Annotated in this window: 76 protein-coding genes, 1 tRNA gene and 24 pseudogenes; 38 read left to right on the top strand and 63 right to left on the bottom strand. The window is 43.2% G+C overall.

Annotated elements, in window-relative coordinates; translation table 11 throughout:
* Positions 1-131: 131 nt before the first annotated feature.
* Positions 132-509, bottom strand: coding sequence for a twitching motility response regulator PilG (gene pilG, locus TT12_RS07400; protein ID WP_045453505.1), 378 nt, complete (start codon positions 507-509; stop codon positions 132-134).
* 262 nt (positions 510-771) lie between these two features.
* Here pilG and TT12_RS18355 point away from each other — a divergent pair, with 262 nt between their 5' ends.
* The 9 genes and pseudogenes from TT12_RS18355 (at position 772) to TT12_RS07360 (ending at position 10,160) form a co-directional block, all read left to right on the top strand.
* Entirely contained in the window at positions 772-894 is a 123-nt protein-coding gene (locus TT12_RS18355; protein WP_279378840.1) for a hypothetical protein, read from the top strand.
* A gap of 395 nt (positions 895-1,289) precedes the next feature.
* Positions 1,290-2,489 (top strand): efflux RND transporter periplasmic adaptor subunit, encoded by a 1,200-nt coding sequence (locus tag TT12_RS07395; protein WP_243443477.1) that lies wholly within the window; start codon positions 1,290-1,292, stop codon positions 2,487-2,489.
* Between the two features lie 296 nt (positions 2,490-2,785).
* A complete protein-coding gene (locus tag TT12_RS07390) occupies positions 2,786-3,508 on the top strand; it encodes a response regulator transcription factor (RefSeq protein WP_045444030.1) in 723 nt (240 codons plus the stop codon).
* Positions 3,509-3,610: 102 nt separating this feature from the next.
* Positions 3,611-4,803, top strand: a pseudogene (locus TT12_RS19355) (HAMP domain-containing protein); the annotation flags it as partial.
* Positions 4,804-5,561: 758 nt separating this feature from the next.
* A pseudogene (locus tag TT12_RS19350) lies at positions 5,562-5,810 on the top strand (sensor histidine kinase); the annotation flags it as partial.
* Between the two features lie 533 nt (positions 5,811-6,343).
* Entirely contained in the window at positions 6,344-7,114 is a 771-nt protein-coding gene (locus TT12_RS07375; protein ID WP_201605185.1) for a methionine ABC transporter ATP-binding protein, read from the top strand.
* Between the two features lie 19 nt (positions 7,115-7,133).
* Positions 7,134-7,820, top strand: a complete 687-nt coding sequence (locus TT12_RS07370) for a methionine ABC transporter permease (protein WP_045453498.1) — start codon at positions 7,134-7,136, stop codon at positions 7,818-7,820.
* Positions 7,821-8,037: 217 nt separating this feature from the next.
* A pseudogene (locus TT12_RS07365) lies at positions 8,038-8,995 on the top strand (MetQ/NlpA family ABC transporter substrate-binding protein).
* A gap of 316 nt (positions 8,996-9,311) precedes the next feature.
* Positions 9,312-10,160, top strand: a complete 849-nt coding sequence (locus tag TT12_RS07360) for an aldo/keto reductase (protein ID WP_045453496.1) — start codon at positions 9,312-9,314, stop codon at positions 10,158-10,160.
* Positions 10,161-10,265: 105 nt separating this feature from the next.
* On the opposite strand, the gene ccmE is transcribed toward TT12_RS07360, so the two are convergent.
* The 5 genes and pseudogenes from ccmE to ccmA all read right to left on the bottom strand — a co-directional run bounded on the left by ccmE (position 10,266) and on the right by ccmA (position 13,862).
* Entirely contained in the window at positions 10,266-10,766 is a 501-nt protein-coding gene (gene ccmE, locus TT12_RS07355; RefSeq protein ID WP_045453493.1) for a cytochrome c maturation protein CcmE, read from the bottom strand.
* A 271-nt stretch (positions 10,767-11,037) separates the two neighbouring features.
* Positions 11,038-11,259, bottom strand: coding sequence for a heme exporter protein CcmD (gene ccmD, locus TT12_RS07350; protein WP_045453491.1), 222 nt, complete (start codon positions 11,257-11,259; stop codon positions 11,038-11,040).
* 43 nt (positions 11,260-11,302) lie between these two features.
* Positions 11,303-12,090, bottom strand: a pseudogene (gene ccmC, locus TT12_RS07345) (heme ABC transporter permease CcmC).
* A gap of 241 nt (positions 12,091-12,331) precedes the next feature.
* On the bottom strand, positions 12,332-12,988 hold the full coding sequence (locus TT12_RS07340) for a heme exporter protein CcmB (RefSeq protein WP_045444605.1): 657 nt from the start codon (positions 12,986-12,988) through the stop codon (positions 12,332-12,334).
* A 245-nt stretch (positions 12,989-13,233) separates the two neighbouring features.
* Positions 13,234-13,862 (bottom strand): annotated as a pseudogene (gene ccmA, locus TT12_RS07335) (heme ABC exporter ATP-binding protein CcmA).
* 133 nt (positions 13,863-13,995) lie between these two features.
* Here ccmA and TT12_RS07330 point away from each other — a divergent pair.
* The 3 genes and pseudogenes from TT12_RS07330 to TT12_RS07320 all read left to right on the top strand — a co-directional run bounded on the left by TT12_RS07330 (position 13,996) and on the right by TT12_RS07320 (position 16,940).
* Positions 13,996-15,030 carry a hypothetical protein gene (locus tag TT12_RS07330; RefSeq protein WP_227678892.1) on the top strand — a complete coding sequence of 345 codons (1,035 nt, stop codon included), beginning with the start codon at positions 13,996-13,998 and terminating at the stop codon, positions 15,028-15,030.
* Positions 15,031-15,098: 68 nt separating this feature from the next.
* Positions 15,099-15,908, top strand: coding sequence for a YbjN domain-containing protein (locus tag TT12_RS07325; protein ID WP_045453488.1), 810 nt, complete (start codon positions 15,099-15,101; stop codon positions 15,906-15,908).
* A 115-nt stretch (positions 15,909-16,023) separates the two neighbouring features.
* A pseudogene (locus TT12_RS07320) lies at positions 16,024-16,940 on the top strand (histone deacetylase family protein).
* Between the two features lie 48 nt (positions 16,941-16,988).
* Here TT12_RS07320 and TT12_RS07315 read toward each other — a convergent pair.
* Entirely contained in the window at positions 16,989-17,771 is a 783-nt protein-coding gene (locus tag TT12_RS07315; protein WP_201605182.1) for a sulfite exporter TauE/SafE family protein, read from the bottom strand.
* Positions 17,772-17,810: 39 nt separating this feature from the next.
* Positions 17,811-19,237: pseudogene (gene coaBC / locus TT12_RS15470) on the bottom strand (bifunctional phosphopantothenoylcysteine decarboxylase/phosphopantothenate--cysteine ligase CoaBC).
* A gap of 127 nt (positions 19,238-19,364) precedes the next feature.
* Between coaBC and radC the strand changes: the two are divergent.
* The 3 genes and pseudogenes from radC (at position 19,365) to TT12_RS07290 (ending at position 25,603) form a co-directional block, all read left to right on the top strand.
* Positions 19,365-20,048: a RadC family protein gene (radC, locus tag TT12_RS07300; protein ID WP_045453482.1), complete on the top strand. Its 684-nt coding sequence runs from the start codon at positions 19,365-19,367 to the stop codon at positions 20,046-20,048.
* A 349-nt stretch (positions 20,049-20,397) separates the two neighbouring features.
* Positions 20,398-23,342 (top strand): annotated as a pseudogene (locus TT12_RS07295) (acyl-CoA dehydrogenase).
* Between the two features lie 884 nt (positions 23,343-24,226).
* Positions 24,227-25,603, top strand: coding sequence for a dicarboxylate/amino acid:cation symporter (locus TT12_RS07290; protein WP_045444003.1), 1,377 nt, complete (start codon positions 24,227-24,229; stop codon positions 25,601-25,603).
* A gap of 115 nt (positions 25,604-25,718) precedes the next feature.
* On the opposite strand, the gene TT12_RS07285 is transcribed toward TT12_RS07290, so the two are convergent.
* Positions 25,719-26,474, bottom strand: a complete 756-nt coding sequence (locus TT12_RS07285; RefSeq protein WP_045453480.1) for a TSUP family transporter — start codon at positions 26,472-26,474, stop codon at positions 25,719-25,721.
* Between the two features lie 509 nt (positions 26,475-26,983).
* Here TT12_RS07285 and nhaA point away from each other — a divergent pair.
* The 5 genes and pseudogenes from nhaA (at position 26,984) to TT12_RS16980 (ending at position 30,360) form a co-directional block, all read left to right on the top strand.
* On the top strand, positions 26,984-28,186 hold the full coding sequence (gene nhaA / locus TT12_RS07280; protein ID WP_045444001.1) for a Na+/H+ antiporter NhaA: 1,203 nt from the start codon (positions 26,984-26,986) through the stop codon (positions 28,184-28,186).
* A 149-nt stretch (positions 28,187-28,335) separates the two neighbouring features.
* A pseudogene (locus tag TT12_RS15465) lies at positions 28,336-28,634 on the top strand (DUF2799 domain-containing protein); the annotation flags it as partial.
* 21 nt (positions 28,635-28,655) lie between these two features.
* A complete protein-coding gene (locus TT12_RS15460) occupies positions 28,656-28,919 on the top strand; it encodes a hypothetical protein (RefSeq protein ID WP_243443475.1) in 264 nt (87 codons plus the stop codon).
* 77 nt (positions 28,920-28,996) lie between these two features.
* Positions 28,997-29,563, top strand: a complete 567-nt coding sequence (locus TT12_RS16985) for a hypothetical protein (protein ID WP_243443474.1) — start codon at positions 28,997-28,999, stop codon at positions 29,561-29,563.
* A 74-nt stretch (positions 29,564-29,637) separates the two neighbouring features.
* Positions 29,638-30,360 (top strand): oxygenase MpaB family protein, encoded by a 723-nt coding sequence (locus TT12_RS16980; protein WP_353511617.1) that lies wholly within the window; start codon positions 29,638-29,640, stop codon positions 30,358-30,360.
* A gap of 67 nt (positions 30,361-30,427) precedes the next feature.
* Here TT12_RS16980 and TT12_RS07265 read toward each other — a convergent pair whose 3' ends face one another.
* Entirely contained in the window at positions 30,428-31,162 is a 735-nt protein-coding gene (locus TT12_RS07265; RefSeq protein ID WP_201502518.1) for an NUDIX hydrolase, read from the bottom strand.
* Positions 31,163-31,753: 591 nt separating this feature from the next.
* Between TT12_RS07265 and TT12_RS07260 the strand changes: the two genes are divergently transcribed.
* Entirely contained in the window at positions 31,754-32,317 is a 564-nt protein-coding gene (locus TT12_RS07260; protein ID WP_045453478.1) for an NUDIX hydrolase, read from the top strand.
* 161 nt (positions 32,318-32,478) lie between these two features.
* Positions 32,479-33,807: a serine hydrolase domain-containing protein gene (locus TT12_RS07255; protein WP_045453476.1), complete on the top strand. Its 1,329-nt coding sequence runs from the start codon at positions 32,479-32,481 to the stop codon at positions 33,805-33,807.
* Between the two features lie 129 nt (positions 33,808-33,936).
* Here the strand turns inward: TT12_RS07255 and TT12_RS07250 are convergent.
* Positions 33,937-37,013: pseudogene (locus tag TT12_RS07250) on the bottom strand (insulinase family protein).
* A gap of 437 nt (positions 37,014-37,450) precedes the next feature.
* On the opposite strand from TT12_RS07250, the gene TT12_RS07245 reads away from it, so the two are divergent.
* A complete protein-coding gene (locus TT12_RS07245) occupies positions 37,451-37,912 on the top strand; it encodes a universal stress protein (protein ID WP_045453475.1) in 462 nt (153 codons plus the stop codon).
* A 135-nt stretch (positions 37,913-38,047) separates the two neighbouring features.
* On the opposite strand, the gene TT12_RS07240 is transcribed toward TT12_RS07245, so the two are convergent.
* Positions 38,048-38,983, bottom strand: coding sequence for a LysR substrate-binding domain-containing protein (locus TT12_RS07240; protein ID WP_045453473.1), 936 nt, complete (start codon positions 38,981-38,983; stop codon positions 38,048-38,050).
* A gap of 233 nt (positions 38,984-39,216) precedes the next feature.
* Here TT12_RS07240 and TT12_RS07235 point away from each other — a divergent pair, with 233 nt between their 5' ends.
* Complete coding sequence (locus TT12_RS07235; RefSeq protein ID WP_045453471.1) at positions 39,217-40,302, top strand: YeiH family protein; 1,086 nt, start codon at positions 39,217-39,219, stop codon at positions 40,300-40,302.
* A 255-nt stretch (positions 40,303-40,557) separates the two neighbouring features.
* Here the strand turns inward: TT12_RS07235 and TT12_RS07230 are convergent, their stop codons facing one another.
* The 7 genes and pseudogenes from TT12_RS07230 to TT12_RS07210 all read right to left on the bottom strand — a co-directional run bounded on the left by TT12_RS07230 (position 40,558) and on the right by TT12_RS07210 (position 48,570).
* Complete coding sequence (locus TT12_RS07230) at positions 40,558-40,767, bottom strand: cold-shock protein (RefSeq protein WP_045453470.1); 210 nt, start codon at positions 40,765-40,767, stop codon at positions 40,558-40,560.
* A gap of 244 nt (positions 40,768-41,011) precedes the next feature.
* Positions 41,012-41,434 carry a YbaN family protein gene (locus tag TT12_RS07225; protein ID WP_045453467.1) on the bottom strand — a complete coding sequence of 141 codons (423 nt, stop codon included), beginning with the start codon at positions 41,432-41,434 and terminating at the stop codon, positions 41,012-41,014.
* A 467-nt stretch (positions 41,435-41,901) separates the two neighbouring features.
* Positions 41,902-42,312, bottom strand: coding sequence for a VWA domain-containing protein (locus TT12_RS16975; RefSeq protein ID WP_279378841.1), 411 nt, complete (start codon positions 42,310-42,312; stop codon positions 41,902-41,904).
* Positions 42,313-42,329: 17 nt separating this feature from the next.
* The gene (locus TT12_RS18350; RefSeq protein WP_279378839.1) at positions 42,330-42,521 is read right to left on the bottom strand and encodes a VWA domain-containing protein; all 192 of its coding nucleotides are present in this window, start codon (positions 42,519-42,521) and stop codon (positions 42,330-42,332) included.
* Positions 42,509-43,195 carry a TerD family protein gene (locus TT12_RS16970; RefSeq protein WP_243443473.1) on the bottom strand — a complete coding sequence of 229 codons (687 nt, stop codon included), beginning with the start codon at positions 43,193-43,195 and terminating at the stop codon, positions 42,509-42,511. Before TT12_RS16970 ends, TT12_RS18350 begins: the two co-directional genes overlap by 13 nt.
* A gap of 120 nt (positions 43,196-43,315) precedes the next feature.
* Positions 43,316-45,292: an ATP-binding protein gene (locus tag TT12_RS07215; RefSeq protein ID WP_045453465.1), complete on the bottom strand. Its 1,977-nt coding sequence runs from the start codon at positions 45,290-45,292 to the stop codon at positions 43,316-43,318.
* A 346-nt stretch (positions 45,293-45,638) separates the two neighbouring features.
* Positions 45,639-48,570 (bottom strand): annotated as a pseudogene (locus tag TT12_RS07210) (valine--tRNA ligase).
* 317 nt (positions 48,571-48,887) lie between these two features.
* On the opposite strand from TT12_RS07210, the gene TT12_RS07205 reads away from it, so the two are divergent.
* A complete protein-coding gene (locus TT12_RS07205; protein WP_045453462.1) occupies positions 48,888-49,991 on the top strand; it encodes a formate/nitrite transporter family protein in 1,104 nt (367 codons plus the stop codon).
* Between the two features lie 95 nt (positions 49,992-50,086).
* On the opposite strand, the gene TT12_RS16965 is transcribed toward TT12_RS07205, so the two are convergent.
* From TT12_RS16965 to TT12_RS07175, 8 genes and pseudogenes are all read right to left on the bottom strand, one after another.
* On the bottom strand, positions 50,087-50,359 hold the full coding sequence (locus TT12_RS16965; RefSeq protein WP_243443472.1) for a hypothetical protein: 273 nt from the start codon (positions 50,357-50,359) through the stop codon (positions 50,087-50,089).
* Between the two features lie 11 nt (positions 50,360-50,370).
* Positions 50,371-50,933: pseudogene (locus TT12_RS16960) on the bottom strand (bile acid:sodium symporter family protein).
* Positions 50,934-51,355: 422 nt separating this feature from the next.
* Positions 51,356-51,583 (bottom strand): hypothetical protein, encoded by a 228-nt coding sequence (locus TT12_RS15450; RefSeq protein ID WP_207804019.1) that lies wholly within the window; start codon positions 51,581-51,583, stop codon positions 51,356-51,358.
* Positions 51,584-51,710: 127 nt separating this feature from the next.
* Positions 51,711-52,181: a YbjQ family protein gene (locus TT12_RS07195; protein WP_045453460.1), complete on the bottom strand. Its 471-nt coding sequence runs from the start codon at positions 52,179-52,181 to the stop codon at positions 51,711-51,713.
* Positions 52,182-52,241: 60 nt separating this feature from the next.
* Positions 52,242-52,688, bottom strand: coding sequence for a YbjQ family protein (locus TT12_RS07190; RefSeq protein ID WP_060491846.1), 447 nt, complete (start codon positions 52,686-52,688; stop codon positions 52,242-52,244).
* Positions 52,689-52,773: 85 nt separating this feature from the next.
* A pseudogene (locus TT12_RS07185) lies at positions 52,774-53,330 on the bottom strand (YecA/YgfB family protein).
* Between the two features lie 283 nt (positions 53,331-53,613).
* Entirely contained in the window at positions 53,614-53,850 is a 237-nt protein-coding gene (locus tag TT12_RS07180) for a PA3496 family putative envelope integrity protein (RefSeq protein WP_045443968.1), read from the bottom strand.
* A gap of 184 nt (positions 53,851-54,034) precedes the next feature.
* On the bottom strand, positions 54,035-55,501 hold the full coding sequence (locus tag TT12_RS07175; protein ID WP_045453457.1) for a hypothetical protein: 1,467 nt from the start codon (positions 55,499-55,501) through the stop codon (positions 54,035-54,037).
* Between the two features lie 482 nt (positions 55,502-55,983).
* Here TT12_RS07175 and serB point away from each other — a divergent pair, with 482 nt between their 5' ends.
* From serB to hemJ, 6 genes and pseudogenes are all read left to right on the top strand, one after another.
* The gene (gene serB, locus TT12_RS07170; RefSeq protein ID WP_045453455.1) at positions 55,984-57,174 is read left to right on the top strand and encodes a phosphoserine phosphatase SerB; all 1,191 of its coding nucleotides are present in this window, start codon (positions 55,984-55,986) and stop codon (positions 57,172-57,174) included.
* Between the two features lie 209 nt (positions 57,175-57,383).
* The gene (locus TT12_RS07165; protein ID WP_243443471.1) at positions 57,384-58,262 is read left to right on the top strand and encodes a DUF368 domain-containing protein; all 879 of its coding nucleotides are present in this window, start codon (positions 57,384-57,386) and stop codon (positions 58,260-58,262) included.
* Positions 58,263-58,617: 355 nt separating this feature from the next.
* Positions 58,618-59,019: an AciT family ciprofloxacin tolerance protein gene (aciT, locus tag TT12_RS07160; protein ID WP_227678891.1), complete on the top strand. Its 402-nt coding sequence runs from the start codon at positions 58,618-58,620 to the stop codon at positions 59,017-59,019.
* A gap of 402 nt (positions 59,020-59,421) precedes the next feature.
* A complete protein-coding gene (locus tag TT12_RS07155; protein WP_207804018.1) occupies positions 59,422-59,949 on the top strand; it encodes an SCP2 sterol-binding domain-containing protein in 528 nt (175 codons plus the stop codon).
* A 313-nt stretch (positions 59,950-60,262) separates the two neighbouring features.
* Positions 60,263-61,322, top strand: a pseudogene (bioB, locus tag TT12_RS07150) (biotin synthase BioB).
* Positions 61,323-61,411: 89 nt separating this feature from the next.
* Positions 61,412-61,846 carry a protoporphyrinogen oxidase HemJ gene (gene hemJ, locus TT12_RS07145; RefSeq protein WP_045453451.1) on the top strand — a complete coding sequence of 145 codons (435 nt, stop codon included), beginning with the start codon at positions 61,412-61,414 and terminating at the stop codon, positions 61,844-61,846.
* Positions 61,847-61,961: 115 nt separating this feature from the next.
* Here hemJ and TT12_RS07140 read toward each other — a convergent pair whose 3' ends face one another.
* The 5 genes and pseudogenes from TT12_RS07140 to TT12_RS07120 all read right to left on the bottom strand — a co-directional run bounded on the left by TT12_RS07140 (position 61,962) and on the right by TT12_RS07120 (position 68,700).
* Positions 61,962-62,732, bottom strand: a complete 771-nt coding sequence (locus TT12_RS07140) for a hypothetical protein (RefSeq protein WP_045453448.1) — start codon at positions 62,730-62,732, stop codon at positions 61,962-61,964.
* A 348-nt stretch (positions 62,733-63,080) separates the two neighbouring features.
* Complete coding sequence (locus TT12_RS07135) at positions 63,081-63,572, bottom strand: hypothetical protein (RefSeq protein ID WP_045453444.1); 492 nt, start codon at positions 63,570-63,572, stop codon at positions 63,081-63,083.
* 39 nt (positions 63,573-63,611) lie between these two features.
* Entirely contained in the window at positions 63,612-64,364 is a 753-nt protein-coding gene (gene rph / locus TT12_RS07130) for a ribonuclease PH (protein WP_045453441.1), read from the bottom strand.
* Positions 64,365-64,605: 241 nt separating this feature from the next.
* The gene (locus TT12_RS07125) at positions 64,606-66,378 is read right to left on the bottom strand and encodes an AMP-binding protein (protein ID WP_045453438.1); all 1,773 of its coding nucleotides are present in this window, start codon (positions 66,376-66,378) and stop codon (positions 64,606-64,608) included.
* 595 nt (positions 66,379-66,973) lie between these two features.
* Positions 66,974-68,700 (bottom strand): annotated as a pseudogene (locus TT12_RS07120) (AMP-binding protein).
* 571 nt (positions 68,701-69,271) lie between these two features.
* Here TT12_RS07120 and parC point away from each other — a divergent pair.
* From parC to TT12_RS07105, 3 genes are all read left to right on the top strand, one after another.
* Positions 69,272-71,578 carry a DNA topoisomerase IV subunit A gene (gene parC / locus TT12_RS07115; protein WP_045453556.1) on the top strand — a complete coding sequence of 769 codons (2,307 nt, stop codon included), beginning with the start codon at positions 69,272-69,274 and terminating at the stop codon, positions 71,576-71,578.
* 80 nt (positions 71,579-71,658) lie between these two features.
* The gene (locus TT12_RS07110; RefSeq protein WP_045453434.1) at positions 71,659-72,777 is read left to right on the top strand and encodes a YecA family protein; all 1,119 of its coding nucleotides are present in this window, start codon (positions 71,659-71,661) and stop codon (positions 72,775-72,777) included.
* 90 nt (positions 72,778-72,867) lie between these two features.
* The gene (locus TT12_RS07105; protein ID WP_045453431.1) at positions 72,868-73,188 is read left to right on the top strand and encodes a hypothetical protein; all 321 of its coding nucleotides are present in this window, start codon (positions 72,868-72,870) and stop codon (positions 73,186-73,188) included.
* A 139-nt stretch (positions 73,189-73,327) separates the two neighbouring features.
* On the opposite strand, the gene TT12_RS07100 is transcribed toward TT12_RS07105, so the two are convergent.
* From TT12_RS07100 to TT12_RS07090, 3 genes are all read right to left on the bottom strand, one after another.
* Positions 73,328-74,143 carry a YidX family protein gene (locus tag TT12_RS07100; protein WP_045453427.1) on the bottom strand — a complete coding sequence of 272 codons (816 nt, stop codon included), beginning with the start codon at positions 74,141-74,143 and terminating at the stop codon, positions 73,328-73,330.
* Positions 74,144-74,324: 181 nt separating this feature from the next.
* Positions 74,325-74,804: a BLUF domain-containing protein gene (locus TT12_RS07095; RefSeq protein ID WP_045453424.1), complete on the bottom strand. Its 480-nt coding sequence runs from the start codon at positions 74,802-74,804 to the stop codon at positions 74,325-74,327.
* Between the two features lie 382 nt (positions 74,805-75,186).
* Positions 75,187-75,702 carry a hypothetical protein gene (locus TT12_RS07090; RefSeq protein ID WP_045453421.1) on the bottom strand — a complete coding sequence of 172 codons (516 nt, stop codon included), beginning with the start codon at positions 75,700-75,702 and terminating at the stop codon, positions 75,187-75,189.
* 300 nt (positions 75,703-76,002) lie between these two features.
* On the opposite strand from TT12_RS07090, the gene TT12_RS07085 reads away from it, so the two are divergent.
* Complete coding sequence (locus TT12_RS07085; protein ID WP_306304333.1) at positions 76,003-76,647, top strand: HAD hydrolase family protein; 645 nt, start codon at positions 76,003-76,005, stop codon at positions 76,645-76,647.
* A 14-nt stretch (positions 76,648-76,661) separates the two neighbouring features.
* Positions 76,662-76,832 (top strand): HAD family hydrolase, encoded by a 171-nt coding sequence (locus tag TT12_RS18855; protein WP_306304332.1) that lies wholly within the window; start codon positions 76,662-76,664, stop codon positions 76,830-76,832.
* 75 nt (positions 76,833-76,907) lie between these two features.
* Here the strand turns inward: TT12_RS18855 and TT12_RS07080 are convergent, their stop codons facing one another.
* On the bottom strand, positions 76,908-77,114 hold the full coding sequence (locus TT12_RS07080; protein WP_243443470.1) for a hypothetical protein: 207 nt from the start codon (positions 77,112-77,114) through the stop codon (positions 76,908-76,910).
* A gap of 460 nt (positions 77,115-77,574) precedes the next feature.
* On the opposite strand from TT12_RS07080, the gene TT12_RS07075 reads away from it, so the two are divergent.
* The gene (locus TT12_RS07075) at positions 77,575-78,759 is read left to right on the top strand and encodes an ABC transporter substrate-binding protein (RefSeq protein ID WP_243443469.1); all 1,185 of its coding nucleotides are present in this window, start codon (positions 77,575-77,577) and stop codon (positions 78,757-78,759) included.
* 162 nt (positions 78,760-78,921) lie between these two features.
* On the opposite strand, the gene TT12_RS07070 is transcribed toward TT12_RS07075, so the two are convergent.
* The 16 genes and pseudogenes from TT12_RS07070 to pilM form a co-directional block, all read right to left on the bottom strand.
* On the bottom strand, positions 78,922-80,166 hold the full coding sequence (locus TT12_RS07070; RefSeq protein WP_045453418.1) for an FUSC family protein: 1,245 nt from the start codon (positions 80,164-80,166) through the stop codon (positions 78,922-78,924).
* Between the two features lie 247 nt (positions 80,167-80,413).
* A complete protein-coding gene (locus tag TT12_RS07065) occupies positions 80,414-81,649 on the bottom strand; it encodes an FUSC family protein (RefSeq protein WP_045453415.1) in 1,236 nt (411 codons plus the stop codon).
* A gap of 162 nt (positions 81,650-81,811) precedes the next feature.
* Positions 81,812-83,231 (bottom strand): annotated as a pseudogene (locus TT12_RS07060) (glutamate synthase subunit beta).
* 180 nt (positions 83,232-83,411) lie between these two features.
* A pseudogene (gene gltB / locus TT12_RS07055) lies at positions 83,412-87,874 on the bottom strand (glutamate synthase large subunit).
* Between the two features lie 909 nt (positions 87,875-88,783).
* Positions 88,784-89,242, bottom strand: coding sequence for a hypothetical protein (locus TT12_RS16955; RefSeq protein ID WP_243443468.1), 459 nt, complete (start codon positions 89,240-89,242; stop codon positions 88,784-88,786).
* On the bottom strand, positions 89,239-89,382 hold the full coding sequence (locus TT12_RS16950) for a hypothetical protein (RefSeq protein WP_243443467.1): 144 nt from the start codon (positions 89,380-89,382) through the stop codon (positions 89,239-89,241). Before TT12_RS16950 ends, TT12_RS16955 begins: the two co-directional genes overlap by 4 nt.
* Positions 89,379-89,855: a hypothetical protein gene (locus tag TT12_RS16945; protein WP_243443466.1), complete on the bottom strand. Its 477-nt coding sequence runs from the start codon at positions 89,853-89,855 to the stop codon at positions 89,379-89,381. The genes TT12_RS16950 and TT12_RS16945 overlap by 4 nt, the downstream gene beginning before the upstream one ends.
* Before the next feature lie 129 nt (positions 89,856-89,984).
* Positions 89,985-91,093, bottom strand: a pseudogene (aroB, locus tag TT12_RS07045) (3-dehydroquinate synthase).
* Between the two features lie 118 nt (positions 91,094-91,211).
* Entirely contained in the window at positions 91,212-91,772 is a 561-nt protein-coding gene (gene aroK, locus TT12_RS07040) for a shikimate kinase AroK (protein ID WP_045453412.1), read from the bottom strand.
* A 164-nt stretch (positions 91,773-91,936) separates the two neighbouring features.
* Positions 91,937-92,500 (bottom strand): secretin GspD/PilQ domain-containing protein, encoded by a 564-nt coding sequence (locus TT12_RS16940; protein ID WP_243443465.1) that lies wholly within the window; start codon positions 92,498-92,500, stop codon positions 91,937-91,939.
* 14 nt (positions 92,501-92,514) lie between these two features.
* Complete coding sequence (locus tag TT12_RS07035) at positions 92,515-94,275, bottom strand: AMIN domain-containing protein (RefSeq protein ID WP_243443464.1); 1,761 nt, start codon at positions 94,273-94,275, stop codon at positions 92,515-92,517.
* Between the two features lie 27 nt (positions 94,276-94,302).
* Positions 94,303-94,836 carry a pilus assembly protein PilP gene (locus TT12_RS07030; protein ID WP_045453409.1) on the bottom strand — a complete coding sequence of 178 codons (534 nt, stop codon included), beginning with the start codon at positions 94,834-94,836 and terminating at the stop codon, positions 94,303-94,305.
* On the bottom strand, positions 94,836-95,570 hold the full coding sequence (locus TT12_RS07025) for a type IV pilus inner membrane component PilO (RefSeq protein ID WP_045453405.1): 735 nt from the start codon (positions 95,568-95,570) through the stop codon (positions 94,836-94,838). Before TT12_RS07025 ends, TT12_RS07030 begins: the two co-directional genes overlap by 1 nt.
* Positions 95,567-95,887 (bottom strand): PilN domain-containing protein, encoded by a 321-nt coding sequence (locus tag TT12_RS16935; RefSeq protein WP_243443463.1) that lies wholly within the window; start codon positions 95,885-95,887, stop codon positions 95,567-95,569. Before TT12_RS16935 ends, TT12_RS07025 begins: the two co-directional genes overlap by 4 nt.
* Complete coding sequence (locus tag TT12_RS16930) at positions 95,884-96,228, bottom strand: PilN domain-containing protein (protein ID WP_243443462.1); 345 nt, start codon at positions 96,226-96,228, stop codon at positions 95,884-95,886. The genes TT12_RS16935 and TT12_RS16930 overlap by 4 nt, the downstream gene beginning before the upstream one ends.
* A pseudogene (gene pilM, locus TT12_RS07015) lies at positions 96,228-97,282 on the bottom strand (type IV pilus assembly protein PilM). The gene TT12_RS16930 and the pseudogene pilM overlap by 1 nt, the downstream one beginning before the upstream one ends.
* 193 nt (positions 97,283-97,475) lie before the next feature.
* On the opposite strand from pilM, the pseudogene TT12_RS07010 reads away from it, so the two are divergent.
* A pseudogene (locus TT12_RS07010) lies at positions 97,476-100,122 on the top strand (penicillin-binding protein 1A).
* Between the two features lie 185 nt (positions 100,123-100,307).
* Here the strand turns inward: TT12_RS07010 and TT12_RS07005 are convergent.
* The 11 genes and pseudogenes from TT12_RS07005 to TT12_RS06955 form a co-directional block, all read right to left on the bottom strand.
* Positions 100,308-100,829: a DUF6586 family protein gene (locus TT12_RS07005; protein WP_045453401.1), complete on the bottom strand. Its 522-nt coding sequence runs from the start codon at positions 100,827-100,829 to the stop codon at positions 100,308-100,310.
* 167 nt (positions 100,830-100,996) lie between these two features.
* A pseudogene (rpoC, locus tag TT12_RS07000) lies at positions 100,997-105,227 on the bottom strand (DNA-directed RNA polymerase subunit beta').
* Between the two features lie 188 nt (positions 105,228-105,415).
* Positions 105,416-109,531: pseudogene (gene rpoB, locus TT12_RS06995) on the bottom strand (DNA-directed RNA polymerase subunit beta).
* Between the two features lie 789 nt (positions 109,532-110,320).
* Positions 110,321-110,691, bottom strand: a pseudogene (rplL, locus tag TT12_RS06990) (50S ribosomal protein L7/L12).
* Positions 110,692-110,817: 126 nt separating this feature from the next.
* A complete protein-coding gene (rplJ, locus tag TT12_RS06985; protein ID WP_045443904.1) occupies positions 110,818-111,345 on the bottom strand; it encodes a 50S ribosomal protein L10 in 528 nt (175 codons plus the stop codon).
* A gap of 446 nt (positions 111,346-111,791) precedes the next feature.
* Entirely contained in the window at positions 111,792-112,493 is a 702-nt protein-coding gene (rplA, locus tag TT12_RS06980; RefSeq protein ID WP_045443901.1) for a 50S ribosomal protein L1, read from the bottom strand.
* Positions 112,494-112,924, bottom strand: a pseudogene (gene rplK / locus TT12_RS06975) (50S ribosomal protein L11). It abuts the gene before it with no gap.
* A gap of 91 nt (positions 112,925-113,015) precedes the next feature.
* A complete protein-coding gene (gene nusG, locus TT12_RS06970; protein ID WP_045443893.1) occupies positions 113,016-113,546 on the bottom strand; it encodes a transcription termination/antitermination protein NusG in 531 nt (176 codons plus the stop codon).
* A 57-nt stretch (positions 113,547-113,603) separates the two neighbouring features.
* Positions 113,604-114,092: a preprotein translocase subunit SecE gene (gene secE, locus TT12_RS06965; protein WP_083475710.1), complete on the bottom strand. Its 489-nt coding sequence runs from the start codon at positions 114,090-114,092 to the stop codon at positions 113,604-113,606.
* 51 nt (positions 114,093-114,143) lie between these two features.
* Positions 114,144-114,219 (bottom strand) — tRNA-Trp (locus tag TT12_RS06960).
* Between the two features lie 378 nt (positions 114,220-114,597).
* A partial coding sequence (locus TT12_RS06955; protein ID WP_045453394.1) for an EF-Tu C-terminal domain-related protein occupies positions 114,598-115,343 on the bottom strand: 746 nt, incomplete at its 5' end.

The following is a 115,343-nucleotide window of genomic DNA, read 5'->3' as shown; positions in this document are numbered from 1 at the left end:
TCAATACTAAATCTCTTAACCGTAATGCCTAGCCTAATTTATCTGATTCTATATAAAGCATAGCTATGCATAAATCATACCAACTTGTAAGACGATATTTAATGATATGTCTATAAGTGGACTTATTTATATTAGCGGTACTGATTAATTGCCTCGAACAGCTCATCTTTACTAAATGGCTTGGTCAAATACTCATCTGACCCCACAATACGACCACGCGCTTTGTCAAATAAGCCATCTTTAGACGACAACATAATCACAGGCTTGCTGGCATAATCAGGGTTATTTTTTATTAGCGCACAAGTCTGATAGCCATCCAAACGCGGCATCATGATGTCGACAAAAATAATATCTGGATTGTTATCGACAATTTTTGCTAAAGCATCAAAACCATCAATGGCGGTCACAACTTCGCAACCCGCTTTTTGTAATAAAGTCTCTGCGGTACGGCGAATGGTTTTTGAATCATCAATCACCATTACTTTTAAACCATCAAAATTATTTTCCATTATCAGTGTCCTATAAACGACTATTTATTCTTAATACCATCCATCAATGCAAAAACTTAACGGTTATTTCAACCTATCATATCATTCATTATTGGACTGATATGAGACGCTAAATTTGCATTACCATATGTTATGACAGTCAACATATCAGCTGCCAGTATCCGCCTGTCAAACAGAGCGTCAACATGGGCTACTATACGCACTTTCTAATTAATAAGCTTACTAAATTGCGCCAAATCTATGGCTTTTTAGACGACTTATTTTGCTTTTATTATCGTCCACTGCAACCGTATTTGGTCTAAAACAAGGTAAAGTACCTTTTATTACTGATGACGTTGACGATAAAAGAGGTAAGCCCGAAGCAGAAGAACCATCAACCTTATGATATCTCTGCATTATATAGAAACGCTTGGCACATTGCTGAATAATTTTCTTTTGTGATAAAAGTGTATCATTGTATTTTGTTATGTTTGTTTTAGCACAGTTATCGACTAATTTCCAGTTATGAGTAAGCCAATATTCGAACTGGTCAGTAATATAAAAATATGTTCAGACTAGCTGTCACTCCTACCTTAGCTAATGACTGGGTTTAGTAGCCTTAATGTCAGTGGTTTATTAAGTTTTTTGCGCTTATTTCACCCAGTGGCAATTCACTATATAATAAAACGATGACTACTATGGTGACTGCTATGACGGCTTCTAATTTTTAAAAATAGCACCTATCTACTGAGTGCTTTTCTTCTTGCTGCCTGTCAGCCATCACCGCCTACCAATGAGCCTGTGACTGCAGAAAACAGTGAGACTGTAGATACCCCTATTGTCATTACCGACGATAGTGTTACCATGACGCCAGATCATATATTGAGCATAAAACCTTCACGTTATCAGCCTAGCCTTGGTTTACAAGGTAAGATCGAACCTATCAAACAGACTAAGCTTATCGCTGCATACCCCATTAACGTCGAAGAAATAATGGTTACTGAGGGTCAATGGGTAGAAAAAGATATGCCGCTGCTTATCGTTCGACGCGTGCAATCAGAAAGCAAAACAGCAGATGCATCTAACCCGGTCAAGGAACAATCTTCGGCATCGAACAGCGTTGTCCCAGATTCTGAGATGACGAACGATGCGGTTGATGTAAAGCAAACACACTCACAAAAAACGGACGCTAGCTCAAAACCCAATCAGCCTACAGCAGAAAATGGTGCAACAACCACTAAAAACGACCCAATTGCTCACAAAGAAGAGGCAACAGCAAACGCCACAGTGGGCGCTCCTAAAAACGCAGTCGGCAATCCTAAAAACAATGACCAAACCAGCGCTAATAGCACGGCAAGCTCAAAACCGCAGCAGAGTCAGTATAATTTGGTCACTGTGCGTGCCAGTTTTTCTGGCCGTGTAAAAAACTTATATGCCAAAGCAGGTCAAAGACTAGAGGCGCGCACGCCTTTATTACAGCTTAGCGATGAAACTAAATTACACTTTATCGCGACCCTACCTATTCAAGCAGAACCACAACTTTCGGTTGGTCAGACTGTCAATTTTACAGCTGAAGGTATGTCGGAACAGTTCACAGGACAAGTCAGTAAACTGACCGCGACCAGCCAGCCAAAAAAGCTGTTGGTCTATGTTAATGTCATTGACAATGAAGCAAGTCGAGACAAGTTATTGCCAGATATGAAAGTCACGGGGCGGGTTAATTATGGTCAAATAGATGTGGGCACTATCGTACCTAATCGCGCGTTGCACGATGTTGACTTGACAGAATTACAAACGTCACCATATAAGCCTCTGTCACCGTTAACTGCTAACGTGTGGATTATTGGACAGGATCAGCGCCTAACACGCCAGCCTATTGAAGTAGTCGAATATGACCCTATCACAAAGCAGTATTTAATTGCGGGTATTAGCAATGACAGTTTGATTTGTTTGGCTGATTTACCAGCTGATGCTAAAGGTAAAAAAGTCAATGTCTCATAGCTATGCATACCGACAGTTACATTGTGTAGAAACATTAACAAAGCCTCTCTTGTTTTGTAACTGCGTAATTAGCAATATGGCCGTATGATATATAGCATTAACCGAGTATTCTGAATCATTGGTATTAAATGACTCAATATCTTGAAAGTTTGAGAAATCTTAGAAAGTTTGAGAACCTAGAGGCTTAATCGTTTAACTGTTTGAGATCCTAAAATCAGCGATGTATTTATCGTGATACAAAATATCAAAACAGATGAAATGTTTGGCCAACCATAACAACAACTAGAGGATAACCCATGAGCAAGCAGATTTTATTAATCGAAGATGATCCTGATCTAGCTGAGTTAATCAGCGATTACCTGACCATGAATTATTATGACGTCCATCATGCAGGGCTTGGTCAAGAAGGGCTTGATTTATTGGATGCCAAAGAGCGTGACATTGATTTGGTCGTGCTTGACTTAATGCTGCCTGATATGGATGGTATGCAAGTTTGTCAAAAAATTCGCGGCAATAAAAATAACATGACCAATAAAGTACCAATTATCATGTTGACAGCGAAAGGCGATACCACCGATCGCGTGCTAGGTCTTGAGATGGGTGCTGACGATTATATATCTAAGCCTTTTGAGCCACGTGAGCTTCTCGCTCGAATCCGTGCTGTTATTCGCCGTCATGAGCAGCCCAATCAAGCAGATAGCCAGTCTGATAGCTTGACCTTTGGTCGTTTGAGCGTGTTTCCTGACAGCCATGAAGTGACCATCGATGATGAGCCTGTTCGTTTAACGACGCATCAGTTTCAATTATTGCATTACTTTGCCACCCACTCTGGTAAAGTATTGAATCGCGAGCAACTGTGGCAAGCCATGCCCAATGATGACAGCTCAGATAATATCGATCGCGCCATTGATGTTCATATCTCGCGTCTGCGTGCTTTAATTGAAGACAACCCACGCCAGCCAAAACGTATTATTACCGTACGCGGTGTTGGTTATCAATTTGCCACTGATCAGGTTTGATCACAAAAGTGGCAAATTAATCGATAAAAACCATACTTTTGATTGGTTTATGCAAATTAGAAGTATGAGTGGATATAAACGGCTGATAGTAGAGATGGTTTAATGCAGCAGTTGGGATTTCGTTCGGTATTTGCCAAATTATTTGCCAGTGTCATGCTGGCACTTATTTTATTTGCAGTGGCGATGGTGCTGTTGACGCAACTTGTGCACGATAAAGATGCAAGTATTCGATCAGAAGTATTGGCCACTCAGATTTTAGGACAAATAGACCCTTTCTTGCATGAGTTGAATATCTCTGTTAGCGAGGACAATCGCTTGCAAGCGCGCTTTATGCTAGCAGTGGTCAAAAAGAGCTTTGATATCTTTGATGAGTCATTACAGGCAAAGATGGGCTTGTATGACAGCGAAGGTCGATTGCTAATGCAAACGGATAACAGCGATTTGCCATTGGAGTTGCCCGCACCGCCCTCTTTATTTTCACGCGTTTTTCCCTCTCTCGCAGACACCTCCCCTACCAAGCAAGCTCAGGTTTATAGCAGTACCGGCTATACGCTTTTGTATGAATCACGCTTACCGCCTAAAAAACCAGTACTCTCTCTGCGCTGAATTTATTTACTGGCACACTACTATTGTTACTTATTATGGCAGGTGTCCTATGGTGGATTGCTCGTACCATCACTTGGCGCATCAATCAGATGAGCCAGCAGATGGCGCAACTGGGTGATGGTGATTTTACCGTACGGGTGAATGCTCGTGGTAACGATGAGATCGCTTCACTAGCGCGTGGATTTAACCAAGCAGCACAAAAAATCGAACACCTTATCGATGCCAATAACCTGCTCTTAGCACATGCTTCTCATGAGCTACGTACCCCCATTACTCGTATCCGCTTACAGATTGAGATGATGGATATGCTCGCCGGGGCGCTACCATCTGATACCAAAGCAAAGTTTGATAAACGTGCGCAAGCGATTAACCGTGATTTGTCAGGGCTCAATGATTTGGTAGAGAGTATCTTATTGGTGAGTCGTTTAGACGCCGGTCATGCCTTGCAGCAAGTTGAAAGCTTAGACTTATACGATCTGGTGAATCAAGAACGGCAACATTATCCTGAAGCGACGCTCATTGGTGAACATATTGTGATCGATGGTCAATCATCGATGTTGACCCATTTAATTCGCAACTTGTTAACCAATGCCATGCTACACGGCAAGCCACCCGTGACGGTACTATTGTATGGTGTGCAAACTATTGATGAAGCAGATACCATACCTGATTACCTGCTGCAAACAATACTCTGCAGTAGCTTTGCCGATTATAATAGCTCTGATTTTGACTCCTATCACCAACCAATCGAGGTTAATGAAGACGATACGCATAATCATATTGCGCATAGTAATATTACGCATAGTCATATACACTCAAACGATTCTTCTCATAGTACTGGTAAAGTTAAATCTGAAGCAACGGATGCTATTATCCTGTTGCCAGCACCACCGATATATAAAAACGGAGAAAATATTGCGGTTGAGCATGATCTCAATTCCGATACCGATGCTGATGCCGATGTAAATATAGAGACTAAAATAGATAAGGCTGATATTAATAATACCAACAGCGACATTGACTCTATTGAAACCTGTGCGACCTTAACAGAATCTACTGATGCGGATAGTGTTCAAACTGACTCAAGCACTTCGACAAACTTAGTCAACAGTAACGATACCGTTGGAAGCACCAGCACATCCTCATTGATTGCTAATTATCATAACTTTACCAATGATTTGACTGAAAAAATTAAAAAGATGGTTTGGAAAGCAGTTCCTGACACTGAAGAGCCGTCTGCAGTTATCAATGACGCTAAGAGTACTGCTTGAATGATGCAATTCCTAAATCCAAAGGTGCCATAACAAATAAAGGTGGCAATACACGTGATAAGGGTGATGCTCAAAACAACACTCAAAATCCTACGGAAGTACTCAGTACACCGCGCAAAGAAGGCTTGTTTGCCAAGCATCTCAAAAAAGCCAAGACCGATCCTGTACGCCCATTACCGAAATATGCAGTATTGGCAGTGATTGATGAAGGCACGGGTATTCCAGAAGACAAACGTGAAGAAGTATTTAGCCCATTTGTGCGGTTGCAACAAAAAAATAAAGGCTCTGGGCTAGGCTTATCGCTAGTATCACAAATCGTTACCGCCCATCAGGGGCGCATCATTACTGATACGTTGAATGGACATACTAGGTTTTTAGTTGTTATACCAGTCAAGCACGACCCACATTATCACCAGCATGACTAGGGCGTTTCTTCAATTCAATCTAGTAACCTTTAAATGGGCTAAATTTTGCCAAACATCGTCAAATAGTGTATCAATATCTCGATATTATTTGCGCTACTTTCCTTGTTTGACGGCGATTTATCTCATTTTTATCACCATTTTTAAAATAAGGACACAACCTAGTCAGCGATGCTATAGTAGATTCAATTTAAAAGTAGTACAAGGCAACCGAGTGTAGATGTATATTTAATATTTCAAGCGAGGTTAACGCAGTAATACTTTTATAGTGGAATGACTATATAAGGTGCTATGAACAGACACTTCATTCTACTCGATCATCGCGACTCACATTCTACAAAACCCCTCTTACTAATAGCTATTAATCATAAGCCTGTCACGGATGTTCATATCCAAAGTGCTCGATAATATGCTATATTAGCGCCCCTTATTATAGGGTTATTAACGGTTGTTTCTTAATTGGCTTCTTACATTGTTAAAGAGGCCCGACAGCGCGTTTGTGACTATTAAAAAAATTATTGAATTTTGAGCCCTCCATGAATGACATGATTGTCTTAAACAATGTGACCAAGAGTTTTTTAAGCGACCGATCAATCAAAGACAAAGATGGCAAACCACATTGGTTTACTGCCGTTGAACCGACCTCGTTATCTGTCCAGCAAGGCGAAATCTTCGGCCTAATGGGATACTCGGGTGCCGGTAAGTCTACTTTGCTACGCCTAATCAATATGCTTGAGCGTCCAGATGCTGGTCAAGTCATCGTCGATGGCACTGACTTGACCACTTTGTCTGCCAGTGAATTGCGTATCGCTCGGCATAATATTGGTATGATTTTTCAGCAATTTAATCTGATGTCCAATCGTACTGTTTTTGACAACGTGGCCTTTAATTTAACTGTTTCAGGATATCCGAGCCGCGACATTCATAAACGAGTCATGGATTGCCTAGAGATTGTTGATCTAACAGACCGCGCTGGTCACTACCCTGCGCAGCTGTCAGGCGGACAAAAACAGCGTGTCGGTATTGCCCGAGCGATTGCCCCCAGTCCTAAAGTATTATTGGCTGATGAGCCAACCAGTGCGCTTGATCCTGCGACGACCCGCAGCTTGTTGACTTGTCTACGCAATATCAACGAACAACTTGGCGTCACCATTGTGATTGTGACTCATGAGATGAGTGTCATCCGTAGGCTGTGTGATCGCGCCGCATTACTGCATCAAGGTCAACTCTTGGAAGTTGCGGATGTGAGAGACGGTCTGATTCAGGCGACCACCCCGATTGGCAAAGGCTTAGTGCACGAAGACTAATGAGGCAGGAGAAATAAATATGTTAACTGGTAGTGAATTATCCGCCTCGATAGACAAGCTGTTTGCCCTGCGCAAAGAGATTGTGAACGCGTTTATTGATACATTTATTATGCTTGGCATCTCAACGACGGTGGCGATTGTCATCGGTGGGTTGTTTGGCATATTTTTGTTTTTATCCAGTGATCGACAGTTTTTGCAAAACAAAACATTGTATGGTCTGCTTGGTGGTATCACCAACTTTATGCGCGCTTTCCCATTTGTCATTTTGATGATTGCCATGAGCCCATTTACTAAGGCTATCGTTGGCACGGGTATTGGACCGATTGCGGCCTCATTGGTACTCGCCATTGCAGGTTCGTTTTATTTTGCCCGTTTGGTCGAGCAAAACTTACGTGAAGTGCCACGCGGTATCATTGAGGCGACCGAGTCTATGGGCGCACGTCCTTTGACCATTATTAAAGTCTTACTCAATGAAGCACGCTCAGGACTGGTATTGTCCGTGACGATTCTCTGTATCAGCCTGCTCTCTTATTCAGCAGCGGCAGGTATGATTGGCGGCGGTGGTCTGGGGGATTTAGCCATTCGTTATGGCTACTATCGTTATCAAACGGAGGTGATGATTTTTATCGTTATTGTCCTATCAATAATGGTCGTCTCCATTCAAGCATCAGGTAATTGGTTGGCTAACCGTTTGGATAAACGATAGAAAAAAGACTTAGACAAAGCCAGTTAACGCTAATATGAATAATACTCAGGGTTTAATGCCGATTCATCCTAAGCAAAATGCTTGACTTTGTTACTGAGACCCTTTAATTTTGATACTAACTTAACAGTCGTTAACTTAGCAGCATTACTATCCCTAATGTTGCTTTTTTAATGGCCAGCGTTTGCCTCCATCCCATCCCTCTTATTAAGGAAGCTCCATGAAATTAACAGATATCAGCCGTCAGTTAGCGACTGCATTTGCTGCCGTTGGCGTATCAAGCTAGTCTTGGTTGGTTGCAACAACTCATCAGCACCAGAAGCAACTAAAGAGCCTGTTACTGAAGGCTCAACAGCAGAAACTGCCGCTAGCGATATCGATCCTGAACATACCAAAATCGTCATCGGTACCACCGAAGGTGACTTCGCCGATATGGTGCGTAACCAAGTGAAAAGCTCACTGGAAGCGCAAGGTTACGAAGTTGAGCTGATTGCTTTTACTGACTATGTACGCCCAAACCTTGCCTTGGCTGAAGGTGATTTGGACATCAACATCTTCCAGCATAAGCCTTATCTTGATACCTTCAAAAAAGAAAACAATCTTGATCTGGTAGAAGTTTTCCAAGTACCTACTGCCCCACTTGGCATTTACTCAGGTAAAAAGACCACGCTTGATGATGTTTATAAAGGCATGAGAGTCTCTGCACCAAATGATCCAAGTAACTTTGCTCGTGCGCTGGTGATGATGGATGATCTTGGCTGGATCACGCTAAAAGACAATATTGACCCACTAACGGCATCAAAAACTGACATCGCTGATAACAGCAAATACGACATTGAAATCATTGAGTTAGAAGCCGCTCAATTGCCACGTGCTCGTGATGAAGTCGACTTTGCCGTCATCAATGGCAACTATGCACGGATGCTGGCATCAAGCTGACTGAAGCGCTATTTCAAGAGCCTAGCTTTGCTTATGTCAACTGGTCAGCCATCAAATCAGCAGATGCTGGCAAAAAATGGGTCGAAGATGTGACCAATGCATATAACTCAGAAGCCTTTAAAAAGTATGCTCATGAAACTTTCCCTGGTTATAAGTACCCAAAAATCTGGGGCTCTGATCACAGTGCGCACACGGATACCGCAACAAAACCTGCACCTGTAGAAGCTGCTGCTCAATAAGCTCATAAGCCAAAAGCACTTAAATCCAAAACACTCAAATATCGTCTTCGTCCCGATTGTAAACGCCCATTGCTAGATAGTGATGGGCGTTTTTTATGGGCTCGATTTTACGATTTTTATTTTTTAACCGCGCGCTGCTGTCTATCAGTTACTAAAAATGACGTTACAGCCTGTTTGTCCTTTGTAGGAAAGCGTCACGTGCCCTTTTACTTGCTGCCAATTTTTTCTATAGTGGGTAGGTCAAATAGAGAGGGTGATCAGAATATTGATGATTCGATGCTCTATCAATAAATACACAAATAACAAGGATAATAAGATGCGTGCTAAAACTTATAATATTCGTACCGCTGGACAAGCAAATATTCCTGTACTAGGGCTTGGTACATGGCAATCGACCGGTCAAGATTGTGTTAATGTCGTCAGTCAAGCGTTGAAAATGGGTTATGAGCACATCGATACCGCTCAAGCTTATGGTAATGAAAAAAAAGTTGGTCAAGGTATCAAACAATCAGGGGTATCTCGTGATAAGTTCTTTTTGACCACAAAGATTTTTCCTGATGACATGAAGTTTGAGCCTGAGAAATTGATTGCCGCCGCCAAACGCTCTTTAGCAGACTTAGATACTGATTACGTTGATTTGCTACTATTGCACTGGCCGGATGACCGTGTTCCTTTATCTGAAACCATTCCTGCCTTGTGCGAACTACAGAAACAAGGTCTGACGCGCCATATCGGGGTCTCTAACTTTAATATTGCCAATATTATTGAAGCTGAGAAATATGCTGATGTACCGATTGTGGTCAATCAGGTTGAGTTTCATCCGTTCATCAAGCAAAAAACCTTGCAGACTTTTTTGAATAATCACCACATTCTACTCGAAGCTTATTCACCACTTGCACGCGGTGATGTATTCGATAATGAGATTATTAAAGAAATCGCTGACAAACATAATGTCACGCCAGCACAGATATCATTGGCTTGGATTCTGGCAGACAAGCATCGTATCGCTATTCCGAAAACGTCTAACCCTGATCATTTGCAAGGCAACTTAGACGCTATAAAAGTACAATTAAGTGCGGATGATATTGAGAAAATCAGCAGCTTAGCGCGTGCTGATGGGCGCAAAATTAAGCATCCAGATTACTCGCCTGAATGGGACGACTAAGTTCTCGTAAAAAACCACCAAAACTTATTAGTACTAAAATTCATGTAAAAAAAGAGCCGCTAATAATATATTAGCGGCTCTTTTACTATGGTATGGACTATATAATTACTGCTGTAGAGTATCTGTCTCATGTACCTTTTCAGCAGGATTATATTGCTCAGAAGGAGGCACTACACCGCTACGGTTGTTTTCTTTCATCGATTTGGCCACTTCTGGCGGCATGTAATTTTCATCATGCTTCGCCAAGACTTCTCCAGCGACAAAAGTATCACCCTGCATCTTACCTGTCGCGACGACACCTGAGTTTTCAGCAAATAAATCTGGCAAAATACCTTGATAAGTCACAGGTACTGTCGATTGAAAGTCCGTAATGGCAAACTCAACGTTTAGTGGATTGTCTTCTGCGCGCTGGACACTACCCGCAACGACCATACCGCCTGCTCGAATACGCTTATCTTGTGGTGCTTCACCTTGTGCAATCGCGGTAGCATCAAAGTAGTAATCGGTCTGTTGCCCAATGGCATAAAGAACCAATACCACGGCTATCGCCGCCCCTGCAAGCGTAAACATAACCCACATCAGTTTTTTGCGACGAACTGCGTTCATACCACTACCTCATTGATGAGTCACTGTTTTATAAACTATAGTCAATGCCATACAAATATATAAAACAGAAAAATTTGAAGAAACTACCATTAGAAAAACGTTCTAAAAATGTCTTTCTAATCGTACTCTTCTAATGGCTATATGGTAGCATTTTTCGGACAAATCAATAAGCCCTATAACCTCTGTGACAGTCACCTCTTTATCAGGTGCTAAGTTGCAGATTGAGTGGCTAAAAATTAACGGCTAACGCTAGATAGGACGAACCTACTAGCTAATGAGGCTGTTTGGTGACAGGCATGGTTGTTTTAGCAGTACGCTGTGCTTGCCGCGCTTGCTGAATGGTCAACTGTTTGATTAAAGCCTGTCGTTGTCTACGACTATAAATAACAAAAGCCAGCATCATGCCAACGGTAATTGCCCAGCACGACCAAACAAAAACACCATGCTTACCCATGGCAAGAAATTCAGATACGCTATAAAAGTAAGGCTGCATAATATTTTCCTAGCCGTGATTTTTTTGGCGACAGTCATGACCGTCATTTAGCTTGCCTGCGAATGTATTCTTTGACCCACGCTTTGCCTTGATCACGATACAAAATAAGGGTATTGGTACGATAAATCGCTAATGTTGCCACTAATAAATAACTACCAATAATCATCAGTAATAAGGGCATCCACATATCTGCTGACATCTTGGGGGCGGCGGTCAAAGTAAAGGTCGAGCTTGATGCAAGGTGTTCCACCACTGTACCGAATACTTGATAATGGGCAGATTTACTGCGCCAACAATAGACAAAATGGCCGCGGCTTTACCACGATTGGCAGTATGCTCAAACGCGGCAAATAACGCCATCACGCCCGCATACAGAAACGCCAAAATGAGCATAGAGGTCAAACGTGCATCCCAAACCCAGTAAGTACCCCAAGTGGGTTTCGCCCAAATAGAACCCGTGATTAAGCTAATCACACAGAGCAAGAATCCTAGCGGAGCAAGCGCCTGTGCCACCAGACTGGCGGTCTTGATTTTCCAAACTAAAAAAATGACCCCGAGCACTGCTAAGGCAAAATAGATGGAAATAGCGATACTGGCAGCGGGTACGTGAATAAAGATAATGCGGTAGCTATTGCCCTGCAGATAATCAGGCGGCGCAAAAGCGAGACCCCAGATACTACCGATCAATAGGCAAATACTGGCTAATATGGCTAACCACTTGACCCAAGGCGAAAAAATTCGAAAAAACTGCTTGGTACCCACAGTGGTCAAAAAGCCTTGCCAGATGCGCTGCCACAAGCTAGGAGATGAGACGTTATTCAAGTTGGGCATGGGAATAAACCTATTGGCACAGCGTATTGGTCGTAACCGATATAGCGCATCATGGGCGCGACTACCTGCTAACCTGCTGGCGTTAAACACTGGATAAAATCTACAAGTGATTGTTTGCTTAGTTAACTGACTATTATAGCAAAATTGCCAGTTTTCAACATGCTGTTAATACAAAGGTTTTTTATAGCCTTTTTTATTACAAACTCTCAATACAGAGAGTTGTACATAAATTATGTCGTTTCTAATTCAGCCACGCCATTTTTAACGTCATGGCAATCACCCATGGCATCACCAAAACCGAGATAATACTGCCTGCTAGTAATAAAGCCAGTATCGGTAAACCATTGAGACCAGTGGCAAATAAATCAACCGCTCCTGTGGCAAAAATCAATACAGGCAACTGCATCGGTAATGCAATCAAAGGTACTAGCACCGCACCATTCTTTAATGACAGCGTCAAACTACTCGCGACCGCTGACAGCATCAACAACATCGGACTGCCCGTCACAATAGAAGCCATCAATATCCACGCCTCAAACCAACTAAGCTGAAACAAAGGCACGGCAAGTAAGCTAAGCGCTGCCACAATACCACTACTAAAAATCCAATGGATAACCAAACGAATCAATACCCATAAGGGCAATGATGCTTTGGCAACGACCAATTGCGCCAGTGTGCCATTATCAAGGGCAGGCTTAAACAAACCATCGACACCCATGACCAGTGACAGCAAAGCGGCAATCCAAACTGCCGACACGCCAAGGCGTTGCAATAGCGCAGGCTCGCTACCCACTGCTAGCGGAAATAAGGTGATAATGACCAAAAATAGCACTAGCGGATAAAGCCACTGCACGGCACCCTGTTGTTTGACTTGCCACTCGCGCCGCCATAACTGCATAAAGCTGATACCGCGCACCGCAGCTAAGTCAGTATTTGAGCTTTTATTCACTGTTTGTACTGGACCGTCTATTTCTATCATTTATTTGCTCTTCTACGGATGCTTGGGACACTTATACTGAGAGTATGCAAACTATAGTCAAGGAATTTTAGAATCGCTACAAGGCGACCGACCGCAGATAGTACACTGAGTACATCTAGGGTGGGTAACACCGTAGCGGTTTAAAAGTGCTCTGACTATAGTATTCAAACCATATAATCGGACAAATCGACACTTGATTGGCAACAGCAACGGCCTGATGACTAGTCATTAATATAGCGCCGCCTTCATGGGCAAAATCGCGCAATCTGTCTTCCATTCGCGCTACCATATCGACATCAAGGGCAGTAAAAGGCTCATCAAGTAGCCATAATGGTGTCACCTCATGGGTCAATAAATATAACCGTGCAAGGGTAATGCGGCGGGTTTGCCCAGCAGATAAATGGCTTGAGCTAATCGTCTCAAAGCCCTGTAATCCGACCCAAGCCAAGGCGTCATCAATATCAGTAACCCTTGGGCTAATCCCATATAAATTCAGCAAAAAGGTCAGGTTTTGTGCGACCGTTAGATTTGGATGTATACCCAACTGGTGCGACACGTACAAAGGCTGAATAGGTAAATTCGCTGCTCCTTGATAATAAACCTCACCGCTTAACACTGGCAATAACCCAGCCAGCTGCATCAGTAAAGTGGTCTTACCAGTACCATTGGCACCAATTAAATGGCAAATACTACCAGCTGCCAGATTGAGTACTACCCCTTCACATAGAGGGGTTTCGCCGCGCTGAACGGTCAGCTCATCAAGCGCAAGTAAGGCGGTATTCAGAGCTGTCATCAAAACCTCTCATTATTTATTAAGCGGCAGTCAATATTCATCACAAACACAGATGACGTTCATGGCATAATACTTTATGCTTACCCCACCCACACAGTATAACAAATTGTCGATTATTATGACCTCAAAACCTATGCAGACTTCAAAAGATAACCAAAATCTAGATACGCCAGCGCTAACCATAGATGGCTTAATCGAGGCACAAGTTGCGTTTATGCAGCAATGGCTACGCGTGCAAGCTGAACCGCTGTCTATGCAGGCATGGCAATGGTTTGCTGCACAGCCATTGAATAAATATGTCAGCGCCGATGATTTGCAACAGCTGATTAACGACTGGTTACTCAATCAACCGATGACGGATGTGATACGTAAAGATATTCGCGATATCTTGCATACGATTATTTATCATCCAGTCAATGATAACGTGCCGTTGTCTGAGCTGGTGGATGACACTCAAGTGCAGACCCTTGCCAACTATGTCGGTAGCCACGATCAGCAGCGTAATATCTTGATTCATACATTGGTCGGCAACGAGACTTTTGCCGATTTGCTAACCCAAACGCTATATCATGCCATTAATGACTTTATGGAAACCACGCTGGATAAAGCCGGCGCTGCTGGTAAACTGATGAAATTTGGGCGCAGCTCTTTTGAAAAAGCGACCAATAGAAATCTTGATGAAAAACTGCAGGCGTATTTGCATCGTAATATTAAAGATTTAGCACGCCGCGCAGAAGCCAATGCGCAAGAGCATTTATCAAATGACGAAGTCGCACGATTATTAATCACTGGTTGGGCGCGAATCAAAGACCAGCCTGTCAGTCATCTACAGACTTATCTGCGTGATGAACCTGAAAACAGCAGTATCGATCATATCGAAGCCAGCATTCAGCAAAGCTATAACCGCCTGCGCCAGTCACCTTACTTACACAGCCTTGTGGCAGCGAGCATCGATACTTGGTATGGTAATCATCAGTCAGATACTATTGCGACGGTAGTTTCGAGTCTTCATATTGATGAGCAAGCCATGACTCAATTAAGTACAGCGCTATTACCTGTGGTGCACGATGCCATTGAAAGCGAGTGGTTGACGGCACATACTCGTGAAATGTTACAAGCGTTTTATGAGCAACCAAATATTAAAAAAGGCTTAGCATTTAATGCCTAGTCATTTACTGTCTTGACGTATTTGTCTCAATTTTCCATCTCATTCATTTATTTGACAGCACCATACTTATGAGTCAACGTAACACACTCAGCTTGTGGCAAAAACTCAAACAGTTACTGACTGGTTCAGCAGCGCAGGCTGATGAAGTTGATATGATACAAACAGAGCCTCATGACATGTATAGTAGTGGTGCATATAGTAGTGATACAGATGATGAGGATACTAGTGACGCTCATGATGATACCAAAATCGATTTTGAATCTGATGTCAAAAATAAAAGCAAACATTCAGAAACTGACGCCTTTAACTCGAGTGCCAGTCAACACGAAGCTAGCGACACGCCCATTATCGATTTTCTGAAACAGTACTTTAATGATAAGCAATGGCACTATACTCACTATCGACCCAAAAGCAGTAGCAACAAAAACAATGACCGTCAGCAATCGCATCACTTATCGCTTAGAATGCGCAATAAAAGTCTCGATTGCGGCTATTTGTTTCGCGTGCAAGAAAACAACAAGCTGCTGGCAGTCTATGGAATTTTGCCATTTTTAATACCAGAGAGTCATCAAAGCGCGGCGATGCTACTGATTACTCAAATAAATTATGACTTGCTAATCGGCAATCTAGAAATGGATGTCAATGATGGCGAGATACGCTATAAACACGCTATCGATGTCGAAGCGGTAGGCATCGGTAATGATGTTATCGAGCATTTATTGCAAAGTGTCATCGCGATGACCACGGTCGCGAATGAGATATTTAGTGATTTGATCGATAATCAAAACCCTGCGGAAGACTTACCGACATTGCTGACCGAGCTACGTCAACAATCAGATTCTAGAACCTTCTTTTTGCCAACGCAATTTGTGCAGTAATGAACTGACTATCATAGCTATCCGTAGCTTTTACAATGTCTCATCAGCACACTGTTAAAGCGCTTAAACCTATTTATTCTTAACATACTTTTCAAAAAAGACATCCTCTAACACTATGCTAAAAATTGCTTACTCTGATATTTTTCGATATTCTGTGCCGGAAAAACACCGCTTTCCCATGCAAAAATACACCATGATTCCTGAGCGGCTATTGGCTGAAGGCACTATCAGTACCGACAACTTTTTTGCTCCTGCACGTTTGAGCGAAGATGAGATTTTGACCACGCATACTGCGGACTACTGGTATCAGCTGAAAACCCAAACGCTACCACGAAAGGAAGCGCGAGCCATTGGTTTTGAAATGACACCTGAGCTGGTAAAGCGTGGGCGTTATATTGCTCATGCCACTTATGAATGTGCATTATATGCGCAGCAATATGGCGCGGCGATGAATGTCGCAGGTGGCACGCATCATGCGTTTGCTGATCATGGCGAAGGGTTTTGCGTGTTTAATGATGTTTGTATCGCGAGTAATTTACTATTAAATCGTGGACAGGCGCAAAAGATTTTGGTGGTCGATTTAGACGTCCATCAGGCAATGGCAATGCCAGTATTATGGCAGGTGAGCCGCGCGTTTTTGTGTTTAGCATGCATGGCGCAAAGAACTATCCATTTCGAAAGCAAGTATCAGATTTGGATATTGAGCTAGACAATGATACTGGCGATGTGGAATATTTGCAGTTACTAGAGGCGACATTACCACGTTTGATTAGCGACGTTGCGCCCGATATGATATTTTATCAATCCGCTGTCGATGTGCTGGCAACTGATAAATTAGGAAAGTTAGGGCTGACGATAGAGGGTTGTAAAGCGCGTGATGAATATGTGTTACGCCAATCAAAAGCCGCTAAAATTCCTATCGCTATCGTGATGGGTGGTGGCTATTCAGAAGATATCGACGATGTGGTTGAGGCGCACTGTAATACCTTTCGTTTGGCGCAACAGATATTTTTTAATGAAATAACAAAATAACGCGCGCATAAAATAGCATCTAAACAGCCAAATGCCTCGCGAGCTATCTTATAAAAATGCCATAACTCCCTGCCAGCCGACACGAATACCAAGCACGGTAAGTATCAATAAAATAAGCTGACGAAAGCGTGCTTGTGGTAAATAACGACGTAAGCGGATACCAACTAAAAGCGCAGCAATCGATAGTACACTAAGCAGAATAATCAGCTGCCACTCAACACTGCTGAGCGCCATAATAGGCTCGCGTAATACAATTATTTGAGCAATTTTACCCAGAAAATAGCACATATTTCCGACTTTAGCGATGGTATTTTTATCATCGCTGGCAGACAGTAGATACATCATCAATATGGTCGACATGGCATTGGTCGAGCCACCAATCACCCCCGCACTAAAACCAACGATGATTAACACAGGCTTGGTAGCAGGTAGACGGAGTTGCTTACCAAGCAAGCTGCTTATGACGTAAAAACCAATAACCGCTGCCAATAGTAATAAAATATATGCGCTATCGACCCATAGTAAGAGCTTCGCGCCTAGAATACTACCGAGTAAGCTGGTCAATGCCAGTAACCAATAGCGCCTGCCGTAATAGATGAAATTTTGCCAGATTGTGCGCCCGCCACCCGCGAGCCAAGTCATGGCATTAAGCAATAATGACGGAAAAATAACCAACACAATAGCATGTGGTAACGGGTAGATACTAGCAAGCGCAGTGGTCGTCACCAACGTCACACCTAACCCACTAATACCGTGTAGCAACGATGCCAGTGCAAAGATTACCATCAATAACAACGTCTGGGTGCTATCACTATCCATCATATTAGCCATAAACATTAAGACCTAATGTCTGGATTAATGGTGACATAACTAGGCATTGTGACCATTGTGACCATTGTGGCGTTGCCATATTGTCTCACCAATGATGCCAACCAACTGCTCGGCAATTTTATCTTTGCTCGCCTTCTCAAGTGTGACGCTATCGTGCTCATAACGCTCTGAGAAAAATACCTGCATGGCATTGTCATCGCTGGCAAAACCAATGTCTGCTCGTGAAACATCATTACACGCGATCAAATCTAAATCTTTAGACACCAGTTTGCCACGAGCATAGCGCTCGATATCTTGCGTTTCTGCCGCAAAACCGACGACAAACAGCGCTGGATGCGCAAGCGAAATCGTCGCCAAGATATCAGGGTTTTTGACCAAACTCAGCGTCATCGCATCTTGGGTTTTTTTAATTTTTTGCGGGGCAGCTTCTTCAGTACGATAATCAGCGACAGCAGCCGTGGCGATAAAGATATCCGCCATTACATTTTGATTCTCGCTATGAGCATGCTCCTCATCATCAATCTCATGGCTGTGGTTATGACTGTGGCTATGATCATCACCGCAATCACACTCGCATGATGTTCATGTTGATGACTATGGTTGTGTTCGTGATCGTGAGAATGGTCGTGCTCATCTTCAGGCACATACTGTAGCGCACTGTGCGTACCATCCACGCACTGCTGGGCTGCTACCAGCATCTCTTTAGCCGACAATACATCAATACGTGTGACATTCAGCGGAGTCGGCAGTGCCACTTTGCCGCCCGCAATCAAGATAACGTCTGCACCAGCAGCCACGCAAGCACGTGCTAATGCAAATCCCATCTTGCCAGTAGAGTGATTGGACAAGTAGCGCACCGGATCGATAGCTTCTACCGTCGGTCCTGCAGTAATCACCACGCGTTTACCTGCCAATAATTGCGGCGTGGTTTGCATGGCGTTAAATAATAACACTTCTGCCAAGAGCTGCTCAGGTTCAGGCAAACGCCCTGCTCCCACATCACCGCAGGCTTGCTCGCCACTAGCAGGCGCAATAATCTGATAATTCATATCGCGCAGGGTTTGGACATTGAGATTGACCGCAGGGTGCGCCCACATCTGCTGATTCATGGCTGGTGCAATGATGACTGGTGCCGCCGTTGCAAGGCATACGGTTGTCAATAAATCATCAGCCATGCCCATCGCGAGACGCGCAAGCGTATTGGCAGAGGCTGGGGCAATGATGATTAAATCTGCCCATTTCGCCAATTCGATATGCCCCATTCCGGCTTCGGCTTTTTCATCGAGTAATGAGATATGCACCTCATTGCCAGTCAAAGCTTGCAGGGTCAGTGGCGTAATAAAAGCTTGTGCGCCTGTGGTCATAATGACACGCACATCAAAGCCTGCCTTGATTAATAGGCGGGCAAAGATAGCAGATTTATAAGCGGCGATACCGCCAGTGATAGCAAGCACAATATTGGACATAAGCATGGCATCAATAAAAAGTTGAAAGATAAAATTGCGCTTATAGTAACAATTATGAGATAAGTTGGGTAAGAATTTCCGTATTTACTCAATATATCTGGCAGCAATCCATTCTCAAGGAGTGACAATGGCAATTAAAGACTGGCATGAAGATGATAGACCACGTGAAAAACTACTGAAATTTGGGGCAGCTCATTTATCTGATGCCGAGATATTAGCGATATTTCTGCGCACAGGCACCCAGTCACAGTCAGCTATCGAGTTGGCGCGTCATTTGATCGAGCAATTTGGTAGCTTGGCAGAATTATTGGCAGCGCCGCAAGAGACTGTACTGGATTGTCATGGTATTGGTCCTGCCAAATACGCGCAGATATTGGCCTCACTTGAGATGGGCACGCGTTATTTGGACAGTCAGCTTAAAACTGGTCACGCACTTGGGCGCTCGCAAATGGTCAAAGACTATATCAGCACTCAGCTGCGCGGGGAGCATCGCGAAGTCTTTGCGGTACTTTGCTTAGACAATGCGTTAAATCTCATTAATTTTGAGATACTGTTTACTGGCGGCATCTCCTCTTGCTCCGTCTGTATCAAACACGTTCTGCGTCATGCCTTGAGTCACGCCGCCAGCCAACTCATCGTCGCACACAATCATCCGCATACCGATGCGACCCCTTCAACGGCAGACAACTTATTAACTTACGAGCTAAAGAAAGCCTGCGATTTAATCGATTTATCCTTGGTAGACCACATCATTGTTGGACGCAATGAGACATTATCTTATGCCGAAAGCGGCTTAGCGCCTTTTGGATAACTGATTACGACTGTTATTTTTGCCTATATGAGAAAATCTTGATACATATAATCGACACAGCGTAGCATTTTAGCTATTGATAGTTATCGGCAACTGTTTCATATTGATGGCTAAATTTGTCTTTTATTTGTCTGTCACTGGTTAGGTAGTTATCAAAGCCACTTTTGTAAAATGCTCAACAAATTAAAATTGATCATAAAATATGCTACAAAATCCATAACGGCTCATTGGTTTAATTTGGTCACCAGACCTCTAAACATCAGCAAAAATAACAACAAGATTTATTCAAATACTTTAATACACACACATTTTTCGCGCTTTTGGTTTAGCGTTATAAAAGGAGACAGTCATGGCAATTGGCTTATTTATTTTGGCAATCATTATTCAATTAGCCATGGTTTTGGCCATCTTTTTATTGTCCCTATCACGAATCACAGGCAGTATCGTTGCCCTAGTTACCGTCCTTGTCACCGCCTTTATCAGTCCTTGGTCGCTCATTTTGGGCATACCAATCGCTTTACTTTGCATCGTTTTGCTCGTCGCTCCTATTCGTCAGTCACTGATTACCAGACCTGTTTACAAGACTTTGGGCGGGGCAATGCCGAGCATGAGCGATACCGAGCGAGAAGCACTCGATGCGGGTACCAGCTGGTGGGAAAAAGAGCTGTTTATGGGCAATCCCGACTGGGATACTTTTGCTCAATATCCCTATCCAGAGCTGTCGGCAGAAGAGCAAAGCTTTATTGATAATGAAGTAGAAGTACTATGCGCCATGCTTGATGAATGGAAAATTCAGCATGAAGACAAAGAGCTTTCGCCTGAAGCGTGGCAATTTATCAAAGCCAATGGATTTTTAGGCTTAATCATTCCAAAAGAGTTTGGCGGTTTAGATTTTAGCTCTTATGCACAAAGCCGTATCATGAGTAAAATCGCTTCACGCTCGCCGACCGCTGCGGTTACCTGTATGGTGCCAAACTCGCTCGGCCTGGTGAGCTGTTGATGCATTACGGTACAGACGAACAAAAACAGCGCTGGCTACCCGGTCTTGCCAAAGGTGACGAGGTGCCTTGCTTTGGTTTGACGGGCCCAGAAGCGGGCTCCGATGCTGGTGCGATTCCAGATACAGGGGTGGTTTGTTATGGTGCGCATGAGGGCGAGCAAGTACTCGGTTTGCGTATGAACTTTTCTAAGCGCTGGATTACTCTCGCACCTATCGCCACGGTCGTGGGGTTAGCATTCAAGATGCACGATCCTGAAGGTTTGCTTGGCAATCCTGATAAGACCGATTACGGTATCACTTGTGCGCTCGTGCCTGCCAGCCATGAAGGTGTCATCATAGGACCACGCCATAATCCAATTGGCTCGCCATTTATGAATGGTACAGTCGATGGTAAAGACGTCTTTATTCCACTAGATTACATCATCGGCGGCGTCGAAAATGCGGGTCGCGGTTGGCGTATGCTGATGGAGTGCTTGGGCGTTGGTCGCGGCATCTCTTTACCAGCTTTATCAACCTCAGCCAGTGAAATGACGTATCTGTCTGTCGGTGCTTTTGCCAAAGTACGCGAACAGTTTAAAATCTCTGTGGGTAAATTTGAAGGGGTGCAGGACGCGACCAGCCGTATGGCCAGCAACACTTATATGTTAGAGGCGTTCCGTCATCTGGTTACTTGTGGCCTAAATCAAGGCGGCACACCCTCGGTTATGACGGCAATGGCAAAATATTATGCGACTGAGACCATGCGCAGTGTGGTCAACGATGGTATGGATGTCGTTGGTGGTCGTGCAGTACAAATGGGTCCACGTAACTTTTTGGCCACCCCTTATCAGGCAATTCCAGTATCTATCACGGTTGAAGGCGCAAATATCTTGACGCGTTCACTCATGATATTTGGTCAAGGCGCGATGCGTTGCCATCCTTATCTCTTTGATGAGCTGCAATTGCTGCAAAGCGAAGATAAAGAAGGCGCACTCAAACAGTTCGACACACTGTTTTTTAAACATTTGGGTTATACCTTTAATCGCGGCGCAAAAGCATTTGTCGCAGGTTATGTCGGTGGCAGTAATCATGCACCAAGCTTCGCGGACAGCTTTACTCGTCCCTACTACAAATACATCAACCGCCTGAGCGCAAGTTTTGCCTTAACGGCTGATATGGCGTTAGGGTTGCTCGCTGGCGACTTAAAACGTAAAGAGATGCTGTCTGGACGCTTAGCTGATATTCATAGCCATTTATTCATTAGCACTGCTATTTTGCAGTTTTATGAGCATGGTACTAAATCAGCGTCCGAACGCTTGCATGCTGAGGTTGCCTTACAAAATAGCTTATATACCATTCAAGAAGCTTTTGAAGCCTTTTTTGCAAACTTCCCTAATCGCATGGCGGCCAGTTTGGTCAGTTTTGTGACTTTTCCTAGCGGCTCTATCTTTACGCCGCCAAGCGATGAGCTCAAACGCAAGTTGGGCGATGCTTTTATGGATGACTTTGAAGCCAACCCGTTCCGTGATTATCTCAAAACCATGGTCTATTATAATACTGAAGCCGATGATGTCACTGGACGTATGGAACACGCTTATCAAACGCTACTTAGCATCGAGCCATTATGGCAGAGGTTTAAAAAGGCTGAACACAAGGACAGTTTTGAAGGGCTTACTTTTGAGGATCATGTGGTATATGCCAGCCAAAACGGCGATATTACCGAAGAAGAAGCTGAAGTGCTTATTCAGTACAACGCCATACGCTTTGATTCATTATTGACCGATGTATTCGATAAACATTTATTGCATGCTCAAGAGCGCACCAATCCACACAGCCTTGATAATGCCGTACAGCAATTAACGGACTATGCACAATTGAAAAATGACGCGCAAGCTAGAAATGGCATTGCGACAAACATGACAGCTGAAAATGATGTCGACTCTAATAATTTGGGTACGCCCGTCAGTACAGATAAACCAACTGGCGATGCCAACCCCAATCATGGTTATGAGAGTGACGGTGATGTAGAAATGGTCAAAGAGCAAGATACTATTGAGGAGGTACGTGCACAGACCAACTTTGATGAGTCTGAGCCTAAGATCGAAGCACTAGATCATCGCCACCGTGATGCAGAGTCACACTTAAGTGAACGTATGAGTAACAACCATCGTCTGAATCAGCATAATGCTGACGACCTAGAGCCTTCTGAAATATCTGAAGATGCAGAGAATGTGAAGGATAATATAGACAAACCTGCCGCTACTGATCCTAAATGGCAGGATGGTCTACGCCGTGATGAAAGTGACAAAGTCTAAAATAAAAAGCTTTGATAATTCTTAAAATGACAAGCTTTGAAACAATAGGCTTTGAAATAACAAGGCACAAAAGAATCAGGCTTAAAATATTTAAAAAACAATAGGTGTTAAGGCTGCTATAGTCGATTCAATTTAAAAGTAGTACAAGGCAACCGAGTGTAGATGTATATTTAATAGTTCAAGCGAGGTTAACGCAGTAATACTTTTATAGTGGAATGGCAATAGAAGCCTTGCACGATACATTCTGATCATTCACTTAGAAAAGACTGCCCCATTTGAGCAGTCTTTTTTTAGTTATGAATCGCCATTTTTAACCATCAAGGCGTGTTTGATGATTCAACCATGGCACTGACAGAGACTGTTTTTTAGGCAGTTCAACGTTAAAAATAGTCAGTTTAGTCATTCTAAGCCTCTACTTTTAACAATGAAATGGCAAAAAACAGCCCTATCGCCCTCTATTAATATTGGAAATAATACTAAATTCTCCCAGCTCCATATAAAAAATATGTTATAAAACTAATTAAGGCATGAGCATTACCGTCATTTTATGCTTTGTCTAAAACAGTTTTAACGATCAACAGTATCTATTTTTGAATGTTCAACACGCCTTAATATTGGTCAATATGCCTTGTCATTTACCTACTTTACTCGCGAAAAATTCGGCGCAGATAACTTAACTATTGATTTATATTACCTTAGTCATAAAAAAACGTTGCAGTATCCTTAACAATTATTTTATATTGTGCCCCGAAAACGTGACACTAAGTGGAAGTTGAAAGAATTTAATAGACGTAGCAAGAGCGGTGATAATAATGGCAACAATCACATTGATGTGAGCAGCCTATCTATTCGCTACTGGGGCACGTACACAAAGGATATAAGTTATGTGGAAAAATATGGGACTGACCGGCAAGATTATTGTCGCTATGGTACTCGGTATCATACTGGGATTGTTTATAAACTATTCAGGACTGAACGCTGAAGGCGGTTTCATTCATACGTACATTACCAATGGCTTCCTCGCCATTGTCGGCAAGCTATTTGTCAACTCGCTCAAAATGCTAGTCGTGCCTTTGGTGCTGATCTCACTGATTTGCGGTGTTTGCGGTATTGGGGATATTCGTTTGCTTGGTCGCATCGGCACCAAGACATTTCTTATTTATATGATGACAACAGCTCTGGCTATCGCAACAGCGATTGGGCTTGGCGTGCTATTTGGTATCGGTAAAGGCATGAATATCGAAACCGAAGCGGCATTTGAAGCAGCATCAGCGCCGCCGCTACTAGATGTTTTCTCTAATATTATCCCATCAAACCCCATTAGCGCGATGGCAAATGGTGATATGTTATCGATTATTTTCTTTGCTATTTTGATCGGTGTTAGTATCTTGATGGTGGGTAAACCTGCCAAAGGCTTAGTGCAGAGCTTAGAATTAATCAATGAAGTCATCTTAAAAATGGTGACCATCATTATGAATCTTGCGCCTTATGGTGTATTTGCGCTATTGACTAAAGCAATGGCCGAGCTGGGTTTAGACTTGATTTGGTCACTGCTCGGTTATGTGGCGGTATTGGTCGGCTCATTGGCATTCCATTTCTTTGTCACTATGATGATTGTACTCAAAGTCTCTTCAGGCTTATCCATCAAAACCTTTTTGGCAAAAATGCGTGAAGTTCAGATTTTTGCTTTTAGTACGTCAAGCTCGAACGCGACGATTCCTATTACCTTGCGTACGGTCACCAAGCGCATGGGCGTTAATAACTCAGTTGCTTCATTTACGGTGCCATTTGGTGCGACCATCAACATGGATGGTACCGCCATCATGCAAGGTACGGCGACCATTTTCATTGCCAATATCTATGGTATTGACTTGGGCGTGACTGAGTATCTAACTGTCATTCTAATGTCCGTTTTGGCTTCCGTCGGTACCGCTGGTGTACCGGGTGTTGGTCTGATTATGCTATCAATGGTATTTGCCCAAGTCGGTCTACCTATCGAAGGTATCGGTCTTATCTTAGGTGTGGATCGTATCCTTGATATGTTACGTACCGCAGTGAACGTCGGTGGCGATGCCGCTGTGACGGCTATTGTGGCAAAATCAGAAGGTAAAATGGATTTGGCTATTTATAACGATCCTAACGCTGGCGCAAAAGACGTGTTTGATGGTCATATTGATGAAGACAATGAGCGTGAATTCTCTGAAGTCTTTAGTGATGGGATCATGGGCAGTGAGTACGATGATATCGATCGTCGCCGCTAGGCACTCGCATTGAATAAATTTTGATAATTTATTCACGATACATAAAAAACCTCAGTCATATTGGCTGAGGTTTTTTGGGCTTTACTAAATACATTTAGGGCGTGTTGAACAACAATCAACCAAAAACGTATTTGGTTACCATCGCCAAGCATACCACTACAATCATCGGACGAATCAGCTTACTACCGCCCTTGACCACCATATGAGAGCCAAAATACGCACCTATCGTTTGTCCCACCATCATAGCAAGCCCTACTTTCCACAACACATTACCGCCCAAAATAAAGAATATTAACGAGCCAATATTGGTCGATAAATTCAATACCTTTGCTGCGCCTGTTGCTTCGATAATTTGCCGACCGCGCAACGCCACGTTGCCGAGCGCAAAAAACATCCCTGTACCTGGTCCAATATAACCATCATAAAAACCAATTAATGGTGCAACCACTTTTTGCCATTTGCCTTCTGAGATACGCGGCGCAGCTTCTACTTCGCCAAGTCGAGGCGCAAACAAGGTATAAATCCCGATAGCCGCAATCAAAAACGGAATTAGTGTCTCAAGCAGATCCGGCGGCGACATCTGTACAGCGATAGTGCCGAGAACAGAACCGATAAAGGCGCCAACAATGGCTACTTTGATACGTTGCGGTTTGACCACCCCTTTTCTAATCATCGTAATAGAGGCTGCTAGCGCACCTGAAGCGGCTTGTAGCTTATTGGTACCGAGCGTTAGCACTGGTGGGATATTGGCAAGTAACATGGCGGGGATGGTCAATAAACCGCCGCCACCAGCGATGGCATCAATAAAGCCTGCCAACGCTGCCACAGCGGTAAGCATTAATATAACCTCTAACGAAAGCGATAAGTCCATGACGCTGACCTGTAAATTTTATGATGGAAAATGAGGAAGTCCTAAAAACTGGCTTTAAGAACAGGAAATAAAATATTAGTAGCAATGTTGCTATCAAATTTGCTATCAAATTTGCTATTTAGTAGCTGATAGTACTGCTGATATGTATTAAAGCTGTGACAGAACATCACAAAATGCCAATCATTATAAAGATAAAACGCTAAAAAAAGCCAAAAACGTAAAAAAGTCTGCTAGATTTGTCTAACGGCTTAATAAGTATCTAAAATAAGTAGCGATTGATTAAAAGTATGTAACGACTGAGCACGATTTTGTCTGCTCTATCGACTCTATAATATCGCTATTATTAATGTGACAAGCGGCACTTATAACTTTTGGTTGACGTATTTTGTTGTCTATATCAATAAGAGTATGAGAAACTGTTGCTGTCTATCATGTCTTTATGAGTCGTGTCATAGATATTTGAGGTTATTGGATTAATTTGTAATTCGTGTTTAGCAAATGAGGATGATATGGCAATACGCAGGATTAAAGCATTTTTTGAATTTGAGGCAGCGGGCGGTATCGTCCTAGCATTGGCTGCCATTGCTGCAATGATTATTGCCAACTCCCCTCTTAATGTATGGTATGAGGGCTTTATTCACGCACCCGTTGCCATTCAAATCGGTGAGTTTGCTATCGCTAAAGACGCTCATCACTGGATTAATGACGGTTTGATGGCGATTTTCTTTTTCTTAGTGGGACTTGAGCTAAAGCGTGAAGTGCTGATCGGTGAGCTGTCTAACGTTAAGCAAATCATCCTGCCAGCTGGTGCGGCACTCGGTGGCATGATTATGCCAGCGATTGTTTATTTGCTCTTTAACTATAACGAGCCTGAGTTTTGGAAAGGATGGGCAATTCCAGCCGCGACTGATATTGCTTTTGCCCTAGGTATTTTGAGCTTATTAGGCAACCGCGTTCCCAACTCTTTAAAAGTATTTTTAGTATCAATTGCTATTTTTGATGATATTGGCGCCATTTTAATCATCGCTTTATTTTATACCAGTGATTTGTCATTAGAGTCATTGGCAGTGGCAGGTCTATGTCTACCTTTCTTATACCTTCTCAATCGTCGCAACGTCACCAGCATCACGCCTTATCTGCTGATCGGTGTGATCATGTGGATTGCGGTACTCAAGTCCGGCATCCATGCCACCTTGGCTGGCGTGGTCTTAGCACTATTTATTCCTATGTTTGACCGTACTGATCCTGAGCACTCACCACTAGAAGAGCTAGAGCACGATTTACATAACACCGTTGCCTTCGGTATCTTGCCATTATTCGCATTTGCTAACTCAGGCATATCTCTCAAAGGTGCAGGCTTCGCTGAGCTGTTCCATTCAGTACCGCTTGGTATTGCGGCCGGTCTATTCATCGGTAAGCAACTGGGTGTGATGATCATGTGCTGGTTAATCTTTAAGCTTGGTATCTCAACCATGCCAAGAGGCATGAACTATAAGCAGATTTACGGTGCAGCCTTACTCTGTGGTGTTGGTTTTACCATGAGTCTGTTCATTGGCGGTCTGGCATTTGCTGGTGAAACAGCCTTATTTGATGAGCGCTTAGGTATTATTATGGGCTCAATCGTCTCTGGTATCGCAGGTTACCTCATGCTCAAAGTCAGCTTGAAAGACAATGTAAGCGGCACCTCAGTCGATCTGACTCGCCCTCATTAATAAGAGAATGAGCCACTTAAAGGCGATTTAGCTTATCAGTGGCTTATTATTTTATAGTTCACGTACTTTGGCAGCCGAGCATGGTTCATTAAAAGTATTTTTCATTAGCCATATCAGCACTTGCATCAATAGCCATAGAAGAGATAATCATGCGACAGTTTGTACTGCGGCCTTCGTTAAGCTTAGCGCTCCTTGGTAGCATTGTTTTACTATCAAGCTGTGCCACGCTCTCTAAGCAGGAGTGCATCGTTGGTGACTGGCAGGCTATTGGCTACAACGATGGCGTGGCAGGTTACCAATCAGACCGCCTCGCTTCACATGCCAAAGCCTGTGCCAAGGCCAGTGTTGCCCCCAACTATCTGGCATGGGAGCGCGGTCGCAGCTGGGGCTTAAGCAATACTGCACGACCAGTAATGCTTACAATGTCGGTCGGCGCGGACGTCAGCTCAATAATGTCTGCCCCTTAACCTTGGCGAATACACTGCAAACTGCTAATCAAAAAGGCTTAGACTATTACGCCTTAGACAGTCAGTTAGACAAAGACAAGCGCCTCATAGAAACCTACCAAGAAGAATTTGATAAGCTAGAAAGTGGGGCGATGTTAAACTTTGCTAATGAAAAAGAAGCACGCGCGCGCTTACTGTCATTAGCCGACGAGCTGCGTAAAGCCAAACGCCGTATGAACACCACGCAAAGACAATTAGAAGCTCTAAACCAGTCAAATAGCTATTAATACTATTGGCCTTGTGAAATGATCTAATAGGAAAATATTTGGTAAGAAAGCATTTGGTAAAGAGGCATTTAATAAATATGGATTCAATCAACATAACTGATAAACAGACGGCTGCTACTTTGAATCACCAACAACCCTCAATAAAACCTTATCAGCGTCACGGACGGACGACCGCGATTGATGACCATAGTGACTTGCAAGTCTTAAAGCGCATCAAGCGTTATTTATTGCCAAAAGACTTCGTTATCTCGCAAGATTTATTAAATGAAATAGTCGCAGGCTACGATATTGGCGATTCACTGGCAGATACGTTGGCCGCTGACGGCATTCGTTTTGCAAAGCCCCTACAGCAATTTATTATCAGCGACAGTAGCAGTAAATTCGATGCTAATCTCACAAATAACCCTGCATTTAACGCCTTGGCTGAACAATTTAGCCACCATCCCGATTGGTTCGATCCCAAGCTTGCCCAAATCGGTGCGATTGCCTATCGGCGCTATCCGCTGATGCTGATTTGGCTATTACGTAATGTCGCATTGATGGCAGGCTACAGCATTCCTGCCCTCTCCCTGCCGCTCATTCAGACAGGCGCATTGATGCATGATGCCTTGCCCCGCTTGATGCTACGTACGCTTATATCTTAGCCGTCTCTGAACATCCCCCATTACATAAGTCGAATACAAACGCCCATAATCAACGTCAGTCTATCGAGCAAGTATTGGCGATTGGCTCAGAAGGTTGGCGGCAATCAATCAAGGTGCGGCAAATTCATACCCTAGTACGGCAAAACTTGCTCAAAGGTAAAGGCAATGCTGCTAAAGGCGTCATACCAAATGCCGACCAACATCACAACCCAGATGGCAGCTGGAATACTGATTATTGGGGTCTTCCTATCAATCAAACCGATATGATTGCTACTCATTTGCAATTTTCATTGTTGATTATGCGCGGGTTACGGCTGCTTGGCGCACGCATCAGCACTGAAGAAGCGTCAGGTATTCTGCATCTATGGAATCTTGCCAGTTATTGGATGGGGGTTGACTTAGATCGCCTGCCAAAAGATGAAACCGCCTGTTGGGAATGGCTTTATACCTATTTATCAATTCAGCAACTTGATTTTAAAATGGGGCAACCATTAGCTAAGGCTCTGCATGATTTGCCACGTCAGCTGATGGGCGAAGACAATCGGCGGGGGCGTTTCGTTGAGATGGTCAATGCTAGCGTCACCCGTACTTTGGTCGGCGATGATATCGGCGATGGGCTGGATTTGCCAAAATCAAAAATCCGCTTTGGTGTCTTATCATCGGTGCCGATTCTCTTTGCCCTTGATACGGCACGTCAGCACAATCAAAGTGTGGCTGAAAAACTAGAAGCCTTCCGCGCCAAACGCCAAGATAATATGAACTGGTGGCTAAAGAAAAATGACGAATATTATAAGTAAGCAATTATAAATAAAGCATAGTAGATAAAAGAAACGAATAATGATTAGATGTCAGTCGCCTTACGGATTAATTTCGCGTATTTTGGATACGATAATACCACTCAAGCTGGCGATCAAAGCCTGTTTCTAACAGACTGGCAATGACTCGTCCTGTCAGACCCCAAACCGTTTCACCATCCACTTGCCAGCTAGGCGTGAGAATGGTCGCGATCTTATCTTGCATTGCATATTCTACCGCATACTCGACAGTAGGCTGAGTCAGCAAGGTTTCAAAATCTGCCCAAAAAATGCGCGAGATTTCGCCAAGCTCAGGGACTAATAATAAATCGGGCGCAATCAGCGCCACAATAGGACGCACACTCATACCACTTTTAGAGGTTTGAATGGGCAATTGACCAATTAGCTGGACTTTATTAGGTGGTAGTGCCGTCTCTTCGCAGGCTTCACGCAAAGCGGTGACGACATTATTACCGTCGCCTGCGTCATGTTTACCACCAACGCAAGAGACCTCGCCAGCATGGCTGTTCATGTGCGCAGCGCGGCGTGTCAGTAGCAGTTTTGGATGGCGTTCATGAGTAATGGCAACCAATACCGAGGCATCGGCAATGGGTGTTTGATACAAGCTATCTAGAATGCGAGTGCTACGAGAAGTGCTAGCATCATACAGCGCAGGACTGGTGACGTCATTTAAGGTCTCATGCTGCACCCGTTCCGCCAACGTTCTAATAGTGGGATAACGAATAAAGTCCGGCACAGCGACTGAAAACTCATCAAAACGTAGCGACTGCGGGGGAAGTAACATGATTATTGCCCTATATTTTTATTAGAATTAAGCATCGGATTGTGGAGCTTATCTCTCGCAATGTGTACAAAGCTTGCGCCAGTGTTATTGCTACGCATATCGCATCTACATGCTGGCCTCTATTCATTCATCGTCATGCTTGGCGACGTAAAGTGGCATTTTTTAATACCCCCTACTCTGATAGATGCGCTCGCTTTGCTGGTTGCCCTTACTTAGAACAACACCAGTCGCGGAAGCCATTACTCTCGTTATAGGTAAAGCTATCATTCAATAGTTAGCGTGAGTCTAGCCTAGCGCAATCTTATCGTGACTGCATATACTTTATGTGACTGTCCTGCTCTGCCTGCTGATACATTCATTAATAGCAACCGTAGCCGTAAGCAGTTGCGCAAACCTGTGTGCTTGTTATTATCACTGCCAGTGTGATGAGAATTTGTGTTATCTTAGGATTAACAGCTATGATCACATAACATCTGATAAGCTAAAGTCATACTATTTTATAAAATAAGAATCATAATTCTTCAAAGAACGACAATCCTTTTTCTCATTTCTATTTATCATGTAGATTTATCATTAAATAAGGCAGTTAATATGCGCTATTGTTTACAATGCGGTCATGAAGCGGAACGCAAAATACCAGCCACGGATAATATCCCACGCTTGGTATGCCCCAATTGCCACTATATTCACTATGAAAATCCAAAAGTGATTTGTGGCTCACTCGTTGTGCATAAGCATCGGGTACTGCTATGTCGCCGCGCGATCGAGCCACAGTATGGCTTATGGACACTGCCAGCTGGCTTTATGGAAAATGGCGAAACCATGGCAGAAGGGGCCGCTCGTGAAAGCTTTGAAGAAGCAGAAGCGGTCGTCATCAATCCGCATTTATATTGCTTATATGATATTCCTGATATCGGGCAAATTTATAGTATCTATATCACTGAGCTAAAAGACGGCGCTTATGGCATCGGCTCTGAAAGTCTCGATTGTGCGTTATTTACCGAAGAAGACATTCCATGGGACAAACTTGCCTTTGAAGCAGTACGTCGTACCCTAAAAAGCTACTTTGCTGACCGCAAGCAATACGATAACCATGAAAATTTCCCTATTCATCAGGATATCATCGGTAAAGACCAAGCGATCAAGCGCTACTAGCCCTAAGCATATAAAAAATAACCTTATAAAAAATCGACTGCTTTACAAAAGTGGTTGGTAAAAACCATTGATAAGTCTTATGCTAAGTTTTGAATATAGCCACTTATCAATGGTTTTTTATTGTCTGAAGTTAATCGTTTAAGCCGACTTGCGAGAATATTATGCTGACTTTATTGCAACGCTCTTTACCGCTACTACCACTGACCATCGCCATGACCCTAACCAGTATAAGTATCACCAGCCATGCGGATGACACACGGTTAACCGCCAAACAATCCGACCCACAAACGCTTGGCTGGATGCAAGGTTTTCCGCCGCCTGCCGATAAACTGATTACTCAACCTTCCTCTAATTTTTTTAGTTTTCCCAAGCTGCGTTGGACGGTCTGTCATATCCGTGAATTGATGCCTACTACTGACGTCAGTCGCGGTATCGGTGCGCCTTCCAAGCTCAGCTATGCGTTAGATAAAAATATCGATGCCATCACCTTTATGCCTACTAACAGTAAGCGCCCGATGACTTGGAAGCAATCACTGGATGCCAATTATACTGACGGCATTATGGTCATGCATCATGGCAAGGTGGTATACGAGCGCCAAAACGGCTGCCTCAATGAGCTGGGCAATCATGCGGCGATGTCGATGACCAAATCAATGACTGGGCTGTTAGCAGAAATCCTCGTGACCGAAGGTAAGCTTGACGATAAAGCTTTGGTAGCGTCTATCATTCCAGAGCTCAAAAACAGTGGCTTTGGTGATGCAACCGTACGCCAAGTCATGGACATGACCACAGCGCTCGATTATAGCGAAGACTATGCTGATCCTAATGCCGATATCTGGAAGTATTCAGAAGCGGCAAGCCCACTACCAAAACCGAAAGATTATAACGGACCCAATGGTTACTTTGAGTACCTGCAAACAGTTAAGAAGAACGGCGAACATGGGGAAGCATTCAACTATCGCACCATCAATAGCGACGCGCTAGGTTGGATTATTTCGCGTACGACTGGTAAAGCGGTGAATGAATTACTCTCGGAACGCATCTGGCAAAAAATCGGTGCTGAACAAAGCGCCTATATGACGGTCGATGCTAAAGGTACGCCGTTTGCTGGCGGCGGTCTTAGTGCAGGTTTACATGATATGGCACGCATTGGTAGCTTGATGCTTAATAAAGGCGAGATTAATGGTAAGCGCTTATTCCCAGCTGCGGTCGTTGATAATATCGAAGCGGGTGGCGATAAAGAGGCTTTTGCGAAAGCCGATTATAAGCAGCTGACTAACGGTAGCTACACAAGCATGTGGTGGTTATTTAATAACCCCACGCCCATCTATGCAGCACGCGGCGTCCACGGTCAAACTGTCTATGTGGATCCAGCAGCTGATATGGTCATCGTTCGTTTTGCGTCATATCCGGATGCTAGTAACGGTAAAATCGACCCTACCTCGCTACCAGCTTATAAAGCGGTGGCAAATTACTTAATCAAAAAGTAAGCCTTTAAAAAACCAGTCTCTAAGAAATAGCGCTTTAAAAGACTTATCCAAAATATAAACCGCCGCTTCCATTTTTAGTGAAAGCGGCGGTTTTTCATATAACAATTAAATCAGCAGACTTGAAGAAGATTAACTTTTAATTTTACAAACGTTAAAGCCCAATTCTTTTACCGCTGCTTCTTTATCATAAGGTGCGAGTACCGCACGTACATGCTTTTGACCTTGGAGGTATTGCTTAGCAACGCGCTGCAAGTCTGCCACGGTCACAGCCAATATTGAGGCACGCATTTTACGCTGCCAGTCGACGCCGCGATGATGTAAATCAGCAAAGCAGGCTTTAACCGCCTCCCCTGCTGGAGAGCCTGGCTTATCCATTCCTGAGATAATACCTAAGATGGCCTCTTCTAACTGCTCTTCCGTTTGCGGCTCATTCAATAGCCACTCGATACTGGCATCGAAGTGTGCAAAAGTTTCAGCACACTGCGGGTCACGGTAGCTAAAGAACTTAAAGGCACAGGCATTGGCATCGTAGCCCGCACCGCCGCCATAAGCACCGCCGCGCTCACGAATAGCGCTATGCAGATAACCATTGCGTAGATAAGGCGCTAATACCATCAAGGCTGCCGTATCTGGATGATCAGCCGCTGGTACGGTATAAGCACTGGCATTATGATAGACGTTGGTTGGCACTAGCCATGCTAAGTCTTCAACATCGAGCACCACATCATTTTCTAGCGCTTCGACCACGTCTTTATCACCATTTAACGCCGCATCAAGTTGCAATTCGGCAAACTCGCTTGGAATATTGGCGTCGATACTCGCATCGGTATTTTTTAACTGCTCTGCAATTTTTGGCGCTTGATTGTCTTTCCAGCTATCAACGATTAAATTGCTTAAGCGTTCAGTTTGCTCCGCTTCACAGATGATGACTGCATGCTTAGGCAAACTAATTAGACGTTGATGTAAGTCCATCAAGCTGGTTGCTAATTTATCCCACTGTGCGTCATCGCTACTGGCATGAGTTAAGAAGTCTTTTAGCGCGTTTAGTGCGGGCAGACCACTGCGCACGTACTCTAATTGCGCTTGACGACTCATGCCGCGACTGGCAGTTTGCATGGCATAAGAATGACCTGAACCAGCAAGGTTTGATTGCCAGCCTGCTTGACGCTGCTGCAAGATTTCTTTGATACGATCATGCTCACTAAAAATACTGTGTTTCATGACTTCTTTGAGCAAATCAATCGCTTCAGGTTTACGATTCAGCGCGCGCGTTGCCACCACAAAATAACTACTAATCGCTTGGCTGTCATCGACATTGGTACGTTGACTAACACGCGCCGTCACCCCTGATGAATGCGCCGCTTGTTTGGCCTGCATTTCGTGAGCGCTGAGCGAATCTGTACCTAGCTCTGACAATAAGCTTAAATAAATAGGCAATAGCGGATGATTAATGACTTCATTAACGGGTAGCTCGCTTGTACCCTCATTACCAATCGCATCAGTCAACGGTACAATTATTTGATAATAATACAAGCCGTTGGTGCCCGCTTCATATTCAAATAGCGTACTTTCTTTGCCGCTCAAATTAATCTGCTTTTGTGTGCCTTGCTTAAAGCTGATATCGGTCGGTACGTCTTCTAAACCCACTTTTGGTAATAAGCTTAAATCATCAGGCGCGGCTTGGCGTGCTGCCAAATCAAGCGCTTGTTGTTTTAAGACGGCTTTATCATCAGCGGTCAAATCCATCTCGATGGTATCAAGACGGGTCTGCTCAGCTGCCGCCAAACGGGCAGTTTTTTCGCTGTCAGGCGTCATTGTGACGCGGACACGATGCTGATTGTCTAGCAAATGCTGCTTGATTAAATTTGGTAGCCACTGCGCATCTTTTACTTGCTCACGTAGCCACTGCAAATGCTCATCAACTTCCCAGACATCAATAGGGTTACCATCGTGAATGGCAGTACTAAAACCTTCTAGCATGAGATTTAGACCATACGGCATGCTATCACCGCCGATATGGCGCTGATCGATCTCGATTTGATGCAAGATAGTTTCAATCGTTTCATCATCAATCGGTTTGCTCGCCACTTGTGTAAGCAAATCAATAATGCCCTGCTCTACCGCTTCGGCGTGTTCAGGGTTAGAACCGCGTAGACCGGTATAAAAGACCATTTCATAATGACTGTCATCCAGCCTAGTAGCGGACTTGGCGCTTTGCCGAGTGGATGGCTGTCCAAATAAGCACGCAGCGGCGAACCAGCATGCTCAACTAATACGCCTTCTAATAGACGCAACGCCAAACGCTGCTTTGGATCGGTAATCGACGGTAATAACCACGCCACCACATGATGCGTTTGGTCAGGACCTGCTTCGTCAGCCGTATAAGTATCAACCGCACTAATCGGTGCAGACAAACGCTGCTCTGGACGCGAGACGTGTTTTTTGCCCGCTTCAAACTGAATCAAGGCATCTTCATGGATTTTGGCTTGGGTTTCAGCGACTGGAATATTACCAAAGCTCATAATCACGCTATTTGATGGGTGATAATGGCTCTGATGAAATTCAACCAGCTCAGTATGGGTCAAGTCAGGAATATCGGCAGGATCGCCGCCCGAATTATAGTGATAGGTCGTCGTTGGGAATAAATGATGGGCGACCGTATGATACAACTGGTCAATCTCGCCACTCATTGCGCCTTTCATTTCATTAAAAACGATGCCTTTAAATTGCGGCTTGTCATTTTCGTCTAACTCAACACGAATGCCTTCTTGGGCAAAATCCAGCGGATGAATATTCGGAAAAAATGAGGCATCCAGATAAACGGCTAGCAAATTAAAGTAGTCGTTTTTATTTTGCGTTGCATACGGATACGCCGTCCAATCGGCAGCGGTCATCGCATTCATAAACGTGTTTAATGAGCGTTTAATCATTGAGAAAAACGGGTCACGAACAGGGAACTTCTCAGAGCCACATAAAGCCACGTGCTCTAAAATATGGGCTTCACCTTTTGAATCCATTGGCTGAGTGCGAAAACCAACCAAAAAGGCATTTTCGTCACTCGGATGTGCCAAATGGTAATGCATCGCGCCTGTTTTGACGTGTTGGCTTATCAATACGTCCATCGACAATGCATCGATATGGCGGTGCTCAATCAGCTCAAAGGCAGGATGCAAAGTTAGATCAGTAGTAGATAATGTGTCGGTCATAATTTTCCTTATGGATTGCTCTAATTTTATTTAGAATAATATGCGATTAATGACTAAATATAGCCAGTGGCGATAAAATAAAATCGGAGTAAACAATAGATAAATAGTGTATGTAATACTTATCGTAGGGTGTTTTTTATATGATATTTATATAAAAATATTGTGCGTATTATTGTGATTAACCTATGAGTAATATTCAAATTTAATGGCATGTACCCGTGCATCATTTTAAAGGACAGCAATGCGCCAGTATAAATTAAAAAGAATTTGCCTAACGGAATTAGATGGGGTTCGCACCTTCATAAGTCAAGATACTGTAGTAATAAAGATGACCAATATGGCAGAATGTCGGATTTTCACAAAGCGAACTCAAAGCTTACTTAACAGCAGCCATCAGTAGTGCTATAGTTAAAATTATCTGTCACAAGGAGCCGCTCATGAGTTACGAACATATTTTATTGGTCACCGACTTAATGTCCGATGCTGATGTGGTCGCCCAAAAGGCCAAACGTATCGTCGAGAATCGTCCTAACGCTAAGTTATCGGTATTACATATTGTCAAAGATACCATGGTTGGCTTTGGCTATGAATTGGTGCCAGCCTCCAGCTTATATGACGAAATTGACGATGAACGCTGTCAAGAAGCGCGTGCCAAACTGGCACAGTTTTTGGAGCGTAATGATCTACATGCGGTTAATTCTGAAGTGACCACTGCCATCTCTAACAGTGAAGGCATCGTCAACTATTGCCACAAGCATGACGTTGATTTGTTGGTCATCGGTCGTCATGAACGCCATGGTATCGCCGCTTGGCTCAGTGGTGCGACGGCAGACAATATCTTGCCTAACGTCCCATGCGACAGCTTGGTCGTAAGACTGGATAAGCCTGTGAATAAGTAGTTTAAAAAAAGACTTAACGTCGTTTCCAAATTAGTTAAAACTACCAAAAATAGCGCATTGTATAACTTTGCGCTTTTTTATTATTCATTGAAATAGTAAACATTCTTACCAATACCTCTATATTTATCACTAAAATTAATCTTCTGTCAAAATATCAATAAACGTCTGCCAAATGGGGCTTTGATGGCGGGCTTTATGCCACACTAGCCACCAAGTTCGTGACAAATCGATGCCCGCGACTTTCACCTGTACCAGCGCTCCTGCTGTCAGCTCTGCCTGAATGACATGCTGTGATAAACAGCCAAGACCAATATCTGCACTCACCATATGCTTAATAGCTTCCGACTGCTGAATCGCCATCACAATTTCTGCATCAGGCAAATGCTTGAGCAGCTGCTCGTCGATAATTTGCCGTGTACCTGACCCTGCCTCTCGTACCAATAGCGGCAGCTTTGCCAGTTGTGCAATGCTAAGCTCGTAGCAATTATCCGCATCATTATACGCTGCCATGTCTGTCAACCATTTGCTATCGCGCTTGGTAAAGATCATCAAGGTATCTGTCCGCCACGCACGCTGCTCAATCACCTTCATATCTGTGGGGCGTGGCATACCCTCTACGAGCGCAATATCAATATTTAATTGCTCAACTTCGCTGACCACTTCTTGAGTATTGGCGATATACATATCGATATGGGCATCGGGCAGCGTCGCATATAGCTTGGCAAGCAGCGGCGGCAGCACATAATTGCCGATCGTGGTACTGGCACCGATATGAATCTGCCCTGCTTGATGCTTATGATAATGCTCTAGAGTTAAGGCCTGCCCTAGGATAGCTTGTGCCTGTATGTAAATAGGATGGGCGTTGGGGTGCTGATTGAGCCTACGCCCGACGCGCTCAAACAATGGCATCTGCAGCCTTGCTTCTAATTCTGTCAGCGCACTACTGACCGCCGACTGCGATAAATGCAGCGCTTCACTGGCACGGCTGGTACTACCCGTTTGATAAATACTGACAAACACCGATAATTGCTTGAGGGTAATCTTTGGTAATACCTGCATGGCTTTTTTCATACTTTCTCTGATACCCTATCTTATTGATACAACCTAAAAACCACCTGTTATTTTAAAAACCCTTTATTATCTAAAAACCCATATTTTTAACCCAAAGACTTTCATTGACCCAAAAAATCGATAGGTTTTATCTAATTAATCTGTTTTTATTATAGATTAGTCTGTCTTATAATGTCTATTCATAAGCTTATGCTTATTTCGATTATAGATACTACATAATAGGACAGTCAGTCATGTACGCCTTGACCCAATCAGTAAATAACTATCTCCCGCGCAGCCGCCATCTAGCAGGGCTCATCGTCGTGCTGATTGGCAGCTTATTTTGTTTGTGGCTCAATACTAGTGTCAACACATGGACAAATGGGCGTATCGTTGGCTTGTCTTCTCTCACTTTAGCCATTCTCATTGGTATGGTATTGGGCAATACAGTCTATCCTAACCTTGCTGAGCGCTTAAGTGTCGGCGTGACATTTGCCAAAGGTCAAATATTGCGCCTCGCCATCATGTTTTATGGCTTTAAGCTGACCCTAACGCAAGTATCAAGTGTCGGACTGTCTGCGGTGATGAGCGATGCGTTGGTATTGACATCGACCTTTTTACTCACCTATTGGATAGGTACCCGATGGTTAAAAGTCGATAAACAAACGACGCTATTGATTGGGTCAGGCGCGAGTATTTGCGGTGCCGCCGCAGTGATTGCCGCCGAGCCTGTGGTCAAAGCGGAAGCCCACAAAGTCACTATTGCCGTGGCGACAGTGGTGGTCTTTGGTACGGTTGCGATGCTGCTCTATCCGTTTTTATACCATCTTGGTTGGTTGCAACCTTGGCTAAATGCTCAGCAGTACGGGATTTATACGGGTTCCACCATTCATGAAGTGGCGCAAGTCGTCGTCGCTGGTAACGCAGTCAGTCCTGAAGTGGGTGACACAGCGGTTGTCACCAAGATGATACGGGTCATGATGCTTGCGCCTTTTTTACTTATTTTATCGTTTGCCTTAACCAAAGGTAGCAGCGACAATGGCAAAAAACCATCGTTTATGAATCGCGTCCAACAAGTCAAAGTGCCTTGGTTTGCCTTTATATTTATTACCATCGTTTTACTGCACACTTGGGTGCCGATGAGCGCAAGCTTTGAGCGTAGTATGGTGATGCTAGACGATGTGCTGCTTACCATGGCGATGTTTGCGCTTGGTCTAACCACGCATTTGGGCGCTATTAAACAAGCTGGCGTTAAACCCCTTATCTTGGGGGCGATTATGTTTGCTTGGCTGATCGTTGGCGGTGGATTGATTAATATTGGTATAAGCTTGCTTGGCTAAAGTAAGCTACCAACATCCTTACCGTTCGTTATCATTCTTGCCATGAGTTATATAGATTAAAAAAGCCGATGACTATGCTAGTCATCGGCTTTCTTGGTTTATCGTCTGATTTAAAAGCTACTCAACATAAAGCGCACGTTACGTTATAGATATTAAGCTTTTAATTGCAAATAGCTTATCTTAAATCGTAGACGAAAAAACGAACCCGAAGGTTCGCTTTTTTTTCATCTTGCTCTAAGTGTCTATAAAGACAAATTAGATAGCAACGATGTTATGGGCTTGTGGGCCTTTTTGACCTTGAGTTACAGTGAACTCAACTTCTTGGCCTTCAGCTAAAGTTTTGAAGCCTGAACCAGTGATTTCGCTGTAATGAGCAAAAACGTCTGCGCCAGTTTCTGGAGCGATAAAACCAAAGCCTTTAGCTTCGTTGAACCACTTAACTGTACCTTTTTGAACGTCTGACATAATATAATCCTACTTTTAAATTTATTAATGGCCTAGTGACCGATAACGCTTGCAAATAGCTACTGAACGATAAATATTAAAACGAAGGATTATAACTAATACTACGAGGTAATGATTTGGTGCAGAACTGCTCTTAAGCTTGGACGTATTATAGGGGGAACATCCTGATTTCGCAAGTCTTATCTTAGCTTTCATGTAACTAAAGCCCGTTTATTACGATTTTTGACCTGAAAATCAATGTATTTTAGGCATTTGGCAAACGGAACAAATAGACCGCTACCCCAGTACAGACCACGGCTACCAGCCATGCCATCCATATCATATCGGTGGGAATATTAAAAAATAACATCGATGTTGAAATAGTCATCATTATTGTCGCTAACCACTTAGCATAGAGTGGCACCGCATGATTATTTTCCCAGTCGCGGACAAATTTCCCAAAGTATTTATGATTAATCAACCAGAAATGAAAGCGCCGCGAACTACGTGCCCAGCAACCTGCCGCTAGTAATATAAAAGGCGCGGTCGGCATGACCGGCAGTAACACGCCGATAATCCCTAATACAAAAAATAGCCAGCCCAGTATGACAAACGTCCAACGCACCGTTGGGCTGTTATGCTGATTGGTTTTGGGTCGATAATAAAAGGCTTTTTTGTTTTGGCTCATAAAAATACTGTCATTGAATGATATGGAAGGGCTAGGGCGTGTCCTCATTTTAAAAATGGTGATAAAAATGAGATAAATTGCAGTCGAACAAGGAAAATAGCGCAGATAATATCGAGATATTAGTCAGCTATTTAACGCCGTTTGGCAAGATTTAGCCATTTTTAACCCATTTAGATGACTATCGATTGAATTGAGGATACGCCCTAATATTTAATGAAGGTTAGACAGCTAGATTGTTAAACCAGATAATCATTTATAGAACTGCCTACCTATATAGGTAGCTAAGCATGCAATATCACTCCAAATGGTACAAGGCTATTTTTACGAGGTTTTTGCTATCAGTAGGTATGTTTGGTTAGTGGTTGGGTAAGTGAGCTCACCACCTTTGACTGAATTTTGAGTAATAAAAAACCGCTCATAGCTAGACTATAAACGGTTTTATCGTTGAAGATACTATCCTAATTTAGTTATTTCGCTATCAATCCTATCTCGCGTGCTTCTTTTAACCAGCTTGGGAATTCCTCTAACATGCTCTCGTAAAGAGCTTCTTCGCTGATATCATCCAAATCATCAAGTTCAAAAAAGTCGCAATTATCAATCACGCGTCCTTCCATGTCGTCTAGTTTTTTTAGAATGCCATAACCACGACCGCCCAAACCCACGAACTGCCAAAATATCGGCAGTTTCGCCGCTTCCGTCATGACTCTGGTGATACCGCGATTGTCATTCACCCCGCCATCACTGATAAATAGCACGTAGATAGGCACATCCAAGCCGTCTTTTTGATAAAACTCCGTCACCGCTTTCATGACTTCTGCTTCGTTATTCACACGTGGGCCAAGTTCCCATTTGCGCCAGCCGCCGTGAGCGTTGTCAATGAAGCCTTCATAGTTACTCAGCCAATCTCACCCAAATACTGCGGATCTCGGGCAAACGCCCAACAGTCTAGCGCTTGGTCATCATCGAAGCTCACTGCCAGTGGCAATATGCGGTTGACCACTTCTTGCACGCGGCCTTTTTTGTACTGTCTATTCATTGAGCCTGAGGCGTCTAACACCAGTGCCACTTTTGCCGTTAATTGCTGCAACTGGCGCTTCTCAAGCGATATCGTGGCCTTTTTGGCAGATTGACGAGTTTTGGCGCTTTGTCTAGCATGACCTTTTCTAACGACGGTTTTGCTTGAACTGGCGTTGCAGTTACATCTGCTGCTGTCGAGCTGCCCTCTTCTACGTCACCACCGAAATGCTGCACGATGGCGGCAAGTCCACCATTAAAGCCTTGCGCGACGTTAGATATTCGCCAAACGCCACTTTTACGATAAAGCTGCATGAGCATACTGGCTTGCTGCTGGGCAAAGTCTGCCGCTTGATATTCTGTCTGCACTTTTTGCGACTGCTGCCAAATGCCAATCTCTAATGATTGAACTTGATTCAGCGGGGTGTCGGCTGATAACACAAAAAACAAGCTGTCTATATTATTAGCCAGTTTGGATAAGTTGACCTCAAACTCGGCTTGGATGCCTTTATTTGCCGTTGGCTGCGACTCGTAATGAGTGAGCTTGATTTGCCCGCAAGGTGAGGTTGGCTGATTATAAAACACCATATAATCATCATTGATCAGTCTGCCTGTTACATCTAATGCAAAACAGCTGATATCCATCTCTATCGGACTTTGACGAGTGAATTTGACTGTGATCACTGTAGTATCATCAATTTCTAGATTGCTTAAGGATAAGCGTTGTCCGACGGTGAGAGAAAGCATTAAAATTCCTTTTAAAGAAGTTTAGTTACCAATCATAACTAAATTTTAGCATTTCAGAATGGATAAAGCTTTCGTTTCTCAATTATCTAAATATAACGAGAGAGAGAGATATCTTCTAAGTTAAGCTGGCTCTTGTAAAACTTCAATCAGATCTTTACTTTTTGTTAGTGAGTAATCAGGTAACTTAGGTTTTAGTCTTTCTAAAATGTAGTTTGCTGAAAGTTCATGTTCGTCTAGTAATGATAGCCAATCCTTAACATAACTTTTAATTCGTCTGTTATCGGATAGTCCCACTAAACCTTTTTCATGATAAGGCTTCATACCTTCCAAGCTACCTTGAATCGAAGTATCTTGATTAGAGACTTTTCTACCAACTAAAATCAAATCAAATCTTAAATTTTCACTTATACCAAACGCTGAGCTTTTTTGAATAATCTCTGCATAATCTTCTAGTTGCCTTAAATGTTTTTTACTTAATGAAATACTAGGACGTTTAATCTCAATGATAACGCATTTAAATATCTTGTTATTGTTTTCATCAAAAATCATTCGTTTACTTGCTAAAAACAAGTCTACTTGACGTTTCGAACCTTCAACTGTCACGTCTTCAACGTCTTCAACAGTTATTTCTTTGATACCTCTAATTGAGTCTCTTAGATTTTTTGCAGTCCTATTAAAATCATCTTCTTCTGCACCTAAAATCGAGTATTGCTCTCCAAACAACCAGCTATTTGACTCAATCACTTGTTGTAAATCAGGAGTTTCTAATACGTTTTTATAGTCATTTACCATGATGCTTCGAAGCATTTTTATAACTTGTAATCTCCTAGAAATAATTTCAACTGTACTAATTATATTTTCTAGTTTGGTATTTTGAATTAAATCTGCTAATCGTTCTACATGTTCAGAGTCCAAATCCAATACGCCTTCGAGCACTTCAAACAAAGCACCGTTTTCATTTGATACCAGAATTCTATCCAATAAACGTACTAAAATTTTAGCAGGCTTCTCACTTAAATTATTAAAAATTCTAGGATCTGCAATATAGAGCTCTTTAACTACTCTTTTTGTATTTTCTAAATTCCATTTTTGAAGATCATTACCATTACTATAAATATGGTCAAAAAAACCCTTATCTTCATAATTCTCTATTAGAAATTCAGCTCGTGCTCTTAGAAAACTGTTATATAGATCAGTTTGCATATCATAAACAGCTTTTGAAACGGCACTTATTACTTTTCGTGAACCGTCCATTTCATATAGATCATTGTCAAATTTACTATTAAATTTTGAGCTTATAACTGCTGATGTATAAAATCCTAGCTTTTTATTGAATCTACTGAGATCTTTATAAACAACTTTATTATTTTTATCAGTAAAGTATATGTATGATTTCTCTGAAGTTGGCTTGTCATGCCAGCGAAATACAGAGATATTAAATTCATAACCTTCAAGCTCAGCACTTTCGTGTTTTACGTCGTTTTTAGGAACGTGAACTCTAACTCCATCAAATAGTATCTTAGCAGTTTGATGGTAAGCTAGAAACCATCCAAACTCGCATGAAAGTAAATTTAAAATCTTCTCATCACTGGGTAGAGAGCCATTTGAAGCATTAAACCCTGTTAATTGAACTGTAGTACCCGACTTCTCTTTCATCAAAAATGGATACTCAGTATCTTTAGTAGATTTAAGTATGATCTTGTGTAAATTAGACTCATGGATAGTTGCTTTATAACTATTACCATTATTCTTCGTATACCATTCTGCATTATTACTTAATTTATGGAATGAGAAACGACCTATTCCATCTTTACCATGTGTATTTATGTCAGCCTTTTTGTTTGAATCATCAAATTTCAAAAAGCCACATTCTTCTCCTTGATCAAAATTGATTCCATTACCATTATCACTAACAGTAATGGATACAAGTCCATCTAATTCATTGCGTTCAATGTTTATAACAACTCTATCAGCACACGCATCTAAACCATTCCAGATTAATTCAAAAATGGCTTTGATTGGCTCTAATGTTTTAAATTTTTTCTTAATTGAGTCAGAAGTAACTTGAACGGAAAGCTCTATATCTTCATTTTGCATATTTAAATCCTCTTTTATTGAATCAAGCTACCATCGTACAACTCAATCGACCATAAAAAACTACAACGCTTTCAACTGCTCCATCATCGCCGTGAGCTGCCCTTCTAACTTAGCCAGTTTCGCTTTCTCAGCATCGACCACTTCTACAGGGCTCTACTGACGATAGTTTTTGCAACTTGTAAAGATATATTCGAGCTAATCTCAATAGGATATAGATAATAGCACACAAATATTCAGTTATTTCTTAGAATCAAAAGTTGATTAGAGAACCAACCAGTAACCAAGTAAAAGAACGCCATCACAATTGTGACAGCGTTCTTTATTACTATAGATATTTACGCTTTATTTACAACGCTTTCAACTGCTCCATCTGCGCCGTCATCGCGGTCAACTGCCCTTCTAACTCAGCCAATTTAGCCTTTTCAGCATCGACTACTTCCGCAGGTGCTTTACTGACGAAGCCTTCATTACCGAGCTTACGAGCAATACCTTCGGCTTGACCTTTCAACTTATCATATGACTTACCTAAGCGTGCCAGCTCAGCCGTTGGATCAATGAGTCCTTTCATCGGTACGAGTACACGCAGCTGTCCAACCATACTTGATGATGATAGAGGCACGTCATCGCCTTCTTTTAGAATGGTTAAGCTCTCTACTTTTGCGAGCGCTTTAAACTGATTGGCGATACGGGATAGGCGCGCATCTTCTTCATCTGAGATATTTTGTAGTAGCACAGGCAGACGTACCGCATTACCCAGTTTCATCTCACCGCGTATATTACGTACGCTGGCGATCAGCTCTTGGAGCCATGCCATATCCGCTTCGATTTGCTCACTGATTTGGGCGCTATCGGTTTGTGGATAGTCCGCGATGACGATGCTTTCGGTGTTTTTTCGGCCTAGTAATGGCGCGATGGTTTGCCAAATTTGCTCAGTCAGATACGGCATAATCGGATGGGTAAAGCGCATTGATGTCTCAAGCACATGCAAGAGGACATAGCGGATTTGTGCTTTGCGCTCATCCGTCACCGAGTCATCATTGAGACTGGCTTTGGCAAGCTCAACGTACCAATCACAGTATTCATTCCAGATAAACTCATAGATATCTTGGCTGACCATATCGAGGCGATACTGGGTAAAGTGCTGATGAATGTCTTTGATGCTCGAGTTTAGGCGACTCATAATCCACTTTTCGGGTAATTCCCACACCTCAGGATTGGGCGCTTGGTCGATAGGTAGCGCGTTGCTGTCTTTATCGACGCAGTTCATCAGCACAAAACGGCTAGCGTTCCAGATTTTATTACAGAAGTTGCGATAGCCCTCGACGCGTTTGAGATCGAAATTGATATCGCGACCGGTACTGGCTAAGGAGGTGAAGGTAAAGCGCAGCGCATCCGTACCAAACGCTGGGATACCTTCTGGGAACTCTTTACGCGTTTGCTTTTCGATTTTGGCGGCGTCTTTTGGATTCATCATATTGCTGGTGCGTTTTTCTACCAGCGCTTCAAGGTCGATACCATCGATCAAATCGATAGGATCTAAGACGTTACCTTTCGACTTCGACATCTTCTGACCATTGCCATCACGCACGAGGCCATGGACATAGACGGTCTTGAACGGTACTTGCGGGCTGCCATCATCATTTTTGACAAAGTGCATGGTCAGCATAATCATCCGCGCGACCCAAAAGAAGATAATGTCAAAACCTGTCACCAACACGCTGGTTGGGTGGAAGGTGTCCATCATGCGTGGATCGGCGTTGACGTCTGCCCAGTCAAGCGTACTGAACGTCCATAGACCAGAACTGAACCACGTATCGAGCACGTCATCATCTTGGCGCAAGATCACATCATCGCCGAGACTGTATTTACTACGCACTTCCGCTTCGTCACGGGCAACATAAACTTCACCCGTCGCATCGTCATACCATGCAGATGCGATGTCCCCACCATAACTGACGGCTGATACACCAATCTTGCAGATCCGTCATCCACGACATATACATGTTTTTGTACTGTGCAGGGACAAACTCGATGCTGCCGTCTTCTACTGCGTCAATCGCAGGCTTGGCAAGCTCTTTAACAGCGACATACCACTGATCGGTTAACCACGGCTCAACGATCGTGCCACCACGCTCAGCACGCGGAGCTTTAAGTGCATAGTCTTCGATGTCTTCTAGCCAGCCTTGCTCGCCTGCTTGCGCCACGAGAAACTTACGAGCGGCAAAACGCTCAAGTCCTGCGTACTCGCTCGGCGTGGTCTCTAATTCTGGCTCACGCGTTTGCAAGTCAGGATAAACTTCCATCGCTGGCAAAATATTGGCGCGCTCATCGAGGATGTTAATCAATGGCAAGCTATGACGACGACCCAACTCATAATCGTTGAAATCATGCGCTGGAGTAATTTTTACGCAGCCCGTACCGAAGTCTTTTTCGACATAATCATCAGCGACGATAGGCACGACGCGACCAGTGATTGGCAGAGTAATGGTTTTGCCAACTAAATGTGCATAACGCTCATCGCTAGGATTGACCGCAACAGCAGTATCACCAAGCAAAGTCTCAGGACGTGTAGTGGCTACCACCAGATAGTTTTTACCATCTTGAGTCGTTAGGTCTTTATCCGTGAAATGATAGCGGAAATGCCACAAGCTGCCTTTTTCATCATGGTTTTCGACTTCTAAATCAGACAGCGCGGTTTGGAACTTTGGATCCCAGTTGACCAAACGCTTACCACGATATATCAAACCATCATCGAACAGGCGTACGAACACTTCTTTTACCGCGTTAGACAGACCATCATCCATGGTAAAGCGCTCACGCGACCAATCAACCGAGCTGCCCAAACGGCGAATCTGGCTAGTGATATTGCCGCCCGACTCTTCCTTCCACTCCCACACTTTATCGACGAAATCTTCACGCGTCATGTCACGGCGCTTAATACCTTGCGCCTCCAAACGACGCTCAACGACCATTTGGGTCGCGATACCGGCATGATCCGTACCCGGTTGCCACAGCGTATTGTCACCATCCATGCGGTGGTAACGTGTGAGCGCATCCATGATTGCATTGTTAAAACCATGACCCATATGTAGGGAGCCAGTGACGTTCGGCGGTGGTAGTGCGATAGAAAATGACTCGTCTTTGTCAAAGGTCGGCTTAAAATAGCCGCTTTCTTCCCAGCCTTGGTACATACCTGCTTCGACTTCTGCAGGATTGTACGCATTCTCTAACTGGCTAAGCGCCGCTTGAATAGATGTAGTGAGGTTGTGGTTACTCATAATGGCATTATCTTTTATTGATTGAATGTGATTAAAGCGAATATAAAAATTAGGAAAATCATGAATAGAGTGATTTTAACGCAGATAGGCAGATTTTGTTAGATGCTAAGGCAATTTATCAGACTTGCAGAGTGGCATTGCCCCATTAATAAACGCAAAAGCCCATAAACGTCCCCAATCGAATGAGACTCCAACAAAATAAGTGCTAGTGATGTTATAAAATATGGGTCATGCTATGAGTTATATTCTATAACATCACTAGCATATAAATGGCGTCTTTATCCTAAAATCATGATCTTATAAACAGCGAGCCGACCGTGTCCAAAGATACCGAGCACACCTATAACCATAGCAGCCACTCTCAAGCTGATGAATCTGACGCTAATGATAGAGACGATAAGCTCTTGATTGATGATAGCGTTTATCAACCATCTGTTACTGAAGATAAAGACGTTAGCAAGACTGCGATTCCAGATGATACCGAGGCGACAGAAAGTTTAGAAGACGAAGATTTCTCTGAAGATATGAGCGAAGCAGATAAAGAAACCATCAAAAAAGTCGCCAATGATGATAACTTGAGTCAAGCAAAAAGCTATGCCAGTATCTTGGTTGAGCAAGTGATGGATGCCAAAGAAACCTTTGAGCGCTCACTTGGCTCGCTATTTACCAGTGCTTTTACCGCTGGGCTTGAGATTGGCATTAGCTTCTTTATGATTTTATCAGCTTTTGCGCTGTTGAGTAGCGTACTACCAAGCCAATACGCAATCGTGCTAGCCTCCCTACTTTACCCAATTGGCTTTATCATCGTCGTCATTGGTCAGTCGCTATTATTCACCGAACAAACCTCACTATTAAGCCTACCTGTGCTTAACAAGATTGAACCGTTGCATAAATTGATACGCCTTTGGGGCATTGTCATTGCTGGCAACATCGTTGGCGGCTGTTTGTTTGCCGCATTGATGATAGGTTTGGGTTTAAATATGCAGCTGTTTAGCGTGAGCGACATCGACACTTATGCCGAACACATTTTAGGGTTTAGGTGGTGGGTCATATTTGGTAGTGCCATCTTGGCAGGCTGGATGATGGGCGTCACCGCTTGGCTTGTGACCTCAGCACGCGACACCCTTAGCCGCATCGTTTTGGTAACGCTTATTACTGGCAGTATTGGTTTTTTAGGATTGCATCACAGTATCGTGGGCAACATTGAGATTTTTTCTGCCTTGCTATACGGCAATACCGTCAGCTTGGGGCGTTATTTACTGTTTTTAGTAGTGATATTGCTGGGCAATACCGTCGGCGGCGTGGTGTTTGTGGCAGTACTCAAAAACCGTACCTTCTTATTTCAAATCGAAAAAGTGAAAGAACAAACAGCCAGCGAACAAGCGGAAGCTAGAAGCAGTGTAAATACCCGCCGACTTTGATTGGTTAATGCTAAATGCTAAACGCTATAAATAGATAATTCACCTATTACCCATAACAAGGTTCAATATTTAAACCTGTTATGGGTTTTCAGCATCTACAGCATACGCGCTGCCAACACACTATTTTCTATTTCAGATTTTCTCAGCTTATCGTGTTGAGCGCTAAATATACGCACCAAAATCCCCGCGCTTAAGAACATCACCAAGGTATAAATGGCTGGCATCATCGACATGTCGTAGTTAGATAATAACGTCAATGCCATAAATATCGACAAGGTGCTATTCTGCAAACCGACTTCTAGCGTCACCGAGGTTCTTTGCGCCCAGTTGAGACCGAACCATTTACTACTATAATAACCGAGCGCCATGGTTGAAAGGTTTAATAATACCGATACGGGACCCGTAGCGATAAAGCGTCGACAATGATATCGCGTTGCACATAGCCCAAAAATAGCACTAAAAACGTTAAAAATATCACCCCAAATCGAGACACATAGACTTGTGAGCGATCGGCAACGGTTGGTGCATAGCGTTTAATCAGCATACCGACACTAATAGGCACTATCGTCAGCACCACCAAAGTCAGCATCGTTTTTACTACTGGTAACTCAAACTCACTACCGCTGCCCATAAAATAAATCAATGAAAAGCTCAGCACAATGGGAATGGTAAAGACGGTAATCACGCTCGCAATCGCGGTCATCGTCACCGACAGCGCCACATCGCCTTTGGCTAAATAGGTAAATAAGTTTGAGGTAGTGCCACCCGGACACAATACGAGGAGCATAACCCCGACGGCATACTCTGGCGTAATGGCATGATATTGGCTAAGGCAAAGCCAATGATAGGTAACAGTATCAACTGATTGGTCAAGCCTATGCCGACTGCTTTTGGGTATTTTAAAACCCGTTTAAAATCGTTGGTGACGAGGGTCAGACCCATGCCCATCATGATTAAAAACAGACAAATAGGAATGATAACTGAATTGACTAACGTGACTATGGCAAGACCTTCCATAACTACATCCTTGTAGATAAGAGCTGTTTATAGATTCATTTTATAGATGAATTTTATAGACCGAGTATGCTGATTAAATGACGCCTGATTAGCAATCCTTGCTAAGGCGTGTCCTCATAATCAATAGCCGTTAAACACCGACAATCAATTAAAAAACAGCAAAAAATAAGACAGGGTAAAAGCAAGTATATAGGGGTAAAGTCTGCCTTATCTATTTTATTCAACTACTCACCAGTCAGTATCCAAACGTAGGATATCCGCCATATAAAAGTATAGAAAAACTTTAAGGTATACCGTTATTTATATTGTTAGGCTGAGAATGAGCAGGTTTGTCGCTAAGAAAGGAATCAATCACACCCGCCACCATCACCATCACTGTCACCACAAGAGTCATTGCTGCTATATCCGCTATGATTACTGTTGTTGATGTCATCTCCAGAAGATGAGCTGGAAGTACGCTTTGAAAGCTTTGTACGACTAGACCAGAGCATCACTTTAAACACACCATAAAACATCAATAGCCCAAAAACAATCTGTAAAAGTAGCAGGAAGCCCCAGAAGAAAAGTTCAAGCATAATATAGTCGACTCTCTATAATTTCTTGTTAGACATTGATAGCAACGCAAGGATAACTAAGATAAGTGCTTATTTTGGGGATAAGAAAGAACATAAGATTAAGAATATATCTTAAATTGGCAGGACTTTAGTGACGGTCAGTACTGATAACTGCCGTACCATAGGCAATAGCTTCTACCATGCTGCCCAGTTGATTGATATTGCTGACTTCTAGACGTAAGCCGTAAATATGGTTATAGCCTTTGGCTTGTGCTTCGGTACGCATACGTACAAGAGCTTCGCGGCGGGCACGGTCGAGTAATGTCTCGTAAGTGGTCAAGTTTTTGCCAAAGATGCTCAATACCCGAGCGATAATCATTTTGAAATAATCTTGGGCAATAACCACGCTACCAAGCACCAGCTCGCCCTCAGTATTGGCAACAAGTTTTGGCACATAAAAGCGCTCACTTGAGACCATAATATGGCTTAATTCTTGCTCTGCAATGCTTAACTGCGCGAGATGTTGGCGCTCATGACGCGACCCAAAGAACCAACCAGCAGCAAATAGTAAAATAAACGGTGCGTAATTGATAAGCATTTGGGTAAGGGAATTATTCATGGCACGTCTCTTGTCATAAACTTATCATAAAAAAGCATCGATGCTTTAAGATTTGGTTAGCTAACCAAAAGGGTTGAAACGTGGCAAGTCATCGGTCGCTGTCGGTGCAGAATTTTGTAGATTTGGCTGTTGACCAGACTGATGATAAGAGTCGCTTGGTGGGGTTTGATAGACTTGCTGCGGCATCGGTATGGCTTTGACAGCGGTGCCATAGACAAACAATTCAGAAGCTCCCTGCGCGATGCTAGAGGTCGAAAAACGCAACCCCACAACCGCATCTGCACCCAAAGCTTCTGCTTTGACAATCATCCGATCGATCGCCTCTTGGCGTGACTCTTCTAACAGCTCGGTATAAGCCGTTAACTCACCACCGACGATATTCTTAAGTCCAGCAAACAAGTCTTTGCCGACATGTTTTGAGCGTACGGTACTGCCGTACACCACATCTAAACGCTCGGTGATTTGGTAGTTGGGCAAATGCTCAAGATTGGAGAGTTGCACAGTCATAATACGACCTTATCGGTGACGTTATATAGACAGCGTCAACTTGGATATAGACCAAACCACGCTGTCCCTATATTGATAAAAAAGGCTAATCGTTGGTATGGAACAATAAAAACAACTCAGTCAAATTGCCTTCGATGCTATTGGCCATTTGTGCCAGCTTGTCTTCATCTTTACGCATCTCTGCAAGCTCTGGATCTTCATCATCGATACCGCTTAGCAAAATCATTGGTAAAGTCAAGACAGCCACATCTTCAGCCGTTTCTTCATCTTCAAACCAATCGCTGGCTTCGTCGCCATACATCGCATCGACAAAGCCAATTGACCAAGCAACGATATCTGATTCATCTGAAAAATCAACGGCCACTTCTTCATCACCCGCATCTTCGCCAAACGGTAGCTCAATAGGCGTCTCGTTTTTTAGCTCAGCGATAATAGAATCGCGCCAGCGCTGGATACCGTCGATGACGTTTTCTGGGATTTCACTAACATGGCCTTCAAACAGTGCATCCAGCCAATTCGGTAATGGACGCCCAATGACTGTCGCTGTCAAAAAACCATGCGCGGCGACACTATCAAGCACAAATGGCTCTCTTGATTGTCCAAATAGTCTAATAATTCATCGAAGCTTAGTTGGTTACTCATGATGTAATTGTCCTTGAAAGATAGAGTGCGGCAGTCGCCATAAACGATCGGTTAAGTGCAGAATAGTGGATAATTTGAAGGTAAAAATGGTTTCGGTAAAGCACCCAAACCATCTTTATAGAATAAGAATTATTGCATAGAGCGGGTTACTAGCAACCGTCAAAAAGTAATGATTGCAATATCATTAGCATTACACTGTCAGCTAATATGCCGTTATTAAAAGGCTTTAGTCGGCTTAAATGACTGAGCACTTTCACATGAGGCTATGACTTAAGTTTAAAAACTAAAGATCGTCATCATCCCAATCATCGCCATCTTCATCGAAATTGTCTATATCGTCTAGATCATCCTTTAGCTCTTTGGCCAAACGCTTTTCTTCTAGCAAATTATCGATCAGTCGACGCTTCTCAAGACTACTTAAGCGCGTACGCACGCTCGTCTCGGCCTCTTCCACCATCTTTGCATCATCATCGTCGACAAAATCATCATCAAAATCGTCGTCAATATCAGCGTCACTCATGACAAGCTCCTATCATTTTTAGCAAGGGTATTAAGAATACATTAATATATATATGCCTTATAAAGTCTCTACTTCACGTTGTCAATGCTTTTTATTATTACTGCCCTATTTTTAGGATATATAAAGATAACGATAGAGACAATATTTCAGACAATTGTATAGTAATAAGCGAATATAAGCAGCATTAAATAGCCGACTCATCTGCGCTTTCAATCATCAATACCGCATTGCGCACATCCGCTAAGCGTTGGATCATCGAATCATTACCACCATCGAACACAGCACATTCACGCTCATAAACCGTGGTTGGGCGCATGATACTCTGTACCTGTACATGGTGACTGATTTGCTTGAGACCTGCATTGGGTAACAAAATCAGCATTTGCTCTTTTTTGCCGACGCTGTGTAATAATTGCGTCATTGCTTGCGCCTGTGCATCATCGCTGACACCTGCTTTAGCAGGTAGCGCAAAGCGGCTTAGCTCAATGTGCTTGTCATGGATGATTTTGTTGAGCATCAAATACAGCTTGCCAAGCATTACACCTGCTAACGCCACTTTGGCATGGCTATTGTCCGCCTTCAACAACACGCTAGCACCCGTGTCATCGAAACGCGGCTCGTTCATCGCGCTGACACCCAGCAACAATGGCTGCTTGAGTAACTCGGTCACCGCTTGGTTCAATAGCTGCGTACATAATGCCAAATAAGGTAAACGCTGAGCCGGTGCCAGACGCTCAAGCATATTGAACTCGTCATGGAATACAATCTGCACTCTCACACTGTCAAATGAGCGGGTAGCAGACAACCGAGAGGCGCTACCAGATTTAGGAGCGCGGCTTATCTCATCTTGGGCAGCACCATTTGCTGCATCATGCTCTGCTCGCTCTTCAGTCGTACTATCGATAGGCTGACTATTAGAGCCAGTGGTATTAGTCGCCGCTTGATTCTGTTGCGTTCTTAAATACTGGTTTACTTCACTATGTACATCCAATTTGTGTGCATTGGCTGGCTGACTGTCCGTTTTACTCTCTACAGAATGATCCGATGCTTCTCTATCTGTATCCGTGGTACGGCGTTCAAACTCCCGATCATAACTGCGCTGATCGATTTGCATATACTGCTCACGATGCAAATCTTGAATATCGCGGCTAAGCGCGTTAATTTGCTCTTTGGTTGGACGGGCAAGGTAACCATAAACCAGCCAAAGCAACAAATGCAGCAGCATGGTACCGATGACGAACGGCCATTGCATAGCGATAATCTCGCCTTTGCTAATATCTTTTAACGTCAACGACACACTGCCAATCACCGAATCGCCATTGGTGGCAATCTGACGAATGGTATCACCTTGCTGCATGGGCGCATTGCCAACAGGCACCAAGATGTCGTCGTTATTGTCTTTAATCAATATGCGCGTCACGTCTTGCTCGCTGGTATAGCGATTGGCAATGACACTTAAGCTGACACGGTCTTTATTTTCTAAAGACAACCTTGCTTCATCAATCAGCTGGGCGACCATCTGCTCGCCTTTTAACGCACGACTTTTGCTCAGCTGTTGATCGGTACTGATGACCAATAACAACGTCTGCAAACAAAAACTAACCAGAAGAATAATGGCAAACAACCCTTGCCGCGGCGCTAAATACGTCATGATATGGTAAACTTTTTTGGATAAGAGAAATTAAAAAAACAAGGCTATCCCTCATTTTTTGGCGAATTTAAAAAAACTATAATAGCGCGCATCTTAACAAGTATGTACTGAATTTAAGTACCATAACCCAACACGTCTGTTGTTGCCTAAAATAGCATTTACAACAAGATTTGGTTACTTAAAAACTGCTGTCTAACATACTAATACTCAGGATAATCTACTGCACATTTGGTAAGCGGCGACTGAGAGCATTGTTATGAATACAATCCGCTTATCTTATCTACTATATCACCATAATAAGTCTTATAGCGTTAGTAGATTTATAAATTTATCATAATAATCACATTCAATTTCAAATGATTTTTCAACGATCGCTGTCATCTTTAATCGACGGTGATACTTTGCGCGTCATCTATAGGCGCTGCCGAGTAAAGCTGCTATTATTCCCAATCTTATATGAGCATACAAGGGACCATTGAGCCATGCCACACAATACATCTTACTCGTTACCAAAAGACAGCAAAGCATGGCAACAAGCCGTTGACTCTATTGCGTCACTGTTACCAGATAACACGAACTTACAAGATTTTGATGCGCTACAGTCCCTGCCAGTTTTTGCTCTTATTGTTGTGCTACCGACCAAAGTATCGACGCTTGATATCCACCAGTATGTGCAATCATGGGTCGATGAACAGCCAAGCTGGCATTTGGTCACCGTCGCTGAAGATACTGATGCCAGTTTTGTCAATATTACCGTTTCTGATACAGAGCCAACGGCAGCAAACGCACAACGCTTGCCTTTTACTCAAGCACAAGTGTTCCGCTATTTGTTGGTTCCAGTCACTGATACGCTCATGCATCCTGGCAAAAAGACCGCAGCAGCTCACATCATTGATGATCAGCTGACCACGCGCTTGCGTCATGACTTGACCGAAGCTTATAACGATAGTCATCAAGCGAGCAGTACTGAACGCTTGGATATTGTCGATTGCCATATTTTATCAGTCGGTCATATGCTACGTACCCACAAGCTTGCCTGCTTTGATATGGATTCCACCTTAATCGAGCAAGAAGTCATCGTTGAGTTGGCAAAAACAGCGGGCATCGGCGAAGAAGTCGAAGCCATTACGGAAGCGGCAATGCGCGGTGAGATGGATTTTGATGAGTCTTTTGCCCAGCGGGTAGCGTTACTAAAAGGCATCTCGACCGATGTATTAGATGATATCTGCAATCGTTTGACGCTATCAATGGGCGCTCGCACTACCATCAGTGCACTAAAGGCTTTGGGCTACCATACCGTACTGGTATCAGGCGGCTTTACCTACTTTGCGCGCTACATCGCTGAGCAATTGGGCATTGACGAAGTTCACGCCAACGCGCTAGATATCGACGAAGGGGAAGTCACTGGTCACGTACAGCTGCCCATCGTCAATGGTGCCAAAAAAGCTGCGATCGTTGAGCATACTGCGGAGCGCTTAGGCATCGAGATGTCACAAGTGGTCTGTATCGGTGACGGTGCCAATGATTTACCGATGATGGCCATTGCAGACCTAGGCGTCGCCTATCACGCCAAGCCTATTGTCCAAGCACGTGCTGATGCTGCCATCAATGTCACAGGGCTAGAAGGCATACTTTATGCCCTTGGTTATCCAGCACTTGCGCCCACGGAGTAACGACTACACTCGCAATACCATAACATGGAGCTAGGTTAGTGTTTTTAACATTAATCTGGCTTTTATGTCTTATTACATTGCGACATTGCGACATTGCGACATTGCGACATTGCGACATTGCGACAGTCAATTTTCGCATCACTGTCCTAGCATACTTAGTGGCATCGCATTAACTTTCACTGTGTTTTTCAATAAAAAAAGGATTGTCCATGACGGCATCACCATCACCGCGGCAAAATGAGCCGTCAGCGCCACAACCACTGGATAAGAGCAGCACTGCTGCATCCTCCGATAGTCCAAAGCAACTATTTGGGGTTTATATTAGAGGAATGGCCATGGGAGCAGCGGATATCGTACCGGGTGTCTCTGGCGGTACCATTGCGCTGATTGCTGGTATTTATGAGCGCTTGATTAACGCCCTGAGTAGCATCGGCCCCAATCTCTGGCAGATATTTCGACAGGAAGGCGGAATCAAAGGTTTGGTTGCGGTGTGGCGACAAGTTGATGCCACTTTTTTGTTGTTTTTGTTATTGGGAATCGCCACCAGTTTTGCTACTTTAGCCGGTATTATCAAACACCTATTAGATAATCAACCGTTATTTATTTGGTCGTTCTTTTTTGGACTGGTTGTCGCAACGGTATTTATATTATTGAGTGAGATTCAGCGTTGGAATATAGGGCGGGCTGCACTATTCGTGACTGGTCTTGTTGCCGCTGTGGTCATTAGCAGCTTACCATTACTCACGACCACACCAAGCTTGCCTTATTTGTTTTTTGCAGGGGCAATCGCTATTTGTGCCATGATCCTGCCCGGTATATCTGGGTCTTTTATTTTATTACTATTAGGTGCTTATGACGCAGTATTAGAAGCCGTGCATAGCCTTAACTTTACGATAATTTTCACGGTCATTGCGGGTATGGCGACGGGATTGTTATTATTTACTCGCGCACTTAAATGGCTATTGTCTCGCTACTATCAGGCAACTTTGGCCTTGCTCACAGGTTTTATCGCAGGCTCGCTTGTGAAAGTATGGCCATGGAAAGTAGATGCTTTAGGCAGCTTAATAGTGACGCGATCAACAACGTGATGCCATGGCAATATCCTACTGGTCCACATTGGCTAACCACTGTAGGACTGATGCTGCTAGGCGCGATTTTAGTCTCACTATTGTCTTGGTGGGGCACTCGTAGCAATCGCGCTTAACCCTACCTTAAACCTGCATCAGTCTCTTTTTAAAACCCAAAAACCCTCCTATACACTCTTAATAATAAGCGCCCATCCTTGCGGCGCTTATGCTTAAACCTTGCCATACAAAACCATCAAAATGTGCTAAAAAACCAAACGTCAACGGTTGTCGCAAAGTCGCCTATCCCCTCTTTAGCTTTGTTCCCCAAACTTTCATAATGACCCTATTGGAATTCACCTTATGAATAGCGAGATGAATGATGTTACTGACTATATTTTCGATTATTGGTATAGAAACGTGGAGCACGGCGGCACTGCTTGGTTATAGCTTGCTGGCAGGCTTGATTTTAGCGCTTGCCTTATCCTCACAGCGCTGGCTGCTCTGGTATCTATTTGGTGGTATGGCATATTGGCTGGCGGTTGAGGCGATTCAAAGCATTGTGGCGGGTCGTCCCATGCTATCAGAGCTGTCAGAATGGCACAGCTATATCATCGCCATGGGCATCAGTTGGTTGCCTTTAGCGTGCTGGGTGCTGTATCGGGCACTACGTTACGAGGATGTCAGTCAATCCGTTCAGCAGCAGCGTCAATTGGAAGCGGCACGCTATATCGAGCACACGCCTGTTTATGATGACGACTACCAACCGCGCTTCCACTGATAGAGTCGCGTCTATATCAACGAGCGACGCTGTTAGGTTGGTTTATTCTCTACTTACGGTACTTTTATTTGCCTTTGATATAACCTGTATTGCATTATCTTTATCCGACTGTATCTCGTCCAGAAATTACGATTAACCTGCCGTCAAATTCGCTCAATCTAGCATAGGTAGTGCGAGCATTCATTTTCGTTGCTATTCTCTTTTCTACTGTCATTTTTATAAATATTAACAACTTATTTTAATCAAGATGACGTCATTGGATGTTACAAGATACTTAACGCTCTCTACGTAACTCCTAAAGAATAGTAACCTCTCTATCGTTTATAATCTAGTTATATATTTGTCGCAAAAATTGTTATAAAGTACGCATTATTTTGCGTCTCATTCTTTAGGAGTTCGATTATGTTTACTGTTCCTGTATTAGATATTAAATCTGATCCGTTAGATGTGCTATTGGCTGTGATTGGCTATCGTTTGTCCATGCTTGCTGATAGTGATAACGAAGATGTGAAAGCACTATTCGCTGATCGCAATGTGACGATTGAGCTTGCCAGCACTGAAGCGGATATCGCCCGTTATTTTGTCTTTGATAATGGTAGCTTCAGCCAATACAGTGGTCATGCTAAAAAAGCAGACCTCACCATCAATTTCAAGGATTCGATGACAGGTGTTAAGCTTTTGACCAAAGGCAATCTTCCTGCCTTTATGACTGCTGTACAAGAAGGTAACCTCAGCATCGAAGGCGATTACAGCCTAATGATGTGGTTCAATAAACTTGCTAAGCATATCGTGCCAGCTGTTCCAGAAGAATGTAAACCTTATATCCAAAAAGCCAAGCCTTATGCTTATAAAGCACAAAAACTTGCAATCATTGGATTGGGGTTGCTAAGCACAAACTTGGCAAATAATGACGTAAATAGATCGACGTAAATAAAGAAAACAGATCACGATTATTTAGCGCTCAGTTACTTTACTCTTTCGCAGTGTTCTGATTTTCTAAAAAGGTTGCGGTATACTATATCGCAGCCTTTTTTATTATCTAAAATTTTATGGCTTTACACACAACTCTTTTAACCACTATTCTCTTAAAAATGATTGTTTTAAAAACTATTATAAAAGGAATTATATGATGGCAGGATTACTTAACATCTCAGAGCCTAATGCCAGTAGCCCCACTGACACGTTCAATAATAAAAATAACAGCCACAGCGGCTTGAACAATGACTTTTTAAACAACTTAGCAATGGATGCCACCACAGCCAGCCAACAAATGACCCGTAAGCATAGCCGCGAAGAAATCGCCAAACTGTTTGATTTGCCTTTAATGGATTTGTTGTTGCAAGCGCAAACGATACATCGGGCGCACTTCACTGCCAATGAAGTACAAATCAGTACTTTGTTGTCGATCAAAACAGGTAACTGCCCCGAAGATTGTGGCTATTGCTCACAATCCGGTCACCACCGCGACACGACTAAATTACAAGCAGAGAAGCGCATAGAAGTCGACAAAGTCATTGCTGCGGCCAAACGTGCCAAAGCCAGTGGCTCGTCACGCTTTTGTATGGGTGCGGCATGGAAACATCCAAGCGCCAAAGACATGCCCTATGTGGTTGAGCTGATCAAAGAAGTGAAGGCCTTAGGGCTTGAGACCTGTATGACCCTTGGTATGCTAGATACCAATCAAGCGACGCAACTGGCGGATGCTGGACTCGATTATTACAATCATAATCTAGATACCTCACGTCGTTATTATGAGCAAGTCGTCAGCACGCGAAGCTATGACGAGCGCTTAGATACCATAGACAACGTGCGCAACTCAGGCATCAATGTTTGTAGTGGCAATATCGTCGGTATGGGCGAAAGCCGTGATGACCGTATTGATTGGGTACATGAGCTGCTAAAAATGCCCAAAGCGCCAGAGTCAATTCCCGTCAACTTGCTTGTGCCCATTAAAGGCACACCAATTGGCGACAAAGTATTGGCAGAAGGTCAACTGTCAGTGATTGAGTGGATTCGTACTATTGCCGTAGCACGTATTTGCTGCCCGACCAGCTACGTGCGTTTGTCTGCTGGCCGCGAAAGCTATCCGACTCTGAGCAAGCCTTGGCCTTTATGCAGGTGCCAACTCATTTTTTTATGGCGATAAACTGCTGACTACTGGCAATGCAAGCCAATCAGGCGATGACAGACTCATGCGTGAGCTTGGTCTAACAAAGCAATTTGCCGCGCCAAGAGCGCCCAAAGTATTGCCTGTAATGGATGCGATGAGCGGTCATCAATCGCAAGTGGTGATGGCAGAGTAGCGTTTTTTATCGCTACCATTATTGGATAATCTGCGCTAAGCTTGCCGACATTATTGATGATAAAATATTAAATCGTAAGAGAGAATGTGATGGCAGATTATTTCAATTGGATTAAAGCGGCGCATATTATATCGATGGTCTGCTGGTTTGCTGCGATATTTTATTTACCACGCTTGTTTGTCTATCATGCGATGAGTGACGACAGCATCAGCCACGAACGCTTTGCTATTATGGAGCGCAAGCTCTATCGCGGTATCATGACGCCATCGATGATAGCCACATGGGTCTTCGGTCTATGGATGTTGGGGCTAGGTTGGGAGGTGTATAAAACCCAAGGCTGGTTACACGTCAAGCTATTATTAGTGGTGCTACTCTCTGGCTATCACGGTGCTTGTGGCTTTTATCGTAAAAAGCTAATGGATAATCCGCATTATAAGACGCATAAATTTTGGCGCTGGTTTAACGAAGTACCAGTGTTTGCATTGGTCATTATCGTCATCTTAGTAGTAGTAAAGCCCTTCTAAAATCCAGTAAATATGCTCATAACTGATTTTTAAATCTGAATACCTCTAAACTCAAAGCGTCCATTACTTATTAAAGTAACGGACGCTTTTTTTAGGACATCATAAATATGACACCTTAAACACTAGGGCGCATGATTTGATAGACATTACTCAAATCATAAACACGGTAACGCGCAGGTTCACGGCGGTTTTCGCCCGCATAGCTGAGGATCAGCGCTTGCTTTGCACGCTCATCAACCCAGCCGACGAACAGTCCACTATGCTCGACGCCATTATAGCCATGATTGATATAATAGAGCCAATCCCCAACTTCAATCTCGCCACTATTGGCATACGGACCTTGACCATAAGTACCTTTATGAATGGTATCGCGTGTCACTCCAGCGCGTTTAAACACGGCATTCAGATAGTCCCAGCAGCCACCTTGAATGATCGCGCGCTCGTTCAGCGCCATCTTGCGGGCGGTGCTAACCACTTCACGTGCGGCCAAACTACTCTGCATCTCCGCACTGCTCAGTAACGGTAAATACTCGCTATCGACATTATCATAATTACCCGATAAAAATGCAGGGAGTACCGCAGGCGCTTGACGTGCTACTTCAGGATAACGATAGGATGTCTGAGTCGCTGGTGGAGTACTGGAAGAATTTGAGCGATAAGTTCCTGCACGTTGAATGGTAGAACGCGTGCTGACTTTCGCGGAGGGCACCGCTGAGTATGATGGTGTATAGCGAGCACTAAAATCAGATTGCACAGATTTTTGGGCGATCAGCGCACTCATACTATCGGCATGGGCCTGACCTACTAGGCCAACGGTAAATAATAAAAGACTGCACGACGCGGTAACCGACGACGACATAGACAATGACACAGGCAAACGCGACATGACCAACTCCTTGTCAATAAAATATAAATGACAACATAAACCATAATAATAGGATGTTCTAATCTTACTTATAAACCATTTAGACATGACGCTGCAAGCATTATTCGGCTCAAATAGCCGATAAAAGGTATAAAAACACAGACTAATGGTTAGATAAGAGGAGCACGTAGAAGAACGATGGAGAGCTGGCGCTAAATAAAAAAGAAATAAAATAAGCAGTTTTAGATTAAATACTGCGTAGATAGAGTACTGAGCAGATAAAATATTATCTGAGATAGAAGATTGCTGAGAGAAAGCCACTTAGGTTTTTTATAGCCCAATCCAGTAAATAATAAGCTAAGAAATAAGCTAATCGTTACTCATCTTGATATTCACATGGCGCTTGCCCAATGCTTGGCCTTGTAAGATAGCTTTGGCAGCGGTTGCCTCTTGGATACTATCAAAGCCGCTAATATGGTATTTGCGTATATCATCACAATCAACAATCTGTAATTGCTCACCAATAAGCATGATTTTATCACCGTCGGTCAACTGAATATGCTGACGCTTACCTTGATTTTCATGCACCAGCTCACCAGCACGCAGCCACAAGATGCCGCTGCTGATGACACCAGCCATGGCTTTTTTCTGTTGTTGGCGTTTTCGATTAAAGATAAAGCTACCGATAATCAGTAGCGCCAATGCCCCTATAGCCAAGCGCTCAGGCAGCAGACTCATAGCCAAAGCAACTGCCACTGCCCCAACCAATAATGCTGAGCCAAACCAAAACATGCCATCATCAGTCGTTTTGGGCTGATCTTTTAGCGTGATTTTGGCACCATCGTCGGTCAGCTTGAGCATGCATGACTACCTGTTACAGAGTAATAAGAGAGTAAAAGTTTAATGAAAATACGATGAGCAAGTAATCATCAATAGGACTACCAACAAGGCTGTTTTTTGCATGGCAATCAGCTCAGCGATGCCTTTTTCGGCAAGAATTAGCATATCGTCGGCTTGAGAGCGGGTAAATGGCTTTTCTTCCGCCGTTCCTTGTAGCTCAATAAATTCGCCTTTTTGGGTCATAACCACATTCAAATCGGTATCACAGCTGGCATCTTCTTCGTAGTTTAGATCTAGATACGCTTTGCCGTCTTTCATACCAACAGAGACCGCAGCGACCAAACCAATCAGTGGGTCTGCCTTGAGTTTTTTGCTTTTTTGGATACTTTCTAATGCATCGATAAGCGCAATAGCAGCCCCCGTCACACTAGCAGTACGAGTACCGCCATCAGCTTGCAAAACGTCACAATCAAGATAAATGGTATTTTCACCCAGCTTACTCAAGTCAATCATCGCTCGTAAGCTACGACCAATCAAACGCTGGATTTCTTGGGTACGACCTGATTGTTTACCACGTGCCGCTTCACGTTGGTTACGAGTATTCGTCGCGCGTGGCAACATACCATATTCAGCAGTGATCCAACCTTTGCCTTTACCTTTAAGCCAACGCGGTACGCCAGATTCAACACTAGCGGTACACAATACTTTGGTATCACCAAAGCTGACTAACACTGACCCTTCGGCATGCTTAGTATAATGGCGCTCAAAGCTGATCGAGCGAAGTTGGTCAAGCTCACGATTGTCAATACGCATAAAAATCCCTAGTACAATGTTTTAAAGGCGGTGTCATAAAATGAGGTGTCTATCATTATGTGGCTAACCATCATTTATCTGGCAAACTATTAATAAGCTAAAATAAATAATGATTGGAAGCCATAGCAGACGTAAATATTGAGATATCCTAACGTGGCAGCGGCGCAATAGCAAGATTCGTTCGAGCTATTGCGCCGCTACTTGAGCCAGTCATTGGCTTAACAAAAAAATAGCACCAACTTTATTCTAACCCTTCCATCTTACGCAATTCTTTACGCAGGATTTTACCCACGTTTGATTTTGGTAATTCATCGACGAACTGTATGTGACGCGGACGCTTGTAACCAGTCAGTTGCTTTTTACCAAAATCAAGCAACTCTTGCTCAGTCACATCGCCTTTTTTGACCACAAACAACTTTGGCTCTTCACCGCGGTCATCGTTTGGAATACCGATAGCGCCGCATTCTACCACAGCTGGATGCTCGCTCATGGCTTCTTCAATTTCGTTAGGATAAACGTTAAAACCAGAGACCAAAATCATGTCTTTTTTGCGATCAACGATTTTGATAAAGCCTTTTTCGTCCATGATACCGATATCGCCAGTTTTCAGAAAGCCATTGGCAGTAAACGTTTCAGCTGTTTCCTCTGGACGATTTTGATAACCTATCATCACCTGCGGCCCTTTGACACAAATCTCGCCGCGATCACCCAATGCGACTTCATTTTCATCATCATCGATTAGTATTATATCGGTGCTAGAGGCAGGGATACCAATTTTACCCGTGAATTCAGCAATGGTCATCGGGTTAAAAGCAGCCACTGGTGAAGTTTCTGACAAACCATAACCTTCCACAATAGGCAGACCAGTGATTTTATGCCACTCTTTTGCCACGCTTGGCAAGACAGACATACCGCCACCGATAGACGCTTTTAGGTTAGAGAAATCTAAGTCTGCAAAGCCGTCTTTGTGTACTAGACCGTTGAACAAAGTATTCACCGCAGGGATAAAGGCGGGTTTGTATTTGGCCATCTCTTTAATCAGACCATCCAAATCACGAGGGTTTGGGATAAGCAAGCCTGCATAACCTCGGTACATACCATACATGCCGCAGACCATAAATGAGAATACATGATATAGCGGTAGTGCCGTCAGGATGACATCATTGGCATCAACATCATCATCAAATGCACTATCCATAAGCGCACTAATCTGTAGCATATTGGCAACTAAGTTACCGTGGGACAGCATTGCACCTTTGGCAACCCCTGTCGTACCGCCCGTATATTGCAATAATGCCACGTCGCTTAAATTCAAATCAGGGCGCTTATATTTGCTGGCTGATACTGCATTTAAAGCGTGCTTAAAACTCACGCTGGTTGGCAGGCTATAAGCAGGAATCATTTTTTTGACATGGCGCGCAACGAGGTTAACGACGGCTCCTTTCACTGTTCCTAGCATATCGCCAATCTTACAAACGATGACATGCTCAACCTGACCTTTGTCTTCTGCCTCTTGATAGGTGTTCGCAAAGTTCTCTACGATGAATAGGGCTTTGGTGCCACTATCATGCAGCTGATGCGATAACTCTCGGCTGGTATATAAAGGGTTGACGTTGACCAACACCATACCTGCACGGATGATCCCCAAAGCAACCACTGGATATTGCAGGAGGTTGGGCATCATCACCCCAACTTTATCACCTATTACCAATCCTAATGATTGTAAGTAACTGGCAATTTGGCGACTGTATAAATCCAATTCCTTAAAGCTAATCGATGCACCCATACAAATATAAGCCGTTTTTTTCCCATAACGGCTAAAGTTACGCTCAAACACATCAAGTAAAGAGGTATTGTCATCAGGCATATCGATAGTCGCATCAATGCCATAACGCTCATAAGTTTTCAACCATGGGCTGTCACTATCTATCGTCGGCATAGTAGGAAATACGCTGTCTTTATTATTCATTGCAGCGTTATCGTTTGTGGTCTCTTTATTGATACTGTCGGTCATAATTTTCCCTAAATGTTACCGTTAAAAACGTAGAATAATCTAATGAAAACACCATTATTTTTTGTGATTGATCAATGACAGCAGAAGCTTGTGAATAAAAAACGTGGTAACAAAAAAGGTTTGTCATTCACAAGCTTTGTCAATCAAAGCGCAACGTTAAGTCCTTAATAAATAGCATAATAATTCGGCATTACCGAATTAAAAACCCCTTTATTCCTGATAGTTTTATCAGACATATAGCGCAAAACCAACGTCATCTCATCGATAAATAGACGAATATGTCGGTAAGCACTATAGCAGTTTTGCTAAAAATTCTCTATCTCTACCTAACTGGGTCATAGCGACAAAAAAAGCAATAAATACAAAAAATGATAAGGCAGCATACCAGCAACCTTACCATTTTTGGATCACGACACCCAGTATCACAACCACCACTATCACGACAACTTAGCATCCTGATAGTTTCTTGCAGATTTAGTTTGTAGCGTTAGTTTGTAGCGTTAGTATCGTGGTGACTTATCATGATGACTTTACGAGTGCCTAACAAACAGTAGCAGACACTCATAAAAATACTCTGGCGCTGAAAGCTAGCTGATTAACCGTGGTTCTTTTCTTCCAGCACGCGTAAATCTTTGTGCAAAATCTTACCGACATTTGATTTTGGTAATTCATCGATGAACTCAACATAACGAGGACGCTTATAACCAGTTAAATTCTCTTTGCTATAAGCAAGCACTTCTTCTTTAGTCAAACTGTCATCACTACGCACAACATAAATCTTTGGCACTTCGCCGCTCTTTTCATCTTCGATACCGATGACACCGCACTCTAAAATCTTTGGATGACCTGACATCACATCTTCGACTTCGTTTGGATAGACGTTAAAGCCTGATACCAAAATCATATTCTTTTTACGATCAACGATTTTAAAGTAGCCTTCTTCATCCATCACGCCGATATCACCGTACGGAAATAACCGTCAGACGTCATGACTTCAGCGGTAGCATCATCACGTTTCCAGTAGCCTTTCATAACCTGTGGACCACGAACACAAATCTCGCCGCGCTCACCCAGTGCGACCTCATTGCCTTCTTCATCCAAGATAGCCATGTCTGTCGCTGGCATCGGTAGACCAATATTGCCTGAGAATTCGCCCGTACCTTCTGGGTTTGCTGACGCCACAGGAGACGTCTCTGACAGACCATAGCCTTGTACGATCACATTACCAGTAATTTTTTGCCATTTGTCAGCGGTGTCTTTTAATACTGCCATGCCACCGCCCATCGACATCTCAAGCTTGCTATGATCTAAAGCTTTGAATGGATCACTATTTGCCAACGCATTAAACAGCGTATTAACTGCTGGGAAAAACGCTGGTGGATAATCTTTGTAAGCTTTGATTAAGCTTGCGCCATCACGTGGGTTTGGTACCAGTAACCCAATACAACCACGATATAAACCAAACATGCCGCAAACGGTAAACGAGAAAATATGATATAGCGGCAAGGCAGTCATGATAACTGGCTGCTCATCCATACCTTCAAACTTATCAAAAGCATCGCCAAGATAGGTATCACATTGAATCAGGTTGGCGACTAAATTACCATGCGTGAGCATTGCACCTTTAGCAACACCGGTCGTACCACCGGTATATTGCAAAACGGCAATGTCATCAAGGCAGATATTATCTGGACGTTTGTAATTTTTGGCTGAGAAGCGATTCAGTGCTGTTTTAAAGTTGGTGCTGGTTTTAAGGTTATAGTCAGGTACAAGCTTCTTCACGTGACGCACGACCATATTAACGATAAAGCCTTTCAATGGACTCATCAAATCACCCATTGACGTCACGATGACATGGTCAACCAAGTCCTTACCAATGTCTTCATACGTTTTGGCGAAGTTTTCTAAAATAAATAATGCTTTGGTATCAGAGTCTGTTAGTTGATGCTCAAGCTCTTTTGAGGTGTAAAGCGGGTTAACGTTAACCAAGGTCATGCCAGCACGCAGCACACCCAATACGGCAACCGGTAGCTGCAAAATATTTGGCATCATGACGCCGACTTTATCGCCTTTTTTTAAGCCAAGTGATTGCAAGTAGGCAGCAATTTGTTTGCTATAACGATCTAAATCTTCGTAGGAGAGTTTTGCATCCATACAGACAAACGCTGTCTTGCCAGCGTGCTTCGTAAAATTCTGCTCAAATATATCGATTAAAGAAGTATTAGCGGCTGGCATATCAATGTCGTATTGAATACCAAGCTTTTCGTAAGTTTTGACCCATACTTTATCGTTACGACGAATTAGGTTACTGTGATTTTCCATAATCTTTTCTCTCCTAGTAATAGTACGCTACCGTCAACCCATGCGAATCACAGTGTGATAAAAATATAAAAACTCAGAGCGCAGGCTTGTCATCGTAATGGCAGGCTTGGCTGTGAGACAATCATATGGTGATGAGCAAACAATATAGCGGTAAATAGCCCTCTGTTCATTAACATACACACTTTATACAGACTACTCAATATAAAAGATTGCTACTTGAGTTCGCAAACTGTCTTGACGGTCAATAATGTCATAGTTATCAAAATCTTAGTAGCGATAATCGATAATTTTTCAGCGATTCATTACCGAACATTTATTCATTAATACTCTTTATAGTGTTTTATCGTTAACTATTTTTTACCTTTACTACCAAGGGCAGTAGCAAGCTCTGTTAAGGTCACAAAGCTACGCTGTGTACTCTCTTTATCATTATCTAGCACGTCACGACCTGTCGTCTATTCTGACTTATGCCTTTTTAATTTTGCCAATATCCTTTACGATAGCACTATCCTATTTGCACGCTTGCACCAATTATTTATACCTATTAAAACTGATAAGTGAACCCTATTTTATGTCCGATGTTATTGATAATACCATTACACCCATTATCCCAAATGAACCGATGGATACCCGCTCCGTGGCGGAGTTCACTGAACAAGCTTATCTCAACTATGCCATGTACGTCATCATGGATCGGGCGCTGCCCAATATCGCTGACGGTCTAAAACCTGTCCAGCGCCGTATCGTCTATGCGATGAGCGAGCTTGGGCTAAAATCGACGGCGAAAGCGAAAAAGTCTGCGCGTACCGTCGGTGACGTGCTGGGTAAATATCATCCGCATGGTGATAGCGCCTGTTATGAGGCGATGGTTCTGATGGCACAGCCGTTTAGTTATCGCTATCCGCTGATCACGGGTCAAGGTAACTGGGGTAGCCCCGATGACCCTAAGTCCTTTGCCGCGATGCGCTATACCGAAGCCAAAATGTCTGCTTATGCCAATACTTTGCTTGCAGAACTCGGACAAGGCACGGTCGATTGGCAAGATAACTTCGATGGCACCATGCAAGAGCCAACCACCCTACCTGCCCGCCTGCCAAATATTTTATTAAATGGTACGACTGGTATTGCAGTCGGTATGGCAACCGATATCCCGCCGCATAACCTTAATGAAGTGGTACGCGCCGCTATTCGTTTGCTAAAAAATCCTGAGCTATCGGTTAAGCAATTAACCCAATCGATACCAGCACCTGACTTGCCAACGCCTGCTGAAATCATCACCAGTAAAAAAGATTTGCAGGCCATGTATGAGAGCGGTCGCGGCAGCTATAAAATGCGCGCCACCTTTCATATTGACCCAAAAGAAAAAAATCTCGTCATTATCGATGCGCTTCCTTACCAAGTGTCAGGCAATAAGATTCAAGAGCAAATCGCTAAGCTCATGACGGATAAAAAGCTGCCTTGGATTACTGATATTCACGATGAATCAGACCATGAAAACGCTTGCCGTATCGTCTTAGAGCTAAAATCTACCCGCGTCGATGTGGCTCGCGTCATGAGCCATCTGTTTGCCAGTACTGATCTTGAAAGCAATTACCGCGTCAATATGAATATGATTGGCCTAAATGGTAAGCCACAAGTCAAAAACCTCAAAGAAATCCTTGAAGAATGGCTCGTCTGTCGCCGCTCAGTGGTCACGCGCCGTCTGCAATATCGCCTCGATAAAATCGACAAGCGCTTACACATCCTCGCAGGCTTACTGATTGCTTATCTTAATATTGATGAAGTCATTCGCATCATTCGCGAAGAGGACGATCCAAAATTATCGTTAATGCAAGATTATGACCTCACTGAAATTCAAGCCAATGCTATTTTGGATATTCGTTTGCGTCAGCTAGCAAAGTTAGAGGAAATTGAGCTACGCCGCGAGCAAGATGAGCTGGCTGCTGAACGCGCCATCATTCAAGAGTATTTGGACAATCCATACAGTCTGACCAATCTGATGATTGAAGAACTGACAGCCGATATGAAAGAACATGGCAATGAGCGCGTATCACCATTGGCAGAGCGCGAAGAAGCACAAGCATTAAAAGAATCTGACCTTGTACCGAGCGAACCAATCACTGCCATCCTATCAAAGGCAGGTTGGATTCGTGCTGCCAAAGGTCATGACGTCGATGCCGCTGGCATGAGCTATCGCTCAGGTGACAGCTATCAAGCGCACGTCCGTGGCAAATCCAATGAGAAAATATACGTGCTCGATAGCACAGGACGCAGCTATAGTATTGACGCGCATAGCCTTGCTTCGGCTCGTGGTCAAGGCGATCCTTTGACCAGTGTATTAAAACCACCAGCAGGTGCCAGCTTTGAGCAGCTATTAACCGGTGCTGACAATCAACGCATCATCCTCGCCAGCTCCGCAGGGTATGGTTTTATCAATACCATCAGTAATCTCGATAGTAATCAAAAAGCAGGTAAGAACATCATTAACTTAGCGGCTGATAGTCGTTTGCTCCCTGTTGCGCGTATCGATGCGCCAGTAGGTACGACTGCCAATGCTGACGGTGAAAATACCAATGCAAATGTAGCGCCTGACCATATTGCTGTCGTGACCAATGCTGGATATTTGCTGATATTTGCCCTCGATGATTTACCTGAACAGGCACGCGGTAAAGGCAACAAACTTATTAAACTAAAAGATGGCGAAGAAGTGCTTACCGTTACGCCACTCAGTCAGCAAGACAGCCTTATCATTACCGCTGGCAAACGCCATGTGACGCTAAAACCAAATGACTTGGCTAATTATACGGGTGTGCGTGGCAATCGCGGTGGTCAATTGCCAAGAGGCTTTCAGAATGTGACGAGTGTTGAGGTTGGGTAACGCTTTTGGGATTTAGAAAGTTAAGCTGAAAAATCAGCCCGCGCTAGACTCATCAGCAAGCTTAAAAAGGGTAGTGATTTATGAAAATAGGACGTAATGAGAAGTGTTGGTGCGGTTCAGGAAAGAAATTCAAACATTGTCATCTTGGACGTGAGAATGAGTCTCCTGTGAATAAAGGCGAAGCTATTACTCATAGTCAAAATAACGCTTCTCGAAAGTGTTGTTATGTCTCTTCTGATTTAAAGCATGAGTGCAGTAAAAAAATTATCAATGCTCATACCGTTTCAAAAAGTAGCAGCCTAAAAGAAATTGCAGATGAAAGTGGTCATGTTTTAGGATTAAAAATAAACTTAGCGAATATTATAAAAAATAAAGGAAAGCTAGTTCCAGAAAAAATAGGAATTAATCAAGCTTCTACCTTTAAAGGTTTCTGTTCAAAACATGACAAGTCTCTTTTTTCTTGTATTGAAGATAGAGAGTTTGTTGGAGATGACGAGCAGTGCTTAGCCCTAATGTATCGCTCAGTAGCGAAGGAGCTTTATGCTAAAGAAGGTGGACTTAACAACTCCGAGTTTGCTAAGAATGGTGATAAGGGTAAGCATTTATTAGGTCAACTATCTATTCAAAAATTTGTTGCAGATCAACAGAAAGGGATCAATACTGCTCTCTCAGAATTATTGGAGCTTAAATCTGAACTTGATGATCAGCTCTTAGGAAAATCAGTTGGTAATTTAAGCCATCTTATTATTGATTCAACATCACCTATGCCTGTCGCTGTTTCTTCAGTTGTTGCCCCTATGAATGACTTTGATGGAAACTTAATCCAAGATTTAGGTGACTTAAATATTGTTGCTGATCACTTAGTGTTTAATTCGTTTTCTAGTGACGGTAAAGGGTATGTAATTTTCAGTTGGTCAAAAGACTCTGCCAAAGTGTTAAGTTTTATCAGCTCACTACTAGCTTTGGAAGATAACAAAATTTTTAGTGCGCTAATAAGGTTCTTTTTTGGAGTTGCTGAAAATACATTTATTTCACCTGTATGGTGGGGCAGTTTATCGGACGAACAAAAAGATAAAATTAATAGCCTTATCATGTCGGGGATAAGTCCGTTCGAGCCTAATGATAATAACTTACTGGTTGATGATGGTATTAATTTTTCGGGGTGGGAAATCGGTAATATTAGGAAAATAAATTTTTGAGTAGGGTGCGTTCCGCGCACCGATGAGATTAGCAACATTAAAAAATTCGTACACCGGACGCAGTTTACGACTTTAATTATTAGTGACTATATGAAAGCTTTAGCAATAATTGTATCTTTTTTATTTTTATTCTGCGCAATAGTAGTAATTTTGGTGACTCCAACTTTTGGAGAATTGTATAAAAGTTTTGGTGTTGATATACCAGTCTTCACTAAGGTCGTGTTAAGTACTCATAAATACTGGTTAGGGTTAGCCTTGATCCCAATACCCTTGGTTTATTTGTTGGAACCGTCAAAAAGATGGCAAGCTACCACTCAATATTTTCTCTTAGCTTTGGCTATTCTTCTTATTCCTTTGACCATTATTGCTCTTTATCTACCTATTTTTGAAATGGGTAGCGTCGTTGGTTAAATTGCATTAGTAAATATAAATGATGCCTTTATCATATAGAGTTGACGGCCTGGCGTAGGCTGAACTTCAGGTTTCCATTACATAAATAAAACCCGAAAGGTGCATGGAAGGCACGCTTTAACTTTCGAAAGCCGACACGCTATATACAGCTACGACTACTACCGCATTGACCATATGCTGCTGCGAAAGCTGCATATGTAAGACCAACACCTAAAGCTTGAATAGGTAGAGTGACGATATCTACTGCCATGGCAACTGGTAGTAGAACCGCGCTAAACTTATTAGCGTTACTGCCTGTCTCCCACTTATAATTCAACTGGATATTTAAGGGCTGCTTGAGCTTATAATTGACGTCATTAATGTTTTGTACTGCAGAAGCTACCGTCAGCTCAACGTTTACTGCACGCTGACAAATTAAATTTTTTTGCTCAGTAACAATGGCTGTCTTACATTCAAATCCAAAACTTTCTAACTTTGATTGCTCGTTAATCTTTAGGGCACTAATCGGCTTAGCATATAGCAAGCCAACAGTTGTAGGTACGTTTTTAATTTGATTTGATTCATCATTTTCTACATCTAGAATAAGCTCATTGGAACCAGCTTGAGTTTTTTGTTGAATATTACGATTGGTATATGAAGATTGAGTGTCGATGTATAACGAGCCTAAATCCACTTGAGCGAAAATTCTTTTAAACAGATCAGATTGCGTATTAGCAGAGACTACAGGCTCTACCAAAAAACTATAATTTTTACCAGCTAGAATCATAGCATCTTCGTATCCTTGTATAGGTTTATTAGGATATCCCACTGCAATGACGCTCTCAGATAAAACGTTTTTTGTATGCTCCTTTTTATTATCGTTTTTGGCATAATCTGTAAGACCGATAGTCGCACAACTATTTAATACGATTGATGAACCTAAAAGCGTTACTAGTAATAAAGACAATTTTTTCATATGTATAATCCGTTTAAGTTATTCAAATAGCGAACGCCTCAGATGATAATACACAACATATGTAGAATTACAACACTCAACCTTTACGATCTATAAATATAAGATATTGAAAACAACTAAAAAGCCGCCTATACACACGGTATAGACGGCTTTTTTACGTTAATCAGAATAGAGAACTTATCTAAGGCTTATTGGATTCAGCATCTTTAAAAATCGCTGACAAAAAGCTCTTAATCTGAGCACTTGTCATTAGATAGGGATTATAGTCAGAACCTGCTGAGAAGCTTTTGAGGGCATATTCTTCATCTTCAGCGCTTGATGTTAGATGCTTCACTAAAAACCCATTCCATTGACGCGACTCTATTTCCTCTATATTAACAATATTGGGAAAAATGGTTGAATGCTCGTCAAGTATTTTTTCTAAGGCAATATTGATAGCGGGCCTTGTCCCTTGAAAACTTTGAACGAAATAACCTTCACTAATGACTAAAGCTGAAGCTATATTGTTTTCTTCAAAATACCTTCGCCAATACTCAAGTGCACGAGTCAGCTCGATTCCCGAATCTAGGTCGACATTTTTGGCGATATATATCATGTTGATAAGAATATGCTCGCCATTTATTTTTTTGCTTTCTGGAGTATGGCTTGTCGCTATAGTCATGAGAAACCTTATTTATAAAAACCTGATCTAATTTAAGATAAAGTATAATCAATAAAATTTTTTTTCTTAGTGGTTTTTTGTCATCTAGCATCATTGTATTTCTAGAAATAACCATTGGAATTTTAATGAAATAGGACGCCTATACTTCTCAGAGTACAATTGTACTATAAAAATTGGTACAATGACTGCGATATCATTATTCTAATAGTTAACAAGCCTAATCTATATATTCCTATAGCACGGTCTCAACCCTAACATACGACTAACCCACGCTTACTCATAGCTCAGACGTTGCAAACATCACTTACTCTTACTAAAAAGCCGTCTATACACACGGTATAGACGGCTTTTTTACGCTCATTAAAACGACCAAGGCATCAAATCAATACCGACCCATCTCAACCGTTGTCTCAGCAAGCACACTATCGCCTTGCCAAGCCTGCACATCTACCGTATACAGATGATTTTTACCACCTGAACAAGGTGGTTTATACGCCCCTCCCGCTTCCCCTGCACGGCTACGATATTCCGCGATCATCTCAATCCCGACTGACACTTCATAAGTGTGCCCAAACACACGTGGAATCTCAGCACTCGTAGCACCTTCTGGTAGGGCAAACTCTACAATGCCATGTCCACCATGTTGCATACGTTTATTGCTCACATCGTTATAAACGAAAACCAAGCTCTCCGCGCCCATCGGTATGTTTGAGACCGTCATGCTCGGCGTGGCTGGATTTTTGCCATCATAGTTTAGACACTGCTGCCCTTCAGGTATTTTTTTGCCATTCCAAGCAGCATCGTTAAACTTAACATCCATTGCAAAGGCATTGGCAGATAGTGCCAATGTTGCCAGTGCCGTCAAAGCGGTGACTGATTTTAAGGTAAAAATTTTCATACTAGCTCCTTTAGGTAGCGGATACACTGATAAAAACCGTTCATCATTTTGTTAACTGATATTGATCGTTAATCTTAACCTTATAATAAATAGCCACTATTAAGTTAATTATATCGTTTAGGGTTTTTGTTAACCTTTTGAATAAGCATTAATAAATCGTACAGCCAGCAAAGCGAATACCGCAGCAGTAGCCAAATTTGCATCATCGCAGGTTACTCTATAGGTATTTATCTCTTTGGGTGTGTTGTAGTAGTATCTAAATCATTGGTATTGAAACGACTAAAAAACAATAGGATCATCATGTTTATCGAAGACAAAATCGCCAAAGAAAGTATGACTATCAACACTCCGACACCCAAGATCATCTTTTTTGACATCGATGATACCTTGAGCCGCAATGGCATCATCGCCGAACACAACAAAGCGACCCTTGAGCAGCTTGCAGGTACTGATATTAAGCTGGTGATTTCAACGGGACGCTCCAAAGCCATATTGCCAGCAGATATTTTAGCCTTGCTCGAATCTGATGTCTTAGATGCGATTATTTGTATGAATGGACAGTATAGTTTTGATAAAAAGGGTCGGATTAGCCACTATCCGTTGTCCGCTGAGCAAACGGATACCATCGTGCGTCTGTGCCAGCAGAGCGAGTTGGTTCATAAGTTTGACTCTGCCACCCATATCGCATGGTCAGGTGAAAATGAGCGCTTGCGCGAGTTTAATGCCATCACGCCAAACTCTATCGTTGAACCTGAATATCATAAAGGAAATACCGTCTATCAATGCTCAGTATTTTTTAACAATCAACAAGAGAAAATGCAGGACGTCGATTTTGCCCAGTACGATTTAAAGCTCGTCCATTGGCATCATATCGGCGCAGATATCTTACCGATAGAGGCATCCAAGGCGCGAGGCATTAAAGACGTCTGTCAATACTATAGGTAGATGCCAGTGAGTGTATGGCGTTTGGTGATGGGATGAATGATTTAGAGATGTTTGACTTGGTCGGCTATGCGGTGGCAATGGGCGATGCAAAGCAAGAATTGATTGCGCGTGCAGACTTTGTTACGGGTACGATTGAGGAGCGCGGTATTCAATCGGTGCTTGAGCAGTTTCATATTGCGTCTTAATAATCAGACTTTGCAAATTGCTACTTCTCTAGGACGTATCCTCATTTTTAAAATAAGGACACGTCCTAGATAAATCTAACCACGCTTCGTCATTAAACTATAAACCCAACTACCGATTTTATAAAATCCGACCACAATCAAAATAAGCACCACCGCTGCCAGCACATAGGCCAACCAAACAGGCACATTACTCAGCCAGCCAATCGTAAATGCCAAACCCATGTACGTCTCAACCGGCCAATTAACGATAGGTGTCGGCGAGCCAGCGTTAAACATGATCATAAAGCAATTATGCCAAGCACAGCTGTAATCAGTCCAGCACGTTTACGATTATTCATCTTTTGCCTCTTTTAATTCAAACCATTTAATTAACATTAGATTATTTTTATTTTATCGGTACTCTTTGCATCTTATAAAAACCACGTTGTAAACTCATGACTTAAGGGTAAAGCAGCTCTCATCATAGCATGATTATTTACGCTTATTATCTTACTCAAATTTAGCAGTAAATCTCATATTTGTGATTTTATAGATTCTTCAGCCAGTTATCAGCGCCACTTTTAACAATATTATGAAAAACGAACTTCTTTCTTGCCCTTTAAATTCTTAACAATCATAGCCATAATAGTTTCACAACTGGCTCGATACCTTATATTCAGCAATTAGTATTCAGCCCTTAGCTTCCATTATCTATTATTTAACTTTTTACTCATTTGCATCATTCTTATTTAGGAGAGATATTTTGACTCATTTATCATCGCCCCACAACATTGCTCGTAGCGCTCGTATACTACCAAAAGCACTATTAGCCGTGGCTGTTGGGCTAGCACTTGCTAGCTGTAGTAAGTCAGACAATATGGCGGCTGATGGTACAGCAGCGAGTGCTGAAACGCTTAATTTGTATAACTGGTCGGAATATATGCCGCAAGAGATTCTCGATGGCTTTACTGAGGAGACAGGCATTCGGGTCAATTACACTACCTTCGATTCTAATGAAGCCATGTATGCCAAGCTTAAATTGCTCGATGACTCTAGCCAATATGACTTAGCCATCCCATCGACCTATTATGTCGAAAAAATGGCCAAAGAAGGGCTGCTACAAGAGCTCGATAAATCCAAATTGAGCAATTTTAAGAATCTCGATACCTCATTTACCAATACCAAGGTTGATCCAGAAAACAAATATTCGATTCCTTATATGTGGGGCAGCACCGGTCTTGCCATTAATGGTGACAAGGTCGATCCTGCAACCGTAAATAGCTGGAACGATTTATGGCGTCCTGAGTATAAAGGGCAAGTGATGCTGATGAACGATATGCGCGAAGTGTTTGGCATGGCGCTATTGACCCTTGGGCATTCAGGTAATAGTAAAAATCCTGATGAAATCAAAGCCGCTTATGAGAAGCTCACGACCTTGATGCCAAATGTGAAGACCTTTAACTCGGATGCCTCGCGTATGCCTTATATGGAAGGCGAAACCACGGTTGGTATGAGTTGGAATGGCGAGGCAATTATCGCCAATAACGAAGGCTTGACCAGCTTGGTTTATAAATATCCAACTGAGGGCGCTATCTTGTGGATGGATAATTTTGTGATTCCGAAAAACGCCAAACAAGTCGATGCAGCCCACAAGTTTATTGACTACTTGCTGCGTCCTGAGAACTCTAAAATCGTCAGCGAAGAGATTGGTTATGCGTCACCCAATATGGCTGCGCGTGAGATGATGCCAGAAGAGGTGAGAAACAATCCAACCATCTATCCGAGCAAAGACGTACTGGCAAAAGCGGAGTTCCAAGAAGATGTGGGCGACGAAGCATTGCAAGTCTATCAGCAGTATTGGGATAAGCTAAAACTGGTCGTTAATCACTGTTTGTTGATAGCTATTTTTTATAGCTTTTTTAATAACTGTTACCGCAAAAAACGCTAACTTAATAAAGTCAGCGTTTTTTATTTATTCTTTATTGGCTTTTATTTAGCTTTTATAGTCGGTTCAATATAATTTGGATACAAGGAAGGCGAGCGAAAGTACTACCAATAGTAGACTAAGTGAACCTGACACCGTATCTGATTTATATAGGATTCACTATCTTTATAAGTGCAAATCGGTTTCACTACCTTTATGCTCGATACGGCGCTGCTCGCGGCGTTGATAGCGCAGACCGGAGGCGGCAAACCATTTTGGCTTAGTCGTTTGCAATAAATCACTAAGTCGCTGCAACTGTACTTGCAGCGTTTGGGTGAGCCAAAAATAGCCTTGCCACTCAAAGCCTAAGTTTTCTACACTTGGATATTCTGATACCGCGATACGCGTAATCGGTCGAAATACTTCATCATTTGGACTACGTAATACCGCCGCCATATGCTGCATCGCTTGCGTCAATTCGTGCTGATAATGAATAAGCAAAATATGGTTTTCATCATCAATCTCAATATTAGCCAAACGCGGTGCCGCACTTAACAATAAATCAATCGTACCAATAATATTACGATGGGTACGCTGAATAGTCTCTAGTGTTTCCTTTTCAATACCCGATTCACTTGCTGTCGCTGCGATATGCGGACGCACAGCAAGCAAACGCTTATTAATTTTTTGTAATGCTTTCACCAAAGATTTATTGACTGGTGTATCTGGTATAGAACTGTTCGATGGATAAATAATACTGGCCGAACTGGTCGCCTTACTATATTTAAACGGCTTGGGCACTAAGACGTCCGCATCAATATGATTGCCCACCCCTGCATACAAATTGCTGCAGGTTTCAAGATTACTGGCCAATAAAAACCGCCACATCAACGTCGACTTCAACGGTAAAATTAACGTTGCGGCCACCGCTACTCCTGCACCAAGCAAAATATTGAACGCGCGATATAAGCCATCTTGGGCAATATTGCTGTGGTCAGGACTCGACACAATCATCAGCATGGTAATACCTGTCAGCAGACCGATATAGCCCAATTGCTTGACTGCCACATAACCAATAATGCCACTGATAATGCCAATCAGCCCATAATACAACCACAGCCAGCCACCGATATCTTTAATCAGCCATAAGAAGCTAAGCCCAACCACCACCCCAAGCAAAGTACCCAATATCCGCTCTTTAGCCTTGGTATAAATCGCCCCTTGATATTGTAACAAACCCAAAATCACAAACACGGTAATGGTCGTCCACTCACCATGCGGCAAGTGCGTAAACTCATTTAACAAGAGCGCAATAAGTACAGCCAGACCCAAACGTATGGCATGCAAAACATCTGCATGCTGATAACGGGCATAAGGCTCTACAAACGGGGCGGTAAATCGTTGCCAAAAAGTCGGTTTCACGCAGGGCATCTCTTATAAGTGAAGGAAGAAAAAATCGGTTAAATTGTAGCTACTGGCTTAACTATTGATAAATCGATGATAAAGCGATGATAAAGTCATGATCAAAAAATAACGCCTTTTACCTATTAAAAGATAAAAGACGCTGAAGGTCAAAACATGCTAGCACATAACGACAAAAAAACACCCTAACAACATCGCATTTGGCTATTGGTAACGCTGAAAGGTGCTGACAAATACTTGCCAGCATCTCCTATATTTACAAGTGCAAATCGGACTCGCCACCCTGCTCTTTCATTCTACGCTGCTCACGCCTTTGATAGCGCAGACCAGAAGCGGCATACCACTGCGGTTTGGTCGTTTGTAGCAGATCACTTAACTGTTGCAGTTGTGCTTGCAACGTTTGCGTCAACCAAAAATATCCTTGCCACTCAAACGTTGCATACTGTACGCTAGGATATTCTGATAGCGCAATACGCGTAATAGGTCGAAAAGTCTGATCGCCTGGACTACGTAATACTGCCGCGATATGCTGCATGGCTTGGGTGAGCTCGTGTTGATAGTGAATCAGTAGCGTATGATTATCATCATCGATATCGATATTCGCCAAACGCGGTGCTGCACTGAGTAACAAATCGATGGTACCGATGATATTGCGATGGGTACGCTGAATCGTTTCTATCGTCTCTTTATGAATGCCGGACTCGCTTGCTGTTGCAGCGATATGTGGACGTACTGCGAGTAATCGCTTGTTTATTTGCTGCAGCGATTTTATCAACGCTTTATTAACAGGCATATCTGTAGTAGCACTATTTTTGGGATCGTTTGGGCTAGCTGAGCTTATCGCCCTAGTATAGACAAGCGACTTGGGAGCCACTATTTCAGCATCGATATGATGCCCGACACCAGCATAAAGCGTACTACAGGCTTCTAAATTATTTGCCAATAAAAATCGCCACATCAACGTCGACTTTAGAGGTAAGACCACTGTCACCATGACCGCAATACCTGTACCGATTAAGATATTGAGTGCACGATAGACACCATCTTGCGCCATATTAACTTGATTCAAATTAGAAACGATCATCAGCATAGTAATGCCAGTGAGTAATCCAGTATACCCTAGCCGCCTGACCGAAAAATAACCAATAATCCCACTAATTATACCAATAAGCAGGTATTCTATCCCTAACCAAGCACCCGTCCCTTTATTGAACCATAAGATTGCAAATGCCACGACAATACCCAAAACCGTGCCTAGTACTCGCTCTTTGGCTTTGGTATAAATAGCGCCTTGATACTGTAGCAATCCCAAAATAATAAAGACGGTAATCGTCGTCCATTCCCCATGTGGAAAACGGCTTATTTGATTGGCTAACAGCGCAAGTACGATGGCTGCACCGATACGTATGGCGTGCAAGATATCAGCGTGCTGATAGCGCGCATAAGGTTCAATGAATGGTGCAGTAAATCGTTGCCAAATTTTTGGTTTCACGCACAAGCACTCTTATTAATTGAAGAATATATAGTCCATGAAAAGTAATATCGAACCATCATGTACTGCTGATATCAAAAAAAACGTCTCTTACCTGTTAAAAGGTAAAAGACGTTTGAGATCTAAATAGAGCTATCAATAATTGGATGTAAACCAAACCCATTATACCTCTAAGAAGTCCAAAATACCTTCAGCGGCCTCACGACCTTCCCAAATCGCGGTCACGACCAAATCAGAACCGCGTACCATATCACCACCAGCAAATATCTTGGGGTTTTTGGTTTGGAATTTAAAGGTTTGCTTTTCCGCTGCCAGCACGCGACCAGAGCTGTCCATTGCCACTTGCTGAGACTCAAACCAGTCAGCAGGGCTAGGACGGAAGCCAAAAGCCATAATTACGGCATCACATGGGATAATTTCTTCTGAATTAGGAATCGGCTCAGGACGCTGACGACCACGGTTGTCTGGCGCACCCAAGTGAGTCGTGACGACTTTCACGCCATTCACTTTACCATTTAAGCCAATGATTTCTGTCGGTTGACGATTGAATAGAAACTCAACGCCTTCCTCTCGAGCATTGACCACTTCGCGGCGCGAACCTGGCATGTTCTCTTCGTCACGGCGATAGGCACAGACTACTTGCTCAGCGCCTTGGCGAATACTGGTACGGTTACAATCCATCGCAGTATCGCCACCACCTAGCACTACCACTCTTTTACCTTTAAAGTCGATATATTCTTCAGGATTTTTTTCCCAATCGTTGCAGCGATTGACGTTGGCAATTAGGTAATCTAGCGCATCATGAACACCGACAAGCTCTTCACCAGCAAAGCCGCCACGCATATAAGTGTAAGTACCCATGCCCATAAATACCGCATCATACTCGCTTAATAGTTCATCAATACTAATATCAGTACCGATTTCTGTCTCAAGACGAAATTCCATGCCCATGCCTTCAAAGATGACACGGCGGTTACGCATGACGTCCTTTTCCATTTTAAATTCTGGAATACCAAAAGTCAGTAAACCACCAATTTCAGGACGCTTATCAAACACAACTGGTTTTACGCCGTTTCTAACGAGTATATCCGCACAGCCCAAACCTGCTGGCCCTGCACCGATGATCGCGACTTTTTTGTCTGTCCAAACCACATCAGACATATCCGGACGCCAGCCAAGTGCAAAGGCGGTATCGTTAATGTACTTTTCAACATTACCAATGGTCACAGCGCCAAAGCCATCGTTTAAGGTACAAGCGCCTTCACATAAGCGATCTTGTGGACAGACGCGGCCGCAGACCTCAGGCAACGTATTGGTGCGGTGACACAATTCAGCCGCTTGAAATATCTGCTTCGGTGGCCAATTTGAGCCAGTTAGGAATGTAGTTATGTACAGGGCACTTCCATTCACAATAAGGGTTACCACACTCTAGACAGCGGTGCGATTGCTGCGCAACGGCTTCACTCTCAAACGGTTTATAAATTTCAACAAATTCCGTTGAGCGCGTGGCGATGTCTTTTTTGGTCGGCTCAAGCCGTGGTACATCTAAAAACTGAAAACTATTTTCTAAGCGTTTTGCCATGGTATTGTCTCTTTAATATGAGGCTTTTTATATCAAGCTTTTTTAAAGTGGGCGGTGACAGTCAACGATGTCTCATTTATCGCAAAATTAAGAGATTTATATCGTGACCGTCACTTACCTGCTGAAAACCTCTGAGTTAAAAGGCTTTTAAAAGCGGAACATTGGATAATCCAAGCAAAGCTACTGTGGGTCAGCCATGGTGGTCTTGAGAAGGCTCGCAATGTTTGCCGCTTTAGGCTTCACCAAATAAAACTTACGAACATAGTGCTCAAAGTCAGCCAATATCGTCTGACCCCACGCGCTGCCTGTTTTATTAACATGCGCTTCAATCACTTGCTGCAAATGAATACGATGCTCTTCGGTTTGCTCACTTGAGATACGATTAAGATCGATCAGCTCATGATTGCAACGGTCAAAGAAGTCCCCTTCCATATCGAGCACATAAGCAAAACCCCCTGTCATACCTGCCCCAAAGTTGAGACCCGTACGCCCAAGAATAGTGACAATACCGCCTGTCATATATTCACAGCAATGATCACCTGTGCCTTCGATGACTGCTTGCGCGCCAGAGTTACGTACTCCAAAGCGCTCGCCAGCGGTACCAGCTGCATATAGTTTGCCGCCCGTTGCGCCATATAAGCAGGTATTACCAATGATGGCGGTCTCTTGCGCCGTAAAGCTTGAGTCTTTTGGTGGATAAATAACAATCTCACCGCCAGCCATGCCTTTGCCGACATAATCATTGGCATCGCCTTCTAGCTCAATATTTAGACCACCTGCATTCCAGACGCCTAAACTCTGCCAGCAGTACCAGTCAGATGCAGCTTAATTGGCATATCACTCATGCCAAGGTTGCCCCATACTTGCGCAATCTCACCAGAGATACGCGCGCCGATAGAACGATCACAGTTACCGACATAATAGCTATAATCGCCGCCATTACCTTGACGAATATTGAGCAGCATATCACTAATCATCTGTTCAGCGAGTAAGCCTTTATCAAATGGCTCATTACGCTCAACCTGACAGGTTTGGGCTTTACCACTACTGGCCGGATGGCTAAATAATAATGGCGTTAAATCCAAATGACGCTGTTTATCCGTGTTACCTTCTAATACTTCAAGCAAGTCAGTGCGTCCAACCAACTCTTCCATACTACGCACACCAAGGGCGGCAAGCCATTCGCGCGTTTCAGTTGCTACAAATTTAAAGAAGTTAATGAGCATCTCTGCTTCACCAATGAAATGCTCGTCACGTAGCCTGGCTTTTTGCGTCGCAACCCCAGTCGGGCAATTATTAAGATGGCAAATGCGTAGGTATTTACAACCAACGGCTATCATCGGCGTGGTACCAAAGCCAAAGCTTTCTGCCCCAAGGATAGCGGCTTTTACCACATCAAGTCCTGTCTTTAGACCACCATCAGTTTGAATACGAACTTTATGACGCAAGCCATTTACTCGTAGTGATTGGTGGGTCTCAGCCAGTCCTAGCTCCCATGGTGACCCTGCATGATGGATAGACGATAGCGGAGAGGCTGCGGTGCCGCCATCATAGCCTGAAATGGTGATTAAATCGGCATAGGCTTTTGCCACACCAGTCGCGATAGTACCAACGCCCGGACGTGAGACCAGTTTCACCGATACCAAGGCATCTGGATTGACTTGTTTTAAGTCAAAAATCAGCTGTGCTAAATCTTCGATAGAATAGATATCATGATGCGGTGGCGGTGAAATCAACGTCACACCCGGTACAGAATAACGTAAGCGCGCAATCAGAGCATTGACCTTACCACCCGGCAGCTGACCTCCCTCACCCGGCTTGGCACCCTGTGCAACCTTGATTTGCATCACTTCTGCTGAACGCAAATACGCTGGGGTGACGCCAAAACGACCCGAGGCAATTTGTTTGATCTTTGAGTTGCGCAGCGTGCCATAACGTACTGGATCTTCGCCGCCCTCACCAGAGTTTGAACGTCCACCGATGGTATTCATCGCCATGGCAATCGCTTCATGGGCTTCCGGTGACAATGCTCCTAACGACATGCCTGCCGAGTCAAAGCGCGTCAGAATAGCTGAGATATCCTCTACGTCATTCACATCGATAGAGTTATCTGTTTTTAATTGCAATAAATCACGCAAGGTCGCCACAGGACGGCTATTCACTAAGTTGGCATAATTACGATAATTGTCGTAATCACCCGTGCGTACAGCTGTATGCAGGCTATTAATCACGTCTGGGTTAAAGGCATGATATTCTTTGTTGAAGACAAACTTCAGTAAGCCACCTTGATCGAGTGGCGCGCGGCGCTTGAAAGCATTCGCCGCTAGCTGTGCTTGATCGGCAGCTAAGTCAGCAAAGGTCGCACCTTTAATACGACTCTGTACACCTTTGAAACACAGGCTCACCACCTCTTCAGAGAGACCCACTGCTTCAAATAACTGCGCGCCGCGATAAGAGACAATGGTCGAGATGCCCATTTTTGATAAGATTTTTAGCAAGCCTTTATCCAAGCCTTTACGGAAATTAACCCGCGCTTGAATCGGATCACCAAGTAGCTCGCCAGTCGCTACTAAATCATCAATAACATCATAAGCTAAATAAGGATAAACGCAGGTCGCACCAAAACCAATCAATACTGCCACTTGATGCGAGTCGCGCGCCAAACCAGTCTCAATGATTAAATTAGCATCAGTACGAATACCTTGACCAATCAAATAATGATGCACCGCACCCGTTACCATGATGGCATTGGCTGGTACTTTATCGGCATCGATGTCTTTATCAGACAACACAATCAAAGTGTGACCAGCTCGGATGCTGTTAGCTACTTGCTCGCAGATAGCCATGATGGCTTCTGATAACTTAAGGGTGCGATCATAGTTTAAATCAATACGCGCCATTTTAAAGGCTGGATCACCCAAGGTCTCAAGCTGCTGCATCTTGCTGGCTGACAGTACAGGCGACGATAAGATAATACGGTGTGCATCTCGCGCTGATGGCGCAAACACGTTAGTTTCAGCACCGAGGCAGGTCTGCAATGACATCACGATAGATTCACGCAATGGATCAATCGGTGGATTGGTCACCTGTGCAAACTGCTGACGGAAGAAATCACCGACATGGCGGATTTGCTGCGACAACACTGCCATGGGCGTATCATCACCCATTGAACCGACTGGCTCTTGACCATTTTCGGCGTTGGGGCGGATAATTTCAGTACGCTCTTCATTGGTGATGTGATACATTTTTTGCAGTGTTTTTAGCTCATTACCACGACATGTTTGCGCTGCTAACTCTTCCTCTAAACGCTCATCATCACGGATACGGGTTGCTTCTTCACGCAGCCATTTACGGTACGGATGGGCTTTTTTCAGTAACGTCGCAATCGCTTTAGTATCTAAAATTTGACCCGTTAAAGTATCAATAACGAGCATTTGACCAGGGCCAACGCGTCCTTTTGCCAATACATCTTTTGGCGAGTAATCCCACACACCAACTTCAGAGGCAACGGTGATATAGCCGTTCTTGGTCGTCACCCAGCGCGATGGGCGTAGACCATTACGATCAAGCATACAGACCGCATAGCGTCCATCTTGAATCACCAAACCTGCTGGACCATCCCACGCTTCCATGTGCTGCGAATAAAACTCATAAAAGGCGCGCAAATCCATATCCATGCTATCGACATTCTGCCAAGCAGGTGGCACGAGAATCGACATCGCATGGAATAGATTCATACCACCTGACATGAGGACTTCAAGCATATTATCTAAGCTTGATGAGTCAGAGCCCGTACTGTTCACCAGTGGCGTCAATTCATTCAAATTGGGCAGTTTGTCTGATTTTAGTTTTGGCGTCCGTGCCTCAGACCAGTTGCGATTGCCTGTGATGGTATTCAACTCGCCATTGTGGGCAAGATAACGAAACGGCTGCGCCAAAGGCCAACGCGGCAAGGTATTGGTGGAGAAACGTTGATGGAATACCACGATATGCGATGCCAAACGCGCATCTTGTAGATCCAAGAAAAATGCTGGCAAGTCTGATGGCATCACCAAACCTTTATAGATAATCGTCTGACAGCTTAATGAGCACACATAAAACAGCTCATCATTAGCCAAGCGCTGCTCTGCTTTTTTGCGTGCGACAAACAGTTTACGATTAAAGTCATCCGCTGCCAAATCATCGGGGGCGTTGACAAACACTTGCTTAAAATCAGGTAAAGTCTCACGGCCAATGTCACCGACGATGCTCAAATCAAGCGGCACATCACGCCAGCCAGCAACCTCTAATCCTTGGGCGACAATCTCATCGCTTAGCACTTGCTGGCTATCACGAGCTTTTGTCTCATCTAAATTGACAAAGATCATACCAACGGCAAAGTTGTCAGTAATCGCGAACCCTTGCTCAGCAGCAATACCTCTAAAAAACTCAATAGGCGTCGCCAGTAGTAGACCACAACCATCACCCGTTCTACCATCAGCAGCAACACCGCCGCGATGGGTCATACAGCTTAGACTATGAATAGCAGTTTTTACCAAATCATGGCTGGCTTGTCCCTCAATATGAGCGATCAAACCAAAACCACAGTTATCAGAAAAGTCATCTGGCGTGGCCAGGTGGGTTTGCGAGGAAATCATTGACATGGCTAGTCCTTTTAGGTGAACGGGCAATTTATGCATCCAATGCAGATCATAAACTGAAGACCGTAAGCAGAACGGGCTAATAATTAATATTCGTATATCCGAATTAATAAATGGTGTGACGCTCATAGACATCATACTTTGAGACTAAGGTGAAAGCTCTGGCACTCCCAGTCATTGAATAATGTTTCAATAGATCATTAACATATTAAAAGATAGTAAACGGTCGCCCTTGGCAATGACATACAGCCCTGTATACCCGTTACCTAATCATCAATAACGCAATGTCGCTATCTTGAGTGTCACTCGTTATCACACCATGCCTAGCAATCCAGACTGATTGACTACGCATGTAATAACCGTGCATTTGATTAATTTTGAATATCTGACACTCTGTAATCAAGCGCTTCATTCACTCTAAAGAGAGCGATAATAAGAGAGGTTGCGCCACTTGCGATAGCTTAATTATAGATAGCAAGTGACAACGCTTGAGACAAAAAATTTTAGTAACGTATCTTTTAAATGATAGAAGTTACCAATTCATTGTTAAAAAACAATTTTTACGATAACTATACAGAACGTCGCCCACAGTTATATTAGTTAATGACGGACAAAAAATCTAGTCTTTTCTATCGATTCACCCACCATATTTTGTAAGAGAACTTATTACTATTGGTTATAGGATGATTAAATGTTCTATGCAAATTTTGATACATAGTATCTGTGACAAGGCTTAGTTGAGATACTTAATTAAGATCAACTTCTTTTGAAAACGTATTTTTAGTACTAATTATATGCTTTATGATGCTCCACAAAAAACCCACTAACCAGCTTGTCAGTGGGTTTTTGTCAATCATAGTGGTAACGAGGTTATCATAACTATCAACGATATGGTCAAAGGACAAACATACTCTAATTATTTTTGTCTTCTATCAGCGTTTTCATACTGTCGTTATTGCTCTTAGGAGGATTGGTATTCTTGCTAGGAGCGTTTGCGCCAGAATTTGTGCTACTGGTACTACTTGGCGGCTTTGGTGTTGCGACTACTGGGGGTTTTTTAGTAGTATTTTCAGTGCCTGATGTCGCTGGTTTTTTATTCTCTGGTTCAGACTTAGTTCCACTACCTTCATTTTTAGGCGTAGTAACAGAGGAGACTTCCTCTTCATTGCCAACAATACGCTCTTCAGTGACCGATAAAGTATCGGAGGTATCCGCTGACTGACGGATACTTTCATTGTCGCTGTTACTGGCAGTTTCTTGACTGCTACGACCAGCATTGTCCCCATAATCCGTTTCTGGCAGTGGCTGGCGCACTGGCACTTCGCGCTTAGTCGGTTTTAGATCAACAGAACGTGTGCGTCTGGTGCTCAAATCTTTAACCGGATCAGGCGTTCATAATTATCGATGATACCGACATAACGGTTGATCTCTTCTGGCAACACACGCACATTGGCTGGCAACTTAAAGTCTATCAGTTTTGCCGCGCCAACCGCTTCTTGTGGACTACTCATGAGCCATAAGTTAACATATAGCGGACTTGATTTTCATCGTCGAGATAACGGAAATAAGCAAATTTATTACGGTCTGCGCGGCCTTCTAGATAACTGACAATCACATCGTTTTCGGCGACATTCATCACCTGCACTGTCCATTTACCTTTATTCGCCAACAAATAACGTTTGTCTTTAAACTCAGCAGGATAATTGCGCAAATCTCGCACCGTCGTATCAAAACTAATGGGCTGCACGTCGGTATCAAGCTCGTGTAACGACTCTATTTTTAAGGGCTGCTCAAGCTCAGCACTCAATGGTTGCGGTGCTGATATGGGAGCATTTTCAATTTTGGCACCCATCGCTGGCGTTTGACTAAACATCCAAATCAGAGCCGTGACCACACCCAGCAGCAAGGTCATTATCAGCCAAATCAACGCTTGACGGCGATATGACTGGCTAGCGGTACGCGGCGTCGATCTTGAAGCTGCCATGGGAGTATCCTTGGTGAAAATAAAGTTGACCGCATTCAAGAGATGCGCAGTAAGTAGAATGGCGGCGAGCCAGTCTGCTTTAAACCGTTGAATTCAGTGAGTATTCACGAGCACTAAAGCGTTAAGACATTATACGCGGTGTTGTGACAATACCTCGTGCAAAAGATCTTCATCGAAATCATTGGTCAATACGGCCTGACCTAGTGATTTTAACAAAATCAGGCGGATTTGTCCGTGCTTTACTTTTTTATCATGTCCCATCAAGCTTAGCGCCGTTTGTGTATCAATGCGTGGCGGGGTGATAGCAAATTTGCCAAGGTTAAAATACGCTTAATACGAGCAACGTCTTCGACCGTTAACCAACCCATTCTCTGTGATAACTCTGCGGCTTGTACCATGCCAGCAGCGACTGCCTCACCGTGTAGCCAATTACCATAGCCTTCATGTGTTTCAATGACATGACCAAAAGTATGACCGAAATTTAACAATGCTCGCACGCCTGACTCTCTTTCATCTTGCGCGACGATATCGGCTTTATACTGACAGCAGCGTTTTACGGCATCACCAAGTACCGCTAAATCCAAATCCATCATCGCCGGCAGATTGACTTCCAGCCAATCTAAGAAAGTGATATCCATAATAAGCGCGTATTTAATGACCTCAGCCAACCCGGCTGACAACTCGCGCGCTGGCAAAGTCTTGAGCGTACTCATATCAGCAAGGACCATTTGCGGCTGCCAAAAAGCGCCAATCATGTTTTTGCCTTGAGGGTGATTGATGCCCGTCTTACCACCAACGCTCGAATCCACTTGTGACAGTAGCGTGGTTGGAATTTGGATAAAATTTACACCACGCATAAAGCTTGCTGCAGCAAAGCCCGTCATATCACCAATAACGCCACCACCTAAAGCAATAAGCGTAACGTCACGATTAAAATGCTCGGCCATCAATACATCGTAAATTTGATTGATACTGGTCTGATGCTTATATTGCTCACCATCTGGCAATACGCAAACACGCACAGTGAACTGCTCTGTTAACTCTTTCTCTAAAGCGCTTAGGTATAAAGGCGCAACAGTATCATTAGTGACAATCAATACTTGGCGACCACAAATATAAGGTGTGATCAGCTTTGCCATACTGTTGTGATCTATCGCTGTTTTCTCAGTAATGACGATTGGATAGTCATGGCTTTGCGTATGAACCGTTAAACCGTCATGAAACAGTGGCGTTGCCATTAAACACTCCCTAAGCATTTTGAATGAGATAAAAGTAGCTGAGCTTAACTAGGGCGCGTCCTGATTTTTATCGCCATTTTTAAATGAGGACACGCCTTGATAAAGTTTATCATTATGGTTAATTTTCTTTATCTTCTGGTGCTATAGCAGTCGAGTCAGTAAATGACTCTAGTTGCTGTAAAAGCTGATTGACCATATGACGGGGATAAGTATGACCAGTTGGCATAATAATATGAGCGACTTGGCGATATAAGGGATCACGAGTGCTATATAAATCTTGCAAGATTTTTCTAGGATTTGGCTGCTGTAACAGTGGTCGTGATTTGTCTTTAGCCGTGCGAGCCATTTGCACATCAACTGGCGCATTCAAATAAACCACGATACCGCGCTGATGCAAAAACGCTCTGTTTTCAGCACACATCACAGCGCCACCACCTGTCGCTAAGACGATTTGGTCTTTTTGAGTCAACTCATCGATGGCGCGCGTTTCACGCTCACGGAAGCCCGCCTCGCCTTCTTTAGCGAATATCCAAGCAATGTCAGCCCCTGTCTGCGATTCAATGTACCAATCACTGTCTACAAAGGTGCGCCCCAACTGCTTAGCCAGCAATTTACCGATGGTTGTCTTCCCTGCTCCCATCGGCCCTACTAAAAACACCGACGGCAATTCCTCCACCATAATACTTACTCAGCTAAATTAGCTATGATACAACGTCATTGATATTCTGGCTAGTAATGAGCGTTGATTATTGTTAGTAAAATTCAATCAATATGAAAATTTTCCCATAAAAAAAGCAAGCGTTGATGCTTGCTTCTTTTGAGCGAAAACCAATCAATAAATGATTAATCCAAGCGGCTAATACCATCATTGATTAATTTTGGCGTGATAAATATCAATAACTCTTCTTTAGAATTACTACGCACGTCTTTACGGAAAGCGCGACCAATATAAGGCAGATCTCCTAAGAACGGTACTTTATCGACACCATTGCTGGTACGATTCTTAAAGACACCACCCAACACAACCGTTTGACCATCTTCAACAATAACATTGGTCGAAATAGAGTCTTCAGCAATAGCAACCTGATTATTAATAATGGTCGGCGTACCGTTAGTGATTAACAATTGCAAACCGATTTTGCCATCTGGGGTGATATTTGGTGTGGCCTCTAGACTCAATGCTGCTTCTTTAAAGCTAGTAGTGGTTGCTCCACTGGCAGACGCTTCTTGATAAGGAATCTGCGTGCCTGAAGAAACTTTCGCCGTTTGCTTGTCTGCTGTCAGAATCTTCGGCGTAGAAATCACTTCACCGCGATTATCCGCTTGCAGTGCTGACAATTCAAGATCAAGCATCACATCTGACATGCTCAGCAAGCCAAAGGCAATGCTACCGGCGGGGTTAGCCACCCCTAAATCGACGTTTAAGTTATCAGGACGAGTAATATCGTATGAAGATAAGAAACCGTTTGACCATTTACCGTCGTCGTTTCTACATCAAAGTCTTTTAAATCCCATAACGTTTGATTACTACCACCGACCAATAAATTACGGTTGTTGGCAGCACCATTTGATAAGATACCCCAACGAACCCCAATCTCTTTACTAAAGCTATCAGTGGCACTCACAATACGCGCTTCAATCATGACCTGACGGACTGGAATATCAATTTTACCAATCAATTTATGGATATTTTCGATACTGTCAGCCACATCTTTAATAATTAAAGTATTGGTACGTTCATCTACCGTTACCGTTCCACGATTAGACAATAAGGTATTGTTATCAGCAGCATTTGCGTTGCTGCCACCTGATGAGCCACTGCCTTGAGAAATAAGTGTCAAAACATCTGGCGCTTTTGCATAGCTAAGACGAATATATTCTGTGCGTAATGGCGCAAAAGATTCAACCGCTTGCTGTGCTTCAAGCTCACGTGCTTCTTGCTCAGCAAGCTCGGTGGAAGGCGCAACCAAAATGACATTGCCATTTTCACGCTTACCAAGATTCTTACTCTTTAGAATAATATCTAGCGCTTGATCCCATGGGACATTAATCAGGCGTAAGGTGATATTGCCCGCGACTGAATCACTAGCCACAATATTCATTTCTGTGAACTGCGCTAGGATATCTAAGACACTGCGAATCTCAACGTCTTGAAACTCCATAGATAGCGCTTCACCGCTATAGACTTTTTCTTCAAGTGTTGGCTCACGTAGTAGCTCAGGTTTTCTGATATTAATATTCAGCTGATTGCCTGATTGATAAGCCTGATACTCATAATCTTCTTTGACATTAATAGTAATTACACCATTTTGACCTTGGTTTTTAGTATCAATACTATCAACCAGACCACTATTAATATTCAAACGGCGCAATAAATTTCTTGGCACGGTGCTACCCGTTAAGCGTACCACTAACTTGTTGCCTTGACGTTGTACATCAACGGGAATGGCTTCATTGGTAAGTGCGATGCTAACGTTGCCACCACCATCATTTCCTGCGGCAAAATTGACGGCACTCAAACCCTCATAGCTATATTGCTTACTCACTTGCGATGCAGCAAGTTGTGGGCTTAATAATGGGTTAACTCTGACCACCATGGTATCAGCAGGCACTTGATTTTTAACCACCGTTTTACTGGCTATATTGACTGCCGGTGCACTACTGGTTTCTACAATCGGTGTAACGACTGCTGTCGTCGTGATCGCATTATTGTCATTGAGTACGTCTTGGATAGGATCATTGGTCATTACTGGACGATTAGGATCGGTAATGGTTAATAGTAAATCGTTACCCTCAATCGATGTCGTATAGTTACCTGCCTGTTTTAGCTCAACAATCAGGCGCGTAGTACTGTCACTATTCAACGTCGTGACCTTATCAATCATACCAATATTGTATTCATTAAAGCGACTAGCAAGTCCATTCTGCACTTTTTCAAAATCTAGTACCAAACGGCTAGGGTCATCAAGCTGATAGGCGGCAGGTAACACTGGTAAACCGTCAAATCCCAAACGCATTTGCGTTACTGCTGGTGCAGTTTGTACCACAGAAACTTCGTTAATGCGCTGTGCGGCATGGGCACTATTACTCACTGCTACCATGCTGATTGCCAATGCTGAAATGGCAAAAGCAGAAGATACGCGGTTGCTCATCATCGTTACCTTGTTATTGCGTACTGTCATTATTTATTCCTCAAAAAATCTGCCGACTTAGCTTATGGGTGAAACCAACGACTGGGGTTTTTCAACAAACCCAGCGCGGCTGTCTGGCACAATTTCAATCAAGTTAATCTGGGTCGGCGTGATTTCAACAATACGGCCGTCATTTAGTCCAAGATAATCACCTACTTTAACACTCGCGACTGAACCATCAGGGCGTTGTACCAACGCATATCGCTGACCTTCAGGTGAAATTACGACACCACGAAAAATAAGTTGCGATAGCTCATATTGCTCAAGAGGTTCTTTCACTCTGGTAATGTCAGGACGCACACCATCGATGGAAGTGGTAGGACCTTGGACATTGACTAAACTCGGTGGTAAGAATGGACTGCGCTGGGCGCTGGCACTATAAACAAAGTCTTCTACTAGCTCAGCTTTGGGCGGTGGTTCAATAGGTTGAGCTGGCTGATTACGGATATCGGTCATTGATTGCTCTGCCATACCAATGCGATCCGCACACCCTGTTATGGACAATACAGCCATGCTTAAAACCAATAGCGTAGGCAGTTTTTGAATATTCATTAGTTGCCTCCTGCATTATCAGTGGTTGCAGCGTCAGTGACAGCAACCGTTTCATCACCCTCAGGGTCAGCTTCTTTTGAACGATAGGTTTTGGTTTGCAATACCAAATTAAGCTCCGGCAAAACATCCAATGTCGGCTGCGGATTGCTGACCTCAAAATCATGCATAGTAATGATTCGTGGTAAGGCGGCAAGACCACTAATAAAGCTACCAAACTGATGATATTCGCCCAAAGCAGCAATGCGGATAGGTTGCTCAATAAAAAATTCGTTTTCAATCTCAGGCTCTACTGAAATGTCTTGAAAACGTATATTGCTGCCGACACCCGTCATGTTAATGCCCTCTACCAGCTCTGATACACGAGTATCTTTTGGTAGCTGATCGAGTAAGGTATTGAACTCAGCTTCCATTTGGACAACTTGCTCTTGGTAAGCTTTTAAATGACGCGCGCGTGATTCTTTTTCACGATAGCTATCAAGTAACGTTTGTTGCTGGCTCTCAGCAGCATTGATCTCATCGATCTTACTACTAATCGGTAAAGCCCATGCCAACGCTGCGATGAGCGTAATAATAAGCCCTATTACCGTTACCTTTACAGGTAATGGCCAGCTGCCGTAGTTTTCAGAGTCTAACGACTCAAAACTGCGGCGAAATTCCTGTAAATCAAACTGTTGCTTTGGTTTTAATGCTGTTTTTTTGGTTTTAATCAGGCTTTTTTTACGGTTAAGCTTCATAACTCACCTCCAGGTACAGTGGTACCGTCAGCACCTTCTACAGGAACGGCTGTTTCCGACTGTACTTTGGTCGTGATCACAAACTGTACATAACTGTCTTCAGGATAAATAGGACGCGGCTGTTCACCAGCGGTGACCGTATTATTAAGCACTGGTGCAGATTCATAAGCACTGATATTTTGTTGGATATTACTAACGGCTGAATCACCCATCCATTTACTATCATCAAGATTACGAATCAAACTTGATACAATATTAGGATTATCAGCTCGACCTGTCAGCGTCAAAACATCGCCTTCACGCTTGAGATTATTCAAATAGAGTGCCGGCGGATGGCTTTAGCAAGATCATCCCATAAACGAACAGGCACAGGACGTCGACCCTGCAAGTCTTGAATGACTTGCATACGTGAAATGATATCGTCACGGCGCTGCTCCAGACTATCAATTTCAGTCAAAGCCGTATCTAAACGCGCATTTTCTTTTTCAATCAATGCGTTCGCATCAAGTTGTTCATCAAGCTCGTTGTTAAAGTAGCTCCATGAAGCAAATGCAGCCAATAAAGTGAGTAAAGTCACTGCCACTACTAACGTGAGAAATTCTTTATTGCGACGCTCGCGCTCTTCTTGGCGCCAAGGTAATAGGTTAATACGAGCCATTAGTCGAAGCTCCTTAACGCAAGACCGCATGCAGCCATTAAACTTGGTGCATCAATGGCCAGTTGCTCATTATCGATATTTGGTGCAATAGTCATATTGATAAAAGGGTTGGCAATACTAACAGTCACCCCAAGTTTTTGCTGTGCCATGCCAGCAAGACCAGCAATAGAGCTACTACCACCAGCAAGAACCACATGATCGATACTACTGTATTGGCTTGAAGAGAAGTAAAATTGCAATGAGCGAGTAATTTGTTGAATGGTATTCTCAATGAAAGGCGTCAATACATCAAGGTAGTAGTCATCTGGTAAGGTACGCTCACGCTTACTGATAGCCGCTTCTTCAGCAGATAGTCCATAACGATTTTGTATCGCTTCTGTCAACTGAACACCACCAAATAGTTGTTCACGGCTATAGATAAACTCACCGTTCTTAGCGATATATAAAGTCGTTTGATTATGACCAATATCTATCAAAGCCACTAATTCAGGGGCATTTGGCAAGTTATCTACCATGAGTCCGAAAGCACGCTCTATCGCATGGGATTCGATATCCATAACCTTCGTTTGAAGACCACCAAAGGTTAAGGCATCAACTCTTTGGTCAACATTCTCCGAGCGTGATGCGGCAAGTAAGACTTGCACCATATCATCACTTACTAAAGAAGGTCCTAAAACTTCAAAGTCTAAGTTGACGTCTTCTAATGGATAAGGTATGTATTGATCAGCATCTAAACGTATCTGCGCTTCGCGCTCAACATCGCTTAGCGCAGCATCCATATCAATAATTTTAGTAATCACTGCTGACCTGATACGGCAGTTGCAGCACTACTACCAGAGACGTGACAGCGCTTAGCTAAGCCAGCAATAATATGACCGACCGCTTCGGTGTCTACAAGAAGTTTATCGACAACTATACCTTCTGGCAGTCTTTCGATGCCATAAGATTTTAGATGAAACATACCTTGTTGGCGCTCTATGTCTACCAACTTTACTGAAGTGGCACAGATATCAACACCAATCAAATGTCGACTTTTTGAAGTAAATAGCCTCACAAACTCTATACCTTATATTAAGTGTACAATCTGATAGTTATTTGTAATAATTCAGTACAATACTTTACTTAACAGATAGATTCAAGCATTTAAATAAGTTATTAAGGTCAACTTACACATTTATTATGACCTGCTGATTTTGTTCAAGGTATAATACATTATCTGTTGCAAATTTTAATTGATAAGTCTTCTTATGACCAAAAAAAATGCTACCGCCCGTCTCATTCACTTTTTGGTGGGGCTTGTTATTGCCTGCTTGGCATTGGCAGTTATCTTAGCACTTGCTGTGCCCATTGGTTTTTATGGGATGGCGATGTATTTATCGCCTACCCTGCCTAGCATTCAAGAGATTAAAACAGCAAATTTAGAGATGCCATTACAGATATATAGTAGTGATGACAAACTCATTGGCCAATATGGTAACCGTTTATCTTTACCCGTTACTTTTGAAGATATTCCTGAAAATTTGACTCATGCTTTTTTAGCAGCAGAAGATGCGTCCTTTTTTCAGCACAGCGGTATTAGTATTAAGGGTCTTGGTCGCGCGGTGACAGAAGTAGTAACTGATGACGACAGCCAAACGGGTGGCTCTACCATTACTATGCAGGTTGCCAAAAACTACTTCTTAAGTCCAGAGCGTACCTTAAATCGCAAATTGGTCGAGCTATTTTTAGCACGTAAAATAGAAGATGAGCTCAGTAAAAATGATATCTTGACGCTTTATGTCAACAAAATCTATCTAGGCGAAGGCGCTTATGGTATCCGCGCGGCGGCCAAAAAATACTATAGTAAATCCCTAGAAAACCTCACTATTGCTGAAACAGCAATGTTGCAGGCCTGCCAAAAGCCCCTTCTAAATACAATCCTGTTGCCAATCCCAGTCGCGCGCTGACTCGCCGCAACTGGATCATTGGACGCATGCACGAATTAGGCTATATCAGCAAAGCACAACGCGACGAAGCGATCAGCTCACCAGTAGCATTAACCTCTATAAAGAGAAGCTCGACGTCAATATGCCGTATTTGGCAGAAATGACACGCTCTACCTTAGTTGATCGCTATGGTGAGCAAGTGATGCATAGTGGATGGCGGGTACGTCTTACCGTTGATAGCAAAGCACAGACAGATGCGGAAGCGGCGGTACTGACCGGTTTGGTGGCTTACGAACATCGTCATGGTTGGCGCGGGGCTGAAGCAAATGATGAACCGCTAGAAAATTTCCGCCGCTATAGCAATATGACTCCTGCCAAAGTCACCAAAGTGAATGCTCGCAGTTTTGAGGCGACAATGCCTTCTGGTGAGAATGTGACCGTTGGTTGGTCTGGGATGAGCTGGGCACGCAAGTATATTTCTGCCAATCGTATCGGTTACTTTCCTGACAACGCCCGCCAAATTGTCAATAAAAACGATATCATTCGTTTGATACCGACCGCGAATGGTAATTGGCAGTTGGGACAAATTCCTAAACTACAAGGAAGTCTGGTCTCCTTGAATCCAGAAACTGGCGCTGTTAATGCATTGGTCGGTGGCTTTGACTTTAATCACAGTAAATTCAATCGTGCTCTACAAGGCTGGCGTCAACCAGGCTCAACCATTAAACCGCTTGTCTATACTGCTGCTCTAGAAAAAGGCTATCGCCCAGATAGCATTGTTTCGGATCGACCGATTCAAGTGGGTGACTGGAAACCGAAAAATTCTGATCAACGTTTTTTAGGCGAAATCACTTTACGCCGTGGACTGTATTTATCTCGTAACTTAGTCTCTATTCGTCTCTTACAAGCCATTGGTATCTCTGATACGCGCGACCTATTAGATGAATTCGGACTTGATAAAGAAAAGCTACCGACGACTTTGTCGTTAGCGTTAGGTGCAGGACAAGCAACACCGTTACAAATGGCAACAGCCTATGCCACGTTTGCGAATGGTGGTCACCGTGTACAGCCGTATTTTATCGAACAAATTTATAATTATAATAATAACCTCCTCTTTCAGGCAAACCCACGCCAAGCGTGTGCCACCTGCTTCAATGAAAAACTTGAAGACCTCAATAGAAATCTCATCGAAGATTATAAGAAGTCAATTGAAAATGAAGACAGTGCTATCGATGATGAAGTGACGGTTAAAGAACAAAATTTAGAGAACAGTGATAATAGTGAACAAAACGGTAAAGCGCTAAATCTAAAGGTTTATGATGCTAGTCCACAGGCCGATCGCTTAAAAGCGCCAGCGGTTCAATATGCAGTGGCTAAGCAAGCACCTCGAATCTTACAACCCAGAGTCGCTTTTGAGATGGCAGATATCTTACGTGATGTCGTACAGCGTGGTACGGCAGTACGAGCCAAGGCTTTAGGTCGTGATGATATTGGTGGCAAGACCGGTACCACCAATGAAGCAAAAGATGCTTGGTTTGCAGGTTTTCATCCTACCAATGCAACTGTCGTATGGATGGGTTTTGATCAACCATCAACCATGGGTCGTCGCGAATATGGTGGTGTGGCAGCCCTACCTGTTTGGATGGATTTTATGAAAGCCCAACTTAAAGACACGCCTCATCAGTGGGTGTCTATCAATAACCGCGCCAAATCGAAAAAGCAAAAACAAAGAATTATAGAAATGACTGATGATGGTATTCTGGCCGATGATGAAGATACGGATAGCAGCGAATCAGAAAAACCAGTTAAGACGCAGACTCAACAGCGTAAATCACCACCAGCTGAGCCTGTTGAAGTACAAACTAGCTCTCAAGCAGCCAAACCTAGTAACAGTCGTAGTAATGATAGTGTGCCGCAAAACCCTTTATCGGTAACACCCGTTGAGCTCATGCCACCGATACCAGAGTAGACAACCATTAATAATATAAACTTATGACTTAAAAAAAGGCTTATTTGGCACTCGCTAAATAAGCCTTTTTTATACTCAATACTTTGCTCAATACCACTCTATTAAAGGACAGTCATCAGTCAACTAGGACACGTCTTCATTTCAAAAATGGTAATAAAAATGAGATAAATTTTTAATAACTATTTTTAGAACTCAACCATACCAGCACGTAGCTGCTCAATCAGCTCTAAAAACTGCTGACGCCATTCTCGTATTGTCGTCTCATCTGGCAGCCATTGATTCGACAAGGTCACAACGTTAACAATAAGATCAGGCGAGGCAGTATTGCTTGGTGTTTGATCTACGATAGTATCTGGTGGCACGGCGTACAAACAACGCTGATACGCACGCTCTATATTGGCCAAAAAACCCTGCTGCTGTAACTGCTGTAATCGCTGAATCTCAGGTGATACTTGGGTACGCTCGCTCAATGCTTGCTCAATATCTGACAATGTTGGTGCGCTCATGTTTAAACTATAAAAATAACCTAGCTCTTGGGTAAATGCGAGAAAGGCACCGTATAGATGAAAAATAGCAGTTTCACAATGGGCTTGGTATAGCTGCTTATCATCGGTACTTCCCGCTGCTTGGCAGGATAGACGACAGAAATACAGTTTTTGATTGGTTCGATCTGCTTGATATTTGGCAACGCGGGTTTTACCTACCATTTGCGACTTATCCTTATATGAAGTGTAAATTAGGGCATATTTTCCAGTGTACTATTTTTTTAGATAACAGTACCATGCATTTCTCACTTTATTGCACACACAAAAAAGCCAGCAACTTAGGCTGGCTTTTTATCAAATTAACAATAAATCAAGGGCTCTTAAGACTATTAATTATCCTGATTAAGCTCTTGGGCAAAGGCTTCATCAAAGCTTGCAAAGTCTTTACTATCCGTGCTCGCTGACATATCAAATGCTGCATTGTCAAACCCTGCTTTAAGATCTTTATCTAGCAGTTTTTGCTCCGCTTTCTCTTTGCGTGCTTTATGATAAGCAAGACCAGTACCAGCAGGAATCAAGCGACCAACAACGACGTTCTCTTTCAGACCACGTAGTTCATCCACTTTACCAGTCACGGCAGCCGCAGTTAGTACACGGGTCGTCTCCTGGAATGATGCTGCTGAGATAAAGCTTTCTGTTGCCAGACTTGCTTTGGTGATACCTAGTAATTGACGCTCGAACTGTACTGGGAATTTATCTTCCGCTTCCAGCTTAGCATTCAATGCTTTGATATCAGAGTACTCTGCTTGATCGCCTTTAAAGTGGTTTGAATCGCCGCCATCGGTAATTTCAACTTTGCGCAACATCTGACGAATAATCACTTCGATGTGCTTATCGTTGATTTTTACACCCTGCAAGCGATAAACGTCCTGTACTTCGTTAACGATGTAATCAGCAAGTGCAGTCTGACCTTTCAAACGTAAGATATCATGCGGGTTCTGTGGACCATCAGCGATCACTTCACCACGTGCTACCGTTTCGTTTTCAAAGACGTTGATTTGACGCCATTTCGGGATTAGCTCTTCATGAATCTCACCATCTTCATTGGTGATGATGAAGCGGTTTTTACCTTTGGTCTCTTTACCAAAGCTAACCACACCTGTCATTTCTGCCATGATGGCGTGATCTTTCGGACGACGTGCTTCGAACAAGTCAGCAACACGTGGTAGACCACCGGTAATATCTTTAGTACCTGAAGAGGCTTGTGGTACACGACCCAAAATCGAACCGGCTGCTACTTTTTCACCATCGCTGACGCGAATGATGGTTTCAGCTGGTAAGAAGTAAACCACTTCTTTACCTTCATCAGTGTTCAAGATAATCGCAGGACGTAAGTCTTTTGCTGAACTTGAACGGTCACGAGTAGCAAGAATCTCAAATGAGCTCATACCCGTCGCATCATCAACTTTTACGGTAGCAGTTAAGCCATCAGTAATCTCACTGAAGCGTGCAGTACCAGCAAATTCTGTGATAATAGGATGCGTGTGCGGATCCCATTTAGCGATGGTTTGACCAGCATCAACCTGATCTTCGTGTTTCACAAGCACGCTAGAACCATAAGGCACTTTATAGCGCTCACGCTCACGACCAAGCTCATCGGTCAAGGCGATTTCAGCTGAACGCGATACGATGACTAAGTGACCATCGGTATGTTGAACCGTTTTCATGTTTTCGAAATGCGCTTGACCAGCACTACGAACTGAGATGCTGTTATCCACTGATGCTGAGCTTGCTGCCCCGCCCACGTGAAAGTACGCATCGTTAACTGAGTACCTGGTTCACCGATAGACTGTGCCGCCATAACACCGACTGACTCGCCAATGTTCACTTTATGACCACGAGCCAAATCACGACCGTAACACTGTGAACAAACACCATGCTCAACATTACAAGTAATAACTGAGCGTACCCAGATATCATCAATCGCATTGTTATCAAGCACGTTTACCCAATGCTCATCGATCAAAGTACCTGCTGGAATCAATACCTTATCAGCATCATCGTTATAAGTCACATCACGAGCCGTCACACGACCTAGTACTAGCTCACCTAACTTCTCAATGATTTCACCACCTTGAATATGTGGTTTCATGAGCAAGCCTTGCTCAGTACCACAGTCATCACTGGTAATAACCAAATCTTGTGCCACATCAACCAAACGACGCGTCAAGTAACCTGAGTTAGCCGTTTTCAGTGCCGTATCCGCAAGACCTTTACGTGCACCATGCGTTGAAATAAAGTACTGAAGTACGGTCAAGCCTTCGCGGAAGTTTGCTTTAATTGGCGTTTCGATGATTGAACCATCTGGCTTAGCCATCAAACCACGCATACCAGCCAACTGACGAATCTGAGCCGCACTACCACGAGCACCAGAATCTGACATGATAAAGATAGAGTTGAATGACTTCTGCTCTTCTTCTTCACCTTTAGCATTCATGATTTTATCTGTCGCCAAATTGTCCATCATCGCTTTAGCGACTTTGTCATTGGTACGTGACCAGATATCAACCACTTTGTTATAGCGCTCACCAGCGGTCACAAAACCTTGCTCGAATTGATCTTCGATTTCGCGAACTTCACCTTCTGCCACTTCGATGATTTGCTTTTTCAGTGGTGGAATGACCATGTCATCAATACCGATAGACACACCAGACAATGTCGCTTGGGCAAAACCAAGATACATCAATTGGTCAGCAAACATGACACTTTCTTTAACGCCAACTTTACGGTAGCAAGAGTTAATCAAACGAGAAATATTTTTCTTCGTCATCTCTTGGTTACATTCATCAAAAGACATACCTTTAGGCATGATGTTCCAGATCAATAAACGACCTGCAACCGTTTCTTTTAAGCTGATCTCTTTAGTCTCATTGCCATCTTCATCAATATGCGTCTCGGTAACACGCACTTTGATCTTAGCGTTTACATGCAAATCGTTTGAACCAATCGCACGCAACGCTTCATTAACGGTGGCAAAAATCATGCCCTCGCCTTTGGCATTGATAGACGAGCGACTGATGTAATATAGACCCAGTACAACATCCTGTGACGGTACGATGATTGGATCACCGTTCGCAGGCGACAAGATGTTATTGGTAGACATCATTAAGGCACGTGATTCAAGCTGTGCTTCTAGGGTCAATGGCACGTGAACGGCCATTTGGTCACCATCAAAATCGGCGTTAAACGCGGTACAAACGAGCGGATGCAATTGGATTGCTTTACCTTCGATTAGTACTGGCTCAAATGCTTGCAAGCCCAAACGGTGAAGCGTTGGTGCACGGTTAAGAAGCACTGGATGCTCACGGATAACCATGGCCAGCATATCCCACACTTGCGGCTCTTCACGCTCTACCATCTTTTTGGCAGCTTTGATCGTGGTGGCTAAACCATGAGACAATAATTTGTTATAAGTAAATGGCTTGAATAATTCAAGTGCCATTTTCTTAGGTAGACCACACTGATGTAGACGTAGTGTTGGACCAACAACGATCACCGAACGACCAGAGTAATCAACTCGTTTACCAAGTAAGTTTTGACGGAAACGACCTTGCTTACCTTTGATCATATCTGCCAAAGACTTCAATGGACGCTTATTACTACCAGTGATTGCACGACCGCGACGACCGTTATCAAGCAAGGCATCCACTGATTCTTGCAACATACGCTTTTCGTTACGTACGATGATATCAGGTGCGCTCAGCTCAAGCAGACGCTTTAGACGGTTATTACGGTTAATGACGCGGCGATACAAATCGTTTAGATCTGACGTCGCAAAACGACCACCTTCGAGTGGTACTAGCGGACGCAAATCTGGTGGTAGTACTGGCAAGATGTTCATCACCATCCACTCAGGCTTGTTATTAGAATCACGGAAGGCTTCTAATAATTTAAGACGCTTAGACATCTTTTTAAGCTTGGTTTCAGAACCAGTTTGCGGAATCGCTTCGCGCAAATCATCGATTTCAAGATCTAAATCGATATCTTTCAATAGGTCTTGAACCGCTTCAGCACCCATTTTGGCAGTGAACTCATCGCCAAATTCTTCAAGGGCTTTATAATAGTCTTCATCATCGAGCAGTTGATACTTCTCTAGAGAAGTCAAACCTGGCTCAGTAACAATATAGCTTTCAAAATACAGAACGCGCTCGATATCACGTAGCGTCATGTCTAGCAATAGGCCGATGCGGCTTGGTAATGACTTTAAGAACCAAATGTGCGCCACTGGCTGGCTAAGTCAATATGACCCATACGATCACGACGGACTTTCGCAGTCGTCACTTCTACGCCACATTTTTCACAGATAACGCCTTGGAACTTACGGCGCTTATATTTACCACATAAACATTCAAAGTCTTTTACTGGACCAAAGATTTTGGCACAAAATAGACCATCACGTTCAGGCTTAAACGTACGATAGTTAATCGTTTCAGGCTTTTTCACTTCGCCATGCGACCATGACTTAATGACGTCAGGTGAGGCTAAAGTAATTTGAATGCTATCAAACTCTTGATTACCGTTGCCGGTAGGGCTTTGCATGATATCGAGTAAATCTTTCAAGTTGCTTCTCCGTTATCTTTATAATCATCTGATAGCGTATTATTGACGCAAATAAGATGAATGAAGGCAATGAATAGGGTTGAGACAAATCACTAAAAGCAGCAGCGATGCGCATACTGCTTTTAGGTTGACCACTAAGGATAATAATTGACTGAGACCATGTTAACGATAGTCTCAATCAGCCGTACTTAATGGGTTTGTTTTAACTCAATATTAATACCCAATGATTTGATTTCTTTGGTCAGTACGTTAAACGATTCAGGCATACCTGGATCCATATACTGCTCACCATCAACGATGTTTTTGTACATACGCGTACGGCCTTCAACGTCATCCGACTTCACAGTCAGCATCTCTTGTAGCGTATAAGTCGCGCCGTATGCTTCTAGTGCCCAGACTTCCATCTCACCGAAGCGCTGACCACCGAACTGAGCTTTACCGCCGAGTGGCTGCTGCGTCACAAGTGAGTAAGAACCAGTTGAACGCGCATGCATTTTGTCATCAACCAAATGGTTAAGTTTGAGCATGTACATATAACCAACAGTTACTTTACGGTCAAACTTCTGACCAGTACGACCATCGTACAACGTCTGTTGACCATCGCGATCCATACCAGCAAGCTCTAGCAGGTCTTTAACTTGGCTTTCTCTTGCACCGTCAAATACTGCTGTGCCCATTGGTACACCAGCGCGCAAGTTATCTGCTAGCGCCATGATGTCATCATCACTCAAGCTATCAAGATCAACTTGCTCACCGCCAACTTGGTTATAGATTTTGTCTAAGAAGTCACGTAAATCTTTGATCGCTGCTTGAGATTTGAGCATACCATCGATCTTCTCGCCCAAACCTTTCGCTGCCATACCCAAATGCGTCTCTAAAACCTGACCGATGTTCATACGAGATGGTACACCAAGCGGTTCAAGACGATGTCAACGGTATTACCATTTTCATCATAAGGCATATCTTCAACTGGCATAATGCGCGATACCACACCTTTGTTACCATGACGACCCGCCATTTTATCACCAGGCTGAATACGACGCTTAACCGCTAGATATACCTTAACGATTTTTTGTACGCCATGTTGTAAGTCATCACCAGCGGTTAATTTGCGTTTTTTCTCAGCAAACTTCACATCGATATCTTTTTGCTTATCAACCAAGTACTCAGCGATTTGCGTTAGACGCTCAGAGATTTCTTCTTCAACTGGTTGGATATCCAGTAAGGTCTCAAGCTCATATCTTTCATATCAGCCAATGCCATCACTGTACCAGCTTTTAGACCAGAACCACCGCTGACTTTTTGACCATCTAACAGATTACCAATACGACCACGAGCCGCTTCTTCAAAGATACGTAGCTCTTCTTTTAAATCTTTACGATAGCTATCAAGCTGTGATTTTTCAATCGCTCTTGCACGTGCATCTTTTTCAACGCCGTCACGAGTAAAGACTTGAACGTCAATAACCGTACCTTTGCTTGACGTTGGTACACGTAGTGACGTGTCTTTAACATCAGCCGCTTTTTCACCAAAGATAGCCCGGAGCAATTTCTCTTCTGGCGTTAGTTGCGTTTCACCTTTTGGCGTCACTTTACCAACTAGAATATCACCAGCATCCACTTCAGCACCGATATAGACGATACCTGCTTCATCGAGGCTTGATAGAGCAGCTTCACCAACGTTTGGAATATCCGCAGTGATCTCTTCGGTTCCAAGCTTGGTATCACGTGCCACACAAGTCAATTCTTGGATATGAATGGTCGTGAAACGATCTTCTTTAACCACTTTTTCAGACAGCAAGATTGAATCTTCGAAGTTGTAACCATTCCACGGCATAAATGCGATGCGAATGTTCTGACCCAATGCAAGCTCACCAAGATCCGTTGACGGACCATCAGCCAAGATATCGCCTACAGCAATAGCATCACCTTGGTTGACGATAATACGTTGGTTGATACAAGTATTTTGGTTAGAACGCGTGTATTTAACGAGGTTGTAGATATCAATACCAGCTTCACCAGCAATCATCTCATCTTCATTGACACGAACCACAACACGTGAGGCATCAACGTCTTCGATCACACCGCCACGCTTAGCAATAACACAAACGCCAGAGTCACGAGCAACGTGACGCTCCATGCCCGTACCTACTAACGGCTTATCAGCACGTAGCGTGGGAACTGCCTGACGCTGCATGTTCGAGCCCATAAGCGCTCGGTTAGCATCATCATGCTCTAAGAATGGAATTAGACCTGCTGCTACCGATACTACCTGACTTGGCGACACATCCATATGCGTCACTTTTTCTGGCGGCATACGCACGAATTCACCATAGCTACGCACACTAACCATTTCATCAGATAACGCGCCTTCTGCGGTTACTGGTGAATCAGCCTGTGCAATGACCGTACCAACTTCTTCAATTGCTGATAGATACTCAATAACGTCTGTTACTTTACCATCAACCACACGGCGATAAGGCGTTTCTAAGAAGCCAAAGCTGTTGGTCTTTGCAAAAGTCGCTAGTGAGTTAATCAAACCAATGTTTGGACCTTCAGGAGTCTCAATCGGACATACGCGACCATAATGGGTATCATGTACGTCACGTACTTCAAAGCCTGCACGTTCACGGGTCAGACCACCGGGTCCTAGAGCTGAGACACGGCGTTTATGGGTAACTTCAGACAATGGGTTGTTCTGATCCATAAACTGCGATAACTGGCTTGAACCAAAGAACTCTTTAACCGCAGCAGCAACAGGTTTTGAGTTAATCAAATCTTGTGGTGACAAGTTATCAGATTCCGCTGAGCTTAAACGCTCTTTGACTGCACGCTCAACACGTACTAGACCAACACGGAATTGGTTTTCTGCCATCTCGCCGACCGAACGAATACGGCGGTTACCTAAATGGTCAATATCATCGACTTCACCGCGACCGTTACGAATCTCAATCAATTCTTTTAAGACATTAACGATATCGGCATTGGTCAATACGCTACGAGCGCGTTGGATGTCTGGATCATCAGTATTATCAAACTCTAACCCTAAACGGCGGTTAAACTTCATACGACCGACGTTCGATAAGTCATAACGATCAGCGTTAAAGAACATGCTGTCAAATAGTTTTTCAGCGGTCTCAACCGTTGGTGGCTCACCTGGACGCATGACTTTATAGATTTCAATCAATGCTTCTTCACGGCTTGACGTACTATCAGCACGCAAAGTGTCGGCAATATAACTGCTTGATCGATATCATTAGTGAATAGAATGCTGAACTCTTTGATAGACTCGCTGGCTTCAAATGCGCTTAATTTAACCAATAATTCATGGTCAATTAGAGTATTCGCTTTAGCGATAACTTCGTCATTCACCACGATATCTTCAGCTAAAATACGCTCATAGAGATACTCATCAGGTATCGCAATCTTCGTCATACCTGCTTCTTCAAGCTGACGAATACGGCGTGCATTAATACGCTTGCCCTGCTCTACGATGACATCACCTTCTGGTGATACGATATCGAACTGAGCCATCTCACCGCGCAAGCGATCAGCAACCAGATCAATCTCGAACTGCTCTTCACCTTTATAAACGGCTACTTTATCAAAGAACAAATCTAAGATTTCAGACGTTGTTAGACCAAGCGCACGTAGAATAATTGAAGCCAATAGCTTACGACGACGGTCAATACGAGCAAAAACTAAGTCTTTGGCATCAAATTCAAAATCTAACCATGAACCACGGTAAGGAATGATACGCGCGTTATAAAGCACTTTACCACTTGAATGCGACTTACCTTTATCATGATCAAAGAACACACCAGGTGAACGATGTAGCTGAGAGACGATAACACGCTCAGTACCATTGATAATAAAAGTACCGTTAGCCGTCATCAACGGCATCTCGCCCATGTAAACGCTTTGCTCACGGATATCTTTGATAGCCGCTTTGCTGTCTTTATCTTTGCTGTCTTTGTCTTTGATGATCAAACGGATTTTGACGCGCATCGGCGCAGCAAATGTTGAGCCACGCAAGATACACTCACGCTCATCGAATTCAGGCGTGCCTAAATAATATTCAACGAATTGTAGCTCTGCGTTACCAGAGTGACTCTCAATTGGGAAAATAGAGGAATACGCAGCTTGCAAACCAGTATTCTCACGAGCTTTTGGCTTTTTGTGCTCTTGCAAAAATTGCTCGTAAGAATCTACTTGAATAGACAGTAAATAGGGAATGTCCATCACAGTGGGCAATTCAGCAAAACTTTTGCGAATACGCTTTTTTTCAGTATAAGAATATGCCATCGAGAGTCCTTACAGTAAACGTGGAAACAAATTAAAAGCGTGGCCAACGTGCATAAATACGATGCAAACTTGGCGACGTAAACGATAATATAAAACAGGTAATCGTGTTCAGTTGATATCTTTTGTCAATTACTACTTCTGCTATCAGTGCTTACTTAGCACCCTTACTTTCATTTTATGATCGGTATCTAAGTCAGTCTATATGACCACTCAGACAACCAAATTCAATATCACATCATCTAAAACATATTGCTTTTTAAGCAAAACTTACTCATAGAGGTAAGAAAAAATGACTTATTCAAGGGTATTTCTAAGTTATCTGCTATCAAAACTGATTGTATTTAGTCATTTTTCTTTCAAAAAACTGGCTCTTTCAAAACCAACAATTCTATCAAAACTAATATCGTCGCTGATATGTACCGTCTATAAGCCTAACTACTGACAGTAATACACTGCGAAACGGACAACCTAAACTTAATAGCTTTTCAGAATTAATAATAATCGGGGTAACTATAACTTTTAGAATCAGTATAAACTATAGTGTTAATGGGAAAGCATGCAGACACAAAAAAATGCCAAACATCTATGGACGTTTAGCTTAAATTAACTGATTTCAAAAACTGGCATGTGTGCTTGCATGTATATCGTCTGTCCTTTTGATGGGTATCCACCGTGATGTTGCATACGACTGTTGGCAGACACAAAAGGTCAAGCTACGAATTATAGTAAAAAAAGCTGGCAATGCAAGGCATTACCAGCTTTTTTGTACAACACTAAGATAAGCGAAGCTTATTTTAGTTCAACAGTTGCACCAGCTTCTTCAAGTTTCTTTTTCAACTCTTCAGCTTCAGCTTTGTTAACGCCTTCTTTGATTGGAGCTGGAGCGCTTTCAACCAAATCTTTCGCTTCTTTCAAGCCAAGACCAGTAGCTTCACGTACGGCTTTAATTACGCCAACTTCTTCTCGCCAAAGCTGGCAAGAACTACGTCAAACTCGTCTTTTTCTTCAGCAGCAGCAGCAGCAGGGCCAGCAGCAGCAGGTGCAGCAGCAACAGCAGCTGTTACGCCGAATTTTTCTTCCATAGCGCTGATTAATTCAACGATATCCATTACTGACATTTCAGCGATTGCGTTTAACACGTCATCTTTAGATAGTGCCATGAGAACTCTCCGTTATCTGATAAAAATTAATTGATTTTAAAATCGCTTGGATTGCTTGCCAAATTTTCAAATAGTGTTGGCAATAAAGTGCAATCGGCGATGTCAAAGTTACGTTAAAACAAGCAATTATGCCGCTTCTTTTGCGTCTTTGATTGCTGCTACCGTGCGAACAAGCTTACTAGGAACAGCGTTCATAGTTTGAACAAGCTTGGTAACTGGTGCATTCATAGTAGCCATTAAGATAGAGATTGCTTCGTCGCGAGTTGGTAGCTTCGATACGCGCTCTAGCTCTTCTGGACCATAAACAACACCACCAACTGATACCAATTTGGTCTCTAAAGCTTTGTGATCTTTACTGAACTCGAAAACAACTCGAGCAGCAGATCCCAAATCTTCCATAGAGAAAGCCAAAAGTAATGGACCAGTCATACGGTCTGACATGCTCTCAAACTTAGTGCCTTCAAACGCACGTTTTGCTAGGGTATTTTTTACCACTTTCAAAACGACGCCTTTTTCACGGGCTTGTTCGCGCAGCTTAGTAAGCTTTGCAACACCAATACCATGATATTCGGCAGCTACTGCTGAGTAAGCATTAGCAGCAACTTCAGACACTTCAGCCACAACTTGTTGTTTTTGCTCTAGCGTTAATGCCATAAGTTGACTCCTTTAATCTTATCAATCAGCTGAATATTTAATCATTTAAACCTAAGCTTTTAAGCATTGGCATTCAATAATTAAACGAATCGCTTAGACTGACTTGATACGACACGTTATCAGCATATTTATTAAAAATAAATATACTCATAACGACTGATTACGGCACCGTTATCAGAATGACATCAAGTGATAGATTGAACTATCGGCTCTTATCAACAACTGGGTGGGTCACCGTCTGCGTAGGACAACTAAGATTTTCATCTTTCGTCGATTAACAAAAGCAGCTCGTTGTTATTACTAATGATCCGAAAAAAATTAATAAAAACGTAAAACTGCTTTCTACCTACGGTCTTAGACAGCATAGCGTTTGCTACGCTGACCTAATTCTTTAAAATATTTTTGCAGCCTTTATTTAAAATCGTCAAATAAAGGCACATATATAATTATTTTGCTGTGCGATATGGAACTGGATCAATACTTAGACCAGGACCCATCGTGCTAGACAAGGTAATTTTCTTAATGAAAGTACCTTTAGAAGTAGCAGGCTTAGCACGTCTTAAATCTGCAATCAGTGCTTCAGCATTCTGGATTACTTGCTCAGCAGTAAAACCAACTTGACCGATAGTCGTGTGGATGATACCTGCTTTGTCTACACGATACTGTGCTTGACCGGCTTTAGCGTTAGTAACCGCTTCAGCAACGTTAGGCGTAACCGTACCGACTTTAGGGTTAGGCATTAGACCACGTGGACCTAGGATGGTACCTAGTTGACCAACAACACGCATTGCATCAGGAGCAGCAATAACGATATCAAAGTCCATGTTACCAGCTTTGATTGATTCTGCTAGGTCTTCAAAACCAACGATATCTGCACCAGCTTCTTTGGCGGCTTCAGCAGCAGCACCTTGAGCAAATACAGCAACGCGTTTGGTTTTACCAGTACCAGCAGGTAGGTTAGTAGCGCCACGAACCACTTGATCAGATTTACGTGGGTCAACACCCAAGTTAATCGCAATATCAATTGACTCTTTGAATTTAAGAGGTGGCAAATCGTTTAGGATTTGAACCGCTTCTTCAACTGTATACTGCTTTTCATGTACAATACGGCTTTGAATTTCTTTTTGACGTTTGGTTAGCTTGCTCATTTACACACCCTCCACGGTAATACCCATTGAACGTGCAGTACCAGCATGGTACGAACAGCAGCATCAAGATCAGCAGCAGTTAAATCTGCATCTTTGGTCTTAACGATGTCTTCTAGTTGTGCACGGTCAACTTTACCGACTTTAGCGGTATTTGGTGTACCAGAACCTTTAGCGATACCAGCAGCCTTACGTAGTAAGTATGCAGCTGGTGGTGACTTCATGATGAAAGTAAAAGACTTATCGCTATATACAGTGATCTCAGTAGGAATCGGTAGACCCGGCTCTTGGTTTGAGGTCGCAGCGTTAAATTCTTTACAGAACGCCATGATGTTCACGCCTTTTTGACCCAATGCTGGACCAATCGGTGGTGAAGGATTTGCTTTACCTGCAGGGACTTGTAGTTTGATGTAACCATCAATCTTCTTAGCCATGATTTTCTCCTAAATGGGTAATAGCGCCAAATCAATGTGGTATAAACCTTATTGACTAACAGCTCCCCGGTTGATGAACTTTTTTGCTGATTTAGTCTAGCTTTTCAACTTTACTAAATTCAAGCTCGACCTGAGTCGGTCGATTAAATACGTTTACCGTTAAATGTAGTTTAGACTTCTCGTAATCCACTTTTTCTACTAACCCTTTAAAGTCAGTAAATGGACCATCGATAACCAACAGCTCTTCGCCCGGCTCAAATAGAGTCTTAGGACGTGGGTCAGTTTCAGTCTGATTCAAACGGTTTAAGATACGATCCGCTTCTACTTGCGTAATTGGCGCTGGTGTTTCAGGTGTGCCACCGATGAAACCCATAATACGTGGGCACTCTTTAACAATGTGCCAAGTATTGTCGTTCATTTCCATCTGGATCAATACATAACCTGGAAAAAACTTACGCTCACTCTTACGCTTTTTGCCGTCTTTCATTTCGACGACTTCTTCAGTAGGAACCAATACGTCACCGAATGATTCAGCGAAGTCACTACGATTAATACGATCAGTTAATGAACGCTGTACTTGCTTTTCATATCCTGAAAACGCTTGGACAATATACCAACGCATATCACGCTCCTGATCATTATAAGTAAATTTTGGGGTAAGACTCACTAATACGTGCGACTAACCAATAAAGATGCCAACGAACCAATTGAAAAAGTTATCTAATAACCAAACCAGAAAACCAACAATGGCAATCATGACAATGACCTGCCAGGTATATTGAAACGTTTCATCTTTACCTGGCCATGTCACTCGGCGCAATTCAACAGCAGCGTCTTTCAATAATATTTTAAAAGCGCGGCCTTGATGCGTTAATGCCAAGCATACTAAGGCGAATACAATAAGGGCAACGATAATACCAATACGTACCCAGACATCATTGGCAGGTTGCCAATAGCCAGGTAAATACTGATTAACTAACGTCGCCCCGATTAATACTGCTGCGGCAAGTAGCCACAGTACCACATCTTTTATTGAGCCTGTTTTAGCCACTTCAACAGCAGTTGTTTGATTGCCCGCTGAGATGTGCTTACCTTTAGACAGCATTCCACCAGCACCCGCCTTGGCATCAGATAACTTAGTCTCGAGGTTATCTTGATCATTGCTCATAAAGAACTCGCTTCGGAGATGGTGAGGTATAACAAAGATGTGATAAGAAGATGGCAGGCGATGTAGGACTCGAACCTACAACCCTCGGTTTTGGAGACCGATGCTCTACCAATTGAGCCAATCGCCTATGGGTGTAAAGGACAGTATTATACAATATTTGATATAAAATGCAAGCCTTTAGTGGTAAAATTATTATTTTTACCTAGTTTTACTCTTATTTGAATGTGCTATTGAATCATCATTACTTTAACAAAATGAAGATACAAGCGACTAATAAGAAGCAGCGTTAATATAGCAAGCTCCGCTAAGAATTACAATAGATTGGAAAGTAAATTATAGACGTTATAGGTATAACTGGCTAATCATGTTGCTAAGACAACGAAAGGTTTGATCATACTACTGAAGAATAACCATATTTCCTGATCATTTGATCTAAAAAAGCCACCCTTAAACAAGGATGGCTTTTTTATGACTAACTCACAATCTCATTACTGAGAATGACAGATTAGTTTAGTACGTTAGCAACAACACCAGCACCTACAGTACGGCCGCCTTCACGAATTGCGAAGCGAAGACCTTTGTCCATAGCGATTGGGTGGATAAGCTCTACGCCCATCTCAACGTTATCACCAGGCATTACCATTTCAGTACCGTCTTGTAATTGGATTGCGCCAGTTACGTCAGTGGTACGGAAGTAGAACTGTGGACGATAGCCGTTTAGGAATGGAGTATGACGACCACCCTCTTCTTTTGACAATACATATACTTCAGCGTCAAACTTGGTGTGAGGAGTGATTGAACCTGGCTTAGCAAGTACTTGGCCACGTTGTACATCTTCACGCTTAGTACCACGTAGTAGTACGCCACAGTTTTCGCCTGCACGACCTTCGTCAAGCAGTTTACGGAACATCTCTACACCAGTACAGGTGGTTTTTTGAGTGTCACGGATACCGACGATTTCGATTTCGTCGCCTACGCGTACGATACCAGATTCAACACGACCTGTTACTACAGTACCACGGCCTGAGATTGAGAATACGTCTTCGATTGGCATTAGGAATGCTTTGTCAACGTCACGCTCTGGCTCTGGGATGTAAGTGTCAAGAACGTTAAGAAGTTCTACAACCGCTGGTTGGCCGTATTTTTCTTGTGAGCCTTTTAGGGCTTCAGTCGCTGAACCATGGATGATTGGGGTATCATCACCTGGGAAGTCGTAGTCATTAAGAAGTTCACGAACTTCCATTTCTACGA

The organism is Psychrobacter sp. JCM 18903, assembly GCF_000586475.1.
Classification (GTDB): Bacteria; Pseudomonadota; Gammaproteobacteria; order Pseudomonadales; family Moraxellaceae; genus Psychrobacter.
This window is presented reverse-complemented; position numbering and strand designations above follow the sequence as displayed.

Bases quoted from the DNA above. Each gene is read 5' to 3' on its own strand.
- pilG (WP_045453505.1), bottom strand. From the start codon at position 509: ATGGAAAATAATTTTGATGGTTTAAAAGTAATGGTGATTGATGATTCA.
- TT12_RS07390 (WP_045444030.1), top strand. From the start codon at position 2,786: ATGAGCAAGCAGATTTTATTAATCGAAGATGATCCTGATCTAGCTGAG.
- TT12_RS07375 (WP_201605185.1), top strand. From the start codon at position 6,344: ATGAATGACATGATTGTCTTAAACAATGTGACCAAGAGTTTTTTAAGC.
- TT12_RS07370 (WP_045453498.1), top strand. From the start codon at position 7,134: ATGTTAACTGGTAGTGAATTATCCGCCTCGATAGACAAGCTGTTTGCC.
- TT12_RS07360 (WP_045453496.1), top strand. From the start codon at position 9,312: ATGCGTGCTAAAACTTATAATATTCGTACCGCTGGACAAGCAAATATT.
- ccmE (WP_045453493.1), bottom strand. From the start codon at position 10,766: ATGAACGCAGTTCGTCGCAAAAAACTGATGTGGGTTATGTTTACGCTT.
- ccmD (WP_045453491.1), bottom strand. From the start codon at position 11,259: ATGCAGCCTTACTTTTATAGCGTATCTGAATTTCTTGCCATGGGTAAG.
- TT12_RS07340 (WP_045444605.1), bottom strand. From the start codon at position 12,988: ATGCAGTTATGGCGGCGCGAGTGGCAAGTCAAACAACAGGGTGCCGTG.
- TT12_RS07330 (WP_227678892.1), top strand. From the start codon at position 13,996: ATGCAGACTTCAAAAGATAACCAAAATCTAGATACGCCAGCGCTAACC.
- TT12_RS07325 (WP_045453488.1), top strand. From the start codon at position 15,099: ATGAGTCAACGTAACACACTCAGCTTGTGGCAAAAACTCAAACAGTTA.
- TT12_RS07315 (WP_201605182.1), bottom strand. From the start codon at position 17,771: ATGGCTAATATGATGGATAGTGATAGCACCCAGACGTTGTTATTGATG.
- radC (WP_045453482.1), top strand. From the start codon at position 19,365: ATGGCAATTAAAGACTGGCATGAAGATGATAGACCACGTGAAAAACTA.
- TT12_RS07290 (WP_045444003.1), top strand. From the start codon at position 24,227: ATGTGGAAAAATATGGGACTGACCGGCAAGATTATTGTCGCTATGGTA.
- TT12_RS07285 (WP_045453480.1), bottom strand. From the start codon at position 26,474: ATGGACTTATCGCTTTCGTTAGAGGTTATATTAATGCTTACCGCTGTG.
- nhaA (WP_045444001.1), top strand. From the start codon at position 26,984: ATGGCAATACGCAGGATTAAAGCATTTTTTGAATTTGAGGCAGCGGGC.
- TT12_RS16985 (WP_243443474.1), top strand. From the start codon at position 28,997: ATGGATTCAATCAACATAACTGATAAACAGACGGCTGCTACTTTGAAT.
- TT12_RS07265 (WP_201502518.1), bottom strand. From the start codon at position 31,162: ATGTTACTTCCCCCGCAGTCGCTACGTTTTGATGAGTTTTCAGTCGCT.
- TT12_RS07260 (WP_045453478.1), top strand. From the start codon at position 31,754: ATGCGCTATTGTTTACAATGCGGTCATGAAGCGGAACGCAAAATACCA.
- TT12_RS07255 (WP_045453476.1), top strand. From the start codon at position 32,479: ATGCTGACTTTATTGCAACGCTCTTTACCGCTACTACCACTGACCATC.
- TT12_RS07245 (WP_045453475.1), top strand. From the start codon at position 37,451: ATGAGTTACGAACATATTTTATTGGTCACCGACTTAATGTCCGATGCT.
- TT12_RS07240 (WP_045453473.1), bottom strand. From the start codon at position 38,983: ATGAAAAAAGCCATGCAGGTATTACCAAAGATTACCCTCAAGCAATTA.
- TT12_RS07235 (WP_045453471.1), top strand. From the start codon at position 39,217: ATGTACGCCTTGACCCAATCAGTAAATAACTATCTCCCGCGCAGCCGC.
- TT12_RS07230 (WP_045453470.1), bottom strand. From the start codon at position 40,767: ATGTCAGACGTTCAAAAAGGTACAGTTAAGTGGTTCAACGAAGCTAAA.
- TT12_RS07225 (WP_045453467.1), bottom strand. From the start codon at position 41,434: ATGAGCCAAAACAAAAAAGCCTTTTATTATCGACCCAAAACCAATCAG.
- TT12_RS16970 (WP_243443473.1), bottom strand. From the start codon at position 43,195: ATGCTTTCTCTCACCGTCGGACAACGCTTATCCTTAAGCAATCTAGAA.
- TT12_RS07215 (WP_045453465.1), bottom strand. From the start codon at position 45,292: ATGCAAAATGAAGATATAGAGCTTTCCGTTCAAGTTACTTCTGACTCA.
- TT12_RS16965 (WP_243443472.1), bottom strand. From the start codon at position 50,359: ATGGCGCTCGGTTATTATAGTAGTAAATGGTTCGGTCTCAACTGGGCG.
- TT12_RS15450 (WP_207804019.1), bottom strand. From the start codon at position 51,583: ATGCTTGAACTTTTCTTCTGGGGCTTCCTGCTACTTTTACAGATTGTT.
- TT12_RS07195 (WP_045453460.1), bottom strand. From the start codon at position 52,181: ATGAATAATTCCCTTACCCAAATGCTTATCAATTACGCACCGTTTATT.
- TT12_RS07190 (WP_060491846.1), bottom strand. From the start codon at position 52,688: ATGACTGTGCAACTCTCCAATCTTGAGCATTTGCCCAACTACCAAATC.
- TT12_RS07180 (WP_045443968.1), bottom strand. From the start codon at position 53,850: ATGAGTGACGCTGATATTGACGACGATTTTGATGATGATTTTGTCGAC.
- TT12_RS07175 (WP_045453457.1), bottom strand. From the start codon at position 55,501: ATGACGTATTTAGCGCCGCGGCAAGGGTTGTTTGCCATTATTCTTCTG.
- serB (WP_045453455.1), top strand. From the start codon at position 55,984: ATGCCACACAATACATCTTACTCGTTACCAAAAGACAGCAAAGCATGG.
- TT12_RS07165 (WP_243443471.1), top strand. From the start codon at position 57,384: ATGACGGCATCACCATCACCGCGGCAAAATGAGCCGTCAGCGCCACAA.
- aciT (WP_227678891.1), top strand. From the start codon at position 58,618: ATGATGTTACTGACTATATTTTCGATTATTGGTATAGAAACGTGGAGC.
- TT12_RS07155 (WP_207804018.1), top strand. From the start codon at position 59,422: ATGTTTACTGTTCCTGTATTAGATATTAAATCTGATCCGTTAGATGTG.
- hemJ (WP_045453451.1), top strand. From the start codon at position 61,412: ATGGCAGATTATTTCAATTGGATTAAAGCGGCGCATATTATATCGATG.
- TT12_RS07140 (WP_045453448.1), bottom strand. From the start codon at position 62,732: ATGTCGCGTTTGCCTGTGTCATTGTCTATGTCGTCGTCGGTTACCGCG.
- TT12_RS07135 (WP_045453444.1), bottom strand. From the start codon at position 63,572: ATGCTCAAGCTGACCGACGATGGTGCCAAAATCACGCTAAAAGATCAG.
- rph (WP_045453441.1), bottom strand. From the start codon at position 64,364: ATGCGTATTGACAATCGTGAGCTTGACCAACTTCGCTCGATCAGCTTT.
- TT12_RS07125 (WP_045453438.1), bottom strand. From the start codon at position 66,378: ATGACCGACAGTATCAATAAAGAGACCACAAACGATAACGCTGCAATG.
- parC (WP_045453556.1), top strand. From the start codon at position 69,272: ATGTCCGATGTTATTGATAATACCATTACACCCATTATCCCAAATGAA.
- TT12_RS07110 (WP_045453434.1), top strand. From the start codon at position 71,659: ATGAAAATAGGACGTAATGAGAAGTGTTGGTGCGGTTCAGGAAAGAAA.
- TT12_RS07105 (WP_045453431.1), top strand. From the start codon at position 72,868: ATGAAAGCTTTAGCAATAATTGTATCTTTTTTATTTTTATTCTGCGCA.
- TT12_RS07100 (WP_045453427.1), bottom strand. From the start codon at position 74,143: ATGAAAAAATTGTCTTTATTACTAGTAACGCTTTTAGGTTCATCAATC.
- TT12_RS07095 (WP_045453424.1), bottom strand. From the start codon at position 74,804: ATGACTATAGCGACAAGCCATACTCCAGAAAGCAAAAAAATAAATGGC.
- TT12_RS07090 (WP_045453421.1), bottom strand. From the start codon at position 75,702: ATGAAAATTTTTACCTTAAAATCAGTCACCGCTTTGACGGCACTGGCA.
- TT12_RS07085 (WP_306304333.1), top strand. From the start codon at position 76,003: ATGTTTATCGAAGACAAAATCGCCAAAGAAAGTATGACTATCAACACT.
- TT12_RS18855 (WP_306304332.1), top strand. From the start codon at position 76,662: ATGGCGTTTGGTGATGGGATGAATGATTTAGAGATGTTTGACTTGGTC.
- TT12_RS07080 (WP_243443470.1), bottom strand. From the start codon at position 77,114: ATGATCATGTTTAACGCTGGCTCGCCGACACCTATCGTTAATTGGCCG.
- TT12_RS07070 (WP_045453418.1), bottom strand. From the start codon at position 80,166: ATGCCCTGCGTGAAACCGACTTTTTGGCAACGATTTACCGCCCCGTTT.
- TT12_RS16950 (WP_243443467.1), bottom strand. From the start codon at position 89,382: ATGAGTAGTCCACAAGAAGCGGTTGGCGCGGCAAAACTGATAGACTTT.
- TT12_RS16945 (WP_243443466.1), bottom strand. From the start codon at position 89,855: ATGGCAGCTTCAAGATCGACGCCGCGTACCGCTAGCCAGTCATATCGC.
- aroK (WP_045453412.1), bottom strand. From the start codon at position 91,772: ATGGTGGAGGAATTGCCGTCGGTGTTTTTAGTAGGGCCGATGGGAGCA.
- TT12_RS07035 (WP_243443464.1), bottom strand. From the start codon at position 94,275: ATGACAGTACGCAATAACAAGGTAACGATGATGAGCAACCGCGTATCT.
- TT12_RS07030 (WP_045453409.1), bottom strand. From the start codon at position 94,836: ATGAATATTCAAAAACTGCCTACGCTATTGGTTTTAAGCATGGCTGTA.
- TT12_RS07025 (WP_045453405.1), bottom strand. From the start codon at position 95,570: ATGAAGCTTAACCGTAAAAAAAGCCTGATTAAAACCAAAAAAACAGCA.
- TT12_RS16930 (WP_243443462.1), bottom strand. From the start codon at position 96,228: ATGGCTCGTATTAACCTATTACCTTGGCGCCAAGAAGAGCGCGAGCGT.
- TT12_RS07005 (WP_045453401.1), bottom strand. From the start codon at position 100,829: ATGGTAGGTAAAACCCGCGTTGCCAAATATCAAGCAGATCGAACCAAT.
- rplJ (WP_045443904.1), bottom strand. From the start codon at position 111,345: ATGGCATTAACGCTAGAGCAAAAACAACAAGTTGTGGCTGAAGTGTCT.
- rplA (WP_045443901.1), bottom strand. From the start codon at position 112,493: ATGAGCAAGCTAACCAAACGTCAAAAAGAAATTCAAAGCCGTATTGTA.
- nusG (WP_045443893.1), bottom strand. From the start codon at position 113,546: ATGCGTTGGTATATTGTCCAAGCGTTTTCAGGATATGAAAAGCAAGTA.
- secE (WP_083475710.1), bottom strand. From the start codon at position 114,092: ATGAGCAATGATCAAGATAACCTCGAGACTAAGTTATCTGATGCCAAG.